The sequence below is a fragment of the Microbacterium sp. A20 genome (assembly GCF_004794515.1).
GTDB lineage: Bacteria > Actinomycetota > Actinomycetes > Actinomycetales > Microbacteriaceae > Microbacterium.
Map to the genome: position 1 here is coordinate 55,818 of NZ_SSDF01000080.1, position 112,345 is coordinate 168,162.

The following is a 112,345-nucleotide window of genomic DNA, read 5'->3' on the forward strand; positions in this document are numbered from 1 at the left end:
CTGGGGACCGAACTCCCACCCCATCCCCCCTCGGGATCGAAAGAAGATCGACTCTCCCTCCGCATGGCGGCTGAGCCGCCCCGCCCGCGTTCAGCTGGGGACTGACACTGCTGGGCGTATAAGGGAATGGTATACCGGATGGGGTTGCAACGCGTTGCATCCATGCATCGGAATGCGCTTTCTCCCGGCGGAGTCAGCCCCGGGATCCCCCGCGCACGCCGGCCCAGCGGCCGGTGAGTTCGTCGAGGCAGCCGTCGAGCGCTCGCCACGCATCGGCGTCGCGCATGGCCGCTCCGATCCGCTCGGCGTTCCCCCGATACGAGGGGTCGGACCGGACGCGGTCCACCGCGCGCGCGACCTGCGCCGGCGTCGCGGTGCTGGTGCGCAGATTCACCCCGGCCCCCGACCACCCCACTCGCGCGCAGACCTCGACCTTGTCCTCGGTCTGCCCGGCGACCACGAGCGGGACGCCGTGCGCGAGCGCCTGCTGCACGCCGCCGTAACCGCCGTTCGTGACCAGCACATCGACCAGGGGCAGCAACCGGTCGTACGGGAGGTACTCGGCGACGCGCACGTTGTCGGGCAGCCTGCCGGCGAGCGCCTCGACCGGGCGGCCACCCGTCGACACCACGACCAGGGCATCGGATGCGGCGAGCGCGGCGATGGTCGGCTGCACGAGCTGACCGAAGTCGGAGTTGGCGATGGTCCCCTGGGTGACGTGCACGATCGGTCGCGAACCGTCGAGGTCGGACCACCACTCCGGCAGGACGGGGTCGGACGGCGACGGAGGCAGCGGGCCCGCGAAGTGCACGGTGGCGGGAAGGTCGGCGCGCGGATACTCGAACTCGGGCACCGTGAACTGCACGTAAACGTCGGCGCGGCCGGCCCAGTCGAGCACGAAGCCGCCGAGGTCGCGGCCGACCTCGCGCCGCGCCATCGCGTCGGCCTCCTTCTGCACGCCACCGAAGATCGCACGCTCGGCGACCGTGCGCAGGGCGGCGTTGCGCAGTCGACCGAGCGGGCCGGGCATCGGGGTGACCCCGAGCCCGAACGGCGCCGTGTCCGCGCTGCGCGCCCCGAGCGGGAAGATGCCGAGCACCACGACGGGCGGTCTCTCGTCTGCGGGCAGCAGCTGCAGGAGCGCGCCGCCGACGAAGAGCGGCTCGGTGAGGACGGCATCGACGGGACGGGCGTCGAGTTCGGCGCGAACCGCGGCGAGCTGCGCCGCACCGGGGCGGACGAACAGGTTGGTCATGTCGAAGCGCAGGGCGGCCGGCCCGGTCAGCCCACGACGCTCGGGGAAGGCGCCGTCGGCATCGTCAAGGTCGACATCGGCGTCGTCGGGCAGCGGGAGGAAGCGGGCGCCGGCGGCCTGCACGCGTTCGGCATAGCGACTGCTCGTGAGGAAGCTCACGTCGTGGCCGCGGGCGAGGAGGTGGCGAGCGATCTGCAGCAACGGCACGACGTGGCCGTGCGCGGGTGTGCAGGTGATGAGGTAACTGGACATGGCGGGTTCTTTCCCTAAGATCGAATGTACCGTCGTAGTATTCATCACCCCGTTAGGAAAGTCAATGGTTGAGGCCGCTCCCCGTGCCTATCGATCGGAACTGCGCGCCCGCCAGGCGCAGGAGACCCGCTCACGCATCGTCGCCGCATCCGCACGCCTGTTCGCGACGCAGGGATACCAGGCCACCACCATCGCCGCGATCGGACGCGAGGCGGGAGTGTCCGCCGAGACCGTGAAGACGACTGCCGCGAAGGCCGAGCTGCTGATCGCCGCCTTCGAGGTCACGTTCTCGGGCTCGGAGGGCGCGGACTCGCTCACCGACACCGAGGTCGCGGCAGGACTCCTCGAGCTGCCCGACGAGGTCTTCCTCGACCTGGTGCTGACCCAGATCACCACCGCGAACGCGCGAGGTCACGGGCTGTGGACGGTGCTGTTGGGCGCCGCGCTGTCCGACCCCGTCGTCGACGCCGCCCTGCACCGCATCCTCGAGCGTCGCGGCGCCGACTACCGCGCGCTCGTCTCGGAACTGCGGCGGCGCGGCATCGCCGCCCCCGGCATCGACGAGGCGGCGACGGCCGACGCCCTGTCGTTCCTGCTCTCGCCCGAGAGCTACCAGCAGCTCGTCGCGCAATCCGGGTGGACGGCCGACCGTTACGCCGCGTGGCTGCGCGCGGCGGTCGATGCCGAGATCACAGGCTGAGCGACGACCTGCAGCTCAGCGGGCTGACCAGCCGCCGTCCATCGTGTAACCGGCTCCGGTGACCATCCCCGCGGTGTCGCCGGCGAGCCACAGCGCGAGAGACGCCACCTCTTCCGGTTCGACCAGCCGCTTGATGGCCGCCTCGGTGAGCATCACGTTCTCGAGCACCTCGCTCTCGGGGATGCCGTGGAGCCGCGCCTGATCGGCGATCTGCTTCTCGACGAGTGGTGTGCGCACATAGCCGGGGTCGATGCAGTTGCTCGTCACTCCCCGCGATCCGCCCTCCAGCGCTGTCACTTTGGACAGCCCCTCGAGCCCGTGCTTCGCCGCGACGTAGGCCGACTTGTAGGCGGAGGCGCGCAGCCCGTGCACGCTCGACACGTTGATCACACGCCCGAAACCGCGTTCGTACATCGCGGGCAACGCGGCCCGGATCAGCAGGAACGGCGCCTCGAGCATGAGTCGCAGGATGAACGAGAACCGCTCCGCGTCGAAGTCCTCGATCGGGCTCACATGCTGGACGCCCGCGTTGTTGACGAGGATGTCGACGTCGAGGCGCATCTCGGACAGCGCCCCGACGTCGGCCAGGTCGACATGCCACGCCGTTCCGTCGATCTCCGCGGCGAGCGCTTCCGCCGCCTCGCGATCGATGTCGGCGACCGTGACGTGGGCGCCCGCCGTCGCGAATTCACGGGCACAGGCCGCGCCGATCCCGCTCGCTCCCCCGGTGACCAGCGCCCGGCGTCCTCGTAGATCCGTCATGTCGTGCTCCTCTGGTCGTTCAAGCAGTCGCGAAGCGCGCGGCATCCGCGTCGTCGATCGCCTGCAGCGAGACGCCCTTGGTCTCGCGCAGCGAAAGCACGGCGACCGCGGTCACCACGCAAGCGATGACGATGTAGATGGCGATGGGCAGCCACGAGCCGAAGTCGCGCAGCCACTGGATCGCAAGGATCGGCGCGAGCGAGCCGGCGAGGATCGCCGTGACCTGTGAGCCCAGCGAGACACCGGAGTACCGCATCCGCGTGGGGAAGAGCTCGGCCATCACGGCCGGCTGCGGCGCGTACATGAAAGCGTGGAAGCAGAGCCCGATCGTCACGGCGAGCACGATCAGCACCGGGTTGAGGGTGTCGAACATCGGGAAGGCGAAGAAGGCCCACGTGGCGCTGAGCACAGCCCCGGTCAGGTAGACCGGCTTGCGCCCCCAGCGGTCGGCGAGACGACCCAGCTGCGGGATGATCGCGAAGTGCACGACGTGCGCGATGAGCAGCGCGAGCAGCAGCTGGCTGGTGTCGTACTCGTGCACGGTCTTGAGGTACACGATCGTGAAGCTCACCACGATGTAGTAGACGATGTTCTCGGCGAAGCGGATGCCCATCGCCTGCACGATGCCCTTCGGATACCGGCGCAGCACCTCGACGACCCCGTAGGAGATGGCCTTCTCGGCCTCCACCTGCGCCTTGGCCTCGAGGAAGATCGGCGCCTCCTCGACGTTGCGGCGGATGTAGTAGCCGACCAGGACGATCACGGCCGAGAGCCAGAAGGCGATGCGCCAACCCCATTCGAGGAAGGCTGCCGAACTCATGGCCCACGAGCTCACCAGCAGCACGAGCGTCGCGAGCAGGTTGCCCACGGGAACGGCGGCCTGCGGCCAGCTCGACCAGAACGAGCGCGAGCGGTCCGGGCTCTGCTCGGCGACCAGCAGCACGGCACCGCCCCACTCGCCGCCGACCGCGAAGCCCTGGATGAACCGCAGGGCCACGAGCAGCGCCGGTGCCCAGTAGCCGATGCTCTGGAACCCGGGAAGGCAACCCATCAGGAACGTCGCGGCGCCGACGATGATGATCGTGGCCTGCAGCGTGGGCTTGCGGCCGAACCGGTCCCCGATCTGTCCGAAGACGATGCCACCGAGCGGCCGGGCGACGAATCCGACCGCGTAGGTCACGAAGGCCGCGATGATGCCGTCGAGCGGCGAACCGGTCGGCGGGAAGAAGTAGGTGCCGAACACCAGGCTCGCGGCCGTGGCGTAGAGGAAGAACTCGTACCACTCGACGACCGTGCCGGCCATGGAGGCGGCGACGACGCGCTTGAGCTTCGACGTCGAGGTGGGCGCGAGGGGGGCTGCGCTGGTTGAGGATGCCATGTCTCTCCTTCGGGTGTCGACGGTGACACCACGGTCCAGTGTTGGGCATCGCCCGCATCGCATCAACGCCCAGTGCTGCACAGGGGATGTGCATAATTGCAGAATGGATGCGACGAAGCGCCCTCGCGCCGACGACCTGCTGGTGCTGCTCGCCGTCGCCCGCACCGGCCGCTACACCAGCGCCGCCACCCACCTGGGGCTCGACCACACGACGGTCGCCCGGCGGATCGCGGCCCTCGAGGCGGCGCTGGGTGGCCGCCTGCTCGCACAGTCCGCCACAGGATGGGAGCTCACCGACCGCGGACGCGCCGCCGCGGAGAGCGCCGGACGCATCGAAGCCGCGCTCTCCCAGCTCGACGGCGGTGGCGCGGACGCGCCCGACCCGATCGCCGGCGTCGTGCGCATGTCGGCGACCGACGGTTTCAGCGCCTACATCGCCGCGCCCGCCATCGCCGCGCTGCGCATCGAGCACCCCCGGCTCACGGTCGAGATCGTGGCCGCGACCCGGCGCGCGGCCGAGCATCGGGCAGGCCTCGACCTCGAGGTCGTGGTGGGAGCGCCGCAGACCCACCGCGCCCACGCGGTCAAGCTCGGCACCTACACGCTCGGCATGTACGCGTCGCGCGACTACCTCGCCCGAGCGGGTCGGCCCCAGACGCGGGAGGAGCTGGAGCAGCACCGCCTGGTGTACTTCGTCGACTCCATGCTGCAGGTCGACGCGCTCGACCTCCCCCGCCGCCTCGTGCCCCGCATGCAGGACGGGCTGACCTCCACCAACGTGTTCGTACACGTCGAGGCCACACGCGCCGGGGCCGGGATCGGGCTGCTGCCATGCTTCGCCGCCGACCGGCACGGCGACCTCGTGCGGCTACTGCCGTCGGTTTTCGCCGAGAAGCTGCCCTACTACCTGGTCGCCCGCCCGGAGTCGCTCCGGCTTCCCGCCGTCGCCGCCCTCGCCGAGGCCCTGCGCGCGCAGACGCGAGCGTCAAAGGTGATGCTGGACGGCGCCGGCGACTGAGCGCCGGAACTCGTTACCCCGAGTGACGAACCCGGCCCCGCCGCGTTCTCCATGCAGGAGAATCGAAAGTGATGTCCGAACGCGAAGAGCACACACAGTGGCAGGCCGAGCGCCGCGCCTCCGTCACGTCTGCCACCGGCAACCTCGCCCTGGTCGAGACCCGCTGGACGGGCGATGCCCCCGACCTGGATGCCGCGCAGCGCGCCGCGTCCCGCACCGAAACCGTGACGCCGATCCAGCGCACGGACATCGAGACCGGCCAGGCGGAGCACGGTCTGCGGGTCTGGGATGCCGACGCCCCCGCCATCCGCGCCTTCGATCGCATCGACACGTACGAATACGACCCGGCGTGGGTGCTCGAGGGCCACTTCACTCCCGTCTCCGGCGACCGCCGGGTCTCGTTCGAGCACATCCGAGACAACGGCGGCACCCGCGACCTCGTCGTTCCCGGCGACATCCGCCTCGAGCTCGACGGCCGCGAGTACGACCTCGCCGCGTTCGACGACGGAGGCACACTGCTGCTCGTCTTCGGCGACGAGACGAACGGCTCGGAGACCTACGGGTCCGGCCGCTTCCTGTTCGTCCAGCTGCGCGATGACGAGGGCTCCGTCACCCTCGACTTCAACCGCGCGTTCGTGCCGCCCTGCGGGTTCAGCGCCCAGTACAACTGCCCGCTGCCGCCAGCATCCAACCGCTTCCCCCTGCCTATCCGAGCAGGCGAGAAGAACGTCGTCTTCCGCGACGGCTTCGACATCTACGCGGCCTGAGCCGCGCACTCTCACCCTGGAGTACTCATGAGAAGAACTCGTATCCTCGGCGCGCTCGGCGCCGTCGCCACGCTCGCCCTCGTGGCCGGCTGCGCGTCGGGCACGACCGACGACGCCCCGAGCGAAGACGCCACCATCTTCATCGGTTCGCTGTACGAGCCCACCAACCTGAGCAACACCCAGGGCGGCGGCCAGGGTGTGACCGAGGCGCTGACCGGAAACGTCTACGAGGGCCTGTACCGGTTGACGGACGACGGCGAGGTCGAGCCCCTCCTCGCCGAAGACGCCCAGGTGTCCGAAGACGGCCTGACCTACACGATCACTCTGCGCGACGACGTGACCTTCCACTCGGGCGACCCGCTCACCTCCGCCGACGTGAAGTCGAGCGTCGAGGCCGTCACCGCCGAGGACTCGGTCTCCGCGCGCAAGTCGAGCTTCGGAGTGATCTCCGACATCGCCACGCCGGACGACACCACGGTCGTGTTCACGCTGTCGCAGCGGTCGATCTCGTTCCTCTACAACCTCAGCTACGTGTGGATCGTCAACGACGAGGCCGGCGACATCACCAGCACTGAAGACGGCACCGGCCCGTACACGCTCGACGAGTGGAAGAAGGGCTCGACCCTCACCCTCGAGCGCTGGGACGACTACTGGGGCGAGCCCGCCAAGAACGGCGAGGTCGTCTACACGTACTTCACCGACGCGACGGCGGAGAACAACGCCCTCCTCACGGGGGAGATCGACGTGATCACGAGCGTGCAGAGCCCCGACTCCCTCTCGCAGTTCGACTCCGACGACTACGTCGTGAGCGAGGGCACCTCGACCACGAAGGAGCTGCTCGCGTTCAACGACCGCGTCGCCCCCTTCGACAACGCGCTCGTGCGCAAGGCGATCTACTCGGCGGTCGACACCCAGAAGCTCCTCGAGTCCATCTGGGGCGACTACGGCACGCTCATCGGCTCGATGGTTCCGCCGACCGACCCCTGGTACGAGGACCTCACGAAGGTGAACCCGTACGACGTCGAGCTGTCGAAGGACCTGCTCGCGCAGGCCGGCTACGCCGACGGGTTCACGTTCACGCTCGACACCCCGAGCTACGACCCGCACCCCGCCGTCGCGGAGTTCCTGCAGTCGCAGCTCGCCGAGGTCGGCATCACGGTCGAGATCAACACGATCAGCGCCGACGAGTGGTACACGAAGGTCTTCAAGGAGCAGGACTTCGAGGCCACCCTCCAGGAGCACGTGAACGACCGTGACGTGGTCTGGTACGGCAACCCCGACTTCTACTGGGGCTACGACGACGCCGACGTGCAGAAGTGGGTCGCCGACGCCGAACAGGCCACCACGACCGACGAGCAGACCGCCCTGCTGAAGCAGGTCAACGAGAAGATCGCCGAGGACGCGGCGAGCGTATGGTTGTACCTCTACCCGCAGATCGTGGTCGCCTCGAGCGACCTCAGCGGATACCCGGTCAACGGCCTGAACTCCCAGTTCTTCGCCTACGACATCGTCAAGTCCTGACGCGCGAGGGGGATGCCGCGCGTCGGCATCCCCCTCGTCATCCTGAACAGTCATGCTCGCTTACCTGATCCGCCGTCTCGCCTTCCTCGTGGTGTCGCTCGTCGTCGCGATGATCGCGATCTTCGTGCTGCTGCGGCTGCTGCCCGGCGACCCGGCGAACGCCCTGCTCTCGGTGAATGCGACCCCCGAGCAGATCGCCGCCGCCCGCGCGCAGGTCGGCTCCGACCAGCCGCTGCTGCAGCAGTTCACGACCTGGGCGGGGCAGCTGCTCCGCTTCGACCTCGGCGAGTCGTTCCTGAGCTCGCGCCCGGTCGGACCCGACATCGCCGACCGCCTCGCCGTGACGCTTCCGCTCACGCTCATCGCGTTCACGATCGCCCTCCTGGTCTCCCTCGTGATCGGCATCACCGCCGCCGTGAAGTCCGACCGCTGGTACGGCATAGCCCTCTCCGGCTTCGCGCAGCTCGGCGTCGCCGTCCCGGTGTTCTGGGTCGGCGTCGTGCTCGTCTGGGTGTTCGCGCTCGGGCTCGGCGCACTGCCCTCCGGGGGCTTCCCGCGTGACGACTGGGAGGACCCCGCCGACGCGCTGCGATCGCTCGCCCTGCCGATCATCACGATCGTGATCGTCATGAGCGCCTCCCTCAGCCGTTACGTGCGCTCCGCCACGCTCGACGTGCTCGGCAGCGACTATCTGCGCACCGCTCGCGCCGGAGGCTCCGGCGTGGGTGAGGCGCTGCTGCGTCATGGTGTGCGCAACGGCGCGGTGCCGGTCGTCGCGGTCCTCGGCATCGAGCTGTCGACGACCCTGCTCGGCGCGGTCGTCGTCGAGAGCGTGTTCACCCTCCCCGGTCTCGGCAGCCTGCTGCTGTCGGCGATCGAGCAGCACGACTTCCAGGTCATCCAGGGCGTTCTCGTCGTCAGCACCCTCTTCGTGCTGCTCGTCGGATTCGCCGCCGATATCGTGCAGCGACTGATCGATCCGCGCCTGCGCACGAGCGTCTCGGGGAACCGATGAGCCGCGTCGCCGAACAGCTGATCACCGGATCCGTGCCCGCGCGGAGGCGCCCGAAGGCGACGCTGCTCATCGGGATCGTGCTCACCGGCGTCATCGTGCTGATCGCTCTGGTCTCCCTGTTCTGGCTCCCGTATCCGCTCGCCGACACCAGCGGCAGCCGCCTGGAGGGCCCGAGCGCCCTGCACCTGCTCGGCACCGATCGACTCGGCCGCGACCTGCTCTCGCAGCTGATGTGGGGCGCGCGGATCGCCCTCATCGTCGGAACCTGCTCAGTCGCGATCGCCGCCGTCCTCGGCACGATCGTCGGACTCCTCGCTGCGTTCGCGCGGCCCTGGGTCGATGACACGCTCTCAGCCGGACTCGACGTCGTGATCGCGTTCCCCGTGCTGTTGCTCGCGATGCTCGTGGTCGCCGTCCAGGGGGCCTCGCTGTGGTCGGCGGTGCTCGCGATCGGGCTGGCGATGTCGGCGGTGGTCGCGCGGCTCACCCGCATCCTCGCGCGTCGCGTGCTGCAGGAGCAGTTCGTCACGGCCGCCCGCACCAGCGGCACCGGCGTGCTCGGCATCGTGTTCCAGCATGTGCTGCCGAACATCGCGCCGACGCTCGCCGTGAGCCTCGCGCTGCAGTTCGGCGCCGCCGTGCTCGCCGAGGCGAGCCTGTCGTACCTGGGCCTCGGCGCACCGCCGCCCAACGCGTCGTGGGGACGGATGCTGCAGGAGGCGCAGGGCACCGTGCTCACGGCCCCCGTCGGCGCCATCGCTCCCGGTGTCGCGATCATCGCGCTCGTGCTCGGCGTGAACTTCCTCGCCGACGGACTGCGCGACCTCGCCGACCCGACCCGCAGGAGGAGCCGATGAGCCTTCTCGACGTCGCCGGCCTCACGGTGCGCTCGGCATCCGGTGTGCTGGTGCGAGACGTGTCGTTCTCGCTGGAGCCCGGCGAGCGCCTGGGCCTGATCGGCGAGTCCGGCTCCGGCAAGTCGCTCACCTCGCTCGCGGTCACCGGGCTGCTGCCGGACGCCCTCGTCGCGTCGGGCTCGGTGCTGCTCAGCGGGCATCAGGTCGTCGGCGCTCGGGATGCCGATCTTCGGCCGTTGCGCGGACCCGTCGCGCAGATCGTGTTCCAGGAGCCGCTGACCGCGCTCGACCCGCTGATGCGGGTGGGCCGGCAGGTCGCCGAGCCGCTGCGCCGGCATCGCGGCCTGCGGGGTGCCGAACTGCGCGCGGCTGTCGCGGGGGCGCTCGAGGAGGTCGCCCTCACCGATCCCCGCATCGCCCGCGCCTACCCGCACGAGCTGTCGGGTGGTCAGCGTCAGCGGGTGGCGATCGCGATCGCCCTCGCCGCCGAACCGCAGCTGCTCATCGCCGACGAGCCGACCACGGCGCTCGACGTGACGGTGCAGGACGGTGTGCTCGCGCTGCTGGAGCGGCTGATCGCCGAACGGGGCATGGCTCTGCTGTTCATCAGCCACGACCTGGCCGTGGTCTCGCGCATGGTCGATCGCATCGTGGTGCTGCGCGACGGAAGTGTCGTCGAGGCCGGGCCGGTGGCACAGGTGCTGAGGGAGCCCGCCGAGCCGTACACACGGATGCTGGTCGACAGCGCCCGTGCTCTCGACGAGTACCTCGACGCCGAGGAGGACATGCGATGACGATCCTCGAACTGCGGGGCGCCGGCTTCGCGTATGGCTCCCACCGGGTGCTGGACGATGTGTCGCTGAGCCTCTCCGACGGCGACTCGCTCGGTCTCGTGGGCGAGTCGGGTGCGGGCAAGTCGACGATCCTGCGGCTGATGCTCGGGCTCGCCGCACCGCGTCATGGCCAGGTGCTGTTCGACGGCGCATCCCTGACGCTGCGCGACCGCGCCCAGATGCGGCGGTTCCGGGCGAGCGTGCAGCCCGTCTTCCAGGACCCCTACTCGTCACTCGACCCCCGGCAGCGCATCGACCGGATCATCGGCGAACCGCTCCGCTCACTGGGACTGGCATCCGGTGCCGACGCCCAGCGCCGCATCGCGGAAGCCCTCGATTCGGTCGGCCTTCCCGCCGACACCGCGCGCCGGTACCCGCATGAGTTCTCCGGCGGACAGCGTCAGCGCATCGCGATCGCGCGGGCCGTGGTGTCGCGCCCCCGAGTGCTCCTGGCCGATGAGCCGGTCAGCGCTCTCGATGTCACGACGCGGGTGCAGGTGCTCGAGCTGCTCGACCGACTGCGCCGCGAGAACGGCCTGTCGCTCGTGATGGTGTCGCACGACCTGACCGCGATCGCCGCAGCATGCGACCGCACGGTCGTGCTGCAGAACGGCCGCGTCGTCGAACAGGGCGCGACGGCGGATGTGCTGCACGATCCCCAGGACTCGTACACCCGGGCGCTCGTCGACGCGGTTCCACGACTGCCGCGCTGATCGTCGCCCGGCTCAGGCGAAGGCAGGGTGGAGCCGCGGGTCCGCGGCTACCTGCATCAGGAATCGTATTCCGATGTTTCGTCCACTACCTCTCGCTCGACGATTCATCTCCGGGCGTGCCGGGAATACGGTGTCGGAGTGGCCGGGCCGATCTCTCACATGTTCTACGCAGACGACTCCGGAAACCTCGAGGAGGGATGGATCGTCTACGGCTGGGTCGAGCTCGCGGTCGAGGACTGGGATGCGGTGCTCACTCACTGGCTCACGTTTCGGAAGCGGCTTGTCGCAGACTACGGAATTCCGACCGCACAGGAATTGCACATGACGGCGCTCGTCAACGGACGCGGCCACGTCTCGACGGCGCCGCCCTCTCGTTTCGTCAGGGGAGGGGAAACTCTCTGGAAGCCTCTCGGACGCGAAGTGGCGGTGCGCTGTCTCGAAGCCGTACGGGAGTGCCCGCACATCGAGATCGGAGTGTGCTTCAGAAGGTCCTCTCTCCGGAACAAGAAGATCAACCGCGACCGTGAAGCGGTCTACTCGTCGCTCGTCGCTCTCTGGGATTCCCAACTACGCAGGTCCCGCGAATACGGGATAGTCGGAATGGATGGGGATGGCTCCGATCCCATCTACTACAGCGCGCACCGGGCGCTGAGCCTTTCCACACGTCGGATCATCGAGGATCCGATGTTCCACAGCTCGCGGCGATCTCAATGGACTCAGATCGCGGACATCGTGGCCTGGTCGGGGTTCACCCATCTGAACCCTCATGCGGGCAACGAGTTTGCGTGGACCTGGTACGACCACTACCTCAGGGACTTGAATCCGCTCGGGGATCCGATCGAACTGGCCTGACAAACAGCAAGACCCGCTTATCCACGAGAGTGGGGCGGGCCTGCATCTACATTCTACGCAGCCTGAGCGTCGCTCGTCGGCTCAGCCAGCTTGCATTCCGGAACACGTGGCCTCAAGCTTCAGGCCATACGTCCCTCAGGCCCCCGAGGATGCCACCCTGAAGTACGCCAGCTCCGCATCGTTCAGCATCCGGGAGCGGATCAGGAACCGCATCCCGGTCGGTCCCTCGACCGAGAAGCCGGCGCCCCGCCCGGGCACGACGTCGATCGTGAGGTGCGTGTACTTCCAGTACTCGAACTGCGACTCCGACATGTAGACCTCGACGGGCGCTTCCAGCCCGACGTCGAGTCGCCCGAGCAGCACGTCGCCCGGGCCGGTGAGGTACATGCCGATCGGGAAGCACATGGGTGCGGACCCGTCGCAGCATCCACCCGACTGGTGGAACATGAGCGGACCGTGTTGCAGGGTGAGATCACGGACGAGGGATGCCGCGGCATCCGTCACGTCCACTCGCTGATACGTGCCGATGCTGACCATGATCCCGACCTTTCGTGCGGATGGTCCGGGCGGACGCCGAAGCGCCCGCCCGGAGAGGCCCGAACTCAGAAGAAGCCCATCGGCCCTTCCGCGTACGAGACGAGGAGGTTCTTCGTCTGCTGGTAGTGGTCGAGCATCATCTTGTGGTTCTCGCGGCCCACGCCCGACTGCTTGTATCCGCCGAACGCCGCGTGCGCCGGGTACTGGTGGTACGTGTTCGTCCACACGCGTCCGGCCTCGATCGCCCGGCCCGCGCGGTACGCGGTGTCGCCGCTGCGGCTCCAGACTCCGGCGCCGAGCCCGTAGAGGGTGTCGTTGGCGATCGAGATCGCATCGTCGAAACCGTCGAACGAGGTGACCGACAGTACGGGCCCGAAAATCTCCTCCTGGAAGATCCGCATGTCGTTCGTGCCCTCGAACACGGTCGGAGCGACGTAGAAGCCCTCGCTCAGATCGCCGCCGAGGTCGACCCGCTCGCCGCCCGTGAGCAGCCGCGCCCCGCCCTGCTTGCCGATATCGATGTAGCTGAGGATCTTCTCCAGCTGATCGTTCGAGGCCTGCGCCCCGATCATGGTCGCCGGGTCGAGCGGGTTGCCCTGTAGGACCTTGCCGACCCGCTCCAGCCCGTCGGCGAGGAAGCCGTCGTAGATCGACCGCTGGATCAGTGCGCGCGACGGGCAGGTGCAGACCTCGCCCTGGTTCAGCGCGAACATCGTGAAGCCCTCGAGCGCCTTGTCGTAGAACGGGTCGCTTGTCGACCGCGCGACGTCTTCGAAGAACACGTTCGGGCTCTTGCCTCCGAGCTCCAGAGTCACGGGGATGAGGTTCTGCGAGGCGTACTGCATGATGAGCCGCCCGGTCGTGGTCTCTCCGGTGAAGGCGACCTTGCGGATGCGCTTGTGCTGCGCGAGCGGAGCGCCCGCCTCGATGCCGAACCCGTTGACGATGTTCACGACACCGGCGGGCAGCAAGTCGCCGATGATGTCGAACAGGAGGAGGAGTGATGCCGGGGTCTGCTCGGCCGGCTTGATCACGACGCAGTTGCCCGCGGCGAGCGCCGGCGCCAGCTTCCACACCGCCATGAGGATCGGGAAGTTCCACGGGATGATCTGTCCGACCACCCCGAGCGGCTCGTGGAAGTGGTACGCGACGGTGTTCTCATCCAGCTGGCTGATGCCGCCCTCCTGCGCGCGGAGCACCCCGGCGAAGTAGCGGAAGTGGTCGACGGCGAGCGGGATGTCGGCGGCGAGCGTCTCGCGCACGGGCTTGCCGTTCTCCCAGGTCTCGGCGACCGCGATCTCCTCGAGGTGCTGCTCGATGCGGTCGGCGATGCGGTTGAGGATCACCGATCGCTCCGCCGGGCTGGTCTTGCCCCAGCTCGCAAAGGCTTTCCAGGCGACGTCGACCGCGCGGTCGATGTCTTCCGCGGTGCCACGGCCGACCTCGGTGAAGGGTTTGCCGTTCACCGGACTGACGTTCTCGAAGTACTGGCCCTTGACGGGCGCGACGAACTCGCCGCCGATGTAGTGGCCGTACTGCGGGCGGTAGTTCGCGACGGCGCCCGGCTGACCGGGAGCGGCGTAGGCGAGGGACACGTCTTCTTCGACGATGCTCATGGGGGTCTCCTTCGACGGAGCCGCGCTTCGGTTCGCGGCTGTGCTCCGAAGGTAGGTCGTGCGAGGTTGCACCCGGATGCGCAACGTTGCAATATATTGCGTCACTCACGGAGGGCGGCGGCGAAGGCCCGAAAGCGCTCGGCCATGGCCTCCGGAGCTTCTGCCACGGTGAAGTGCCCGCCGCGATCGAGCCGCTCGAAGACACGCAGGTCCGTGTAGAAGCTCCGGGCGAGCGGCTCGGGGTAGTCGTGCTCGTGACGCTGCACGTACACGGCGGCAGGAACGTCGACCGGCGGGATCGCATCCGGGGTGTCGGCCCCCTCGTAGTAGGGGCGGAAAGAGGTCGCGATGCTCTGCGTGACCCAGTAGATCATCGCCTCGGTGAGGATGCGATCGCGCGAGATGACCGCCTCGACGGATGCAGGATCGTCGCTCGGGGTGTCCGACCACTCGGCCAGCTTCTCGGCGATCCAGGCGAGGAGCCCGGCCGGAGAGTCGTTGAGAGCGGTGGCGAGTGTGTCGGGGCGTGCCCACTGCACATGCCCGTACGATCCGTTCGGGCCGTGCTCGGCCTCGAGCCGCGCGAAGAACGCCCGGACATCCGGGTCGTCCGATGCCTCACGCTCGGCGGGCGTGCCGAAGTGGGCATGTGTCGCAACGATGCCGGCGACCTGGCTCGGATACGCGCCGGCGATGAGGTCGCTGACATTGGCCGTGACGTCTTCGCCGTAGGTGATGTAGCTCTCGTAGCCGAGCACTTCGGTCATGAGCCGGTGCATGGTCTCGGCGATCCGCCGCTCGCTCATCGGTCCGTCTGCGTACGCCTGCGAGAAAGCGAATCCCGGGAGGCTTGCGACGACGACGTCGAAGTCGGGCAGCATCGTCGTGATGTCCAGCTGCAGGGCGAAGGTGTGCGGCCAGCCGTGCATGATCAGCAGCACCGGGGCATCGGCGCGCTCCGATCTCACGTGAGCGAAATGGATGTCGGTGCCGTCGACGTCGACCAGGAACTGCGGGAACCCGGCCAGCCACTCCTCGCGTGCTCTCCAGTCCCAATCGGCCCAGGTCTCCACCAGCTCCCGCAGCCACCGGGCATTCATCCCCGATGGCATCCGCCTCGGAGAATCCTCGAGGATCCTGGTCTTTCGGAGTCGCGCTCGCAGGTCGTCGAGCACTTCGTCGGGGACGTGGAGTCGGAACGGCCGGATCTCGGACATGCGAGCACGGTACTCCTTGCCACCGACACGAGTGGCTTCCGTTGGAATCGAGCCCTCAGTCGGCGGCGAGGCGCTCGATGCGGGCGACCACTCCCGCGCGCTTCGGCGATCGCGCCGGGAGCATCTCCAGGGCGAGGCGCAGCGCTTCGGCATCAGCCTGGCCCTCGGGGATCTCCGCGTAGGAGAGCAGCACGTCGAGGCTGGCCTCGGACAGCATCGCCTCGTGCAGCGCCGCCCGCACCGATTCGCGGAAGTCGTCGACTCCGGGCGACGTCGACTCGGGCAGCACCGGTCCCCGATAGGCGGTGAGCGCCACACGGTGAGCTCCGCGGTCGAGCAGGGAGAGCACATCGTGCGCATCCGTGTCGAGCGCGACGGGCAGTCGATACGGGCGCGACTCCGGCACCAGGTCCGGGGCCGTGCGCTCGAGCACCTTGCGCAGACGCACCATCTCCGGCCGCAGCGTATCGGGTGAGACGGAGGGGCCGTAGACGAGCTCGGACAGCCGCTCTGCGGAGAGGCCCTGACGATGCACGGCGAGCATCAGCAGAATGGCGGCGTGCCTCGCACTGAGCTCGATCACCGATTCGCCGTGCTCCGACTCCGTCTCCAGCCGAGCACGGTCGCGGCCGAGCACATGCAGCGTCGCGCGAGCGGTCACCGGAGTGCGCGGCTTCGAGGTGGTGGGCTTGCTCCGTGGCGCCTCGCTCCGTTCCCGCAGGCGCGCCACCATCAGCTCCGACTCCACGGCACGGGCGGTCGCGTCGACCAGCAGCCGAGCCTGCGGAGAGACGACATCCGAACCGCCGGTGATGTCGATCACACCCAGCACGCGCTTCGTCTCCGGGTCGCGCACCGGCGCGGCCGTGCAGGACCACGGATGCACGAGCCTGTTGTAGTGCTCGGCACCGCGGATCTGCACCGACTGTCCGAGTTCGAGGGCGGTTCCCGGTGCACTCGTGCCGACGGCATCCTCCGACCAGTTCGCTCCGGCGACGAAACCCATATCGTCGGTGAGCGTGCGGAGTCGATGATCGCCCTCGATCCAGAGCAGACGCCCGGCCTGGTCCCCCACCGCGATGATCACCCCCGTGTCCTCGGTGTCGCCGGGCAGCAGCAGTGCACGGATCATGTCCATGGCCGACGCGAGCGGGTGGGCGAGGCGATACTCGTCGAGCTCGTCGCTGACCAGTTCGAGTGGAGGAGCCGCCTCGGGCCCGACCCTGCGCCGCCACGACCGCTCCCACGACTCGCGGACCAGGGGCCGCACCTCCTGGAGACGCCGGTCGTCGAGGTTGCCGGCGAGGAGCTCCTCATGCGCACGCTCGATGAGCAGTCGCGATGTCGCCGGAAGCGACTCGCCGGGTACCTGCCACGGCGCAGACACAGCGGTCTCCGATCGTCGAGAGCATGCGTTGCCTCAGTGTACGAGCCGCGCGTGCCCGAGGGAACACCTGCCCCGTCAGCGGATGAGCCCGGCGACCAGGTCGTCGATCACCTCGTCGGTGGAGGTGTCCGGATCGATCGGCGTGGTGAGCCGGTCGAGAAGCAATCCATCGATCGCGTAGTGGAAGAGGGCGATCTCGCGGCGTCCGCCGGGGAGGCCGGCCGCGGTGTTGAAGGCGACATCGCCGTCGAAGCCTGCCCGTTGCCAGGCGCCGAGGACCGCGGCGACCTCGGGCCGCCGCCCTCCTTCGAGTCGCAGTTCGAACAGAGCGAGGGTCACGTCCCGATCCTCGGTCAGCCGCCGCACGATGTCGCGGATGTAGTCGGCGAACAGAGCAGGGCCGGGCGTGGCCGTCGCACGCCGCTCCATATCGTCGGGGGTGGGTGCGAGGCGCTCCCCGATCCGCTCGACGAGGCCCTCGATCAGCGCGTCCCGACTGCGGAAGTAGTTCGAGGTCGTGCCCGTCGGAACCTGCGCGGCGATATCGACCGCGCGGTGGGTGAGGCCCCGGGAACCCTCTCGTGCGAGGACCGTGAGCCCGGCGTCCGCGATCGTCCTCCGGCGTGAATCGTTCTTGACCATGAGAAGAGACTAGCGCAATCACTACGCCTGTTGTACTGTAACTGCTACATCTGTAGTTATTGGAGAATCATGCGAGAACTCGTGTATTACGCCGCCGTCACCCTCGACGGCTACATCGCCGGCCCGAACGGCGAGTTCGACGCCTTCCTCATCGAGGGCGACCACATGGACGGCATCAACGCCCGCTTCGCCGACACGCTCCCCACCGTCGCGGCCGAAGCGCTCGGCATCCCCCAGAAGCGCGACGTGTTCGACACGGTGCTGATGGGCTGGAACACCTATCAGGTGGGCGGGCTGCCCAGTCCGTACTCGCACCTGCGCCAGATCGTGTTCAGTCGCACGAAGACCGCCGAGGCCGAGAACCTCGAGGTCACCGCAGAGAACCCGGTCGACGTCGTGCGCCGACTGAAGCAGGAGGACGGCGCCGACATCTGGCTCTGCGGAGGCGGGGCTCTCGCCGCATCGCTCGCCGACGAGATCGACCGGCTCGTGCTGAAGCGGCAGCCCCTGCTGTTCGGATCGGGCATCCCGCTCTTCGGCGAGCGCCCGTATCGCCCCGAACGCTTCGACCCGGTCGAGACCATCGCGTACGAAAGCGGGGTCGTGTTCACCGAATTGGAGCGTCGACGCGAGGGGTGACGCAACGCGGGACGAGTGCTAGCATTGTGCTGTCAGGAGGCAGACATGGCAACCGTGACCATCCGCAATCTCAGCGATGACGTCGTCGTCGCGCTCAAGGAACGCGCCCGGCGAAACTCCCGCTCGATGGAGGCCGAGGTGCGCGATGTGCTGACCCGGTTGGCGAAGGGCGACGCGAGCGGGCTCGAGGCGCAACTCGAGCAGCGGGTGCCGCGTCCACGGCGGTGGTCCGTTCCGTCGAGCGAGATCATGGCATGGATCGACGCGAATCCCTCGACTCCGGAACAGGACAAGATGCGGGAGGAATGGGCGGCGGAACTCGAGGCCGATCGGAAGAACCCGCTGTTCGACGAGTCCATCCGTGACCCGTGGGAGAACCGTGATTCTTCTTGACACGAATGTGCTCATCCGCATCCGGTACGTACGCCTTCCGGCGGACGAAGTCGCCTTGAGCGCGCTCTCTTTCGCAGAACTTCGATTCGGTATCGAGCGTGCGACCGAACCCGACGTCCGCCGCGAGCGCCAGGTGGACCTCGCTCGGGTCACGACCATGTTCCACAGCGACTGGCTGCCCTTCGACACCGCCGCCGCCGATTCGTATGCCAGACTCGCGGCGCACGTAGCCACAAGACGTCCCGCCCACGCCCGAAGCACGGACATCATGCTGGCCGGTCACGCCTACGCGCTCGGCGCGGCATTCCTCACCTTCAACCCGAAGGATTTCGAGCTCGTGTCCGACGAAGTCGAGATCATCGTCCCCGAGCTGCGTTGAGGCGTCAGTCGCGCGCGGCCCACCACTCCCGAAGCCGCTGCTCGGCGACTTCGGGGCCGAGAACACCCTCGTCCAGACGCAGATCGAGCAGGAACTTGTACGCCTCGCCCACCTCACGGCCGGGCGAGATGCCGAGCACCTCCTGGATGCGGTTGCCGTCAATCTCCGGACGGATGGAGTCGAGTTCCTCCTGCTCGCGCAGCGCTGCGATGCGCGACTCGATGTCGTCGTAGGCGCTTGCCAGGCGACCGGCCTTGCGCTTGTTGCGGGTGGTGACGTCGGCGCGGGTGAGGATGTGCAGGCGCTCCAGCAGGTCACCCGCATCCCGCACGTAGCGCCGCACCGCGGCATCCGTCCACGCTCCCTCCGCATAGCCGAAGAAGCGCAGATGCAGTTCGATCAGGGTGGCCACGGCATCCGTCGTGGCGGTGTCGAACCGCAGCGACTGCAGGCGCTTGCGAGCCATGCGCGATCCGACGACGTCGTGGTGGTGGAAGGTCACCACTCCCCCGGGCTCGAGCTTGCGCGTGCGCGGCTTGCCGATGTCGTGCAGCAGCGCGGCGAGGCGCAGCGGCACATCGGGGGCGGCACCCGGATGCCGGGAGTGCTCGAGCTCGATCGCCTGACTGAGCACGGTGAGCGAGTGCTCGTAGACGTCTTTGTGGTGGTGGTGCTCGTCGACTTCGAGACGCAGTTCGGTGACCTCGGGGAGGAACTCGTCGATCAGGCCCGTATCGACCAGCACGCGGATGCCGCGCACCGGGTCGTCGGTCTGCATGAGACGCACGAGTTCGGACTGGATGCGCTCCGGGCTCACGATCTTGAGGGTCTCGCGCAGTTCGGCGATCGCCTCGGCCGTGGCCTCCTCGACGCGGAATCCGAGTTGAGCGCTGAAGCGGGCTGCCCGCAGCATCCGCAGCGGGTCGTCGCCGAACGAGATCCGCGGATCGGCGGGAGTGCGCAGGGTGCCGGCGACGAGGTCTTCCACCCCACCGGTCGGGTCGACGAGCTTGACGGACGGCACCTGCAGCGCCATGGAGTTGACGGTGAAGTCGCGGCGCACGAGGTCGCCGTCGATCGTGTCGCCGAACTCGACCGTGGGCTTGCGGGTCACGCCGTCGTAGCTGTCGGCGCGGTAGGTCGTGATCTCGACCTGCTCGCCCTGCACCCGCGCGCCGATCGTGCCGAATGCGCGGCCGATGTCCCACTGCGCGGTCGAGATCGGCGTGACGATCGCGAGGATCTCGTCAGGAGAGGCGTTCGTCGTGAAGTCGAGGTCGTGCGTCGCCCGGCCCAGCAGCGCATCGCGCACCGGACCACCGACCACGGCCAGATCGAAGCCGGCATCCGCGAACGCCGTCGCGAGGGTGCGGACGACCGGGTTCTCGGCGAGCGCGCCGAGACGGGCGAGGCCGTCGGCCATGTTGAGCATGGTTTCCAGCGTACCCGGGTGGGCAGGTGCGGCTTCGGGGCCTGCTGCTGCGCACAACTTCGGAGATCAGCCGCGACACGCCGGCTGCTGCCGCTCCTCCGTCGGCATGTCGGCTGCGATCTCCGAAGTTGTGCGCCCATCCCGGACGACGTCCCCCACCGACGCGCTGTTCACCTCCCCGTCGCCCGGGGGCCAGCCTCCCGTCACCCGACACCGATGGGGTGGAGGAGCCCCGTGCGGCTGAGCACGGAACCCCACCCCCACGAAGGACTGACATGACCTCCCCCACCCCTGCGGTGCGGTGGCGGCGTCACGGACTGACGTCCGTCGCGCTCCTCGCCCTGCTCGGCGGCGCCGTCGTCGCCCCCGCGGCCCTCGCCGCCCCCGAGCCCGAGGTGCCGACCGGCTCGCTGGTCACCGGCGACACCGCCTGGCACTATCTCGACGACGGATCAGACCCGTCGCCCGCACCGGCCGCGATCCGCGACTGGACGCAACCGACGTTCGACGACGGCTCCTGGAAGAGTGCCCCCGGCTCGTTCGGCGCGAAGAACGGCAAGCTCGGCGCCGTGGGCCCGCAGACGCCGAAGACGCTCCTGAACCACTACCTCGACGGTGCGAAGGCGCCGACCGTGCCGACGTACTTCTTCCGCACGACGTTCGAGCTGGAAGCGGGCGTGGCCGAGAAGGTCGCGGCGCTGCAGAGCACGATCACCTACGACGACGCCGTGATCGTGTGGATCAACGGCGAAGAGGTCGCCCGCTACGTCGACGGCCGCATCACCGACACGAAGAACGTCGAATACGCCGGCGACTCCAACGGCGACCCGCTCACGAGCACGTTCAGCGCCGAGGGCGAGCTGCTGCACGACGGCACGAACACGATCGCCGTGTCGCTGTTCCAGGACCGCGAGACCAGCTCGGACATCTACTTCGACATGTCGTCGCTGACCCTGGTCGAGGCATCCGACCCCGGCACGCCCGTGATCGCCCCGCCGACCCGGGTCATCCTGACCCCCACCGAGCAGCCCGCCGTCTCGCAGGCGTTCTCGTGGCTCGCCGGCGACGCCTCGCACACGGTCGGACAGGTCGAGATCGCCCCGACGGCGGGTGGCGACGTCCGCACCGTCGACGCCTACGACGCCGGCGTGGTCAACGGCAACCCGAACAAGCACTTCTCGGCGACCGTCACGGGGCTGACCGCCGCGACCGAGTACCGCTACCGCGTGGGCCTTCCCGGCAGCTGGAGCGACTGGTACGAGTTCCGCACGGCCGACCCGAAAGCCACCGACTTCCAGTTCATCTACTACGGCGACGCGCAGATCGGCCTCGACACCACGTGGCCGAGCGTCGTGAAGCAGGCCGAGGCCAACGCTCCGCGCTCCATCGGCTCGGTGCATGCGGGTGACCTCATCAACACGTCCAGCAACGAGAACGAGTGGGTCAACTGGTTCAAGGGCATGAAGGACTCGGCCGTGCGTACCAATGTGATGGCCGCCCCTGGCAACCACGAGTACTCCGGCGACAAGCTGCTCACCGCCTGGAAGGCCGCATTCGAGTACCCGCACAACAACCCCTCGATGAGCTCGATCGGTGAACTGGCCGATCTCGCCAAGGGCGACACCGAGGTCGCGGCCCAGTACCGCTCGCTGTTCGAGCACTGGAGCGCATTCGCCGCCGAGACCGCGTACTACACCGACTACCAGGGCGTGCGCTTCATCACGCTCAACGCGACGCGCGACGCGACCTTCCTCACGCCGCCGGCGCTGCCGTCGTGCTCGGGTGCGGACTGCCCGATCGCGAAGGGCGAAGAGCTGTGGATCCGCTTCCAGGGCGCCTGGCTCGACCTGCTGCTGCAGAACAGCCCGTCGAAGTGGAACGTCGTCACCTTCCACCAGCCGGTCTTCTCGGCATCCGAGGGTCGCGACGAGCCGAAGCTCCGCGCCGACTGGGTCCCCGTGTTCCAGCGCAACGACATCGACCTGGTGCTCATGGGCCACGATCACACCTACGCCCGCGGCTACGTGAACACCGACGCGACCGAGACGCCCGGCATCACCACGGGCCCGGTGTACGTCGTGTCGAACTCTGGCGCGAAGCACTACGAGCTCGAGACGCCGGAGAAGAACGTCTGGACCAACAACGGCGCCACCCAGGTGCTGCGCGGCCAGGGCGTCACGACCTACCAGGTGATCGACGTGTCGAAGAACCAGCTCGTCTACCGCTCGTACCTGGCGGAGAAGCAGCCGGATGCCACCACCGACCTTCCTGTCGGAGCCGTATACGACACGTTCACGGTGACGAAGTCGGATGCCGGCGAGAAGTGGGTCACCGAGAAGGGCGTCACACCTCCGGTCACGCCGGAGCCCGAGGTTCCTGCCGAGATCGAGCTGGGCGCGGCATCGGTCAAGGCCGGCGGCACGGTCACGGTCTCGGGCACTGGCTTCGCGGAGGGCGCCGAGCTGCGGCTCGAACTGCGTTCCGACCCGGTGCAGCTGGGCACGGCGACCGCCGCTGCCGACGGCTCGTTCCAGCGCACGGTGACCATCCCGGCGAATACCCCGGCCGGGGCGCACACGCTCGCCGCGATCCTGCCGGACGGCACCGAGGTCACGGCCTCGCTGACCGTCAGCGCGGTGTCCGGCGGCGGAGCGGTCACCCCCGGCGACGGCTCGGGCGGCGCGACGGACGGCGACCTCGCCACGACCGGTGCCGACAGCATGCCGTACATCGTCGCGGCGGTCGTGCTGCTCGCGGCCGGCCTCGGCCTGTTCGCGCTGCGCCGCCGACGTCAGCACGCCACGGTGGAGGTCATCGACGCGGAGTAGTCCGCAGCATCCACGGGCGCCGTCGGGGTTTCGACCACGGCGGCGCCCGTCTGTGCCCCGCCCTGCGAAAACCCGGAGGTTTCGTGCTCACCGCGGCGCGCCGCGCTCCGACACGCCGCCAGGCACCCGGACCATCTCAGTTTTCGCACCCGCGGCCGCCTCGACGGAGCCTCCGACTGGGATAGCCTTCCACCGAGTCCGTCCCGTTGAAGGAGAGTCCGTGCCCGCGAACGATGTGATGGCCGACGAGACCGATCGGATCGTCGCCGCGGCCCTGCAGGTGAACGGCCGTGCGTCGTGGGGAGAGATCGCCCGCGTGGTCGACCTTCCTGAGCGCACCGTCGCCCGGCGAGGCCAGCGGCTGCTCGACCGCGGACTGGTCCGCGTCTCCACCTACGTCGACCCCGCCCGCGTTCTCCATGCCCGCGCGGTGCTGTTCCGCATCACGACCGAGCCGCACGCCCTGTGGCACGTCGCGCGCACGCTCGCCCGCCGCGCCGATGCCTCGTCGGTCTCGGTCCTCGAGGGCAGCAGCGACATCGCGGGCCTGCTGCTCCCCCATGATGACGCGTCGATCCGCGAGCTGCTCTTCACGGACTTCCCCGAGCTCGAGGGCATCGACTCGATCAACGTCACCACCGTGCTGAAGTTCTTCCGCTCGGGGCACGACTGGCGTGCGGGAGTGCTCACCGACGAGCAGGCGCGCATGCTCGACGAGTCGTCCGGCTCCGAGGTCGACCCCGCCGACTCCCTGAGCGAAGACGAAGAGGCTCTGATTCGGCTGCTCCTGAAGGACGGACGGATGCCGGTGGCCCAACTCGCCCGCGCCCTGGGCCTGAACGTCACGACCACACGGCGCCGCATGGAGTCGCTGAGCCGCCGCGGCTTGATGCACCCGCGCACCGAGGTCGTCCCGAGCCTGTTCGGTCTGGGGCTCGAGGCGCTCGTGTGGCTGCGCGTGCCGATGGCTCGACTCGAGAAGGTGGGTGCAGCCCTCGCCGCCGCCCCCGAGGTGAAGTTCATCGCGGCCACCACGGGCACCTCGCAGCTGCTCGCCAACGTGCTCGTGAAGGATGCCGACGAGTTCTATCGCTTCCTCACCGGCCCGGCGGTTGCGGGGCATGAGGGTCTCGAGGTCGTGGAGTCGCTCGTGGTGATCACCCCGGTGCTGCGCGGATCGCTGATCGTCGACGAGGCCCCCGAGGCGCTGGCGAATGACATGCCCACCGGCGCCATCCGCCTTTAGGCCGATTCTGTTACTGGCATGTAACGAAATGGCGAGATCGTTCTTAACAGCTTGACCTAGTGGCGAAATAGGGCGAGTATCCTCTCCAGGGCCAACACCCCTGGAGAGGACGATCGTGTTCACGGCTACGGGAGACGACTGGGCGGACCGCGCGACGACGCTGCCCCTGCACACGCGCATGTTCATCGACGGCGCGTGGGAGGCGGGCTCGGCCGAGCCCCTGACTCCCGTGAGCCCGCGGGATGGTCGTACGCTCCCGCCGATCGCCGCCGCCTCCGCCGCCGACGTCGACCGCGCCGTCCGCTCGGCTCGCGCCGCGTTCGACTCCGGTGTCTGGTCGCGCATGGCACCCCGTGAGCGCGGCCAGCTGCTCATCGCCTTCGCGCAGAAGATCCACGACAACGCCGAAGAGCTCGCGCTCACCATCTCGCTCGAGATGGGCAAGCCCATCCGCGAGGCGCTGCAGACCGAGATGCGTGCGGTCGTGAACTGCTTCCGCTGGTACGGCGAGGCCGCAGACAAGGTGCTCGACGAGATGCCGGTCACCGCACCGGGCAGCCTCGCCCTCGTCACGCGCGAACCGGCCGGTGTCGTCGCGGCCGTCGTACCGTGGAACTTCCCGCTGACCATGACGGCCTGGAAGCTCGCCCCCGCCCTGGCGGTCGGCAACAGCGTCGTGCTCAAGCCCGCCGAGTACACCACCTTCTCCGCCCTGCGCCTCGCCGAGCTCGCGGTCGAAGCCGGCATCCCCGCCGGTGTGCTCAACGTCACGCCAGGCACCGGCCAGGTCGCCGGCCGCGCACTCGGCGAACACCCCGACGTCGACGTGGTCACCTTCACCGGCTCGCCCGAGGTCGGCCGGAAATTCCTCGGCTACTCGGCCGCCTCCAACGGCAAGCGCGTCTGGCCCGAGCTCGGCGGCAAGACCGCGAGCCTGGTGCTGCCGGATGCCGACCTGGAACGGGCCGTGCGCGCCACCGCCGACGGCTGCTTCTACAACCAGGGGCAGATGTGCACGGCATCCTCCCGCCTGCTGGTGCCGCGTTCGCAGCATGAGCGAGCACTGGAGATCGCCGCCGAGGTCGCGCGCACGAGCCTTCCCGCCGACCCCTTCGACGTCACCACCTCGATGGGCGCCATCGTCAGCGAGCGACAGCTCGCGGGGATCGCCGGCTTCGTCGAGCGTGCGCAGGCCGAGGGCGGCGAGCTCGCCGCCGGCAGCGCCGAACGTTTCCGGGCCGTCGACGGCGGCAGCTACTTCGCCCCCGTCGTGCTCGGCGTCACGCCCCACCACGAGGTCGCGCAGCGCGAGGTCTTCGGGCCGGTGCTGTCGGTCATCGCGTACGACGACGTGGAAGACGCCCTCGAGATCGCGAACGGCACCGAGTTCGGCCTCGCCGCCGCGCTCTGGAGCACAGACCTCAACGCCGTGCACACGCTCTCGCGTCGCCTCCGCGCCGGTGTCGTCTGGGTCAACTGCTTCGAAGAGGGCGACATGACGATCCCCTTCGGCGGCGTCAAGGGATCGGGTTTCGGCCGCGACAAGAGCCTGCACGCCCTCGAGAAGTTCACCGACCTCAAGACCACCTGGATCGAGCTCTCGTGACGCGCCCGTTCATCGGCATCACCACCTGGCGCCGGTTCATCGACACCGATCTCGGCAACGGTCGCCCCGCCCACAGCCTGGGCACGGAGTACGCAGCCCCCATCGAGGCAGCGGGCGGCGCCGTGGCGCTGCTGCCGCCGACCGCCGGTGTCGACGAGGTGCTCGACCGCCTCGACGGACTCGTGCTCTCCGGCGGAGAGGACGTGCATCCCGCGCGGTACGGCGCCGAGCCGCAAGAGGGGAAGGGCTACGACGCCTCACGCGACGGCTACGAGATCGCACTCGCCCGCGGAGCCCGTGACCGCGGGATCCCGGTTCTCGCGATCTGCCGCGGGCTCCAGGTCAGCAACATCGCGTTCGGAGGATCGCTGATCGTCGACATCCCGACGACCGCTGATCACCAACCCGTACGCGGCGCCGACCAGCAGCTCGAGGCCCGGCATCCGATCGTGATCGCCGAGGGCAGCCGACTCGCGGAGCTCTACAGCACACGCGAGCGCGTCGTGAACACCATCCACCACCAGTCGATCGACGTCCCCGCCCCCGGCCTCCGACCGGTCGCCTGGGCGCCCGACGGCATCGTCGAAGCCGTCGAGGCCGACGACGACTGGCCCTTCTGGGCGGTGCAGTGGCACCCCGAGAAGATGATCGCTCCCGATGAGGCCGCAGAGGAGATGCCGCTGTTCGCGGCGTTCGTCTCGGCCGCCCGTGAACGCGCAGCGGAACACCCCGCTGCAGAGAAAGGAACACGATGACCAAGCAGGTCTTCCTCGAGTACGAGAACGGCGTCCGCGCCGTCGCCACCCTGTTCGAGGACCTCGCCCCTCGCACCTGCGAGGCCATGTGGGGTGCGCTGGAGAAGCCGGTCACCATGCAGGCCATGCACGCGATGTACGCCGGACCCGAGGTCATGGTCGGCCTTCCCGAAGAGGCCCAGAACTTCGACCCCGAGAAGGTGCCGTTCGAGAACCAGCAGGTCGTGCCCGCACCGGGTGACCTGCAGTGGTACTGGCAGCGTCCCATGCAGATGGGCGGCCTGCCGTTCGAGTGGTACGAGATCGGAGTCTTCTACGATCGTGGTGCCCGTACTCTCGGCCCGCTCGGATGGACACCCGTCAACATCTGGGGCGGCATCACCGAAGGACTCGCGGAATTCGCCAAGGAGAGCGCCGCGATCCGCATCGACGGAGCGAAGCAGCTCACCATCGGACGCCTGGTCTAAGGCGTTCACTCAGTGCTGGACCCATCCCGAAGGAGCAGTGCATGAATACCCGAAGAATCCTCACCACCGGAGCGCTCGTCGCCACCGGCGCCCTCGTCCTCGCCGGCTGTGCATCCGGTGACGACACCGCATCCTCCGGCGACAAGGAGTTCGCCGGCGAGACCATCGTCGTCACCTCTTTCGGCGGCGACTGGGAGAAGGCCTTCATCGAGGCCGTCGTCGATCCCTTCGAGGAGGAGACCGGTGCGAAGGTCGAGCTGATCACGCTGTACAGCGCCGACGCCCTCGCACAGGTCACCGCCCAGAAGGCGAGCCCGCAGATCGATGTCGTGCACTTCTCGGGCGGCCAGGAGTTCACGGCCGCTCAGGACGGTCTCATCGCCCCGATCGCGGCCGACGACCTGTCCGAGTCCGGTGACCTGATCGACCTCGCGACCGCGGGGCTCGAGCGCGGCGAAGGCCCGGTCATCCAGCTCGCACCGATCGGACTCGTCTACAACACCGAGGCTGATGCTCCGGCGCCCACCTCGTGGCTCGACCTGTTCGACGAGGCGTATGCCGGCCACGTCGCCCTCACGGACTTCTCGAACACGTACGGCGTGCTCTCGATGCTCCGTATCGCCGACGCGCTCGGCGGCGGAATCGACGACCCATCCCAGGCCATCGCCGACCTCGGAGCACTCGCCTCGTCGGGCGACGCCATCGTGGTCCCGACCTCGCCCGACCTGCAGACCGCCTTCGCGCAGCGCGACACCTGGATCGCTCCGTACGCGATGGACTACGCCGGCACCCTGCAGGACGCGGGTCTCCCGGTCGAGTTCATCGTTCCCGAGGAGGGCGCCACCGCCTCCCTCATCACGGCGAACGTCGTCGAGGGCCGGGACAACCCCGACCTCGCGAAGCTCTTCATCGACTTCGAGCTGCGCCCCGAAGCGCAGGCCGTCTTCGCGGAGAACATGCGGTACTCGCCGGTGAACACCAAGGCGGAGCTCTCCGACGACGCCGCGGATGCGGTCCTCACTGGTGACGAGCTCGACACGGTCGTGGTCTACGCGCCCGGCGACATCGCAGCCGACCGTCAGTCCTGGACCGACGAGTGGAATGCGCTGATCACCAAATGAGCGTCCGAACCCGTAGGGAGCCCTGGCTCCTGCTCCTGCCGGCGATCGCATTGCTCGCGCTCGCCTTCGTCACACCGGTGGCCGGCATGCTCCTCTCGAGCGTGCAATCGTCGGCAGGCGGGTTCACCCTCGACAACTTCACCCGGTTGTTCACGAGTGACTATCACCTCCAGGCGGCGCTGCGCTCGCTCCGCCTGGGGGTGATCCAGACGGTGATCACGCTCGTGATCGCCATCCCCCTGTCCTATGTCATGGCCAGGGCCGGCTCCAAGGTGCGCTCCTTCCTCCTCATCGTCGTGATCCTCCCGCTCATGACGAGCGTCGTGGTCCGCACGTTCGGTTGGGTCGTCCTGATGGGTCCCTCCGGACTCATGATGCAGATCCCGGGCGCGGAGTTCCTCGTCGGCGGCACGCAGGGCTTCCTCGGCACCGAGACCGGCGTCGTGATCGCCATGGTGCAGGTGCTCCTCCCGTTCGCGGTGCTCAGCATCCTCGGCGTCATCTCCGGCATCACCCCGCAGCTCGAAGAGGCGTCCCGCACCCTCGGCGCCGGCTTCTGGCGCACGCTGCGGCACGTCGTCCTCCCCCTCGCGGTTCCCGGCATCGTCGCCGGTGCCTCGCTCGTCTTCGTCCTGTCGGTGAGCTCGTTCATCACTCCCCGGTTCATCGGTGGAGCCCAGATCCCGGTGTTCGCGCAGACCATCTACGTCGACGCGACCACCAACCTCGACTGGTCGTTCGCGGCCGCGCAGGCCGTGCTGCTGTTCGCCGGGGTCATGCTCGTGCTCGCAGCGACGTCCCGGCTCGGGAAGCAGAAGGTGTGACCATGGTCCGTTCCGTTCCCCTCCTCGGCAGAATCCTCGCGATCGTCCTCGGCGTCGTCGTGACGCTGTACATGCTCGTGCCGCTCATGGTCGTGGCCGGTGCCTCGGTCGGCGAGAACCGCTTCCTGACCTTCCCCGGGCAGGGCTTCACGCTCGACTGGTACGTCGAGGCACTCACCTCCGACACCTACCTCGAGCCGTTCCGCCTGAGCCTGCTCGTCGGCATCACCGTCGCCATCCTCGCCGCCGCGATCGGCACCGCAGCCGCCCTCGCCCTCACCCGCTTCACAGTTCCCGGCGGGGCGGCGATCCAGGCGCTGCTGATGTCGCCGCTGACGATCCCCACGATCATCCTCGCGATCGGCGCCCTCTCCATCGCGTCGCTCACGATCGGCTCGCCCAACGTGGGGGTGCTGATCGCGATCCACATCGTCATCGCCATCCCCTATGTGATGCGCACCGTGACCGGCGTGATGACCCGTGCCGACCACTTCACCGAGGAGGCGGCGCGCACCCTCGGCGCCAGCACCTGGAACCGCTACCGGCTCGTCGTGCTCCCGATCGCCCGCCCCGGCATCGCCGCCGGCGCGTTCTTCGCCTTCAACATCTCGTTCGACGATGCGGTCATCGCCCTCTTCCTGCGCACCCCGCAGCTGGAGACGCTCCCCATCGCCATCTACGGCCAGCTGGAGTTCAGCACGTCGCCCACCGTGGCGGCCGTCTCGACTCTCATGGTCCTGCTCACCGTCGTCCTCATGATCGTGCTCGAACGCATCATCGGCCTGGGAAGGTTGTTCGTCTGATGACAACACTCACCATCACCTCACTCACCAAGGACTTCAAGGGGACGAAGGTGCTCAAGGGCATCGACCTCTCGATGCAGTCCGGGGAGTTCGTCTCCCTCCTCGGCCCCTCCGGCTGCGGCAAGACGACCCTCCTCCGCTGCATCGCGGGCCTCGAGTCGCCCAGCGGCGGCACGATCGAGATCGCGGGTCAGGATGTGACGAAGCTGCCGCCCGAGAAGCGTCACCTGGGCATGATGTTCCAGAGCTACGCGCTCTTCCCGCACATGAGCGTGGCCGAGAACGTGCGCTTCGGGCTGCGGATGTCGGGCGAGAAGTCCAAGGCCGAGCAGAAGGAGCTGGCCGTGCGCGCCCTGGAGCGCGTGCAGATGGGTCACCTCGCCGATCGGATGCCGGCACAGCTGTCGGGCGGTCAGCAGCAGCGCGTCGCACTCGCCCGCGCCATCGCCTTCGAGCCGCGCGTGCTCCTCCTCGACGAGCCGCTGTCGAACCTCGACGCCCGGCTGCGTGAAGACATGCAGGTCGAGCTGAAGGAGCTGCACCGCACGCTCGGACTCACCACCGTGTTCGTGACGCACGACCAGGAGGAGGCGATGAGCCTCTCCGACCGGATCGTGCTCATGAACGGCGGTGTGATCGAGCAGGAGGGTGCACCGGCCGAGCTCTACGGCGCACCGCGCACTCCGTTCGCCGCAGATTTCATCGGGGCGGCCAACCTGCTCGCGGCGACGCGCTCGGGTGCCGTCGCCACGATCGACGGCACCGACATCCGTGTGCCGCTGTCCGGTGCCGGGCCGGATGGCGGAGGCGAGGTGGTGCTCCGCCAGGAGGACCTGCACCTGTCCCCCACCGTCGGCGCGGACGCCCCGGTGCGCGTCGAGGTCGTCGCCCATGTCTATCGCGGAGCGGACATCGTCTACATCGTCGAGCTCGCCGGAAAGCGGATGAGAGTCGTGCGACCGCGGCATGAGGCCCCGATCCCCGAAGGTACCGCCGGTCTCGGTTGGCGCGAGGGCGCCGTGCTCTGGATCGCCGCCGCCTAGTGCGGCCGCATCCGACCCGACCGCCGTCCGTACCGCCGTCCGTGCACAACTTCGGAGTTCCGCCGCGACACGCCGCAGGCGGCCGGCTCGGTGCGGCGTGTCGGCCGCGATCTCCGAAGCTGTGTCGGGAGCTCGGGAGCCTGGGCGCGAGGGGCGGCACAGCCATAGGATCGCGGCATGGCCGACGATGACGTGCATTCCTCCCCCGCACCCGACACCTCGCGCCGAGGTTTCTTCAAGATCGGCGGTGCGGCCCTCGCGGGCGCGGTCGTCGGCGGCGCGGGGGGTGCGGCGATCGGAGCGTCGGTCGCGGCCGGTGCTCGCGACGGGTTCGCCGACGAGCCGGACCCCTTCGCCGCGCTGACCCCGCGCAGCGAACCCGGGTTCGACCACATCGTGGTCGTGATGGGCGAGAACCGCTCGTTCGACAACCTCCTCGGGTATCTGTACTCGAAGGAGAACCTCCCGGCGGGTGAGAAGTTCGAGGGCCTGGCGTTCGGCACGCACAGCAACACGGCTTCCGACGGCACGGTGGTCGAGGCGCACGTCTACGAGGGTGAGACCGATCGCATCATGAGCCACCCCGACCCCGATCCGGGTGAGGAGTATCCGCACGTCAACACCCAGATCTTCGGAACCGTGGACCCGAAGTCGAACGCCGAGCTCTTCGTCGACCAGATGGAGGCGCCGTACAACGCGCCGACCAACGGCGAGAAGGCGTCGATGTCGGGATTCCTCCAGGACTACATCATCAACTTCCGCCGCCTGCGCAAGGGCAAGGAGCCGACCGTCGACGAGGCGAAGCACATCATGGGCTCCTTCTCCCCCGCGATGCTGCCCGTGCTGTCGACGCTCGCTGCCGAGTTCGCGGTTTTCGACCACTGGTACGCCGCCGTCCCGTCGCAGACGTTCTGCAATCGCTCGTTCTTCCACGCCTCCACCTCGCACGGCTTCGTGACGAACCAGGCCGGCGGCGGCTACGACAAGTGGATCGATGCGCCCGCAGCCCCGACCGTGTTCAACCGGCTCGAGGAGAAGAAGCTCGACTGGAAGATCTACATCGACAAGCTCCAGCTCGTCTCCTTCACGGGCATGCTGCATGCACCGGTGCTGGAGAAGTACTGGCGTACGGACCACTTCGGCACGATGGAGGACTTCTACGCCGATGTGAAGGACGGGAAGCTCCCCGCCTATGCGTTCATCGAGCCGCGGATGGTCTACGACCACAACGACTTCCACCCGCCGTTCGGTTCACCCCGCGAGAGCTTCGTCGAGGGCGAGGAGGTCTTCGACAGTGCGATCTCCGACGTGCGCGCCGGCGATCTGCTGATCCACGAGATCTACGAGGCGGTGCGCACGAGCGCGTCTCCGACCGGGTCGAACGCCGTCAACACCCTGCTGCTGATCACCTTCGACGAACACGGCGGATGCTACGACCACCTGCCGCCGCCCGCGGCGACGAAGCCGACGAAAGACACCGGAGCGGGCGAGATGGGGTTCACCTTCGATCGACTCGGATGCCGCGTCCCAGCCATCGCGGTGTCGGCGTACACGAAGCGCGGCACCATCATCCACGACGAGATGCACCACGGCTCGGTCACGGCGACGCTCTCGCGTCTGCACGGCCTGAAGCCGCTGAACGACCGGGACGCCTCGGCCAACACGCTGTTCAACGTGGTGAATCTGGATCAACCCCGGCATCCGGCCGACTGGCCGACGACGAAGCCCTCCTATACGCCGCCGAACCCGGAGGAGGCGGTGCCGCAACCCGATCTCAAGGAGCACCTCAAGCCGCTGACGCCGCCGGCTCGCGGGCTGCTCGGGCTGCTTCTGGCGCGCTACGGCAAGCCCGGGGAGAAGGAGCCGGAGACGTTCGCCGACGCGTACAAGCTCCTCCACGAGCACGGAGAAGAGCTCTTCGGCCCGGCGAAGGGCAGCTGACCGCGGTCGCACTCTTCGCCTGCGGTCGCACGATTCCCAGGAAACGTGCGACGCAGGGGCGGATCTCCGTCGCGGCTGCTTCCGCGCGGAGCGCCGGCGGCTACTTCCGCGCGGAGCGCCGGCGGCCGAGGATCAGGAGTGTCGCGCCGAGCACGAGAACGGCAGCACCGCCTGCGGCCCAGGCCAGCGCCTCGGGCCCCAACCCGGTGGCGGGCAACGCATCGTTCCCTCCGCCGGCCGGCGGAGTGCTCGGGTCCGGCGGGTCCGTGGGGTCCGGCGGCACCACGACGACATCCGCGGCGAGCGTGAAGTCCTGCTCGGCGATGACGTCACCGGCGGCGGTGATCACGACCGTGCGCGTCGGCGAGCCGACGACGCTCGTGCCCGTCGGAGGAACCACCGTGAGGGTGTAGGTGCCGGGCGGCAGCGCGCCCAGCCCGAACGAGCCGTCCGCATCGGACGTGAGCTGCTGCGGGGCGCCGGGTCCGGTGAGCGTCACCACCACTCCCGCGACGGGGGCACCGTCGTCGTCGCGCACGGTTCCGTCGATGGCGCCGAGGCGCGCCAGCTCGAAGTCCACGTTCTCCACGTCGACCGCGGCCACCTGTTCGTTCCGCGTGACGGGAGACGTCGCGACGAACCCTGCGGGCGTCGTCATCGTGATCGCGTAGTCACCGGCAGCGAGGCGGGGGAACGAGTACGCCCCCGATCCATCCGTCACGCGCGTGAGGGTTGCCCCTCCCGGAGCGACCGCAGTGACGGTCACACCGGCCACACCCGTCCCGTCGAACCGAACCGTGCCTCGCAGGTCGGCGTTCTCGGCGACCACGAAGTCGACGTCCGTGATCGGGACCTCGCTGCCGCCCGGAACCGTCACGGGAGACGGCTGGGTGGCGATGGTGTACCCGGGCGGGGTCGTGAGCGAAACCGGATGCGTCCCGACCGCCACCTGGTCGAACAGGTAGCTCCCGTCGGCATCCGTCGTGGTGGTCTGCCCGTCGATCGTCACGGTCGCCCCGGGGATCGGGGCGCCGGTGGTGTCGGTCACAGTTCCGGAGACCGCGACGGGCACGATGTCGCGCAGTCCGAAGTCGGCGACGGCGTCCCCGCCGCTCAGGTTCGCGGCGACCGTGGTCGGCCCGGTCGAGATCTTGCCCGCGGGCGGAGTCACGCGCACGGTGTAGCCGTCAGCGGCGACGAACCCGGGGAAGGAGTACGTTCCGTCCGCAGCGGTCGTCGTGGTTCCTACAACCGTGCCGTTCGCATCGGTCAGCGTGAGCGGGATCCCCCCCACCGGGGCGCCGGTGTCGGTGACCGTGCCGGTGACGTCCTGGGCGATCGACGCGAACCAGGTCTGATAGACCGGCAGTCCCGAGCGGCGCGTGAAGATCAGGCTGAGGGAGCTGATCGGCGTGCTCGGCTCGAACCATGCCGCCGCGCCACTGGTGTCCAGGGCCGCCGCGTTGCCGGTGAGGGTGAGGGTGGTGGCATCCCAGCTCGGCACGTCATCGGCAGCACCCGTGCACGACGGCTTGCCCACGATCCCCGGGGCGCAGTAATTGAACCGGTCCCGCAGCCCGATCTCCGTCGCGTCGAGCACGTGTCCGTCGGGGGCGACGGCGTGGATGCGCACCGAGTCCGCGTCGATGTCTCCGACCGCGAAGGCCCATCCCGAGGTCGGGGTCGGCGTCGCGAAGGAGTAGGTCGTCGTCGAGGGACTCGTGGCGTTGTCGGCCCGGGGGCGCAGGTTCAGGTACGGCTGGTCCCTGCTCGAGCCGTACTTCGCCCCGATCGCGGTGCCCTCCGACAGCCAGGTCGAGGCACCGCTGATCACTCCCACCTGTCCGCCGCGTGAATCGCTGGTGACCGTCGCGGTGATCGCGGGCTTCGCCGCCACCTGGACCGACGTCGTGAAGGCTCCGCCCACACCGACGAGCGGCTGCCAGGTCGCCCAGGAGGCGACGGTCGCGGCCGAGGCGGGAAGGGCGCCGACGAGCACGGCGATGAGGACGATGGTTCCGGCGATGGTCGCTCTGCGAGAGGCACGCATGCGGTCAGAGTACTGGTATACCGATCGACGGGGAAGTGAATTCCCGTCGACAGGCGCCCGGTGACCGCGCGCGCCTCACTCAGACGGCGTCGCCCTGAACGGGTCCCTCCGTGTTGGGCTTCCAGCCGAGCGCCGGGGCGACGTGCGTCGCGAACGCCTCCAGCACGTGCAGGTTGTACTCCGGGCCGAGCTGGTTCGGGATCGTCAGAAGAAGGGTGTCGGCGGCCATCACGGCCTCGTCCTGCTTCAGCTGCTCGATGAGCACATCCGGCTCGGCGGCGTACGTCTTGCCGAAGGTCGAGCGAAAGCCATCGATCACACCGATCTGATCGGCGTTCTCCTCGCTGCGCAGCCCGAAGTACGCCCGGTCCATGTCGGAGACCAGCGGGAAGACGCTGCGGCTCACCGAGATCCGAGGGCGGCCGGTGTGCCCTGCCGCTTTGTAGGCGGAGCGGAACAGTTCGATCTGCTCGCGCTGCAACTCGTGGAACGGCTGCCCGGTAGCCTCGGTCACGAGGGTCGAGCTCATCATGTTGAGCCCCTTGCGCCCCGTCTCCTCGGCTGTGGCGCGCGAACCCGAGCCCCACCAGATGTGGTCGCGGAGGGTCGGCGACTGGGGCTCGATCGCGAGGTACCGACCGGCACCCACCATGCGCGGGTCGCCGGGAGCGATGCCCTCGCCGTCGATCGCCCGCAGGAACAGGTCGAACTTCTCCCGCGCGAGCACGCTGCCGCGCTCCGGGTCCTCCTCGTCGACGTAGCCGAACGTCTCGTAACCGCGCAGCGCCGTCTCGGGTGAACCACGGCTCACGCCGAGTGCGATCCTGCCGTCAGCGATCAGGTCGAGGGCGGCTGCCTCCTCGGCGAACTGGAACGGGTTTTCGTAGCGCATGTCGATCACGCCCGTGCCGACTTCGATGCGCTTCGTGCGCGCGGCCATGGCCGACAGCAACGGCATCGGCGACGCGGCCTGACGTGCCCAGTGATGCACGCGCACCGAGGCGCCGTTCACGCCGATCTCGTCGGCGCCTTCGGCGATCTCGATCGTCTGCTTCAACATGTCACCCGCAGTGCGGGTCGCCGATCCGGGAACGTCGGCGTAGTGACCGAAAGAGAGGAATCCGAAAGCCTTCATGATCTATTCCAACGCATGAATCGGAGGACTATTCCCCCGGCAGCAGGATGCCGTCGAGGATGAGGGAGCGGATGCGGGGCTCGAGGTCCGCCCACAGGTCGGCGAGCGGCACCTCGAACAGGTCCGCCAGCGCGGCCGCGATCTGCACCACGGTGAGTTCGCCGTCGCACGCGCCCACGAAGCCGGCGAGCGCAGGATCGACCGAGATCGTGCGCCCGAAGCCGCCGCCCTGACGCAGCTCGATCACGCTCGGATCGTCGTCGCCCGGCATCAGGTGCCGCGCCTCGGTGACATCTGCAGCCACCACCAGCGTCGTCGGCAGCCCGTCGGCGAGCACGTCCTGCGCCGCGAGACCGGTAGCCAAGGCGGCCCCGACGTTCGAGATGTGCTGGGCGATGCGCTCGGTGCGCCGCAGCGGTTCGCCGGACGTTCCCCGACGCATCAGCACGTAGCCGAAGCCGATCGAGGTCACTCCGCGGGCGGCGAAGTCGTCGAGCCACGCGGTCAGCAGCGGCGTGAAAGCGGGGTCGCGCGGCGTGGTGCCGCCATCGCGGATCCACAGCTCCGCATAGCCCAGGGGCGTGAGTTCCTCCCGCTCGATCACCCACAGGTCGAGGTCGGCGGGCACCCAGGCCTCGAGGCGAGCGAGCCCGGTGACCGCGGCCTTCGACTCCCAGTTGCCGAGCAGCTGCGCGATGCCGTTCCGCGTCAGATGGGCGGGGGCGCTGCGCACGAACTGCTCGACCAGCGCATCCCCCACGAGCCCGCCGTCACGGTATTCGTACGCAGGAACCCCCTCGACGCGCGGGGTGATCACGAACGGAGGATTCGAGACGATCAGGTCGAACGCCTCCCCCGCCACCGGCTCGAACATGCTGCCGTGACGGAACTCGATGTTCGTCACCCCGTTGAGGCGCGCATTGAGCTCGGCGAACGCGAGCGCCCTCGTCGAGATGTCTGTGGCGACCACGGTGCCCGCCCGTCGCGCGACGAGGAGCGCCTGGATGCCGCAGCCGGTGCCGAGGTCGAGCGCGCGGTCCACTTCGATCGGGACGACGGTCTCGGCGAGCGTGCGCGACGCTCCGCCGACACCGAGCACGTGGTCCGCGGGCAGCGGTCCGTCGAGAGCGACCTCGTCGAGGTCGCTCGCGATCCACCATTCGCCGATCCCGTCGGCATCCACGAACGACTGCGGTCGCAGCAGGGCCGTCGGTGTCACGGTGTCGGCGTCGGTCTCGGCGAGACCCAGCGCCACGAGTCCGTCCACGCCCAGCTGCGGCAGGGCCTCGACCACGTGCGTGCGCGGTTGCGGCATCCCCAGCACGAGCAGACGACCGAGCGTCGCGAGCGTGCCGGAGTCCCCGTCGATGGCTCGTAGGATCGGCTCCCGCATCCCGCGGGCGAGTGCGTCGTCCGCCTCCTCGCCCCACAGGCGCCGCAGCGGCTCGGAGCGGAGGTCCGCGGCGTCGAGATCCGCGGCGAGCGCGGCCGTGCGGAGCGGGTCGGGGACGGGAGCGGGGGTGTCGGACACGGCCGTCACTCTACGCGTCTTCAGGGTTCTCTTTCGTGGAGCCTCCTAGAATCACTAGGTCAGTACTCACGAGCAGCCCCGTCCCGGGCGTTCGAGGAAGACCTTCATGACCGCGATCACCCCCGACATCGGCCTCCGTGCGCGCCTGCGACGGCTCGCAGGCAGGACGGCTGTTCTCGCGATCGCACTCGGCGGCTGCGCGTTGGTCGCGCCGAGCGTGGCCGTCGCCGCCGATCAGGCGCAGACCGGCGACGAGCCAAGCGTCGAGCTGCATGTGTCGGCCGGTCTTCGCGGCCTCGTCGCACCGGGATCCTCCACGTCGGCGATCGTCACGGTGCAGAACGGTGCCGACTCGGCGCTCAGCGCGGGTCAGGTCGAGGTCGAACTCAATCGCACGCCGCTCACCGATGCGGCGGCCGTGTCCACGTGGCTCGACGACGGCGACGCGGCAGGCGATTTCGCCTCCATCGGCGCGGATGACACCGACCCGATCGATGGCGATGCGTCGGCGACGACCACCGTCTTCGTGTCCGAGGCCACCCTGGGCGACCTCGCGCCCGGTGTCTACCCGCTGCGCGCGGAGCTCAGCGCATCGACCGGTGACCCCGCAGCCGAAGACACCGAGACCGTCGACGCGACCGCGACGAGCGTGCTGGTCGTCGCGGCCCCCCAGACCTCGCAGGTCGGAGTGCTCGTTCCCCTCACGGCGACGCCGGAAGGCGGCGCCCTGCTGTCGAGTGCTGAGCTCTCGGAGCTCACCGGTCCCGACGGAGCCCTGACCGCCCAACTCGACGGCGTCGCCGGGACGACTGCCGTGCTGGCCATCGACCCGTCCATCCCCGCCGCGATCCGGGCGCTCGGCACCGCCGCCCCGGAGACCGCCCGTGACTGGCTCACACGACTCGACAACCTGCCGAACGCGCGTTTCGCGCTGCAGTTCGGTGATGCGGATGCGACGGCGCAGGCGCAGGCGGGTCTGCCCGAGCTGCTCCAGCCCCGGGCTCTCGCCCCGTTGCTCGATCCCGCGAACTTCCCGCGCGTGCCGGTCACGGCCACACCGACCGATGCGACCGATGCGACGCCCGGTCCGACTCCGAGTGTCACGGAGTCCCCGGCACTTCCCAGCGACGACGAGCTCGCCGCGATCGACGGAGCGCTGCCGCACATCCTGTGGCCGCAGAGCCCGCTCACCTCAGCCGACCTGACCGCCTTCGCCGGCTACGTGGGCGACGACACCACGACGATCGTCTCGTCGGCGACGGTCGGCGGTCAGAGCACTGCTCATGCAACGGCCGGCGGCAACGACCTCCTGGTCACGGATGCTGCGACGTCCGACGTGTTCTCGCGGGTGGCGGCAGAGCGGAATCCCGCCGAGCGTCAGCGTCTTCTCGCCGAAGCCGCGGCACTCCTCCAGTTGGCACAGGGCAGCGCGCCCGCGGCTCCTCTGCTCATCGGACTCGACCGGGACGAGAACCGCACCTCCGACGCTCTCCGCGACGCGATCACCGCAGCCGATTCGGCCGGGTTCGAGCTCCCGACGCTCCGGGCAACCGCACCCGTCGCGGCGACCGTCGCCGGGGAGCCGGATGCCGCGCGAGCCAACGCCGTCACGACGCTCCTCGCGGATGAGTCCCGGCTCACCGCCTTCTCGTCGATCCTCGCCGACCCGCAGGTGCTGCTCAGCCCCGAGCGTATCCGGATCCTGCGCACGCTCTCCGTCGGAACGTCGGCCGACGCTTTCGCCGAGCGTCTTGCCGATCATCAGGCACAGACGACCGCCACTCTGAACGCGGTCAACATCCCTCAGTCCAGCACGATCCAGCTGCTCACGGCGAATGCCGATCTGCCGATCGCGGTGCGCAACGATCTGCCGTGGCCCGTGACGGTGCAGCTCTTCGTCTCGCCGACGGATCCGCGTCTCGAGGTCAGGTCCCCGGACGAGACGGTCGTGCAGGCTCAGTCCACGACCCGCATCAAGGTGCCGGTGTCGGCGCGGGTCGGCAGTGGCGAGGTCGACCTCCGACTCAGTCTCTACAGCCCCACGGGCGTGCAGATCCAGGGGGATCAGACGCTCAGGGTCGCGGTGCGTGCGGAGTGGGAGACGATCGGTCTCGTCGTCCTCGGCGGCATCATCGTGCTGCTGATCGCGCTCGGCGTGATCCGCACCGTGCGTCGCAAGCGCCGTGAGGCGGCCGAGGAATCGGCCGTCGAAGCGCAGATCGAAGCCCTGGAGGAAGAGGAAGCCGTGGAAGCCCGCCCGGATGCCGCCACGACAGAAGACCCGCGTGAGTAGCCTCGGCCGCGCCAGCGCCGTCATCGGCGCCGGCACACTCGTCTCGCGCCTCACCGGCCTCCTGCGCAGCATCGTCCTCGTCGGAGTGATCGGCTCGTACAAGTCCGGTCCCGCCGATGCGTTCACGTACGCCAATCAGCTGCCCAACAGCGTCTTCTCCTTGATCTCCGTCGGCATCCTGACGGCGGTCATCGTGCCGCAGATCGTGAAGGCGACGGCGGATGCCGACGGCGGCAACGCCTTCATCTCGAAGCTCTTCACACTGGGAACCGTGGTCCTGGTCGTCGTCACCGGTATCGCGACGGTGGCCGCACCCTGGTTGGTCCACCTGGTGGCCGGCAACGCGAAGCCCGACATCATCGCTCTCGCCACGGCCCTCGCGTATTGGTGCCTCCCCCAGATCCTGCTCTACGGCCTCTATGCACTTCTCGGAGAAGCACTGAACGCCCGCCGCATCTTCGGTCCGTTCACCTGGGCCCCGGTCGTGAATAACGTCGTCTCCATCATCGGATTCCTGATCCTGGGGGCGGTGTTCGCGCCCGTCTCGACCGATGCGGCGTACTGGACACCGGCGATGATCAACACTCTCGGCGGAACCGCGACGCTCGGCATCGCCCTCCAGGCCGTGGTGCTGCTCGTGTTCTGGCGTCGGACCGGTCTCGCCCTCAAGCCGGACTTCCGGTGGCGGGGCGTAGGGCTCGGGGCTGTGGGGCGCCTGGCGGGGTGGACGTTCCTCATGGCGTTCGCCAGTCTCGCCGCAGGTTTCCTGCAGGGATTCATCGTCAGTGAGGCGGCGGGAGCGGGAGCGTCGGCGACCGTCACGGCGAATGCCTGGTTGATCTTCATGCTCCCTTACTCGGTGATCGTGCTGTCGATCGGTACGCCTTACTTCACCCAGATCAGCGAGCATGCCGCGGCCGGTCGCGACGGGGAGGTCCGTGAGGACATCGCCCGGAGCATCCGCACGCTCCTCTTCTTCATCGTCGCCGCCACGGCCGCCGTCGCTGCTGCGGCGGTCCCCGCCTCACGGGTGTTCACGAAGGATGCCGAGGGCGTCACCGCGGAGAGCGCCGCCCAGTCGGCAGCTGTCGTCCTGCTCTGCTATCTCGTCAGCCTGATCCCGCTCACGATCCTCTTCATCGTCCAGCGCACGTTCTACGCCTACGACGACACTCGTACTCCGTTCTGGTTCACGATCTTCCAGTGCGTGCTGATCGTGCTCACGGCACTGGCGGCATGGGCGCTCTATGAGGGCGGCGCGATCCCCCTCACGTCCCTTGCCGCCGCCGTCGCGCTCGGTCAGTCGATCGCGAGCATCCTGCAGACCCTGGTGGCCACCTGGCTGTTGCACCGCAAGATCGGCGGACTGCAGATCGGTTCATGGATGGCCGCCATCGCCCGCTTCACGGTCGCCGCAGTGCCTGCTGGCCTCGCGGGATGGGGGGTACTCGTGCTCGCTGGCGGCGCCGATGGGTGGATGGTCGCGAGTCCCGTTCTCGGAGCCATCGGCACCGCGATCATCGGCCTCACGGTCGTGGTCGTCTACGTGGCGATCCTCGCCCTCATGCGGGCCCCCGAACTGAAGGCGGCAGGCTCCCTCGTCCGTCGTTTCCTTCCCGGTCGCTGATCCGCGCGCGGAGGCGTCTCCCAGCCCGGTGGCGCACACTGGCGAGGGAATGCCGCGCGGTTACCATGGGTTGAAGCAGTCGAAGGTCATTCGACCGCAGTTTCTAAGACGGAGAGCACATGCGTCAGGTCATCATCATCGGCTCCGGCCCCGCCGGATTCACGGCTGCCATCTACGCGGCCAGGGCGAACCTCAAGCCGCTGCTCATCGCGAGTTCGGTCGAGGTCGGCGGCGAGCTCATGAACACCACCGAGGTCGAGAACTACCCGGGCTTCCCCGAGGGCATCCAGGGTCCCGAGCTGATGGCGAAGTTCCAGGAGCAGGCCGAGAAGTTCGGCACCGAGGTCCTGTACGACGACGTCACCGAGCTCGACCTGGCCGGCCCCGTCAAGAAGGTCACGCTGGGTTCCGGTGCGGTCCACGAGGCCCAGTCGCTGATCTACGCGACCGGCTCGGCCTACCGCAAGCTGCAGATCGCCGGCGAGGAGCGCCTCTCCGGTTACGGCGTCTCCTGGTGCGCGACCTGCGACGGGTTCTTCTTCCGCGAGAAGACGATCGCGGTCGTCGGCGGCGGCGACTCCGCTATGGAAGAGGCCACGTTCCTCACCCGTTTCGCCGAGAAGGTCTACGTGATCCACCGCAAGGACACGCTGCGGGCCTCCAAGATCATGCAGGAGCGCGCTTTCGCGAACGAGAAGATCGAGTTCGTGTGGAACAGCGAGGTCGCCGAGGTCCTCGGTGGCGACTCCGTCTCCGGTGTGCAGCTGCGCAACACGGTCGACGGCACGCTGAGCGACCTGCCCATCGACGGACTCTTCATCGCGATCGGCAACGACCCTCGCACGCACCTGGTGCACGACAAGCTCGAGCTGACCGCAGAGGGCACCATCTGGGTCGACGGCCGCTCGTCGAAGACCTCGGTTCCCGGTGTGTTCGCCGCCGGCGACGTGATCGACCCGACCTACCGCCAGGCCATCACGGCTGCCGGCACCGGAACGATCGCGGCGCTGGATGCAGAGCACTTCCTCGCGGATCTCGAGGATGTCTCCGTGGAGGTTCCGGCTGCGGAGGCCGCCGAGATCATCGTCGCCTGAGGCGGCGGGAACACTTTTCCCTCGTCCGCTGTTGTAGCAGGCGAACCCCAATCAAGGAGAACTCTGATGAGTGCAAAGGCTACGAGCCAGGCGACCTGGGAGCAGGACGTTCTGCAGGCCGACGGTCCGGTGCTGGTGGACTTCTGGGCTGAGTGGTGTGGTCCGTGTCGCATGGTCGCGCCGGTTCTGGACGAGATCCAGGCCGACAACCCCGACAAGATCACCATCGTCAAGCTCAACGTCGACGAGAACCCCGAGCTGGCGATGAAGTATCAGATCACGTCGATCCCGGCGATGAAGGTCTTCCAGGGCGGTGAGGTCAAGACGACCATCATCGGTGCGAAGCCGAAGTTCGCGCTCGAGAAGGACCTCGCCGCATTCATCGGCTGATCCTCTGACGTCGAAAGGCCGCCATCCCCCGGGGTGGCGGCCTTTTCGTGTTCTCAGGCGGTCAGGACGCGTCTGCGACGCTGGGGTCCCAACGACGGTGGCGCTGCTTCTCGTCGAGGAGCCCCCAGACGGCCGAGGTCAGTTCGGGATACTCCAGCGCGATCTGGCGCAGCACACGGTAGTGCCGAGCGGCGTTCGGGCGCACTCCGCCGTTCGCGTTGATGTTGTCCGCGCGCAGAAGGTAGACGACCAACTCGTCGACGCTCGGAAGCTCCTCCATGAACTCCCAGGGGTCTTCCCCACCGAGGAGTCGCTCCTGGATGAGCACCGCGAGTTCGTCCGCCGCCTCCGCGCGCAGCACTTCCAAGCTGGCTCGGCGCTGTACGGACTCGGTCATGCATCCAGCCTACGTCCGCTGCGCACCCCCGCGGCGCACGACCTTCATGTTCTCGGTCATGTCCTCGAGCTCCTTGCCCTTGGTCTCGGGGACCTTGAAGAACACGAAGAAGAACGACAGGAGGGCGAAGAACGCGTAGAAGCCGTAGGCGAACGTGAGTCCGATCTCGGCGAAGGCCGGGAACGTGGTCGAGATGAAGAAGTTCGCGACCCACTGTGCGGCCGCAGCGACCGCGAGAGCCCCGGCGCGAATGGAGTTCGGGAAGATCTCGCCCAGCAGCACCCACACCAAGGGGCCCCAGCTCGCACCGAAGAACACCACGAAACCGTTCGCGCAGATCAGGGCGATGGTCGCCCATGGGTCGGGAAGCGTCGCCGTCCCCTGGGCATCGAGGGTTCCGAACGAGAACGCGACCGCCATGAGCCCCAGCGTCACCGTCATGCCGACGGATCCCACGAGGAGCATGATCCGTCGGCCGATCCTGTCGACCAGGAGGATCGCCACGATCGTGACGACGATGTTCGTGACCGAGGTGATGACGGACGTGAGCAGTGCGCTCGACTCGTCGAATCCGACCGACTGCCACAGGGTCGTCGAGTAGTAGAAGATCACGTTGATGCCGACGAACTGCTGGAACACCGAGAGCAGGATGCCGATCCAGACGATCGGCTTCAGACCCAGGCGGTTTCCACGGAGGTCCCGCAGGGACTCGGACCGCTCCGTGTTGATCGTCCCGGTGATCTCCTTGATCTTCGCGTCGGTGTCGACCGTCCCCGTGACGGTCTCCAGAACCTCGGCTGCCCGTTCCAGCTCACCTTTTCGCACCAGATAGCGCGGCGATTCCGGCAGCCGCAGCGACACGAGCCCGTAGATGAGGGCGGGGATCGCCGCGACCATGAACATCCATCGCCAGGCTGTGAGCCCCCAGAGCGGCTGATCGGCGGCGCCCGCGATGTTCGCGAGCAGCGCGTCGGAGAGCAGCGCCGCGAAGATACCGGTTACGATCGCCAGCTGCTGCAGGGATCCGAGGCGCCCGCGCACGGCGGCAGGAGAGACTTCAGCGATGTACGCGGGAGCGATGACCGACGCCGCCCCGACACCCAGTCCGCCGATCACTCGCCAGACGATCAGATCGATGACGCCGAACGCGAGTCCGGAACCGATCGCAGAGATGAAGAACATCGCCGCGGCGACCACCATCACCGGGATGCGCCCGTACTTGTTGGACACCGGTCCCGCGAACCAGGCGCCCACGGCGCAGCCGATGAGCGCTGAGGAGACGGCGAATCCCTTCAGTGCGGTGCCGAGGTCGAACCCGGAGACGTCACCGGCGAGAGCGTCGACGGCTCCGTTGATCACGGCGGTGTCGAATCCGAAGAGGAAACCACCCAACGCGGCCGCGATGCTCACCGCGATCACGCGGCGTTTGATGGCAGCCGGATTTGCAGGTCTGGACATAACTGACTCCCCCTCGACGTCAAGATGACGCGAGTCTAGATGAAGGGTGGACGACGGTGGGTGTTACCTGGCGGAGCCGTAACCGCTCTCGCCGAGCTCCTCGAGAATGCGATTGAGATCCTGGATTGAGGCGAAATCAATCGTGACCTGGCCTTTTCGAGCGCCGAGAGCGATCTTGACGCGGGTGTTCAAACGATCTCCGAGCTTTCCGGCGACCTCGTCGAGGTACGCCCGACGTGCGCCGGGAGTCGCCTTCGTCGTCTTTCCGGCCGAGGGCTGCGACTTGGCGGCCTCTTCCGTGGCGCGCACGGACAGGTCTTCGTTCACGACCTTGTCGGCGAGACGCTGCATCGACTCGGGATTCTCGAGGCTGAGGATCGCGCGGGCGTGGCCGGCCGTGAGCACGCCGGCGGCTACTCGCTGCTGCACGGGGACAGGCAGCTTCAGCAAGCGGATCGTGTTGCTGATCTGGGGACGCGAGCGGCCGATACGCGTGGCCAGCTCCTCCTGCGTGATGCCGAAGTCCTCAAGAAGCTGCTGGTAGGCGGAAGCCTCTTCCAACGGGTTGAGCTCAGACCGGTGCAGGTTCTCGAGCAGGGCGTCGCGGAGGAGATCCTCATCGGCCGTCTCGCGGACGATGGCCGGAATCGTGTCGAGGCCTGCCTCGCGAGCGGCCCGGGTGCGCCGCTCCCCCATGATCAGCTCGTACTCACCCTCGGTGTTCTTGCGAACGACCACGGGCTGCAGCACGCCGAACTCGCGCACGCTGTGCACCAGCTCCGCGAGGTCTTCCGGGTTGAAGTGCGTCCGCGGCTGACGAGGGTTCGGAACGATCGCGTTGGGGTCGACCTGGATCAGATGAATCCCGGGAACCTCTTCCAGTGCCGGCACCTCGGCGTCGGGTCCGACGGTCGCCTCGGCGGCACTCGGCCGCAGGCTCGCACCGGGGAAGAAGACGTCGACGGGACGCTCCGCCTGATCAGCCGTGGGGATCAGGGCTCCGATACCCCGACCCAGTCCAGTGCGCTTGGCCATCATTTCTCCTTGCTCTGCGTCGCAGTCCGCGACGCGATCTCGACAGCGGCCTCGCGGTAGGCGATGGCGCCGGCCGACTGTCCGTCATAGGCGATCACGGTCTGCCCGAAGCTCGGCGCCTCCGACACTCGGACCGAGCGCGGAATCACCGTCTCCAGCACCTGATCGGGGAAGTGCGTGCGCACCTCTTCCGCCACCTGCTGGGCGAGGCGGGTCCGGCCGTCGAACATCGTCAGCAGGATCGTGGAGAGATGCAGGTCGGGATTCAGATGCTTCTGGATCATCTGGATGCTGCCGAGCAACTGGCTCAACCCTTCCAGTGCGTAGTACTCGCACTGAATCGGGATGAACACCTCGGACGCCGCCGTGAACGCGTTGATTGTGAGCAGCCCCAGCGACGGCGGGCAGTCGATGATCACGAAGTCCATCGGATTGTCGGCGAGGTAGTCCACGAGCGCGCGGCGCAGGCGGTGTTCACGCGCCACCTGTGCGACGAGCTCGATCTCCGCGCCTGCGAGGTGGATCGTGCTGGGCGCGCAGAAGAGATTGGGGTCTTCCGGACTCTGCTGCACGATGTCCGCGAGGGGGAATTCCTCGATGAGGACGTCGTAGACGCTGGGAATGTCGGCGCTGTGGGGAACACCCAACGCCGTCGAGGCATTGCCCTGCGGGTCGAGATCGATGACGAGGACCTTCGCACCCAAGCCGGCAAGGGCGGAGGCGATGTTCACGGCCGTCGTGGTCTTTCCCACGCCGCCCTTCTGGTTCGACACCGTCAGGACGCGCGTCTGGCCGCTGAACTCCACCGACGTGGCTTCCAGCGCACGCCTCCGAGCGGAAAGGTCGGCGATCTCCCGCGCGAGCGGCGTATCCATCCCGAACGATTCGTTCGACGATGTCTTCTCGGATTGTTTCACGTGAAACATCCACTCCTTTCGGGGCCGCGTTCCACTCTAATCGCTGCGGGCGACACCGGCTTACGTGGGCACAGTGCGGATCTCGCAACGCCCCAGTAATACGCTGCGCACCCGTCGAGTAAAGGGACCGCGGCATATCGGTGCGGCCGTCGGCCCACCGGCACACGGACGGCCGGGGCACCATGTTTCACGTGAAACGTTGTCTGCGTTTGCTGGTTGCCTGACCGGGACGACATGCCGAGAGGTGACCGGTGTCAGAGCAGCCCCAGCCGTGTGCCGGCTCTCCGAGCTCCTATCCACCGAGCGCACCGAAGCGATAGGAGGATGTCGCTGCTCCTGCGACGCTGGCGTCATCTTCTGACGTCCGCAGCGTGTCCACTCACCGTCGCCCCGACAGAGTCCCCCACGAAACATGCCCCACCCTCCCCCGCGAAGCACTGCCGCACGGCACACTTGCCGCGGCGCACACTCCCCACGACACGCCTCCGCGACGCACCGTCCGTGTGGCGGACTCCCACGACACAACCCCCTGGCAAACAGCCGGTTGCACACCGCCCGTGGCGCACTCCGCAGCATGCCCGTGGCGCCCCCCACGACACAACCCCCCTGGCAAACAGCCCGTCGCACGTCGGTAGCGCACTCCCCGCGGCATCCCCGGGCCGCATCGCCGTGGCACAATCCCCTCGGCACGCCCAATCCCCCACGGCACGCTCCACGGCGCACTCCGCACGGAGTGCTCCCGCACACCGCACTCCCTCCGAGCTACTCCGTGTGCCGCTCCCGCGCGCGGCCGCCGAGGAAGGCCCCTGTTTCACGTGAAACAAAGCGCCGGCCGCGGTGTGAGCCCGACTTCATCATGTCTGGTCGCCGCGGCCGACGGTCCCAGGTCGGCAGAGGTGTCGGTTCCCCGGTCGTCGATCGGCATCGAATGCCCGATCGTCACGCGATCCGACGTCGCACCCCGCACCCCGGTGCACATCTCGCCCCGTGGCCACACACCCCACACACTCGGACCAACTCACGGCTTTCATCGTCAGTCCCTCCTCCGCGCCATCGCATCCACGATCGTGACAGGGAGATCGTGCTCAGCCCCACCCCTACCCACAGATGTCGATCGGTGAGAGCGGGTTTCGCCACCTCAACCCGATGCCTCGATCCCCAGATGAGAAAGACGCATCAGCAAACGCCCACAGGAATTGACCGTGTACCCCTCACCCGACTCGCTTCGGCCCGCACGCAGTCGAGCTGATCCCCGCGTCACCGCGTCCGCGAACCCACGCTGAAGCGTTGCTCGGCCCCCCTCCCCTGCCCTCCAGCGGCAGTCGCGTGCTCGAAGATGTCCCCGGGACAACTCAGCACCGAGCCCCCGAAGCGGAACGCCCCCACCGAGAATCACTCGCATACGCTGGGTGCTTGTCGCCGGTGCCACCGTCTACGCAGCCCCACGAGGCGTCTGACATCCTCAGCGACAATCGGGCATCCGCACCCGCATCCGCGACACGGGGCGCCTTCAGTACCCCACCGGTCAGCACCCCTCCGTTTCACGTGAAACATCGCGATTACGCACCACACGAAGCTGGCGGCGTGAATGACTCACAGCGCTTCGGGAGCGCTCGGAGGGGACGGCGGGTAGTCCACTTCCACATCAGTCCCGATCCGAACGGTTTGCAGGCATCGCTTCGATACATCAAGTGTTCGACGCGCAGTCGCCACGGGAGCCATCACCTGGTCTTCTATCCGGCGAATGTCTGTGACCCCATCTCCATCGCCTTCGGTGTCATAGCCCGATCGCCGGGTCATGAACAGTTCGGGAATCCGGCCGCGAGACTCCGCATCACCGATGTTTCACGTGAAACGTCGACGCCGGAAACCTCCGCATACGACAAACGGGGTGTTTCACGTGAAACACCCCGTCTGCAATTCCTGCGAAGTTCAGCGAACGCGAGCCCGCACCACGCGCGTCGTCTCAGGGAGCACTCCATCCCCAAGTACCTCGACCCGCACGTCAGAGAGACGGAACTTCTTGACCTGCTTCTGGGCGGCCTCGATCTCATTCGCTGCGTTCATGCCCTTGAGCAGGGTGAGCTCTCCCCCGTCGCGCACCAGCGGCGCGGTGATCGGGATCAGAGTCCGCAGCGCACTCACCGCGCGGGCGGTGACGACATCGAATTCACCGGCAGGAGCGTCTTCAGCCCGCGCACGCAACACAGTGGTGTTGGTGAGACCCAACGCGGAAACCTGTTCGTTCAGCCAGGTGACCCGACGTTCCATCGGTTCGACGAGTGTCCACTGCACATCAGGGCGGGCGATAGCCAACACGATCCCGGGCAGACCGGCGCCGGACCCGATGTCGGCAACAGCTCCGTGGAAGAGCGGCGCGGCGATCACACTGTTGAGGATGTGCCGAGTCCACAGACGAGGAAGCTCCAGAGGACCGATGAGTCCTCGCTCCTCACCCTCGCGCGCGAGTGCGTCCGTGAAGGCGCGTGCGACATCGATGCGGTCTCCGAACAGTTCCGCAGAGACCGCCGGTTCCTGCTCGAGCTCACTCATGATCGTCCGGGAAGCACCGATGTTTCACGTGAAACATCAACGACGGCGAAGAACCGTGTGACGGTCGGCGCCCTCGCCGTACGACTCGGAGACGAGCCCGCGCTCCGCCGCGATGTCATGCACGAGCTTGCGCTCATAACTGGACATCGAGGGCAGAGATGCCTGCGAGGAACCCTCGTCGAGCTTGGCGGCAGCCGCGTCAACGAGAGTCTCGAGCTGACGGCGGCGAGTGTCCCGCGAGCCGGCGATGTCGAGGATGAGTCGCGAGAACGAACCGGTCTTGCTCTGCACCGCCAAACGCGTCAACTCCTGCAGTGCCTGCACGGTGTCGGGTGCGGAGAGCAGGGAGAGCCCATCGCCCTCCGCTTCGATCGAGACGTACGCACGCCCCTGACGAACGTCGAGATTCAGGTCTCCGTCGATGTCGGCGATGTCGAGGAGCTCCTCGAGGTAGTCCGCCGCGACGTCGCCTTCGTTCTCGAGCTGAGCAACGGTCGGCTCGGTGTTCTCGGTCATGGTCTCGCTCATGAACCGCTCCCCTTCTTCTTCGCACGCTTCTTGCCCACCGGCTGCTGACGCTTCGGTGCTTCGGCCTTGGCCTTCTCGGCCTCTTCGAGCAGACGCTGCTGCTCCGCCTCGTAAGCGGCCATCGGAACGACCTTGCCCGAGGAGTCGATCGCCTTGCCCTTGCGAGCCAGTCGCTCCTCACGGGCCTTCGCGGCTTCAGAGCCGGGAGTCGGCATCTCGCGGATGACGAGGAACTGCTGTCCCATGGTCCAGAGGTTCGAGATGAACCAGTACACGACGACGCCCAGCGGGAAGAAGACACCGGAGAAGATGAAGCCCAACGGCAGCACGTAGAGCATGATCTTCTGCATCTGGTACGCCTGGCCGGTCTTGGCCTCGGGCGACAGGTTCTTCGAGATGATCTGCAACTGCGTGAAGAACTGCGACGCGATCATGAGGACGACGAGAGTCACCAGGATGATGATCGCCGTGGTGTTCTGGGCGTCGACGGCGTTGCCCAGAGTCTCGTGCAGCGATGCGACACCGAAGAGCTTCGCGTCGTAGAACTCCTTCGTGAGCTCCGGGCTGAGCAGGCCGACGCCGCCGATGCCGTCCTTCGCGTGCTTGCTGACGTCGCTCAGCACACTGTAGAGCGAGAAGAAGATCGGCATCTGCACGAGCAGCGGCAGGCAGCTCGACATCGGCGTGGTGCCGTGCTTCTTGTACAGGGCCATGGTCTCGCGGCTCATGGCCTCGCGAGAGAGCTGATCCTTCTTGCCTCGGTACTTCTCCTGAACTTTTCGCAGTTCAGGAGCGATTTCCATCATCTTTCGCTGGCTCTTGATCTGCTTCACGAAGAGCGGGATCAGCGCAGCGCGCACGACGATCACGAGTCCCACGATCGACAGCACCCAGGTGATACCCGAAGCCGCCGGAAGGCCGACCGCCGTGAAGAGCCAGTGCCAGGCGACGAGGATGAGCTCGACGACCCACTTCAGCGGCCACAGGATGGTGCCGATCAGATCGAAGCCACCCGCAGCAGGGGCATCGCTGGGAGTGGAGCTGGCTAGCAGAAGGTCAAGACCCACCGATCAGTCCTTTCGGGAAGGGACGACGAAACCGTGTGCAGTCAGGTCGTAGCGGAAGTGTTCATGCGGACGGACGTCGTCGACGCCACCGCTGGTCCAGGGATTGCAGCGGAGGATGCGCCATGCCGAGAGCACCGCCCCCTTCACCGCGCCGTGCTGCTGCACCGCACCTACAGCGTAGGCGGAACAGCTGGGGTAGTACGCACAGACATCTCCGTACATCGGGGAGATGACCTTGCGGTACGCCGTGAGGAACCCCAGCACCAGATTGCGGGGGATCACGGGGATGCTGCGAACGAGGTCTCGTGTGTGCAGGTGTGCGTTCCCGACGGAAGAGGCGGGCAGCGCGGTCATGCCGACACCGCGGGCTGCACGGGCGCGAGTCTGCTCAGACACCGATCGACATCGGCGCGGAGTTCCGCGAACGACGCGGTCGCCGACGCAGGAAGGGCACGGATGACGACATCCGTGCCCTCGGGAACGCGCTGCAGCGCCTCCGCGCACACGGCTTTGAGTCGCCGACGCACGGTGTTGCGGACCACAGCGGTGCCCACCTGCTTGCTGATGATGAATCCGAACCTTGCGGCTCTGCTCTCGCCCGTCGTCAGCATCGAGGTGATGACGCGCGCCCCGCCACAACGGGATCCGCGTCGAACGACCAGACGGTAGTCGCTCCCGCGGGTCAGCCGATACGGGCGGGCGAGCACAGTGGACTACGCAGAGAGCTCGGTGCGGCCCTTCGCACGGCGGGCAGCGAGGATGCCGCGGCCGGCACGCGTGCGCATGCGGGCACGGAAGCCGTGCTTCTTGGCGCGACGACGGTTGTTGGGCTGGAAAGTGCGCTTGCTCATGGAATCACTCCGGGAATGCTGCCACCGGATTCACTTCGACCGGAGACATGGGGAACTGCCGAAAAAGGCATAAGTCAACCGACTTAGGGTACGTCTTACCGGCGCGCAGAGCAAATCTGCGCGCTTCCGTGGTGGGACACCGGCACGAACCGCACAGCCATTATCCACAACCGGGGCGCGCCCGGCGAGTACAACACGCGCGCGTATTTTCAAGGGCAGGTTGCCGTTCACAGCCGCGATGACTACCGTGGCATCCTAAGTTATCCACAGGGGCACGGTACGTCGACCCCGCCTCGATTCCTCGTCCGGAGCGTCATGTCATCACCTGCCCAGCCCGACGTCCCGATCTGGACCACGGTGCAGGAGCTTCTGGTCGATGATGATCGCGTCACTCCCCAGCTGCAGGGATTCCTGAGTCTGGCCGTCCCCGCCGGCGTCATGTCCGCGACGCTGTACCTCGAGGTGCCGAACGATCTGACCGCTGCGCAGATCAACAAGCGTCTCCGGCTGCCGATCATGGAAGCCCTCTCCCACATCGGCGATGAGGTCACCTCGTATCGGGTCGTGGTCAACCACGAGCTCGCCGAGCAGCAGGCGGCTCCGATCGCGGTCGGCGACTTCGGGCGGCACGAGCAGGTCCGCGTCGAATCCCCCATGGAGCAGCCGACGCAGCTGCGCCACGAATCGCGGCTCAACCCGAAGTACACCTTCGACAACTTCGTGATCGGCCAGTCCAACCGCTTCGCACACGCCGCGGCCGTCGCTGTGGCCGAAGCCCCGGCGAAGGCCTACAACCCGCTCTTCATCTACGGCGACTCCGGACTCGGGAAGACGCACCTCCTCCACGCGATCGGAGACTATGCGCAGTCCCTCTACGCCGGGGTCAAGGTTCGTTACGTATCGAGTGAGGAGTTCACCAACGACTTCATCAACTCGATCGCGAACAACCGTGGCGCCGCGTTCCAGGCCAGGTACCGCGACGTCGACATCCTCCTGATCGACGACATCCAGTTCCTCCAGGGCCGTGCGGAGACGCAGGAAGCCTTCTTCCACACCTTCAACACGCTGCACGATCACAACAAGCAGGTCGTGATCACGAGCGACGTGGCCCCGAAGCACCTGACCGGCTTCGAGGATCGGATGCGGAGCCGCTTCGAATGGGGTCTGATCACCGACGTGCAGGCGCCCGACTTGGAGACACGCATCGCCATCCTTCGGAAGAAGGCGCAGAGCGAGGCACTGCACATCCCGGACGAGGTCCTGGAGTACATCGCGACCGTCGTCTCGTCGAACATCCGCGAGCTCGAGGGCGCCCTCATCCGGGTGTCGGCCTTCGCCAGCCTGAACCGGTCGGCGCTTGACATCTCGCTCGCTCAGACCGTGCTCCGCGACATCATCGACACGGCCGAGGACAACATCATCTCGCCGACCGACATCATCACGGCCACCGCACAGTACTTCAAGCTCACGGTCGACGACCTCTACGGCTCCAGTCGGTCGCAGCAGATCGCCACCGCTCGTCAGATCGCCATGTACCTCTGTCGAGAGCGCACCAGCCTGTCCTTGCCGAAGATCGGTCAGCTGTTCGGCAACCGTGACCACACCACCGTCATGTACGCGTACAAGAAGATCAGCGAGCTCATGAAGGAGCGCCGCTCGATCTACAACCAGGTCACCGAGATCACCACGCAGCTCGGTCGTCGCTGACGCCGCAATCACGCGCACGAGGGGGACCCGACATCCGAAGGGGTGCCGAGTCCCTTTTTCGCGTCTTGACAGGGCGGCGAGGCGTCCGATAAATGCTTCTATGCACATGTGGATAACTTGTGGATGACCGGCACTCAGATCGGGACGGATGTGGGTCAATCGGGCAAACCTGTGGATAACTGTGGAGGAGCCACCGCACCCCCAGCAGGCGCTAGCCCCCGGATTCCTCAGGGATTCCACAACTGACAAGCTTGTAGTTCCCTACTCGCTCTTGCTATCCACCGAGTTATCCACAGTATCCACAGCTGTTAACACCGTTAAGGAGTTAAGTCTTTCAAGGCGCGATCCCATCACCAGACGGTGGGGAGAACCGTCGAACGAATGACAAGAACTCCGGCGTAGGGAACAAGCCGGACTGGGGGCTAGCATGGGAAGCCCTGCACCGGCAGGGCCGACGACAACGCGTCACAGTTCGACGACAAGGGAGCACCAGTGAGGTTTCAGGTCAACCGCGATGTCTTCAGCGAGGCTGTCTCGTTCGTCGTCAAGCTTCTGCCGCAGCGCAATCCGCAGCCGATCCTGGCCGGAGTGCTGATCGAGGCAGACAGTTCCGGACTCACGCTCTCGGCATTCGACTACGAGGCTTCTGCCCGCACCACGATCGAAGCCACCGTCGACACACCGGGCACGATCCTCGTGCACGGTCGGCTTCTCTCCGACATCGCCAGCCGCCTCCCGAACGCTCCGATCGAGATCGCGGTCGAGGAAGACGGCGGCATCGCCGTCACCTGCGGCTCGGCCCGCTTCACCCTGGCTGCCATGCCGGTCGAGGAATACCCGTCGATCCCGGAGGTGAGCGGATCGTCCGGCGTCGTTCCCGCCGATGACTTCGGAACAGCGATCTCGCAGGTCGGTTTCGCCGCATCACGCGATGACGTCACCCCCGTGCTCACGGGTGTGCAGCTCGAGGTCTCCGGTCACAGCCTGAGCCTGGTCGCCACCGACCGCTACCGCGTATCGCTCCGCGACGTGCCGTGGGATGGTGAATCCGTCGAGGCGACCGCGCTGGTTCCGGCGCGCACGCTGCTCGAGGTCGGCAAGACCTTCGGCCACGCCGGCACCATCCAGATCGCCTTCTCCGGGGCGGGGGATCGCGAGATCATCGCCTTCACCGCCGGCAACAAGACCGTCACGTCGTTGCTGATCAAGGGCAACTTCCCGCCGGTCCGCCGACTCTTCCCCGAGCAGACCGATCACTACGCGGTGGTCAACACCGCTGATCTGGTCGAGGCCGTGCGGCGTGTGTCGCTCGTACTCGACCGCGCCGCGCCGCTGCGTTTCACGTTCTCGAACGACAGCGTGACGATGGATGCGTCAGGCAGCGAGCACGCCAGAGCCTCCGAGTCGGTCGACGCGATCCTCTCGGGCGGCGAAGAGGTCACGCTCGGCCTGAACCCGCAGTATTTGATCGAGGCGCTCGGTGCGGTGAAGAGCGAGTTCGTCCGCGTGACCTTCACCTCCAGCGACAACGCGAACAAGCTCAGCCCGGTGCTCATCACGAGCCAGACCTCGGTCGATCAGGCCGGTCTCGATTCGTTCAAGTACCTTCTTCAGCCGAACCTCCTCCTCCGCTGATCGGCAAGGCACGCAGTCGTCGAGCGCAGCGAGACGCAGTCCCCCCTCTTCCGTAACGGTCCCGGACCTCGAGCCGTCAGCCGATCTACGGAACCGTCGCAGGGGACGATGCTCCCGGAGCGAGCATCGGGAGGGGCCCACGAAGTGGGAGGGAACCCGCTCTGCGAGCGAAGGGTGCGTCGTCGCCTGCGACCCACAAGCACCAAAACCGAGAAGAACAAGTGTCAGACCCCGAAGGTAGGCTGACTCCGTGATTGTGGAGCACCTGAGTCTGGTCGATTTCCGCAATTACGCGACCGCCGAACTGGCGCTTCACCGCGGTCCCAATGTACTGGTCGGTCGGAACGGGCAGGGCAAGACGAATCTGGCCGAGGCCGTGGTCTTCCTCGCCACTCTCGGCTCGCACCGGGTGTCGTCGGATGCGCCGATGGTGCGCGACGGCCAGGAGTTCGCGGTCATCCGAGCACGGCTTTCTCATGGCGAGCGTCGCGTGCTCGCCGAGGTCCAGGTGAACCGGCAGGGGTCGAACAAGGCCCGCATCAACGGATCGCCGTCGAAGCCGAACGAGCTTCCGCGCTACGCGCATGTCGTGCTCTTCGCCCCGGAAGATCTGCAGATCGTGCGGGGCGATCCGTCGGCTCGTCGTCGATTCGTGGATCAACTCCTCATCCAGCGCATTCCTCGAATCTCGGCGGTGCTCGCGGACTACGACCGTGTGCTCAAGCAGCGCAACGCTCTGCTGAAGTCGGCGCGAGCGCGCGGCATCCGTGGGGAGGGCCTGAGCACGCTCGATGTCTGGGACGACAAGCTCGTCGCCCTCGGTTCCGAGATCATCACGGCGCGGCAGCGGCTGGCAGCGGATCTTCAGCAACCCGTGGCCGACGCGTACGAGGCCATCGCCGGCGCCGACCATCGTCCGCAGTTGGAGTGGGCGCTTTCGGTCAGCGGCGGGGATCCGGAGGAGGACGACGACATGACGGGTGCCGATGAGGCGTCCTCCCTCGGCAAACTCGGCGACACACAGCGCATCGCCGAGATGTTCCGCGCATCGCTGGCGGCGAAGCGGTCGAAGGAGATCGATCGCGGTCTCACACTCACGGGCCCGCACCGCGACGACCTGGTGCTGCGCGTGCGCGATCTCCCCGTGAAGGGGTATGCCTCGCACGGTGAATCGTGGTCGGTGGCACTCGCGCTCCGGCTGGCGTCGGCCGAACTGCTGCGCAGCGAATCCCCCGCCGGCGATCCGGTACTGATCCTCGACGACGTGTTCGCCGAACTCGATGCCGACCGGCGGCAGCGACTCGCTGCCCTCACTGCCGGATATGAGCAGGTCGTGGTCACGGCCGCGGTGGAGGAGGATATCCCCGAGGTGCTGCACGCTCACGTCGTGCGGATCAGCGCCGGGACGATCAGCGACGAACGGGAGGCAGCGGATGACTGACGCCGCATCGACTCCGCCGGCCGATGTGCCGGAGACCGTGGGCACATACCTGCGCCTGCGCGGGCTGCAGCCGAGCTCGAAGAGCTGGAAGCGCAAGCGCCGCATCGTCTCCGACGACGACAACGCTCCATTCACCCCCGGACGCGACCCGGGTGCTCTCGGCGCGGTGCTCGACAAGCTGAGTCGGGATTCCGGCTGGCAGATCACGCTGGCCCGCGAGGACCTGGTCCGGCAGTGGGCCGATCTGGCCGGCGCCGACACTGCGAAGCACTCCGAGCCGGTGTCTCTGGAGCGCGGATTGCTCACGGTGAAGTGCGACTCGACGGCGTGGGCGAAGAACCTCCAGTTCATGCGCGCGACCATTCTCACGGAGATCGGTCGTCGCTATCCGGATGCGGGTGTCGAGAACCTCCGCTTCATCGGACCGGACGTCCCCTCCTGGAAATGGGGTCCCAGAGTCGTTCCAGGGCGGGGCCCGCGCGACACCTACGGGTAGGACACCACGAATGGGGTCCGCAACGCTCAGAGGGCCACACACGGCCGTTGAGCGGCATTTCCCGACGAAACCCCGCTAGAATGGGAGTTCGTGATATCGATGTGGAGAATGCCCTCTGATGACGCCTGAATCCCCTGCTGACGAGACGGAATCCAACACCGGGGGCACCCCCGACCCCGTCGACGGGTCCGAGACCACGAGCAACACGATCTCCCCCAAGATCAAGCAGCCCGGCGAGTACGGCGCCGACTCGATCCAGATCCTCGAGGGCCTCGAGGCCGTGCGCAAGCGCCCCGGTATGTACATCGGTTCCACCGGTCCGCGCGGTCTGCACCACCTGGTCTACGAGATCGTCGACAACTCGGTCGATGAAGCACTCGCCGGTTATGCCGACACGATCCTCGTGACGATGCTCGCAGACGGCGGCGTCCGCGTGGTCGACAACGGTCGCGGCATCCCGGTCGACCCGCACTCCTCCGACCCGAACAAGTCGACGGTCGAGGTCGTGCTGACGATCCTGCACGCCGGTGGAAAGTTCGGCGGCGGCGCCTACGCCGTCTCCGGTGGTCTGCACGGCGTCGGCTCCTCTGTGGTGAACGCGCTGTCGACCCGGTTCGACGTGGAGGTCAAGCAGAAGGGCTTCGTCTGGCGGCACTCCTTCGCCGAGGGCGGCATCCCGCAGCAGAAGCTCGAGAAGGGCGAGGCGACCGAAGAGACCGGAACCAGCATCACGTTCTGGCCCGATGCGTCGATCTTCACCGAATCGATCGACTTCGATTACGACACGCTGCGCACGCGCTTCCAGCAGATGGCGTTCCTCAACAAGGGACTGCGCATCGAGCTGCGGGACGAGCGCGAGTCCTCCGCCTACGAGGTGGAGGAAGACGGCTCGACCGTCACGAAGCAGCCCGGCGATGTGTTCTTCTACGAGCGTGGCCTCGTCGACTACGTCGAGTACCTCAACAAGGTGCGTCACGCCGAGGTCGTGAACGACGAGATCATCGCGTTCGAGTCCGAGGACACGCAGCGCAAGATCTCTCTCGAGATCGCGATGCAGTGGACCACCTCGTACACCGAGAACGTCTTCACCTACGCGAACACGATCAACACCCACGAGGGTGGAACGCACGAAGAGGGATTCCGTGCCGCCCTGACCACTCTGGTGAACAGATACGCCAGGGCGAACAACATCCTCAAGGAGAAGGACGACAACCTCTCCGGCGACGACGTGCGCGAGGGTCTCACGGCAGTCATCTCGATCAAGCTGGGCGAGCCGCAGTTCGAGGGTCAGACCAAGACCAAGCTCGGCAACACCGAGGCCAAGGCTTTCGTGCAGAAGGTTGTAGGCGACCAGCTCGGAGACTGGTTCGAGCGCAACCCGGTCCAGGCGAAGAACATCATCCGCAAGGCTCTCGATGCGGCGACCGCTCGCCTCGCCGCCCGCAAGGCCCGTGAGACCGCGCGCCGCAAGAGCGTGTTCGAGTCGGCAGCCATGCCCGACAAGCTCAAGGACTGCACGAGCAAGGATCCTTCGATCAGCGAGATCTTCCTCGTCGAGGGTGACTCGGCCGGTGGTTCCGCGGTGCAGGGTCGCGACCCGCACACGCAGGCGATCCTGGCTCTCCGAGGCAAGATCCTCAACGTCGAGCGCGCACGCCTCGACAAGGCTCTGGGCAACAAGGAAGTCCAGGCGATGATCCAGGCCTTCGGCACGGGTATCGGCGAAGAGTTCGACATCGAGAAGGCGCGCTATCACAAGATCGTGCTGATGGCGGATGCCGATGTCGACGGCCAGCACATCACCACGCTGCTGCTCACGCTGCTGTTCCGCTACATGCGTGGACTCATCGAGGCCGGTTTCGTATACCTCGCGATGCCGCCGCTGTATCGCCTGAAGTGGTCGAACTCCGCGCACGAGTACGTGTTCAGCGACGCCGAGCGCGACGCTCTGCTCAAGCACGGTCTCGACAACGGCAAGCGGATCCCGAAGGATGCCGGCATCCAGCGCTACAAGGGTCTCGGTGAGATGAACCCGAAGGAGCTGTGGGAGACGACGATGGATCACACCACGCGCACCCTGCAGCAGATCACCATCGAGGACGCCGCCGCCGCCGACGAGATCTTCAGCGTGCTGATGGGTGAAGACGTCGAGTCCCGACGCAGTTTCATCCAGCGCAACGCCAAGGACGTCCGCTTCCTCGACATCTGACGCCCCACGGGCTCAGACCAGATGTGTGACAGAGAGATTGATTGATGACTGACGAAGAACGCACCGAGCCGGAACACGACCACGGCAAGATCGACCAGGTCGACCTCCAGTTCGAGATGCAGCGCAGCTACCTCGACTACGCCATGGCGGTCATCGTGGGGCGTGCCCTCCCCGACGTGCGCGATGGCCTCAAGCCCGTGCACCGTCGTGTGATCTACGGCATGTACGACGGCGGGTTCCGACCCGACAAGTCGTTCTCGAAGTGCGCCCGTGTGGTGGGCGAGGTCATGGGTCAGTACCACCCGCACGGCGACTCGGCGATCTACGACGCCCTCGTGCGACTGGTGCAGCCGTGGTCGCTGCGGTACCCGCTGGCTCTCGGCCAGGGCAACTTCGGCTCCCCCGGCAACATGGGGGCCGCGGCTCCGCGATACACCGAGACCAAGATGGCCCCGCTCGCGCTCGAGATGGTGCGCGACATCGAAGAGGACACGGTCGACTTCACCGACAACTACGACGGTCAGACCCAGGAGCCGACGGTCCTCCCGGCCCGCTTCCCGAACCTGCTCGTCAACGGATCGGTCGGCATCGCGGTCGGTATGGCCACGAACATCCCGCCGCACAACCTGCGTGAGGTCTCGGCCGCCGCGCTCTGGGCGCTCGACAACCCCGGAATCTCCCGTGAGGAGCTGCTCGACGGTCTGATCCAGCGCGTGCCCGGTCCGGACTTCCCGACCGGTGCGCAGATCCTCGGCACCAAGGGCATCCACGAGGCGTACCGCACCGGCCGCGGCTCGATCACGATGCGCGCGGTCGTCAACGTCGAGGAGATCCAGGGACGCACCTGCCTCGTCATCACCGAGCTGCCATACCAGGTCAATCCCGACAACGTCGCGGTGAAGATCGGCGACCTCGCCCGCGACGGCAAGATCACCGGCATCGCCGACATCCGCGACGAGTCGTCCGACCGCACCGGTCAGCGTCTCGTCGTCGTGCTCAAGCGCGATGCCGTGGCCAAGGTCGTGCTCAACAACCTCTACAAGCACACGCAGCTGCAGGAGAACTTCGGCGCGAACATGCTCGCGATCGTCGACGGCGTGCCGCGCACGCTCGCGATCGACGGTTTCATCACGCACTGGATCACCCACCAGATCGAGGTGATCGTCCGGCGCACGGAGTTCCGACTGCGCGAGGCCGAGAAGCGCATGCACATCCTGCGCGGATACCTGAAGGCGCTCGACGCGCTCGACGAGGTCATCGCGCTCATCCGCCGGTCGCAGACCACGGCGGATGCGAACGAGGGACTCCAGAAGCTCCTCGACATCGACGAGATCCAGGCCGAGGCGATCCTGCAGATGCAGCTGCGCCGACTGGCGGCGCTCGAGCGTCAGAAGATCATCGACCAGGCGAACGAGCTCGAGGCTCAGATCACCGACTACAAGTCGATCCTCGCCGACGAGGGCCGCCAGCGCACCATCATCCGTGAAGAGCTGACGGGTATCGTCGACCGCTTCGGCGACGAGCGGCGCACGCACATCCTGCACGGCTTCGACGGCGACGTCTCGATGGAAGACCTCATCGCCGAGGAGGAGATGGTCGTCACCGTCACGCGCGAGGGCTACATCAAGCGCACGCGCAGCGACAACTACCGCTCCCAGCACCGCGGCGGCAAGGGCGTCAAGGGCGCGCAGCTTCGTGCGAACGACATCGTCGAGCACTTCTTCGTGACGACGACGCACCACTGGCTGCTCTTCTTCACCGACAAGGGTCGCGTCTATCGCGCCAAGACCTATGAGGTGCCGGAGGCCGGGCGCGACGCCAAGGGCATGCACGTCGCGAACCTGCTGGCGCTGCAGCCGGACGAGAGCATCGCCCAGGTGCTCGACATCCGCGACTACGAGGTCGCCGAGTACCTGGTGCTGGCCACGCGAGAGGGCCTGGTCAAGAAGACCCGCCTCGAGGCGTACGACACCAACCGCCAGGGCGGCGTCATCGCGATCCGTCTGAACGACGAGGACGAGCTGGTCAGTGCGCTCCTCGTGAACGCCGAGGACGACATCCTCCTCATCAGCCGTCGCGGCATGTCGGTGCGCTTCGAGGCGACCGACGAGGCGCTGCGTCCGATGGGCCGTGCCACAGCCGGTGTGCGGGGCATGAAGTTCAAGATCGACGAGGACTGCCTGCTGTCGGCGTCGGTCGCCGCCCCCGGGAAGTTCGTGTTCATCGTCACCGACGGCGGTTACGCGAAGCGCACCGCGGTCGAGGAATACCGGGTCCAGGGACGCGGTGGAACAGGCATCAAGGTCGCCAAGCTGAACGATGATCGGGGCACTCTCGCGGGTGGTCTGATCGTCGCCGAGGACGACGAGGTCTTGGTGGTTCTCTCCAGCGGCAAGGTGGTACGCTCTGCCGTGGCCGAGGTCCCTGCAAAGGGTCGAGACACCATGGGAGTGGTGTTCGCCCGGACGACGGAGGCCGACCGCATCCTCGCCATCGCCCGTAATGGCGAGCGTGGTCTCGCTGAAGACGAGGCGGATGCGGAGGATGCCGAGACCCAGGCACCTGAGACGACAGAGACCCCCGAGGATACAGACGCATGAGTACAGTGGCCGACAAGCTGGCGAAGAAGTCGACACGCAAGACCAGTGGCAAGCAGGTCCGCCTGCGTCTGGTCTACGTCGACTTCTGGTCGGCCGTGAAGCTCTCGTTCCTCGGAGCGGTCGCTCTCGCCGTGGTCACGATGGTGGCGTTCTTCCTGATCTTCCTGGTGCTCCAGGCGACCGGCATCATGAAGACGGCTGAGGGCTTCCTGCTCGGCATCACCGGCAACGAGTTCGTGCTGTCGGAGGTCGTGGGCCTGCCGCAGGTCATGGCGTTCGCCGCGGTCGTGGCGATCCTGAACCTGATCGTCTTCACGGTGCTCGGCGCCGTCGTCGCCGGAATCTACAACCTCGCGGTGAAGGTGACCGGCGGATTGCTCGTCGGTTTCATGTCGAACTGATCCTCGGTCTTCGAACCGGATTCACGAAGGGCGGATGCTGCGGCATCCGCCCTTCGTCGTCCTTCGGGAGCCTCGGATCAGACGACGCCGGTCGTTCCGAGGAGCGTGCCGATCAGCCAGGTCGCGGCGAGAGCGAGCGCCCCGCCGATGACCAGCCGGATCGATGCCCGCAGCGGGGGTGATCCGCCGATCCTGGCAGACACCGCGCCGGTGATCGCGAGGGCGATGAGCACGGCGACGAAGGTGACCGGAACACGCCATTCCGGCGGTGGCAGCAGGATGGCGAGCAGCGGGAGCAGCGCGCCGAGGGTGAAGGCGACCGCCGAGGAGATCGCCGCGTGCCACGGATTGACCAGGTCGTTCTGGTCGATGCCCAGCTCGACCTCCAGGTGGGCGGAGAGCGCATCGTGTGCGGTGAGCTCCTCGGCGACCCGACGCGCCGTCTCCTCGGAGAGGCCGCGGTCGCGATAGAGCCCGGTGAGTTCGGCGAGTTCCGCGGTCGGCATCGTGCGCAGCTCTTCCCTCTCCTTCGCGATCAGAGCGCGTTCGCTGTCGCGCTGGCTGCTCACCGACACGTACTCACCGAGCGCCATCGAGATCGCCCCGCCGACGAGTCCGGCGATCCCCGCGGTGAGGAGTGCCGCGTTGTCGGTCGTCGCGCCCGCCACGCCCACGACGAGCGAGGCGACCGAGACGATTCCGTCATTCGCGCCGAGCACTCCTGCGCGCAACCAGTTCAGTCGCTGGCCGAGACCTGCGACGTGAGGTTCTCCTTCGTGGGCTGTCATGCAGCCAGTGAACCAGACCGTGCGTTCGATAGGGGCGGAAAGCACCCGCGTTCGGTTACGGAAAACCCGAAGCACAGTGTCCGGTTGACTCGGTGTCGTGCGTGTCGGCCCCGCCGTACCTTGGAACCATGACCACTCAGACTGCGACCCCGGCTCCCGCAACGGCGGTGAAGCCGCCGTTGCGCATCTTCCTCACGATCCTGCATCTCGCAGGCGTCGGCGCGCTCGGCGGCGCCATCTTCGGCATGCTCGGCGGGCTTCTCGGCACCGGACTCGGACTCCTCTTCGTCGCCGGCATCGGCCTCGTGCTCCTCGTCGGCCTCGTGTACGCCCTGTACGGGCTCGGCTGGTTCGAGGTCGCCCGTGTCGGCGCCCTCTACCGCGCGCCCATCAGTCCTTTGCGACCGCAGCGGCGTGATCGCCCCGGATTCGGCGGCTGGCTGCGCTCCCTCGGACGCCAGGCGATCGACCCCCGCATGTGGCGCGCGGTCGCGAACTTCGCGATCTCGGCCGTGCTCGGCTTCATCGTGCTGCGGCTCGCCTGGAGCCTCGTATGGTCGATCATCATCTCCTTCGCCCCGCTCACGGCAGCGGACACGGTGATGGGACCCTTCGGCGGCGGAGGCATCCCCGTCGCCTGGGCGCCGCTGGTCGGCATCCTCGGCATCGCGGCCTCGGTGGTCGGGATGATCGGGCTGGCCCTGCTGCACCGCACGCTCTCTCTCGCGATCGTGGTCCGCAGCAAGGAGACGGAGCTCACCGAACGCGTCCGCACCTCGACCGCACAGCGGGAGGGAGCGGTGCGTGCCGCCGACGTGGAGCGCACGCGCATCGAGCGCGACCTGCATGACGGCGTGCAGCCGCGGCTCGTCTCGGTCGGTATGACGCTCGGGCTCGCGCAGCAGAAGATCGACAGCGACCCGGAGACCGCGAAGGAACTCATCAACGAGGCGCACACCTCCACCAAGGCGGCCATCACCGAACTGCGGCAGCTCGCCCGCGGCATCCACGCCTCCGTGCTCGACGACCGCGGCCTCGACGCGGCGCTGTCGGCACTCGCCGGCCGGTCGCACATCCCCGTGCACCTCGATGTGCGCATGGACCCTTCGACAGGCTCAGGGACCCAGCGGCCTGGAAGAGAGGCCGAGGCGGCCGTGTACTTCTCGATCGCCGAGTCCCTGACCAACGCCGCGAAGCACTCCCGGGCCAGCGAGGCCCGCGTCATCGTGCGGCTCCGCGAGGGGAACACCCTCTGGGCGCGGGTGGAGGACAACGGCATCGGCGGCGCGCAGGTGCAGCCCGGTGGTGGCCTCGACGGCATCGCGAACCGGATCCTCGCCGCGGGTGGAACGTTCCGCCTCGACAGTCCGCAGGGCGGACCGACCAGCCTGGAGGTGAACGTACCGTGCGCATCCTGATCTGCGAGGACTCGGTCCTGCTGCGAGAGGGTCTCGTCCGTCTGCTCGAGGACGCCGGCCACGAGGTGGTCGCCGCTCTCCCCGACATCGAGGGTCTCGACCAGGCGGTCGCCACCACGGCGCCCGACCTGTGCATCCTGGATGTCCGGCTGCCTCCCACGTTCACGGATGAGGGCATCCGCGCCGCGCTCGGACTGCGGTCCACGCATCCGTCGCTCGCCATCCTCGTGCTCTCGCAGTATGTGGAGGAGCGCTACGCCTCCGATCTGATAGCGGCGCAGGGCGGTCCGCTCGGATACCTGCTCAAGGATCGGGTCGCCGACGTCTCGGAGTTCCTGGCTTCGGTGCAGCGCATCTCCGAGGGGGCCACGGTGCTCGACCCCGAAGTGGTGGCGCAGCTGCTGACGCGGCGCAACCGCGACGACAGGATGATGCGTCTCACGGAACGGGAGCGCACCGTGCTCGCGCTGATCGCGGAGGGCAAATCGAATCAGGCGATCGCCGGCCTCCTCTTCCTCTCGGAGGCCAGTGTCGAAAAGCACATCACCTCCATCTTCCAGAAGCTGGGCTTCGAGCAGGACGAGTCGGGCAACCGCCGCGTGCTCGCCGCCCTCGCCCACATCGAGAACACCGGTGGCCCGACGCCGCCGACCGGCCAGACAGGAGTGGCACGATGACCACCGACAACAACGGCGCCGCGGGCGAGCACACCCCGCTCACCCCGCCGCCCGCTTCTCCCCCGCCCGCTTCCGCGCCCCAGATGCCGACCCCGCCGGCACCCCCGGCGCCGACCCCGCAATCGGCTCCGACCGCACCCCCGCCCGGGGCCTCGGGCGGTCGCTCCTCGGGAACCACCGCGGTCATGGTCATCACGGCCGTGGTCGGCGGCATCGCCCTGCTCGGCTCCGGGGGAACCGCCGCCGCGGCCGCCGCCGGGAACATCATCTCGTCGAGCCGACCCGACTCGGTGCAGACCGTGGGCGTGGATGGCATCGAGGGGATCGACGTCGACGCCGACGCCAGCAGCATGCGCGTCGAGTTCGGCGATGTCGAGGAGGCGCAGCTCTCCATCACCAACGGCCGCGGCACCGCGTGGACTTTCGACCGCGACGGTGACGAACTGATCGTCCGGAGCCCTGACGGCGTGTTCGGCTGGTGGTTCGGCAACTGGTTCGGCGATGAGGAGATCGCCGTGCTCACCCTGCCGGAGAGCCTGCGCGGTGACGCGCTGGACGCCGACCTCGATCTGGACGCCGGCAGCTTGGATGTGGTGGGCGACTACGGAGTGCTCGACGTCCGGGTCAACGCCGGCGCCCTCGATGTCGAAGGATCGGCCGTCGAGCTCGACGCGGAGATGAACGCCGGTCGCGCCGACATCCTCCTCGACGGGGTCACCCGCGCCGACCTCGGCGTCTCCGCCGGCGACCTCACGGTCGAGCTGACCGGTACGGCGCCGACGCAGACCACGGTCGATGTGAGCGCCGGCACGCTCGATCTGACGGTGCCCGATGTCGAATACGCGATCACTCAGAACGTCAGCGCCGGCACCCTGAACGCCAAGGTCGACGAGGCCTCGAGCGCGCGGAGGACCATCGACGTGTCGCTCTCCGCGGGCACGGCGACCATCCGCCCAGGCCGCTGAACGTCGTCGAGGGGGAGGACTCTCCCGGGTCCTCCCCCTCGATTCGGATTTTCCGTGTTTCTCCGGTAAAGTCTTGGAGGTTGACGGGGCTATAGCTCAGGCGGTTAGAGCGCTTCACTGATAATGAAGAGGTCCCAGGTTCAAGTCCTGGTAGCCCCACCCTTTAACTCAAGAAATTCCCTCACGGGGCCTTAGCTCAGTTGGTAGAGCGCCTGCTTTGCAAGCAGGATGTCAGGAGTTCGAATCTCCTAGGCTCCACAGGATCGAGAAGCCCCTGGCACCTGCCGGGGGCTTCTTTCATTGGTCGGTGTCCGTTGCTTTTGCGGCTTCGCGGCGGTGTTGCTCACCGCAGATCACGAATCCCTCGGCGACCGCAGCTCCAGGTACTGCGCGATGCCATCGAGCAGGCGCTGCAGGCCGAAGTCGAACTCATCGAACGTGTCGTCGAGAAGCACACCGGCGTCGAGGACTCCGCGAAGATTCGGGAATCTCTCGACGGTGACGAGTCGACCGAGCAACTCAGCCTCGGATGAAACGACCGCCGCGACCTGCTCTCCCGCCTGATCTGCACGAGCGGCGTAGCCGCGCTCGACGAGAGCGCGGAACCGCGCGTGGCCGCTGATCTGCAGCACGAGGGCGAGCCGCTCTTCATGAGAGAGCGCGGTGTGTGCGAGCACACCGAGCGCGGCGTCGATCCATGTGAAGTTGTTCGGAGTGGTGGCTATGCCCGAGATCGCGATATCGAGCATCCACGGGTGCCGACGGTAGACATCGGCGGATGCTCGCGCGTACGCTTCGAGCCCGTCGCGCCATCCCCTCGCGTCCGAGATCGAGGACGGTGGGAGGCCCATGCCTCGTTCCTGGAGCAGGAGCACGAGTGCGTCCTTGGAGCCCACGTACCGATAGAGGGACATCGCCGTGAGTCCCAGGGATTGAGCGAGCGCCGGCATCGTCACGGATTCGAGGCCGGTATCGTCGGCGATCGCCACTGCCGCGTCCAGGACCTGTTCCAGGCTGAACTCGCGCTTCGGTCCGCGCTGCGGCGGACGTACAGCGCCCCACGCCAACGCGATATGCGGAGGTACGACCGTGCTCGCTGCCTCTTCGGTCACTCGCCGATTCCTTCCGGTCGCTTTCGATCGGCTTTCGCCCTGCGGGCCGGTGCGGAGCCGGCACGTGCCGTCCCGTGTGGGTTCATGCGACCGACCAGCCGCCGTCCGATGGCAGGATCACCCCGTTGATGTTCATCGCGGCGCTGCTCGCAAGCCACGCTACCGTCTCGGCGATCTGCTCGGCGCTCGCGGGCGGGGACATCGTGGCCTGCAGGACGGGAGCGGTTCGCGCGGCGCCGTACTCCGACCGCCACGAGACGTCGAGCGCTGTGGCGACCGCTCCGGGAGCGACAGCATTCGTGCGGATACCCAGCGGCCCGTACATGAAGGCGCTGCTCTTGGTCAGTCCGGCAACGGCGTGCTTGGACGCGGTGTAAGCGGCACCACCCACGGATCCGCGAAAGGTCGCTTCGGACGCGATGTTGACGATCGCTCCCGCTCCTTGCGCGCGCATGAGGGGAACGACCGCCCGCGTGGCGCGGAGGACGGCGGTCACATTGATGTCGAACACCCGCTGCCAGGTGGCGTCGACCTCATCTGCAGGCAGCACGCCGTCCATGACACCGGCGATGTTGGCGAGGATGTCGACACGACCGCCGGCGGCGTCGACGAGATCGCGAATGGTCGACTCCTCCGTCACGTCTCCGACGATCACACGCAGATCCCTCCCGCGCAGGCTGCTCTCGAGTTCCTGCAAGCGTTCGGAGGAGATATCCGAAGCGATCACGGTGGCACCCTCCCCCGCGAGAATCTGCGCAGTGGCACGTCCGATACCCGAACCTGCCCCGGTGACGATGGCCGTGTGACCGTGGAAACGCGGCGTCGATAAAGATGACATGGATGATGCTCCCTGGATTCGATAACTAGTAGTCACATAAACTGTATATGTGACTACTAATAAATCAAGCCCTGGTTTGCGGGCGATCAGCAAGACCGGGCGCGCGAGCGCGGGGCGGCGTCCAATCCACCTGGTACCTCACTCGACCGGACGCAGGTCGCGCAGGATCGTCGCGTGCCGGACGAGGAAGGTGCGCTCGTCGAGCTTCTTGCGCCGGAGCCAACCGGTCACCTCGGCGTTGTGCTTGCTGGCGTTGCAAGAGGCGCAGGCCGGGACGACGTTCTCGATCGTGTAGCGGCCACCGCGCGAGATGGGCTGGATGCAGTCGCGCTGCAACGCAGCCCCCTCACCGCCGCAGTAGGCGCATCCGCCCCAGGCATCCATGAGGTCATGCCATTGTGCGTCGGTGAGGTCGTTGTCGACGCGTGCGAGCCGATTCTTCCGCCGCTTGGCATAGCGGGCTCGGGTCGCCGGCGACGCGTTGGCGGACGAGACCTTGCGGGGGCGGCGCATGCGCTGATGTTACCGCGGTGGAAGAGGGCTCAGCGCCCGCCGCCGCGGAACTTCGCGAAGAAGCGGTCAGCCTCCGTGCGCTGTTCTGCGACGGATGTCACGGTCGCCGGATCCACGGGGGTGAATGTGAAGACGCGGTCCAGTGGACCTGCGGGTCCGAGCCGGTATGCGCTCAGACCACCACCCTGATCGCGCGCCATGCCGCTGGGCCAGACGTCGGCCTGTGCACCGGCGACCCCCAACCGCCACCCGCGCGGGTCGAGCTCTTCGCGCACCAGGCACAGCGCCTCGAAGGCGTCGTTCGCCTGCCGCTCTACAGCGCCGAGCTCTGGGGAGTTGACGACCACCACCCACTGCCAGTCGTCGGTCTGCCACCAGCTGACCCGCACCTCGTGGATGAGACCTCCGTGACTCGCGGCGATCTTCTGGGGACTCTGCGGCTGAATCGGCACGTCGTCCATCAGGAGTCGGCCGCCCGCGCACCTACCGACACGAGCTCGTGCGGCGCGACGTTGAGCCGCTCGCCACCATCGGCCGTGACGATCACGATGTCTTCGATGCGCGCGCCCCACTCGCCGGCGAAGTAGATGCCGGGCTCGATGCTGAACGCCATCCCCTCTCGCAGCACGAGGTCGTTGCCAGGCGCGATGTAGGGCTCCTCGTGCACCGAGACGCCGATGCCGTGACCGGTGCGGTGCAGGAACGCCTCGCCCAGGCCGGCGTCGGCGAGCACGGTCCGCGCTGCAGCATCCACCTCGGCGGCCGTGGCACCGGGGCGCACCGCGTCGACGGCAGCCTGCTGCGCCCGCGCGAGAACCTCGATGCGTTCGGCCGCTTCCGGGTCGGGGTTGCCGACGACGTAGGTCCTCGTGCTGTCGGAGTTGTAACCGCTCGGCACCGCGCCGCCGATGTCGACCACGACGACGTCGCCCTCTTCGATCACGCGGTCCGAGACCTCGTGGTGCGGGTCGGCGCCGTTCGGGCCCGAGCCGACGATCACGAACTCGACGGTACGGTGGCCCTCCGCCACGATGGCCTCGGCGATGTCGGTCGCAACGGCGCGCTCGGTGCGCCCGGCCCGAAGCCACTCGTGCACGCGGCGATGCACCGCGTCGATCGCGTCTCCCGCTCGGCGGAGCTCGGCGATCTCCTCGGCGTCCTTGATCATGCGTCCTTCGCGGAGCACGGGTGTCGCCAGCTCGAGACGCACGCCGAGACGCTCGCCGATGGGGACGACGTGCAGCGCGGGCAGCGCATCCGAGACACCGACGCGGGTGACCGACCCCGCGGCGGCGGTCACGAGCGCGTAGGGATCTTCGCCGTCGACCCAGTCGGCGACGGTCAGACCCAGCTCGCCGACCGCCGTGGTGCGCACCTTCGCGAGCTCCATCCGGGGAACCACGACCGTCGGAGCGATGTCGGGGCCGATCACCAGGGCGGTCAGCCGCTCGATCGTGTCGCCCTCGACGCCCAGTAGATACTGCAGGTCGGGTCCCGGCCCGACGATGATCGCATCCAGGCCCGATTCGGCGGCGAGGGATGCGGCACGGGCGAGACGGGCGGCGTACACGGAGGCGGGGAAGGGCAGTGTGCTCACGGGTTCCACGCTACTGCGCGGGTGCCCGCAGCACACCAGGATCCCTGACCTGGGTGCACGACGCGCACCGTTCCTCGCGAGGAGAGTCAGCTGATCGCGAGGCGGATGCGCTCGGCGAGGAACTCCAGGTCGGCCTTGGTGAGATCCGTGACTGCGTAGGCGGTCGGCCAGACGTTGCCGTCGTCGAGGTTCGAGATGGGCTCGAAACCGAACGTGCCGTACCGCACCTTGAACTTGCTCGCCGGCTGGAAGAAGCAGAGCACCTTGCCATCCCGACCCCACGCAGGCATCCCGTAGTACGTGCGGGGTACGAGTTCCGGGGCGACCTCGGACACGAGGGCGTGCAGCTTGTTCGACAGAGCCTGGTCTTCGGTGGTCAGCTTCTCGATCGCCTCCTTGATGTCGGCCTCCCCCGCGGCGCGCAGCTCCTCGGGTGACTTCTTCGCGCGCGAGCGTCGGGTGCGGGCCTCCTTCGCGGCGGCCTGCATGGCCTCGCGTTCTTCGGCGCTGAAGTTCTTCTCTTTCTCGGCCATGATCGGTCCTCTCGAAGTGCTGCCGTTGTGCGAATCACACTACGGAGTCCGATCCTCCGTGTGCTTCTCGATTCGTGATCGATCTCCGACGTATCCGAGTCCGGACACACGGTCATCGGCGGTCTGCGCCGCCGGATAGTGTGTGATCCATGGACCTGCGTGTCGCGGCGTACGCGGTCGTCACCGATGACGACGGGCGTCTGCTGCTTGCGCGCTGGACCGAGGGCCGCCGCGTGGCGTGGACGATGCCCGGCGGGGGACTCGAGCCCGGTGAATCGCCCGAGGATGCGGTGCGCCGCGAGCTCCGTGAGGAGACCGGCTACACCGTGAAGGTGGGCGAGCTCCTCGGCATCCACTCCCGGGTCATCCCTGCGGGACGCCGCGTGCAGAAGGCCGCGGATCCGCTGCACACGCTGCGCATCGTCTATCGGGCAGAGGTCACGGGCGGCAAGCTGCGCTTCGAGACCGGAGGTTCGACCGACATGGCCGAGTGGTTCCCTCTGAAGGCCGTGGCCGAGCTGCAGCGCGTCAAGCTCGTCGACATCGCGATGCGGATGGCCGGCCTTCTCTGACCTCAGCGCTCCTCGGGAACCGAGATGTCGGCGACCGTCGCTCCATAGGCGGCGATGAGGTCGTCCGCGTCGACGAAGAGGCTGTAACCGTGGGCACCCGCGCCCATCGCGATGCGCTGACCGACGATCGACTCGTCGGCGTAGATCGGCCAGTCCGTCGTGCTGCCGATGGGGACGATGGTGCCCCGCTCGTAGCCGGTCGCCTGGAGTGCGAGTTCGGGCTCGGGGAGGCGCAGCTTGTTCACACCGACCAGGGCGCGCAGCTTCGGCCATGAGATCGAGCGTCCGCCAGGCACGAGGGCGAACAGGAAGGTGTCGTCCGAGCGCTTCACGACGAGCGTCTTCACGATGCCGGACGGCGGGATGCCGAGCAGCTCGGCTGCTTCGAACAGGCTGCCGGCCGCCGGGCGTTCGCGGATCTCGATGTCGAGCCCGCGAGCAGCGGCCGCGCTTCGCACCCGCGCATGCTGATCGCCTCCGTCACCGGAGGCGACGGAGGCGGGATCAGACGGGGTCACGCGTCGGGCGCGGCGAGCGGGTCGTCCGCGACCCAGAGCTCATCGTCGGCACGCAGCGCCTGCCATGCGGCGTAGAGCACGCCCACGGCAGCAGCAGCACCGAGGATGATCGCGATGACCGAACCGAGGCCGGGGCCGGACTTCTGCTTCTTGCCGAAGTCGCCGCGACGAGCGGGTGCTGCCACGCCGTGACGCTTGGCGTTCGCGACATCCCAGGCAGTGAGAGCCGAACCGACGACTCCACCCACGATCGGGACGACCTTGTCATCGACGACGTGCTTGCCGATCTTCACGCCACGGTCGACGACCGGGGCGACACGGCGGTTGTACGTGTCCTGGATGACGGGGACGACCTGCTCGCGATTGATGTTTCCGAGCTGACGTCCGGCCTCGCGGGCGACATCGGCGGCGTGACCGACGAGCACCTGCTGGTTCTCCCAGAGCTGGTTCGCGTCGTTCTGAAGACGACGCAGTTCCTTCTTCCGCTTGCGGCTGAGGCTCACGATGCTCTCCTGTCCATTGGAGTACGGGTTCCCCATCTTGCCACGAGAGGCTGGATACCGGGCGGGAATCGCCCGCCCCTTGCGCCGCTGCCCGATCCGGGGTACGCCGGGCGAACTCACCGAAAGCTCTGCGAGAATGAGGGCATGGCTCACGCTTCCCACGTCGCAACCCTGCACACCAACCACGGTGACATCGTCATCAACCTCTTCGGCGATCACGCACCGAAGACGGTCAAGAACTTCGTCGGCCTCGCCGACGGCACCCAGGAGTGGACCGATCCCGCCACCGGCAAGCCGGGCGAGGGTCCCCTCTACAAGGACGTCATCTTCCACCGCATCATCCCGAACTTCATGATCCAGGGCGGCGACCCGCTCGGACAGGGCGTCGGCGGCCCCGGCTACAACTTCGACGACGAGATCAACATGGAGCTCGACTTCAACAAGCCGTACATCCTCGCGATGGCGAACGCCGGCCTGCGCCGCAACGCCATCACCGGCAAGCCCGAGGGCACCAACGGCTCGCAGTTCTTCATCACCACCGACCCGACGCCGTGGCTCCAGGGCAAGCACACCATCTTCGGCGAGGTCGCCGATGACGCCTCCCGCGCTGTCGTCGACAAGATCGGTGCGGTTCCGACCGGCGGCGGCGACCGTCCGATCGAGCCCGTCGTGCTGCAGTCGATCGACATCGTCGCGGCCTGACGACAGCTGCGGCCGATCCGGATGACCACGCCTGAGTTCACGAGCAATCGCGACAACTTCTGCTACCGGCATCCGGATCGGCAGAGCTTCGTGCTCTGCCAGCGGTGCATGCGCACCATCTGCCCCGAGTGCCAGACCCAGGCGCCCGTCGGCGTCATCTGCCCGGAGTGCATGAACGCCGAGCGCAAGAACCGCACCCCCGCGCAGAAGAAGGCCCAGCGCCGGTGGGGTGCTCGCAGCGGCGGGACCATGGCGATCGCCCGCGGCGGCAAGCCGATCGTCACGTACGTGCTGCTCGCCGTCACGTCGTTCATCGGCCTGGTGCAGCTGATACCCGGGATGAACGGGCCGATCACGCAGGCGCTCGCCTTCTACGCGCCCTATCTCTATCCGAACCTCTTCGGCGCGGGCTTCGAGCCCTGGCGCCTCCTCTCCGTGCTGTTCGTGCACGGCGGGTTCATCCACCTCGCGCTGAACATGCTCGCCCTGTGGATGCTGGGACAGAGCCTCGAGCCGATGCTCGGTCGCGCCCGCTTCCTGGCCCTCTATCTGATCAGCGGCCTCGGCGGATCGGTGGCGGTCGCTCTCCTCGCACCCCTGGACCCGACGGTCGGCGCATCCGGTGCGATCTTCGGAATGCTGGCCTCACTGCTGATCATCGGCCGCCACATCGGCGCGAACGTGACCGGCATCCTCGTGATCCTCGGCATCAACTTCGCCTTCGGCTTCTTCGCCGGCGGCATCTCCTGGCAGGCGCATCTGGGTGGCGCCATCGTCGGCGCCCTGGTCGCCCTCATCTACACCAAGACGAGGCGTCGAGACCAGCGCACCTGGCAGATCGTCCTGCTCTCCGCACTCGTCGTTCTGTTGATCGTCATCGTCGCCTTCATCCCGCCGCTGATCCTTTTGTCCTGATCCCGAGTTGTTAACAGGGTTGTTAACCCCTGTGAATAACACCGGTGTAATTCTCCCCAGGCTGTGGAGAGCCTTGTGGATAACTTTCGCTCGGGATGGCTTGTGGGTCGGGCGCGGGGTCGTTCCCTTCGCTCGCAGAGCGGGTCCCTCCCGCTTCGCGGGGCCCTCCCGATGCTCGCTCCGGGAACAACCCCGCGCCCTTGCCTGGAGCCATAGCTCGCTCTGAGCATGCGAAAGGCCCCTCGCTGCGCGAGGGGCCTTTCGAGAAGGAGTGGCGTCAGCGCCAGCGGGTGGTCATCAAGAAGCCGATCAGAGCGATGCCGAGGCCGATCGCGAGGTTCCAGTTGTCGAGACCCGGGATCGGGAACTGCATGCCCGAGATGTAGAAGACCAGGATCCACGCGAGGCCGAGGAGCATGAAGCCGATCATCACCGGCTTGAACCACACGGCGTTGGGAGCGGCGTCGCCTTCGGCGCGCTCGACAGCGGGTTCTTCGGTGTTACGGTCTCGTGCCATGCCGTCATTGTACCCATGAGACCTGTCATCCGACGAGGCGGCGATCGCAGCCGACGAGCGGGGATGGCGGGCCTCCGTTCAGCGTGCCGGGATATGATCGCGCCATGACTGCATCCGTCGTGCCTGGGGGGCGGCGCCCGCGGCGCGAGCGACCACGCTCACGCGCGACCTTCGCGAGCGTGCTCGGCGAACTTCTCCTCACCGCAGGAGTGCTCGTCCTGCTCTTCGTCGCGTGGCAGATGTGGATCGGCGACATCATCATCAGTGCACAGAAGAACGACGAGGGTGCGGCGATCTCGCAGCAGCTCGCGCAGGGTGAGGCGCCCGAGCTCCCGCCTGTCGTCGAGACGGAAGACGGCACCACCGTTTACGTCCCCCCGGTCCCCGCAGCCCCGGCCGACGCCGAGTGGTTCGGACAGATGCACATCCCCCGCTTCGGCGCGGACTACAACTTCGGGATCTACGGCGGAACGAGCCGCGCACGGACCCTCGACCAGAAGGGGATCGGCGTCTACACCGACTCCAAGATGCCCGGCGAGGTCGGCAACTTCTCGATGGCCGGACACCGCACCACCTGGGGCAAGCCCTTCAATCAGCTCGACAAGCTGCAGCTGAACGATGCGATCGTCGTCGAGACGCCCGACGGCTGGTACACATACCGGTTCCGCACCCTCGAATACGTCAAGCCGACGCAGACCGACGTCCTCGCTGACGTGCCGCAGATGCCCGCACAGCAGACCGGCGAGCAGTACATCACGCTCACCGCCTGCTCTCCGCTCTACTCCCTCGCGGAGCGCATCGTCGCCTACGGGGTGTTCGAGAGCTTCCAGCCCCGCGCCGAGGGACTCCCGACCGCGCTGACCGACCCGCCGCCTCCTCCGGCCGCCCCATCGGTGTGACCATGGACACCCACGAGGGAGAACACTGATGTACGCCGCACTCTGGCGCCTGCTGCCCGGCCCGTGGTGGCTGCGCGTCCTCATCCTGATCGTCCTCGTCGCCGCCGTGCTGTACGGACTGTTCTGGTACGTGTTCCCGTGGCTGAGCCCGATCATCGCCCCCGGCGAGGTCGACGTCGAATGACCCGAGTGCTCGTGGTGGACAACCACGACAGCTTCGTGCACACCCTCGTCGGCTACCTCCACGAGCTCGGCGCCGAGACCACTATGGTCGAATCCGACGCGCTCAGCGCCGCCGAGTTCGAGCGGATGCTGTCCGGGTTCGAGGCGCTGCTGCTCTCCCCCGGACCCGGTCGCCCCGCAGACGCCGGAATCTCCGTCGAAGCGGTGCGGATCGCTGCTCGACTGCGGACGCCGACGCTCGGGGTCTGCCTCGGGCATCAGACCATCGGTGAAGCGCTCGGCACCGCGGTCAGTGAGGCACCCGAGCTGATGCACGGGATGGTCTCCGCGGTCACGCACGACGGATCGGCGCTGTTCGCGGGGATCCCGTCGCCGTTCGACGCCGGCCGGTATCACTCCCTGGCGCTCGCGGCGTCCGACCTCCCGCCCGAGGTCGTCGTCACGGCCTGGACGGAGAGCGGAACGGTCATGGCGCTCTCGCATCGAGAGCTGCCGCTGCACGGCGTGCAGTTCCACCCGGAGAGCGTGCTCACGGAAGGCGGCTACCGGCTCCTCGCGAACTGGCTGGAACTCTGCGGCGACACCGATGCCGTGGCTCGATCAGAAAGCCTGCATCCGATCACTCGCTGACACCGCAGCGCACGAGGCAGCCTGCGAGAGGCTCACGGCGCTGCGCAGTACCGGAGCTCGACCGGAGACCCGATCGGCACATCACCCGGCGCGACGGACATCGAGTGCACGGTCGGGGGCTCCGTGGGAGCGCAGTCCGCCTCTTCCACGGGCACCGGCGTCAGACCGAGGTCGGTGAGGTTCGTCGTCGCAGCCTCGACGGTCCAGCCGACGAGGTCGGTCAGCGTGACCTTGCCGCTGGCGACGACGAGGTTGACGACCGTATCGGGAGCCACTTCGGTGTCCGCCGCCTCGCTGGCGGAGATCACGGTTCCCGCGGCGAGACCCTTGTCGTTCTTCTGGATCACCGTCCCGAGTTCGAGGCCGGCGGCTTTCAGCGCCTTGGTGGCATCCTCGAGCGCCATGCCTTCGATCTTCGGCACCACCACGGTCTCCACGCCAGAGGAGACGTGCACGGTGACCGTCGAGCCCTCCTCCACCGAGACTCCTGCCTCGGGGTCGGTGCGGATGACGTTGCCCTCGGTGATCTCCGAACTCGACTCGATCACGATCTTCGCCGTCAGATCGAGCTTGGCGAGGTCGTCCTGCGCGCGCTCGGACGACACGTTCACGAGGTTCGGAATGATGCGCGAGGTGCTCGGCACCTCGGGCGGACGCATGCTGATCGTCACGACCCAGAACAGGACGGAAGCGAGCAGCACCGCGAGCAGAGCGACACCGGCCCAGATCCAGGCGACCGGAGGGCCGGACTGGGTGCGGGTCATGGTGGTGTCGGAGCTGAGCTGGCGCAGCGACCGCGCCGTCTCCTGCGCCTGCCGCGGACTCGGACCGTAGAGCTCGCTCGTCAGCGCACCCAGCTGCTTGCGGGTCGGCGCCGCCCCGGTCACGGCGGCATCCAGTGCGGCGCGGAAGTGCGCGGCATCCGGGTAGCGCTGATACGGATCCTTCGCGAGAGCCCGCAGGACGATCGGGTCGAGTGCGCCCGGTGCGTCCTCGTTCACCTCGGTCGGAGGGATCGGGGTCTCACTGACGTGCTGGTAGGCGACGGCCACCGGCGATTCGCCACGGAACGGCTGGCGGCCGGTGAGCAGCTCGTAGAGCACGACGCCGGTCGAGTACAGGTCGGCGCGGGCATCGACGGGCTCGCCCTTGGCCTGCTCCGGCGAGAAGTAGGCAGCGGTGCCGATGATCTGCGTGGTCTCGGCCACGGTCGACGAGGAGTCGGAGACGGCTCGGGCGATGCCGAAGTCCATCACCTTGACCTGGCCCTTGTCGGTCACCATGACGTTGCCGGGCTTGATGTCGCGGTGCACGACACCCGCGCGGTGCGAGTAGTCGAGCGCCTCGAGGATGCCGTCGACGTAGCGCACCGCGTCTTCGACCGGCACCGGTCCGTCGGCGATGATCTTCTTCAGCAGCGTGCCCTTGACCAGCTCCATCACGATGTACGGGGGCTCATCGGACGACGGGTCGTTCGATGAGGGGTCACCGGCATCGAAGACGCGGACGATCGACGGATGCGACATGCGGGACGCCGCCTGCGCCTCCAACCGGAAGCGGTTGCGGAAGGCGGTGTCACGAGCCAGCTCGGGGTCGAGGATCTTGATCGCGACCTCACGGCCGAGGGTCAGGTCGTAGCCGCGATAGACCTTGGCCATTCCGCCATGCCCGATGAGCTCGTCGACGCGGTATCGACCCGCGATGACTCGTGGCTCTGTGGACACGTACTACCCCCTGGAAAACGACTGCGACTGAGCTGGATTAAAGGCTACCCTTCGGTGCCGCCGCCGCCGTCACCCTCGCCGGGGTCGGTCGCCGCGACGATCGGAACCGAGAGCGGGGGCGATGCCGACGAGGTGCGCTGGTCGCCACCCGAGCACATGCCCTGGTAGGTGACGATGAGCTGCTGGCCCGCGGCATCCGCCACCTGCACCTGCGTGTTCCGCTGCGTCGGCTGGAAGTTCGGCCCGCCCGACACGAACGTGCCGTTCTGCAGGGACACGACGTATCCGGAGAGGGTCGTGCCGCTCGGGCACGTGAACCCGGTGCCCCAGGAGATGGTCACCGTGCTGCCGGCGACCGGGTCACCCGTGATGGTCGGGGTGTCGGTCGGGGTCGGCAGGGCTGCGCGCGCGGCGTAGACCGTGAGGGTCATCGGCTGGGTCGTCTCGACGTTGCCGGAGGGGACGACACGGTACACCTTGCCGACTTCACCGTCGCTCGGAGCCGGGTCTCCCTCGGGGCAGGTGATCTCGCCCGTGAAACCGGCCTCCTTGAGCGTGGATGTGGCAGTGCCGCAGTCCATGCCCGCCAGGCCCAACGCGGTCACGTCGACGCGGACCACCTCGGGGGGAGGGGTCGTCGCCGGAGGCGGCGTCTGCGACTGGGACTGCGACGGAGACGGCGAATCCGACGGCTTGGCGTCAGGATCCCCCTGGTTCATCAGCATCGCCCACACGGCACCGCCGAGCACGATCACCAGCAGCGCGATCAGCGCGATCAGCGGCCAGGTCCACGGGCTCTTCTTCTTCTTCTTCGTCTCCTCCGTCGTCTCCTCGGTGGAGAGCTGAGCGGTGGTGGGAAGGATGCGGGTGGTGCCGTCGTCGCCCGATGCCGTGAGCATGCGGGTCGCGTCGTCGTCGCCGGCGATGCCACCGGTCGCGATCGCGGGAACGGCGATGGCTGCGGAGTTCAGGTCTCCGCGACGCAGGGCCTGTGCTGCACGCGCCACCGTCGCCGATGAAGACGGGCGGTCGCTGGGCTTCTTGGCGATCATCGCCATGACGAGGTTCTGCACCGGGATCGGCACGGTCGGCGGCAGCGGCGGCGGCTGCTCGTTGATCTGCGCCATCGCGATCGCGACCTGCGACTCACCGGTGAACGGACGCTTGCCCGCCAGGCACTCGTACGCGACGATGCCGAGCGAGTAGGTGTCGGTCGCGGGAGAGGCCGGGTGACCCGATGCCTGCTCGGGCGACAGGTACTGCACGGTGCCCATGACCTGTCCGGTCGCCGTCAGCGGCACCTGGTCGGCGATGCGGGCGATGCCGAAGTCGGTGATCTTGACGCGGCCGTCGGGCGTGATCAGCAGGTTGCCCGGCTTGATGTCGCGGTGCACGAGACCGGCCGCATGCGCGGCCTGCAGGGCGGATGCCGTCTGGGCCACGATGTCGAGCGTCTTGTCGGCGCTGAGCGCACCGTCGCGCTCGAGCACGGTCGACAGAGCTTCGCCGGGCACGAGCTCCATGACGAGGTAGGCGCTGCCGTTCTCCTCGCCGTAGTCGAACACGCTGGCGATGCCCTCATGGTTCACGAGAGCGGCGTGACGTGCCTCAGCACGGAAACGCTCGAGGAACCCGGGATCCCCCATGTACTCGTCCTTGAGGATCTTGATCGCGACGGTACGTCCGATGACGTGATCCGTCGCTTCCCACACCTCGCCCATGCCACCGATCGCGATACGCGACTGCAGCTCGTAACGACCACCGAACGACACACCCTGCGTCGGCCTCATCTGCCCAGCACCGCCTCTATGACCTTCTTCGCAATCGGAGCGGCGATGGTGTCGCCGCTGCCTGATTGTCCCTGTCCGCCGCCGTCTTCGACGACGACCGCTACTGCGACCGCGGGGTCGTCCGCCGGCGCGAAGCCGGTGAACCACAACGTGTGCGGCCTGTTTCCGTTCTCTGCGGTGCCCGTCTTACCGGCCACGTCGATCCCGTCTATTCTTGCACCCTGGGCTGCGCCCGTAGCGACGCTGGCCACCATCGACGCGGTCACGTCGTCGGCGACATCGGCCTCCATCGCACGGCCGAACTCGCTGTCCTGGAAGGCCTCGATCACCGACAGATCGTTCCCGATCACGGCATCCACCATCCGGGGGTTCATCACGACGCCGTCGTTCGCGAGACCGGCCGACACCATGGCCATCTGCAGAGGGGTCGCGGTGACCTTGCCCTGACCGAATCCGGTGAGTGCCGTCTGCGCATCGTCGAGGGCGCGGGGGTAGCTCGAGGGGGTCGATTCCAGGGGCGTCTCGAAGGATCGGTTGAAACCGAGCTTGTCGGCCATCTCGCGGATCGTGTCGTCGCCGAGTTCGACGGCGAGCTCCGCCATCGGGATGTTGCAGCTGAGCCGGATGGCCTCGGCGATCGTGACCGTGGCGCCGGGACCGCACTTGCCGCCCCAGGCGTTCGACACGCGATTGGAGGACCCGGGCAGGGTGTACGACACCGGGTTCGGCAGGGTGGACTGCGGAGTCCAGTTCCCGCTGGCGTACGCGGCCGCCGCGACGACCACCTTGAAGGTCGAGCCCGGTGGGTTGAGGTCGCCGGCGATCGCCCGATTGGACAGCGGCTTTCCGGGGTCTGCGGCGAGCTGATCGTAAGTGGCATTCGCCGCATCCGCGTCGTGCGTCGCCATCTGGTTCGTGTCGAAACCGGGGGTGGAGACCATCGCGAGGATGCGTCCGGTCTTCGGCTCCATCGCGACCACGGCGCCCTGGAGCCCGCCGAGGGCCTCGTAGGCGGCGCGCTGAGCCGCCGTGTTCAGCGACAGCTCGACGCTGTAACCGCGCTGCGGCTGGCCCGAGATGATGCGCTCGACCTCGGCGAGCAGCGCGTTCGCGCCGGTACCGGAGAGTTCCGCGTTCATGGCGCGTTCGATGCCGGTGCGCGAGTCGAGAGCGGCGTTGAAGTAGCCGGTCACCGGCTCCCACATCGCGGCATCCGTGTAGACGCGCTGGAACTGGTACCTGTCGTCGCTGGGCACCGAGTTGGCGATGGTGGCACCGTCGACGATGATCGCGCCGCGCTGGATCTCGTAGCTGTCCAGGCGGGTGCGCTGGTTGTTGCTGTTCTGGGCGAGAGTGTCGGCCTCGACGACCTGGATCCAGCTGGTCGCTGCGAACAGCGCGATGAACATGAACAGCATGATGATGCTGAGACGGCGGAGCTCTCGGGTCATCCGATCACGACCCTCGGTTGGCGGCGGACGCCGTCGGAGATGCGCAGCAGCAGCGCCACGATGAGCCAGTTGGCCACGAGCGAGGATCCGCCGGCGGCGAGGAACGGCGTGGTCAGGCCCGTCAGCGGGATCAGACGGGTGACGCCGCCGACCATGATGAACACCTGCAGCGCGATGGTGAACGAGAGGCCGGTGGCGAGCAGTCGTCCGAAGTCGTCCTGACCGGCGAGGCCGATGCGCATGCCGCGACTGACGAAGACCATGTACAGGCAGAGGATCGCGAACAGCCCGATCAGGCCCAGCTCTTCACCGAGGCTGGTGATGATGTAGTCGCTGTGGGCGAGCGGGGTGACCTCCGGTCGGCCCTGGCCCCAGCCGGTACCGATGAGTCCGCCGCGGGCGAGCCCGAACAGGCCCTGCATCGGCTGATAGCCGGCGCCGTCGGGGTCGACCTGGTTCGGGTCGAACAGGAACAGCCAGTTGATGAAGCGGCCCTGCACGTAGCTGAGGATCTGCGTCGCGAGCGCGACGCCGGCGACCACGAGGGCCAGGCCGATGAGGACCCAGCTGGTCTTTCCCGTCGCCACGTAGAGCATCGCGACGAACATGCCGAAGATCAGGGTTCCGGTGCCGAGGTCGCGCTGGAAGACGATGATCCCGAGCGAGATGAGCCAGACCACGAGCACCGGCCCCAGCTCCCGCATGCGGGGCCAGGTGATGCCGAGGACTCGTTTTCCGACCGAGGTGAGGCTCTCGCGGGTGCGCACGAGGTATCCGGCGAAGAAGATCGCCAGGCAGATCTTGGCGAGCTCGCCCGGCTGGAATGCGAAGGCGCCGCCCAGCGACACCCAGACGGCCGCGTTCGCGTCGGGGATGCGCAGCCCGGGAACGAACGGCAGCAGCAGGAGCAGGATTCCGGCGAGGCCGAAGATGTAGGTGTACCGGAACAGGATGCGGTAGTTGCGCAGCAGGATCACGACCGCGATGGCGCCCGCGAGGGAGATCGCGGTCCAGGCCAACTGCTTGGTCGAGTACGCGTCCCAGCCGGTGTTCTTGAAGGCGATGTCGATGCGGTAGATCATCGCGATGCCGAGGCCGCTGAGCAGCGTCGCGATCGGGACGACGAACGGATCCGCATCGGCGGCGACGAAACGCAGCACGATGTGCAGGGCGAAGGCGAGCGCCGCGAGGCCTCCGCCGATCGCGAGGATCATCGGGTCGATCACGCCGAGCGCACCCAGCTGCACGAGGGTGAGCGCGGCGCCGCTGATCACACACGCGAACAGCAGCAGCCAGAACTCGCGGTTGCGTTGCGTCTGCGGCATCCGGAGACGCTTGAGAGCCTTGATGACGGTGGTGTCGGCCTGCACGTCGGTGCTCATCCCTCACCCCCAGCGGGGGTCTGGGAGGGCGCCGGGGTGGGCAGCGGTGTCGGCAGCGGGGTCTGCTCGATCACGTTCGCGTCGGCGCCGGCCCGCAGGCGATCGACGATCGCCATCGCGTCGGAGAGCGAGCGCGCGTTGATCGTTCGTTCGACGGACGCCCGCTGATACTCCGGGAGGTTCGCGAGCAGGATGTCGGTGTCCTCGATCGGGGTCGACAGCGTGATCGGGCCGATGTTCTGCTGCACGCCCTGGAAGATCACGACGCTGTCGTCGTCGGCGCCGATGAAGTAGCGCGTCTGGGTCCAGCTGTAGGCGGCGAAGGCGGCGACCACGAGCATCGCGACGACGAGGAGCGCGGCGGCGATCCAACCCGCGCGGCGGCGCTTCGCGCGACGGCGATCCTCTTCGATGAGCTCTTCGAGGTACTCCGGGGCCGGCTCGAAGTGGCTGGGCTCGTTCGCGGCCTGCCGCACCGGGTGCAGCCAGTTCCCGCGCGGCGGGCGCACCGGAGGCACGTAGACGCCGTCGGGGTTCGACGCCGAGCCCACGATCGTCGGTGTGCCGGAGTGGATCGGATGCTGTCCGCCGACGTCGACGAGCACGATCGTGACGTTGTCGGGAGCGCCGCCGTCGAGAGCCTGCTTGAGGAGGTAGTCCGCCGTGCGACCGGGGGCGACACCGAGCTGCATCGCCTTGAGGATGCGAGTCTCGTCGACCACTCCGGAGAGGCCGTCCGAGCAGAGCAGCCAGCGATCGCCGGGCTGCGTGTGCATGACGAACATGTCGAGCTCGGGGTCGGCGTCCATGTCGCTGAGGACGCGCATGAGGACGGATCGGCGCGGGTGGTAGCGCGCTTCCTCCGGGGTGATGCGACCGGAGTCGACCAGGCGCTGCACGAAGGTGTGGTCGGCGGTGATCTGAGTCAGTGCGTCGTCGCGGTACAGGTAGATGCGCGAGTCGCCGATGTGGCCGATGACCGCGTACTCGTCGACCATGATGATCGCGCTGACCGTCGTGCCGAGGCCGGCGAGTTCGGGGCGCTCCTTGGCGGCGCGGATGAGATCGCCCGCGGCGGTCGTCGCGGCGGCCTGCAGCGAGGCCTGCGCGTCTTCGACCGAGGAGTAGCCCTGGTCGAGGGGCTGCAGCCGCTGGATCGCGATGCTCGAGGCGACGTCTCCACCGGCGTGGCCGCCCATGCCGTCGGCGACGGCGAACAGGTTCGCTCCGGAATACCCGGAGTCCTGGTTGTTGGAGCGGATCTTCCCGGTGTGGGAGATCGCGACGCTCGAGCCTTCGAAGACCATGCCGGGGTCAGGCTCGCAGCTCGAAGGTCGTGGCGCCCACCTTGATGGGGGTTCCGAGCGAGAGGGCGACCGGTGAGCCCGACACGCGCTGGCCCGCGACGAAGGTGCCGTTGGTGGAGTCGAGGTCCTGGATCGCCCAGCTGTCTCCGCGCAGCATCAGGCGGGCGTGGTGGCTGGACGTGTAGTCGTCACGGATCACGAGCGCCGATTCGCTGGAGCGGCCGATCGTGAGCGAGTCGGCGCTGAGCGGCAGCTCGAGGCCGGCTTTCGGGCCGGAGGTGATGACCAGGCGCTTGGCCGTGGCGACGGTGGCCGGTCCGGTCGAGGGGCGTGCGGAGGCCGGCCTCGCCGCCGGCGCCGCTGCCGGTGCTGCTGCGGGAGCGGATGCGCCGGCGGTCGCCTCGGCGGGCAGCTTGCGCACGCGGACGCCGAAGAGGTCGGCGCGGAGCGAGTACACGACGCCGAACACGAAGAACCACATCAGGACGAGGAACCCGATGCGGAGCAGGAGGAGGATCAGTTCACTCAACCGAGGGCTCCGAACGCTCGGGTGGCGTCGTCGCCGCGCGGGGCAGGACGCGACGGGCTGGCCACGGGGACGATCCGGAACACCAGGTCGGTGCGGCCGATGGTGATGGTGGTGTCGGTGGGGAGCGCGGCTTCGCGGAGCTTCTGGCCGTTCACCTTCGTGCCGTTCGTGGAACCGAGGTCGCGCATCATGGCGCGCTCGCCGTCCCACAGGATCTCGGCGTGCTTGCGACTGGATCCTGCGTCGGCGATCGTGATGTCGGCGTCCGTCCCCCGGCCGATGACCGTGCGGGCGCGATTGATCGCGTGGCGACGGCCGTCGACGTCGACCACGGCCTGCCAGCTCACGCGGCCCTCGACCGTGCCGGAGTTCACGCGCACGGTTCCCGTGGCGACCTTCTCATCGGCTTCGAGGTTGATCGACAGTGCGCCGGAGAAGCTGTACCCCTGAGCCTTGGCGTGCTTGGTCAGCAGCGCGAGCAGCTCATCGGTGAGGGCACCGCCGAGTCCGCGCATCCGCTCCGCGTCGTCCGGGCTGAGACGCACGACGAAACTGTTCGGCGCGATGATGCGATCACGGCTCACGACCGCCGCCTTCGTGTCGGCCTCGCGGCGGAGCGCCGAAGCGATCTCCACCGGCTGAATGCCGCTGCGGAAGGTCTTCGCGAACGCGCTGTTAACTGCGCGCTCGAGACCCTTCTCAAAGCTGTCAAGTAGTCCCACTGGGCTCCTCTGGCATGCCGACCGGTAGACACATCGTAGCCAGGTGACCTGGGGGAACGCCGCCGATCGGGGTCTGAGGTGTGCATCAGGGGGTGAAATCGCGTGATATCTTTGGGAAGTTGAGTTCTTCGGAACGAGACACTCGCGCGAGTGGCGGAATGGTAGACGCGCTGGCTTCAGGTGCCAGTGTCCGTAAGGACGTGGGGGTTCAAGTCCCCCCTCGCGCACAGCGAATGACACAAGGCCGGGCCCAGAGGGTTCGGCCTTTGTCGTTCCGAAGAAGGCCCGGTTCCACCAGGAAGCCGGGCCATCTCCGTCTCCGGGCCCCCCTCAGGCCCCCGGAAGGTACCGGCTCAGGTGCTCGAACGGCGGCTGGGATGACAGGTGCGACACGGCCGCGGATCCCACCGCGCAGGCGGCGGCCAGCGCATCGGCCGGTGCGTGGCCGGCGCGCAGCGCGAGTACGAGCGCCGCGCAGAAGGCATCACCGGCGCCGACGGTGTTGACGGCCTCGGCGGGGACGCCGTCGGCCCGGGCGATCTCCTCGCCACGGCGGTACAGCGCAGCGCCGTCCGCACCGTAGGTGACCGCGACGAGCTCTGCCCCGGCCAGCTCGGGCATGAGCTCCCGCTCGGTCTCGTTCACGATGAACAGGTCGACCCGGCGCAGCAGAGCCTCGGGCAACGGCTGGGCGGGCGCGGCGTTGAGCGCGATGAAGCCCTCCGCCGTGGCGACGACATCCTCGACCACCGCGAGCGAGATCTCCAGCTGCATGAGCACCGCCTCGTCTGCGCCGAAGGTCACGCCGTCCAGCGACACGTGATCGTTGGCACCGGGGCAGACGGCGATCTGGTTCTCGGCATCCGCGTCGACGACGATGAGCGCGGTTCCGGTGGCGTCATCCACGGTGCGCAGGTCGGTGACGTCGACGCCGGCCCGCTTCATCTCCTCCCGGGTCCAGGATCCGTCGGCGTCATCGCCGACGGCACCGATCATCCGCACTCGTCCGCCCAGCTTCGCCGCGGCGACCGCCTGGTTCGCGCCCTTCCCGCCCAGATCGCGGGAGAGTCGCCCGCCGGCCACCGTCTCGCCGGCCGTGGGGAGACGGTCGACGAACGCGGTCACGTCGACGTTCGCGCTGCCGACGACGACGAGGGAGGGAAGCATAGGAGAGGTCATGGCAGCAGCTTTCGGATCGAGCGGAGGCATCGGAACGCGGACATCGCGGCCGACTTGACGTTCATGTGAGAAAGTGTAAACGTTTACGCACGCACATCTGCAAAGGAGCACCATGACCATTCCCGTCCTTCTCGACTGCGATCCCGGCCACGACGACGTCTTCGCCATCTGGCTCGCGGCCGGAAACGACGCCATCGACCTCCGCGGTGTGACGACGGTAGGCGGCAACGGCTACCTCGAGCACACCACCCGGAACGCGCGGATCGCGCTCACCGTCGCCGGCGTGACGGACGTGCCGGTCGCCGCTGGTGCCGACAAGCCCCTCGTGCGAGAGCTCACCCCGGGCGCGTGGATCCACGGCGAGAACGCGCTGGGCGGACCGGTCCTCCCCGAGCCGACCGTTCCCCTCGACCCGCGTCACGCCGTGCAGTTCCTCGCCGACACTCTCGCCGCCTCGCCGGAGCCGATCACCGTGATCCCGACCGGCCCGCTCACCAACATCGCGCTCCTCCTGCAGCAGCATCCGGAGGTCGTCCCCCAGATCAAGGAGATCATCTGGATGGGCGGCTCGACCGGCCGGGGCAACGTCGGCGCGTACCCGGAGTTCAACGCCTGGGCCGACCCCGAAGCGGCGGCCGTGGTCTTCGCATCCGGCGTGCCGCTCACCATGGTCGGGCTCAACATCTCCCACCAGGCACTGATCACCGAAGACGTGATCCAGCGCATCGGTGCAGTCGGCAACGAGACCTCGGCATTCGGCGTCGAGCTGCTGCGCTTCTTCTGCGGAACCTACGAGAAGGCCGAGGGGATGCCGGAGGGCCCGCTGCACGATCCCATCACCGTCGCCATCGCGATCGATCGGGCCGTCGCCACGATCCAGCGCTGCCACGTCGACATCGAGACGACCGGCGAGTTCACGGCGGGCGCGACCTGCGTCGACCTGCACGACATGCTGGGCAAGGAGCCGAACACCGACGTCGCGATCACGCTCGACGTGCCGAAGTTCTGGGATCTGGTGACGGATGCCGTCGGCGCGCTGGCCTGACGCTCAGCGAGGCGGGGCGGGAGACGTCGATTCGGCGACCCGCAGACTCGGCGCGAGCCGACGGAGGACGAACGGGGCGTCGGGGTCTTCCATCCGTCGCACGAGTGCCTCCGTCGCCTCGCGCGCGAGTTCGTCGAACGGCTGGACCACAGTGGTCAGCCGTGGCTCGCAGACGTCGGCGAGCATCGTGCCGTCGAACCCGGTGACCTGCACGTCGGCGGGCACGCTCCTGCCCGCACGCTTCAATGCGGCGATCGTGCCGGCCGCGACGAGGTCGTCTCCCGCGATGATCGCGTCGGGAAGCGGGCCTCGTGCCAGCAGCGCTTCCGCAGCGCTCTCGCCGAACGACAGCAGGTACTCGCCGAAGATGTTCTCCTCCGCGGGCAGGGCACGCGTGCGCACCGTCTCCTCGAAGGCGGCTCGCCGCTCTCGACCCACCGAGGTGACGTCGTTGCCCGAGACGAGCACGACCCGCCGCGCGCCGCGGGACGTGACGTGCTCCACGGCGAGGTCGATGCCGGCATCGTTGTCCACCCCGACGAAGTCGGCCGGAAGATCGAGCACATGCCGGTCCAGCTGCACGAGCGGGACCCTCCGTGCGGTGTCGGCGACCGCCTCGAACGAGAGCTCGGCATCGGCGGGCACGACGAAGATGCCTTCGACGCGCCGCTCGACCAGCATGCGCAGACGGTCGCGCTCGCGGTCGACATCGCCGTGCGAGTCCGCGATGACGAGGTCGAGCCCGCGGCGCTGCAGGTGGTCCTCGAGGCGGTGTATGAGCTCACCGTAGAAGGGATTGCTGATGACCGGGACGACCACGCCGATGGTGGCGCCGGTGCCGGCGCGCAGCCCTCGACCGATGAGGTTGACCCGGTAGCCCAGCTGCTCGGCCACCTGTGCGACATGCTCGGCCGTGCGTCCGGACACGCGGTCCTTGCCGTTGAGGGCCCGCGAGACCGTCGCGATGGAGACACCGGCGGCGGCGGCGACCTCGTGCAGCGTGACGGACGCCTTCTTCATCACGACCTCGATCTCCCCCGGCGCCGCTGTGGCACCACGACTCAAAGATAGAGCGTGCGTAAAGGATTACGCACGCGAACAGCCAACGATTCGACACGAAGAAGTGAGTAATGACCAATCACACAGATGCGATTCGCACCCGGACCAACGTGGTCTCGCTGATGATCGCGCTCCTCGCCGCATGCCTCGCCTTCCAGCTCAACGCCAGCATGCTGAGCCCCGCGCTGGTGACGATGGAGCGCGAACTGGATGCGTCGGCATCCGAGATCGCGGCGACGCAGACCGTCTTCTTCACCGCCGCCGCCCTCTTCACCCTCTTCCTTCCGCGTCTGGGTGACCTGATCGGGCGCCGTCGCGTCCTCGTCGGCATGCTCGTGGTCATGGCCGTGGGCTGCGTCGTCGCGGCGCTGGCCACGAACGTCCCGATGCTGTTCATCGGCCGCCTGATCCAGGGCGTCTCGGGACCCGTCGTCCCGCTCTGCCTGATCATGCTGCGTGCAGCCGTCAAGGATCCGAAGGTGTACGGCACCCTGCTCGGTGTCGTCACGGCGGTCAACGGAGGCATCGCGGGCGGTGACGCGCTGCTCGGCGGCTATCTGGCGACGAACCACGGCTTCGCCTCGATCTTCTGGACCATGGCGGGCGTGGCCGTCGTCGCGGCTCTCGTCGTGCGCTTCCTCGCCCCCGAGACGATGGCCGAAGACCGTCCGCGGATGGACTGGTGGGGATCGCTGCTGCTGGTCGTCTCGGTCGGTTCGATGCTCGTCGCGCTGAACGAGCTCGGGAAGCTCGCCGATGCGGACCTGATCCTCGTGATTGTCCTCGCCGTGGTCGCCGTCGTGTCGTTCTTCTCCTTCTGGAAGCTCGAGGGCAGGCTCGATCATCCGCTCGTCTCGATCCCCCAGCTGAAGCAGCGCGCCACATGGGCTTTGAGCGCCACGTCGCTCCTCACTCTCTCCGGGATCTTCGCGATCATGAACGGCGTCGTGCCGGCCCTCGCGCAGGACTCCTCGATGAACCTCGGGATGAGTGCCGAAGAGGTGTCGCTGTGGATCCTCATGCCGTACGCCCTCGCCGGCCTGCTGATGGGGCCGCTCAGCGGGAGGCTCGCTGCCACGGTCGGATACCGGACGATGCTGCGTATCGGCCTCGGGGGCACGATCGTGGTGCTCGGGCTCATGGTCGCCAACGTCGAGACCGCCTCGCGCCTCGTCCTGCTGCTACTCTCCGTCGCCGTCGGCATCACCTACGCCGGGATCGGCAACATCATGCTCAACGGCCTGGGCGTCGTCCTCTCGCCGAAGGAGCGCCCCGGGTCGCTTCCCGGGTTGAACACCGGTGCCATCAACCTCGGCGCGGGACTGAGCTTCGTCGTGATCTACGCCGCCCAGACCTCGTTCGCCTCGGACTCGGCGGGAGCGGGTGCCGGATACGTCGCCGCATTGGTCACCGGTGCCGTCGTGCTCGTCGGAGCGCTGGTCTTCTCGATGTTCATCCCGAAGCCGGTGCACGCTGAGCTGACCGCTCAGCGGGTCACGTCGTAGACCGTGGGGGCGGGTTCGAGGTGTGGGCATCCCTCACCGCCCCCGTTCAGCGTGACGCGCGAACCGCCGCCGGCTCTCGTCGTTGCGCATGGCGCACGGCGGGGATGCCGAGAGCCCAGGCGACGAGGCCGGCTGCGGCGAAAACCGCTCCGAGGATCGCGGACCCCGTCCACCCCGACGTGCTGAACACCAGAGTGGTCGCGGCCGCGCCGACGGCAGACCCCAGCGAGTAGAAGACCATGTACCCGCCGATGGTCGTGGAGACGCGATCCGGATGCTGCGCGGTCAGGATGTGCTGGTTGCTGACGTGCACGGCCTGCACGGCGAAGTCGAGCACGACGATGCCGACGATCAGCAGCGCCAGTGACCAGGGGAGCTGCGCGATCAGCACCCAGGAGACGACCAGGGCGACGAGGGCCGCACCGGTGACACGGTTCGCCTTGCCGGCGTCGGCCCAGCGACCCGCGCGGGTCGCTCCCAGCGCGCCGGTGAGACCGGCCAGACCGAAGAGTCCGATCTGGCTCTCGGTGAGCTGCCACGGCGTGCCCGACAGGGGAAGCGCCATCCCGCTCCAGAGCGTGCCGAAGGAGGCGAAGAGGAAGAAGGCGATCATGCCGCGGCTGAGGAAGACGGGCTCGGTGAGCAGCCGGCCGATGCCTCCGACGAGGTCCGCAGAGCGGCGGGAGGGTGGGCCCACGTCGGTGGGCAGCAGGCGAAGTGCGGTGGCCGCCAGCGCGATCGAGAGCGTCGCGAGGACGACGTAGATGCTGCGCCACCCCCAGACGTCGGCCAGGACGCCGGCAACCAGCCGCGAGCAGAGGATGCCGATGACGACGCCCGACGTCACGAAGCCCAGGTTCCGCCCGCGCTCGCCGGGTTCCGACACTGCGGCTGCGTAGGCCACCGTGGTCTGCACGACGACGGCGAAGATCCCCGTGAGCGCCAGGCCGGCGAATGCCACCCCCGCGGCCGGAGCGAGTGCGACTGCGAGCATCCCGACGCCCACCAGGCCCAGATGCAGGGCGATCAGGCGCCGCCTGTCGAAGCGGTCGCCGAGGGGGACGAGCAGGACGAGCCCGACGAGGTAGCCCAGCTGCCCCGCCGACACCAGCCAGCCGAGCGCATCGGTCGGCACCTGAAGGTCTCGCCCCATCTGGCCGAGCACGGGCTGCGCGGCGTAGACGGTCGCGACCGCGACGGCGCAGATGGCGGCCAGCAGTGTCTTCATCCTGAGAGTCACGTCGTTCCTTTGGTTGCATATTGCTACCAAAGTGACGGTAGGGCATAATGGTTGCAGATTGCAACTCTTGGAGATCTCATGAGCGAACCCGTCGGGCTCCCGCAGTGGACCGATCCGGACTGTCCCGTCGCGCGCACCGTCGACCTGGTCGGAGACCGCTGGAGCATGCTGATCATCCGCGACGCCATGGACGGCGCCCGCACGTTCACCGACTTCCAGAAACGCACGGGCATCGCGCGGAACATGCTCGCCGACAGGCTCCGTCGCCTCGCCGCATACGGTCTCATCGAGCAGGTCGATGCTCCCCCGGCCAAGCGCAAGCATTACGAGCTCACCCCGGCCGGCGAAGAGCTCTTCCCGGTGATCCTGGCCCTTAGGAGCTGGGGTGAGCGCCACGCCTTCGCCGGCGGGGAGAAGCACTCGACTCTCGTCGATGACGGAGGCGAGCGTGTGACGGCGCCGGTTCCCGTCGGCTCGGATGGTGCGCCGCTGACGAGTCGCAACACCCGCGTCGCGGTGGTGTGAGCCCCGAAGCATCGACCGCCGAAGTACCGTGGAGGCAGACAGCCCGATCACCCCCACTCCGCGGTCGAGGCGCGATGCACGTCTGACCGACGTGCGTTAACCGGGGGGTTTCATGACCGACGGCAGGACGACCGACCACAGCACGCCGGACGCCACGATCGACGTGACCCCGGTCGCCGTCGCCACGGCGACCGCATCGTTCGCGATGCGCGTCGTGGAGGGATCATCTCTCGCGCTGAGCAGGGTCAGGATCCCACCCGGCGGCACGACAGGCGAGCATCGTCACGACTGCCCGATGCTCGTGATGGTCGAGTGCGGTTCCCTCACCCATCACGCCGCCGCGCACCCGGCCGGCACGCGGTTCTACCGCGCAGGAGAGGCGTTCCTCGAGGGTGCCGACCATCTCCACGAGGGCGTGAATGACGGCACGGAAGACGTGGTCCTGTGGATGGTCGCCCTCGGGCCGGCGGTGACGTGACACCGCTAACGCCGCCACCGCCTGTGCGACGACTCAGGCGACGCTGACGTATCCGCTCGAGGAGTCGTCTTCGACGAGGAGGTACGTGATCACGCCGTCGGCTGACGGTCGTCCTCGCCGCCACACCCGCTCGTGTCCGCCGGTGGAGTACCCGAGAGCGATCCACTCGGGAGCGTCGGGGTCACGCTGACCGACCACGAACGAGACGCTGCCGAGGCCCGTCGAGCACAGCTGCCCCACGAAGCGGCCCTCATCCAGGGCGGTCGGGGGCGTGCGGCACAGGTCTGAGGGGCGGATGCGCATGGTCACGTCGGCCGGGGCCGTCCGCGCCCTCATGCGGAACCTCCGGCACGAGCGCCGAGGTCGGCGAGGTCGCGCAGACCGTGCGCGTCGAGGTAGGCGCGGATCGTATCGTGGACGATGCGGATCTGCGCCTCATTGCTCATGGCTGCCTGCATGGTGCCCATCGTGGGTGCCGGCTTGCCGTTCACGCGGTCGAGCGCCTCCCAGACGATGTCCTCGCGCGAGCCGCGGCCCATCGAGTGCGGCATCGAGCTGAACACCGGATTCGGCTTCCAGCCGGTTCGGGTCTCTTCCATCAGCGGTTCCTCTCATCTCGCACCGGGGCAGGCGGATGCGCGCGCATGTGCTCTGCGCGGCGGGCGCGCCGAACACCGCCGTGGGGCGATGAGCCCCGGAAGAACGGCGCGCTGTCTGCCGGCCAGGAGCCCCCTGCTTCGAGTGCCATCGGCGATGGCGGGGAGGTTCGGATCCGGCCGTCCGGTTCCCCATGACCGTATCACGTTATTTTGAGTCATTCAAAATAACCTGAGCTGTCGAACGTGCTCGCAATACGCGAACCGGCGTCAGGAGAGGTCGGCTGCGGTCTGAACCGCGACCGCCGGACGCCGGGGGACCCAGCAGGAGACCGCCGCACGATACGCGCGGAACTCCGCGCCGAACCGCTCCTCGAGGTCGGCTTCCTCGAGCGGCCGAACCAGCGTGTTCCACACCAGGGAGCCGGCGAGGGCGTAGAGCACCACGAGCCATGAGTCCGCGATCAGGCCGATCGCCACACCCTGTCCGATCCCGCCGACCGCCATCGGGTTCCGGACGAACCGGTACGGCCCGGAGATCACGAGCCGGCGCGGCATCTCCGACGGCAGCGGAGTCCCTGCACCGCGCACGGACATCGCCGCCGACGACCAGAGCGACAGCGCGAGCGCCGCGGCGAACAGGACCACCCCTCCGATGCGCAAGGCCGCCGGGAAGTCCAGGTGCAGACCCCAGCGCCATTCGAGCGCCAGGATGATGCCGGGGAGCGCGACGAGGAAGATCCCCGAGAAGACGAGGGTCTGCACCGCGGCTCTCACCATGAGCGCCCCGGTCGTGGTCGGCGCCGCGGGTCGGAAGCGGAAGGGGCCGATCAACAGCCACTCCGAGGGCAGGCGACCCACGAGGACGACGATCGCGGCAGCCGTGGAGCCGGCTGCTGCCGCCACCATCAGCAACGCGCCCCACCCTGCGCTCGCGGTCACGGTGGCGTACAGGACCATGCCGGTGGCGACGAGCACCGTCCAGGGTGCGGCGATCCATGCGGCGAACCGGAGCCCGCAGGCGACGAGGGCCGAGGCGATCACGAAGAGCGGGATGTCCAGCGCAGCGAGGAGCCGGGCGTCGAGCGTGCCCAGCGTCGCGGTTCGCACCCAGGGGAGCGTGAACACCCCGATCCACCAGCCCGCGCCCGCCAGGGCTTGGGCGGCGAAGTACACGCGTCCCCACGTCGCGGCGGCCGTCGCGGCCGAGTTCGCCGGTCGCCGGATCGCCTCCATGCGGCCAGTCTAGGTCGGCCGCCCGCCCCATCGAGCAGGCAGCCGGACCCTCAGCTGAACAGGACGATCACGTAGACGGCGAACGTCACGAGGTGCGCGGCGCCGTGCATCGCGGTCACCCGCTTCGCCGCGAACGTCGTGACCGAGAGCAACAGGGTGACGCCGAGCATGAGCAGGTTCGCGGGCGATTCCGCGAGGATCACCGTCTGCCCCGTGAGCATCCCGATGATGAGCACCGCGGGGATCGTGAGGCCCACCGTCGACACCAGTGCGCCGTGGCACAGGTTGTTGACGCGCTGGGCCTCGCCGCCGAGCGCCGCGCGCACCGCGGTGATCGACTCGGGCAGGAACACGATGCCGGCGATGAGCACGCCTGCGAGCGCGACGGGAGCGCCGAGTCGGCCGAGCCCGTCGTCGAGCAGCGCCGCCATGTCGTGCGACAGGAGGACGATGGGGATGACGGTGACGACCAGCAGCGCGAGCCGCACGATCACCTCCGTGCGGTGCTCCCTGAGTACCTGCCGGATCCCGCCCGTCTCCTCCGCCTTCTCCTGACGCTCGACGCGCTGACGCAGCCGCGGGTCGACCTCGGTGAAGTCGCTCGCCTGTGCGCCCATCTGCCGGTAGAGGAAGAACGCGTACAGCGCGAGGGTCAGCACCACGATGGGGATCTCCTGCGCGGTCGTGTACGACCCGTCCGTGCCGATCAGGGCGGGGAGTCCGAACGCCAGGGCGACCAGCACCACCAGCATCGACAGGTAGGCCGAGGTGCCGGTGCGGTTGTGGGCCATGCCGCGGTGACGGAGCCCGCCGACGAGCAGTGCCAGGCCGATGACGAGGTTCATGATGATCATCGCGACGGCCATCACCGAGTCTCGGGCGATGGTGGCGTGCTCACCCGGTCCGAGCATGACGGCGGAGATGAGGATGACTTCGATCAGCACGATCGAGAGGGTCAGGACGAGGGAGCCGTAGGGGTCGCCGAGTCGGTGCGCGAGCGCCTCGGCCTGCTTGACCACACCGAACGCGCAGACGAGGATCACGGCGATGATCGCGAGGAGGGCGATCACGAGGACGGGTCCCGGCACCGGCGCGACCAGGACCGGGTGGAGGAGGAGGATCGCGACGAAAGCTCCCCATCCGAGAGCGACGCGGACGATGTCCGTCGGTCTGATCAGCTGTTTCAGTTCCGTGCGTGACATCGCCGGACTCCTTCGAGGTGGGGCCGTCCCCGACTGATGACCACGAGCGGGCCGTCCCGGTCGCAGCGTTGTGTCAACGCACTTTCTGACTCCGCAATCCTAGCAAAAATTTCCCGATCAGGGGGAGATTTGACTTCCCCGGGTTCCGGGCTATGGTCGGAGGTTACGCCAGCCACCGAAGGGGAAGCGAGTAACCATGTCCGGAAAGTCCATCCAGGATCGCGACAGCAAGAAGGCGCCGCAGCTCACGCTCAAGGAGAAGCGTGCGGCGAAGCGGGAGAAGAGCGCACCCGACGAGTTCCTGAAGCCCCGCAAGGGCGCGAAGGGCTGACGGGAATCCAGCCGGCGGCGCATCGTCCCGGATGCGGATGATGCGCCGCCGGCGTCCGGTCATCCGGGCGTCCGGGTGTCAGCGGAAGACGCGGGTGATGCCGCTTTCGAGCTGCGTGAGCTGGATGAAGAGCACGAAGCGAAAGAGCGGCTTCATCAGTGCGCGGACGATACGACGGCCGCCGCGTCGCGGAGGGGTCAGCCATGTCAGAGTCACGCGGAGCTGCATTCCTCCTGCGGCATGTTCGAGTGCGAACGCCACCGACCGCGGGTTCGAGCGCGCTGCATCGGGGTGGGTGAAGAGCCACTGGATGCTCGTCAGCTCCTCGCGCTGGGCGAGGTGCACGCGCTGACGCCGAAAGTCATCCTTGACATGAATCGGCTTGCCGTCGGGCATGGTCGTCGCGGTCTCGGCCTCCCACGGCCCGCTCGTCCCGTCGTCCGCATCGACCGCGGCGATGCCCTGGTCCCACTCTGGGATGCCGGCGGGGGTGGACAACAGTGCCCACACTTCCTCGATCGGCGCAGGTACGAAGATCGAGCGGGAACCGGAGAAGTTCTGGTCGGCCGACGGGGAGGGGCCGACGAGGCGAAGCCTCTGCACCTCGTCCAGCCGGGTGCGCAGAGTGTCGGGATCCGCGTCGAGCCGTCGCAGGATCTGATCGATGAGTCCGCTCGGCTCGTCGACCAGAGCGCGGAGCACGGCCGCCGAGTCGCCGCGGCGCTCCCCGCTCGATGCGTCTTTCAGCACCGTGATCGCGCGATCCGTCCATTCATAGCCGCTGGTCTCGTGGAAGACGATGCGACCGGGGCTGTCCGGAGCGGCGGCGATGCCCACGAGACCGAGCTGAGCCGCGTGCTGCGCCGCGACGGCCACGCGCGCCGTCTCCAGGCTGACGCCCATTCCGCGGATGGTCTGGCCGCCGGTGTCGGGATCGATCGTCAATGCGAGGAGGAGGTGATCGATGTCCGCGTCACGGACACCGAACCGGGAGGCCTCCTCCATGGCTGCCAGCGAGAGGGTGTGCATCGTGGCGGCCGCGTGCGTGAACCGGCTCACGAGTTCCTCCGGGGAACGGCGATGGTGGGGTCGATCCGCTTCGAATGCTTTTTGTGCACGGCCTGTCTGGTGACGCCCAGGGCATCGGCGACCGCCTGCCAACTCATGCCAGCGCGCAAGGCGGCCTCGACCTGGCGCAGTTCGAGCGTGTCGGCGAGGGTGCGGAGCGATGCGACGGCCCGCAGTCCCGCTCGGGGGTCTGACGTATCCGCGGCGATCTGCGCGACATCGAGGGATTCCATGCCGTCAACCTACGTTGCTTACCGGCCGCATATCAACCTGGGTTGCTCACGCTCGAACCCGGTTACCCCGCCCTGGCGGCGGTGTCAACGGTCCTGCGGCGCTCCGGCATCCGACCCACCCTTGTCTCTCCGACGAAAGGACGCAGCATGTCGATTCCAGAGACCCTCGCGAGTGCGCGGAGAAGTGTGCGATGAGCGGTATCGAGGACCAGGGCGAGCGCCCGGAGAACGTCCGATCCGCGGCCGACGCCGACGCGGATGCGCGGATCGCCGAGCATCTCGCTGAGCGCACGGGTGAAGGCACCGATACCGCGGGGCAGGTTCCGGCCGGCGGAGCCGGTGCCGACTCCGGCGCCGCCGGCACCGTGGGAGTGGAGCCCGGATCGAGTGCGTCCATCCCGGACGAATCCACTCACAACGACGAACCGGGCATCGGCACCCGCCGCGCCGACGTCGACGCGGCGAACCGCGACGACGGGGACCCCGGCAGTCGCGCCTGAGCCCCCTCCGCCCTCACACCGTCGACGGGTGCAGGACGACCTTGATGCAGCCGTCCTCCTTCTGCTGGAACGTGCGGTAGAGGTCGGGTGCGTCGTCGAGGGGCGCGTGATGGGTGGTCAGGTCCATGACGCCGAGCGGATCGGAAGCGTCCTCCACGAGCGGCAGCAGGTCGTCGACCCAGTTCTTCACATTGCACTGCCCCATCCGCAGCGTGATCTGCTTGTCGAAGAGGGTCTTCATCGGCATGATGTCGGCGTCCCCGGCATACACACCGCTCAGCGACACCGTTCCGCCGCGGCGCACGACGTCGATCGAGGCGTAGACGGCGGCGAGCCGGTCGACCCCGGCCTTGTCGAGAACCTGGCGTGCGGCGGGATCGGGCAGTAGTCCGACCGCCTTCTGCATGAACTCGACTCCCGAGTTGCCGTGCGCCTCGAGTCCCACGGCATCCACCACCGAGTCGGCACCGCGCCCCTCGGTCAGATCCCGCAGCTCTTCGACGACGGAGTCCGTCAGGTCGAACGTCTCGATGCCGTGCCGCTCCGCCATCGCCCGCCGCTCGGGGACGGGATCGACCGCGAGCACCCGGTACCCGCGATGCCGCCCGACGCGCGACACGAACTGTCCGACCGGTCCGAGGCCCATCACGGCGAGCGTTCCGCCCTCCGGCACCTGCGCGTACTCGACGCCCTGCCAGGCCGTGGGAAGGATGTCGCTGAGGAACAGGTAGCGCTCGTCCGGAAGGTCGGGCCCGACCGGGATGTGGTTGTAATCCGCGAGGGGCACCCGCAGATACTCGGCCTGCCCGCCGGGAACCTGCCCATAGAGCTTCGTGTAGCCGAACAGTGCCGCGCCGCTGCCGTACTCCCGCACCTGCGTGGTCTCGCACTGCGACTGCAGTCCGCGGCGGCAGAGGAAGCACTCGCCGCAGGCGATGTTGAAGGGGATCACCACGCGGTCGCCGACCGAGAGGGTCGTGACGCCCGCGCCGACCTCGACGACGACGCCCATGGGTTCGTGCCCGAGGATGTCGCCGCGGTCGAGGAAGGGCCCGAGCAGCTCGTACAGGTGCAGGTCGGATCCGCAGATCGCCGAGGATGTGACACGGATGATGGCGTCCGTGGGTTCTTGGATGACCGGATCGGCGACCTCCTCGACCGTCACGCTCCGCTTGCCCTGCCAGGTGAGTGCCTTCATGATCGTCCTCCGTATCGTCGGATGCTGTCGTCCTGTCCAGGGTCGTCGTTGCCGGGCGACCCGCCCACCCGGTTGACAGGCGCGCGCGATCGTGCGGCGTCGCCGATCAGCGGCGTCGTCGCACAGTGGGAAGGGCCGGTCAGTGGAACGGGCAGCTCCGTCCGGAGCCGGACGCCGCGCGAACCCTGCCGCCGGATGCCGGCTTGGTCGGCAGTCGTCGTCGATTCACGTCGAGCCCGGAGTCGAGCACGCGCAGCCGCGGATCGCTCAACACCGCGATCGCACCGGCGAGCCCGGCGATCACGAGCTTCTCCCCCGGGCAGCGATGCCCGGTCGCGACATCCGCCCCGCCCTGCGGGATGAACGTCCGCACGTCCTCGTAGTCGCCGACCCCGGTGAACCGCTCCGGGGCGAAGCGGTTCGGATGCGCCCAGGACTGCTGGTCTGTGTTCGTGCCGAGGATGTCGAGCACCACGCGCCCGCCGGCGGGAACCTTCACATCACCGATCTCGATGTCCACGAGCGCCCGACCGGGCAGCATCGGCACGAACAGTCCCGTCCGACGGACCTCCTGGGCGAACAGGGTCGCCAGCTCTCCCCCGACGAGCACGCCGCGCTCCTCGGTCTCGGCGGCGATTCGCTCCCGCCACTCCGGCCGGTCATGCAGCTCCTTCGCCGCGAAGGCGACGAACCGCGCAGCCGCGATCATGGGTCGGATGCTGTTCTGCAGCTCGACGCCGGCGAGTCGCGCCGGCAGGAGCGTGCCGTCAGGGCCACGGTGCGACGCCCACAGCGCGAGCGCCGTGCCGTCCTTGGCAGGGAGCGACCCGGCGCGGACGGCCTCGATGAGCCGTCGGGAGTGCCGATCGGACCACAGTCGGTTGACGGCGGCGGCGACGAACTCGGGAGAGTAGGGGACGCCGAAGCCGTCGACGATCTGCGCGAGCCGTGCCGCCCACCGCGTCTTGGCGGCCGGCGTTCCGGGAAGGCCCGCCCAGCCCATGATGGCGCGACCGAGCGCACCGACCGCTGCGTCGTACGCGCTGCGTGTGCCGCCGTCGAGCCAGGCCTCGCGCTCCGATTGCCATTCCCGCTCGAGCCACGGGGTGAGGCGTTCGACCTGCGCGTCTTCGTAGGCGACCTCCACGAACGTCGCCTTGCGGTGCCGATGCGCGGCTCCATCGAGGCTGTGCACCGAGCCGTGGCCGAACAGCGTCTCCTGCACGATCGCCGGCATGGCGCCGTGGCGGGCGATGCGGGTCTCGTCGTAGAACAGCTCCACGCCTTCGACTCCGCGCACGAGGGCGGCTTCGTCGCCCAGCAGGCGCATCGGCGCGGAACGGGCGCCGGGTCGCGCGCGACGCCAGATGCGCTCGCCGAAGTCGTAGCCGCGGGTGAGGAGCGAGAGGGAGTCGTCCCGAAGGATCGAGGTCGGCGGGTTCGACGCGGGCTTGGCTGATCTGGGGAGCATGGGTCGACCATGACAGGCGGCACCCGGGCATTCCAGGGGGCTGTCGGCCGCGACCGAGTGTGCTAGCGCCCGCGCCGCGCCGGTTGTCAAGCACCTCGCCCCACGACATCCTCCGGCACAGGATGGGGCACGAATGGAGGCATGATGGCGACGAACACCCGCGACATGGCGTGCACACCGGATGATGTGTTCCGAGTGCTCGCGAACGGCTGGCTCTATCCGGGATGGGTGGTGGGCGCCTCCCGCATGCGGGACGTGGACGACACCTGGCCCGATCCCGGTGCCCGCCTGCATCACTCCTTCGGTGTCTGGCCCGCCCTCCTGGACGACACGACCTGGGTCGAGGAATGGAACCCGCCGCACCGGGCCGTCCTGCGCGCTCGCGGTTGGCCGGTCGGCGAGGCGCGGGTCACGATCCGCGCGCGCACGATTCCCTCGGGCTGTCAGGTGCGCATCGACGAGGAGCCGGTGAAGGGGCCTGCCACCTTCGTCCCGGCTCTGATCACGACACCGATGCTGCGGTGGCGCAACGCCGAGACGCTGCACCGGTTGGCGTACCTCGCCGAGGCCGGAGCTGGTTGAGTCGGTGGGAGTGACCCTCGGGGCTCACTCCCCCGAGTTCGATTTGAACTGACGCTCCCAGTCGCGCAGCTCGGAGCGTCCGATGAGCGAGTCGAGCGACACCTGGAAGAGCAGCCCCTTGCGGGCGTTGACCTGCTTGATGTTGTCGACGATCTGGGTGGTCACGGCCGCCAGCGCCTCGCGCACCTCGGCGATCCGCTCGTCCGGTGCATCCCACAGGTCGGGACGGGTGAGCAGGTCGAGCAGATAATCGGGCTCGAGTGCCGCGACGAGTCGGGCGAGCTTGTCCGAGTACTCCGCCTCGGCCAGCGCGACCTGGTCGCGCTCGGCCTTGGCGTCGAGTCGCACGAAGAGCTGCTCGACGTGGGAGGCGAGCGCATCGATGCCTGCGGCCGTCTCCGCCGCCACCGGGTTGTTCGGCAGGTTCGCGTAGTCGACCCGCAGCTCGCGCAGCCGGTCCACCCGCAGTCGGATGCCGGGAGGAACCGGATCCGCCGCGGTCTTCGGCGCGCGACGGCGACGGGCGAGCAGTCCGATCGCCGTGCCGCCGGCCGCGAGCAGGACCGCCCCGCCGATCACCACAGGCAGCAGCCAGTCGGTCCCTCCCCCGGCTTCCACACCAGGAGAAGACGGAGCCTCTTCGACGATCTGCTGCACGGTCTCGACGAGCGCGGTCTGGGTGTCGCCGCCCGCCGCGGCCTCGTTCTCGTTGGCGATCCGCAGCACGTCGTTGCTGTCGATCACGGTAGAGCTCGCCTGCACGTCGTCGCCCACGGCGAGGACGACGGTGGTCTGCGGAACGCGCTCGCTGAGCCGATCGAGCAGTTCCAGGGGGTAGACCGTGCCCAGGTCGGCATCCTTCGGAAGCACCACGACGGCGATCGTCCGGTCTCCCGGCACGGTGGCCAGCAGAGCATCGGTCATCGCCGACTGCCCCTGCACGCCGGGTGCGACATAGACATCACCGGATTGCAGCGCGGCGATCGCGTCGGTGACCCCGCTCGGGTCGGATGCCGTGGAGCTGATCATTCCCACCTCAGAAGTTGTTGATCACGGAGGCGAAGACGAGGTCGATGCGCTCGGCATCCGAAGCGTCGAACATCTGGCCGCCCGTGGCATCGGCGATCCGCTGCAGCACCGAGGTGTCGGCCGCCGAGCTGTAGGCGATCGGGAAGATGCGCACCGGGGCGTCGGTGCCGCCCTCCTTCGTGCTCTTGCCGATCTTGGCGATCAGCGAGTCGAGCGATGTCGTGGAGTCGGTGTCCTCACCGTCCGAGAGCACCACGATCGCGTTGATCCGTCCCGGCTCGGCCCGCTCGCTCATGACCTCGTACGCGGTGAGCACCGCGTCGTACAGCGGCGTGCCGTTGCGCTCGGCGTAGCGGAGGTCGTCGAGGGAGGAGTTGAGCTTCTCGCCGTCGGCGCCCAGCGGGGTGACCCCGCGGAGCACCTGGATGTGCTCGCCCTCGTCGGAGGAGACACCGGTGGTGAATGCCCAGACGCCGACCTCGTCGGTGGAGCGGAAGTGGTCGAGCGTCGTCTGGGCGCCCTGGATCGCCCCGTCGAGCCGGGAGCGGCCGTCGCCGATCGGCTCGTCCATCGAGCCGGAGATGTCGATAAGCTCGAGCACCGACGAGGGTTTGCGCACCTGCGTCCACTGGTCGATCGCGGTGGAGATCACGTCTACTTCGGGCTTCGGCAGCGTGACGGTGGGTTGTGCGGGATCGACGCCGAAGTTCGCCGTGAACAGGTTGCCCAGCGGGACGGATTCGTCGAGCGGACGGAAGCCGTACTCGGGGAGGATCTTCTGCGCGGCCTCGGTCTGGAGGAAGGCGGCGAAGGCCTCACCTGCTGTGCGCTGCTCGGGCGTCACCCAGTCGGCGCCGAGCACGGTGACGGGGTTGTCCGACCACATCGAGCCGCCCGCGGGGTACACCGCGACCAGCTTGGTCTTCGGCGGGACCAGGGTCTCTCCCGGCTGCACGGTGTGCGAGTCGGGGTTGCCCTTGTTGTAGTTGAGCAGCGAGGTCTCCTCGAGCGCGACCGCCGAGACGTAAGCCGAGCCGTTGGCGCCGTTCTGCGTCTCGTCGTACAGGGTCGACAGCACGTTGCCGGTGGTGTCGCCGTAGTGGATCACGCACTCCTCGAACACGCGGGAGAAGTCGGCCGCGGCATCCACATCCGCCGACGTCAGCCCCTCGGCCTTGCCCGACGCCTCGTACGACTGCATCAGGATGGTCGACAGCCCCGTGGTCGAGGTGTTGGGGTTCGTCTTCGAGATCTTGAAAGCGCCCCAGATGTCCTTGCCCACGCTCCCCCAGCCGTCGGGGTCCTGGCACAGGCCCTCCAGGTCGGTGATGCTGATCGGCTTGTCTGGCCAGCCGAGCGCTTTGGCCATCGGCTCTGGCATCCCGAACACGACGGGTGTGCGCGTGAAGGATGCGGGCGTGCCGACGAGGTTCTGCGAGGCGGCTGCCGCGACGCGGTCGGTCCAGACCGTGGAGGCGGGCGACCACAGGGTCGGCCACAGGGCGCGGTCGTCGCTCGGCCAGTCCTCGCCGGATGTCAGGTAGCGGGCGGCATTGCCGGACGAGACGTTGGTGGGCCGCACGGTGGCGCAGGTGTCGAGCTTCTCGTGCTCCGGGGAGTCTTTGAACGCGGTAGCCAGCTCATCGAGCATGTTGACCTTCTCCGACGAGGTCGCCACGGTGATGTGCGTGCAGCCGTCGTCGGGAAAGCCCTGGCTGCCGTCGGGGGTGGGCTCTTCTCCCCCGCCGGTGCAGGCTGCCAGCACCAGCGCGACGATCGCCGCCGTCGCGAGGGCGACAGGTGTTCGCCGGATGGTGGTCCTTCGTGCGGTGCGAGGCGCGCTCATGCGCCAAGGGTACCGATGTATCGGGCTCCGGATCACGCCGTTCCGGCGCGCATGAACTCCTCGGCTGCTTGCACCTGCTCCGCGCTCGGGCGGATGCCGGTGTAGAGCACGAACTGCTCGAGCGCCTGCAGGGTCGCGACCTCGGCGCCGGTGATCACGATCTTGCCGGCGGCCCGACCCGCGGCGATCAGGGGCGTCTCGGCGGGCAGTGCGACGACGTCGAAGACGACGGATGCCGCGGCGATCGCCGCCTCAGAGAACGACAGCGACTGCTCCTCCGACCCCCCGGCCATCCCGATCGGGGTGACGTTGACGAGGATGTCCGCCGTCGAATCGAACACGTCCGCGCTCCAGCGGAACCCGTACAGACCGGCAAGCGCGCGTCCGTTCGACTCGTTCCTGGCGACGATGGTGACATCGGTGAAGCCGGCGTCGCGGAAGGCGGCTGCGGTCGCCTTGGCCATGCCGCCGGAGCCGCGCAGCAGCACGGAGGCCGCCGGGTCGAGCTCGTTGCGCGCGATCAGCTGCGCGATCGCGGAGTAGTCGGTGTTGTACGCCGTGAGCACGCCCGCATCGTTCACGATCGTGTTGACCGAATCGATCGCGCTCGCCGAGGGGTCCATCCGGTCGACCAGCGCGATCACCTCTTCCTTGTACGGCATGGAGATCGCGCAGCCGCGGATGCCGAGTCCGCGCACGCCGGCGATGGCCTGGGCGAGGTCGGTCGGGGCGAAGGCCTTGTAGATCCAGTTGAGCCCGAGCGCCTCGTAGAGGTGGTTGTGGAATCGCGTCCCGTTGTTGCTCGGCCGCGCCGACAGCGAGATGCAGAGCGTCATGTCCTTGTTGAGCAGCGTCACCGCATCAGGCTACCTTCGCATCGTTTCCCTTGCGCGGATCGGCGCCTGCGCCCGGTCGGGACTCGCCCGGGCGAGGCCCGTGACGGGACCGCGCGTCCTCCCCTAGGGTGAAGGTGCGTGCACACGGGGATCGATCGTCTTCGTCTCTCCCCAGGAGACGAACCGCCCACCCCAGGGGCAAGACGATCCGTGCACGCGATTGGGCCCCCTCGAGTAGCTCAGTCCCCAATGGGCTGCTCGAGGGGGTCGCTATCGCGTCCCGCGCCGTGATTTTCGGATTTGTCCCCCAAAAGGGGGACAAGCACTCCGAAAAGGAGCTAGGCTGTTTCTGACGCACCCTCCGGTCGTCTTCGGCCCTCATCGCTCCCCCCGCGGTGAGGGCCACACCATTTTCTCGGCGCCTTCCGCTCGTGTGCCGCTGAATCCCCCGGATGACGGCCGTGTGCCGCTCATGCAACATTTGGATTACCTTCTTGCAGCGGCTATTCCGCTCGGGGGCTCCTCCACTAGCGTTAGCGATGTCGGGGCATACCTGCGTCGGCTTCTTCATCAGCAGAACAGGCAGTACATGAGCACCCAGGGCACGGTCAAGTGGTTCAACTCGGAGAAGGGCTTCGGCTTCATCTCCCCCGACGACGGAGGCGCTGACGTCTTCGCGCACTACTCCGCCATCCAGTCATCCGGCTACCGGTCTCTCGAAGAGAACCAGCGAGTCGAGTTCGATGTGGCACAGGGCCCCAAGGGCCTGCAGGCAGAGAACATCCGCCCCGTCTGAGACGGGCGGGAACACGAACTCCCCGACCGGAGCGCCATGACGGCGTCATCCGGCGGGGAGTTCTGTGCTTCCGGCGGGTCCGCTCCGGCGCGCAGGCACGGTGAGCGTCAGGTGCTCGCGGGTGCCGTAGCCGCTGTCAGCCGAGGAGGAGAGCGCGCAGCTCGGCCACGGTCGTGACGCGGAACTCCGCCTCATCGCCCTCGTGCGAGTTGCTGAAGCCCCACTCGACGAAGATCACGGGGACGCCGTTGGCCTTGCCGCCCTCGACATCGTGATGACGGTCGCCGATGAGCACCGGCCGTGACGTGTCGGCGCCGAGCTCGCGGAGCCGCCGCAGCGCTTCGGCGACGATGTCGGTCTTCGAAGCGAGCGTCGACTCATCAGGTGTCGCACCGACGGTCGTCAGGAACGACGGGCGGAGGCCGAAATGGTCGACGAGGGCGTCGACCTGGATCTCCGGCTTCGAGCTGGCCGTCGCCTGCGGGATGCCCGCCGCCGCCAGCTCGTGGATGAGGTCCGTGACGCCGGGGTATGTGGCCACGTCGGTGGTGTAACCGTCGGCCTTGCCCAGCGTGCGGTAGAACGTGACCGCCTCGCGGGACTCCTCGGGGGTCATTCCCGCCTGGTCCTGGAACGACTGGAACATGGGTGGCCCGATCCAGTGGACGAGCTCTTCGCGCGTCGGTGCCGGCCGGCCGAAGTGGGTGAGGGCGACGTTCAGGCGTCGGAGGATGCCGACGGAGGCATCGATGATCGTGCCGTCGACGTCCCACAGCACGCAGGAATAGGGGGAGTGGGGCATGCTTCCAGCCTATGGGCCCGACGGCGACGGTCATTCTTCCTGCACAGCTGTGCCCCGAAAAAGCTTGTTCACACCTTATGTGAGAGCGAAATGTCCTCATATAAGGTCGTGACAAGAGTGGAGTCACAGGTGAGAATGGAGGCATGTACGTGTCGGTGGAAGTCATCACGATGCTGGCGACAGCAGCGGCGACTCTGGTCGCGATCGTCAGCGGGTTCGGCTGGATGATCACTCGGATGGATGCGCGCTTCGCGTCGCAGGATGTGAAGCTCGAGGTGCGATTCGATCGCATCGACCGCCGCTTCGAACGGGTGGATGAACGGTTCGAGCGGATCGATGAACGGTTCGAGCGGATCGATGAACGGTTCGACCGAGTCGATCAGCGGCTCCGCCTCGTCGAGCTCGAGATAACCGAGGTGAAGATCGCGGTCGCGCGACTCGAGGGGCCGGTTCTTCGCCTGATGGCGGCGCGCTGATCGGCGGGGGCCACGAGGCCGAGGCTCAGAACAGGCGGGGGATGCCCGACTCGATGCCCTTCATGTCGTCGTAGTCGAGCACCAGGCAACGGATGCCGCGGTCCTCGGCCAGCACGCGGGCCTGGGGCTTGATCTCCTGTGCGGCGAACACACCCTGCACAGGGGAGAGGTGCGGGTCGCGGCCGAGAAGCTCGAGGTACCGGGTCAACTGTTCGACGCCGTCGATGTCGCCGCGGCGCTTGATCTCCACCGCGATCGCGGCGCCGTCGGCGTCCCGCACGAGCAGGTCGACCGGGCCGATCGCCGTCGGGTATTCGCGGCGCACGAGCGTCGCACCCTCCGAGATGCGCTCGACCTGTTCGGCGAGCAGTCGCTGCAGGTCGGCCTCGACGCCGTCCTTCTGCAGCCCGGGGTCGATGCCCAACTCGTGGGAGGTGTCGTGGAGGATCTCGTAGATCTGCACCCGCAGCGCATCGCCGGTCTTCTTGTGCGTTACGCGCCAGACCTCGACGACGCCGGCGCTCGCTTCCTCCTCGCCCGGTTCCTCGCTCGACAGCGAGCAGGGAGGGCTCATCCAGTTCAGCGGCTTGTAGCTGCCGCCGTCGGAGTGCACGAGCAGACTCCCGTCTCCCTTGTGCACGAGCAGACGCGTGGCGAGCGGGAGATGGGCATTGAGCCGACCGGTGTAGTCGACCGAGCAGCGGGCGATGACGAGACGCACCCGTCGAGCCTACTTCGTCGCCGCGGTGTTCTTCGCCGCCCCGGGGCGCGTGGCGATCAGTTGCCGAGGACGTTCCCGAGTGCCTCGAAGAGCCCGAGCTCGGTGGCCGCGGAGCGGGCGATGAGGAACCCGATGATGCCGATGATCCAGGCGGTGTTCTCTGCGCCGGTGCGCTCCATCCAGGCGGCGAAGCGCTCGAGAGGACGCTGCACGAGAGGAGCGGCCACGATGCGGAGGAGGAGCAGCACGATCGCAGGGAGGATCATCAGCGCGCAGTATCCCGCCAGCGACAGCACCCGCACAGGAGTGTCGACCGCAGCATCCGCGAGCATCGTCATCGCGACGATGTACGGCAGCATCGTGGCGATCTCCACGAGCCCCGCGGCGATCGCGACGGCCATCACGGCCGTGCCCCGGGTGCGGGGATCGAGCAGGCGCTCACGCCATCGCGTGATGCGGCCCGGACGGGGAGCTGCCGCCACTCCGGTCCGGTCCGCAGCGGCAGGGGGCGGGGGCGGCGCCATCGTCGCCGGAGCAGGGTTGTCACGCACGGGCATCCCCGTCCACGGCGAGACCTGCGGCGCGGACGCGACGGGCGCAGCCTCGGGCGCAGCGGCGCCCCTCTTCGGCTGCTTCTCGCCCGTCGGCATCACCAAGGCGGTGATGAGGAGTGCGGCTCCGACGACGAGGCGGACGATCAGTCCCGCCGGAGACGCCAGGAAGTCCGCGGCCACGTCGACGAGGTTCACCAGCCCCCACAAAAAGAGAAGCCCGACGACGAGGTAGAACACCGCGATCGTCGCGAGGTAGAGGAGGATGCGTCCGGCGCGCACGCGGCCGGGGTGCAGCAGGAGGAAGACCGGGATGAGCAGTGTGCCGACGCTGAGGCCGTCGAGCAGCGCCAGGAGCGCGAGGGAGAGGGGGAGCGGCAGGCCGCCGAAGAGTTCCATAGTGCCACCGTCGCGCGGGCGGGTGCGGCCGCGGATCGGGCGAAAGTAGCGTTCGTCGTGGGCTGCTCATCCCTTCGACGGATGCGACGGCGACCGCTCCGTGGTTGCATGAGGTCATGCACGAGCAGGTCGACGGCGTACCCGGAGCCTGGTATTCCCGGCACCGCTGGTGGGCGGACCCGGTCGCGATGGCACTGCTCGCCGTCGTGATGGCGGCGCTGGGATTCCGCGGCGTGTGGGGGTCGTTCTCCCTCCTGTCGGGGCCGGTGTCGCCGTGGTGGGCGCTCGCCTTCGCGCTTCCGGCCTGTGGGCTCGCGCTCGCCAAGCGACGCCTGCCGGTGACTGTGCTCGGCCTCGTGTCGCTTCTCTTCGTCGCGGACCTCCTCACGGTCGGCGGCATCGGGACGGTCGTCGTGCTGCTCGACGTGCTGTGGACGGCGGTCTTCCTCTCCGGCCCGCGTCGTCGCCGCGTGCTGCTGGTGCTCCTCAGCGCATCGACGGTCATCCTCTTCGTCGCCGCCTGGCTCTTCACCGACATGCCCTTCGCGGTCGCCTTCCTCGTCGGGGTGCAATTCGGCGCGATCTTCGGCACGGACTACTGGTGGGCGGTCGCCGTCTCCCAGGCGCAGGAACTCGCCGAACTGCACCGCCAACGCGCAGATGACGCGGCGGCCGTCGCCGAGCGGGATCGCGTGGAGGCCGTGCAGCGCGAGCGCGAGGCGATGGCGCGCGAGTTGCACGACGTGGTGGCCGGCCACGTGATGGCGATGGCGATCCGAGCGGAAGCCGCCCTCTCCACGACGCCCGACCAGACGAAGGACCGGGAAGCACTGCAGGCCGTGCGCGATGCAGGCCTGGATGCCCACGGCGCGCTGCGGTCGATGATCTCGGTGCTCCGCCGCGGCGACGGCGCCCTCGTGCCCACACCGCGCTGGGCCGACTTGGAGGGCATCGTCCGAGAGGCCGAACGCGCGGGGCTCGTCGTCCGCTTCGACGCCCCGGATGCGCCCGAGCTCGGAGCTGCTGCAGAGCAGACAGTCGTCCGCATCGTGCGGGAAGCCCTGACGAACTGCACCCGGCACGCGGGCGGCGCCGACGTCGACGTCGAGATCAAGGAGCGGAACGCCGAACTGCAGGTGCGCGTACGTTCCCGCGGAGGCGTCGCCAGCGCGGCGGCCACGCACGGGGGAGAAGGCTGGGGTCTGCAACTGCTGCGGGAGCGCGTGGGAGCGCTCGGCGGATTCTTCGCTGCCGGCCCCGACGCGGACGGGTGGTCGGTCGAGGGTCGACTTCCACTCGAGGTGCGGGTGTGAGCGCGCCGACCGTACTGCTCGCCGACGACCACGGCGCCATCCGGGCGGGGCTGCGCATCATGCTCGAGGCACACGGGATCCTCGTGGTCGGCGAGGCCGCGGACGGCGACATCGCCGTGCGCAATGCGGCCGCGCTGCGACCCGACGTGGTGCTCATGGATCTGCGGATGCCCGGCCGGGACGGCATCTCGGCCACGCGGGAGATCGTCGAACGCGGACTCGGCGACGTGCTCGTGCTGACCAGTTTCGACGAGGATGAACTCGTCCTCGGGGCGATACGCGCGGGTGCGGTCGGCTTCCTCCTCAAGACGGTCGATGCCCCCGCGCTCGTCCAGGCTGTGCGATCCGTCGCCGCGGGAGAAGGAGCGCTGGATCCGCGGGTGACGCGGCGTGCGCTCGCCGCCGTGGCCCAGGGGGTGGAGGCGCCGTCGTCGGCATCGGGCGCGACGGAGCGGGCCGACCTGACCCTTCGCGAACGAGAAGTCCTCGACGGCATCCTGCAGGGCTGGTCGAATGCGCAACTCGCGGCGCGGCTGCGTATCTCGGTGCCCACCGTCAAGACGCACGTGTCGAACGTGCTCACCAAGCTCGGCGCGCGCAGCAGGTCGCACGCGGCCGCGATCGTGCGGGGCAGCGAGGACTGAGCGCGCTCAGCCCTGCTCGGCGCTCGCCGCGGGGGTCTTCTCGTCTTCCCGCAGCGGGCGGGCGGCACCCGAGAACAGTCCGGAGAGTACGACCAGGCCGACCAGGATGAACAGCGTGTTCAGCAGGCCGATGTGCTCGCTGATGACGCCGAGCACGGGCGGGCCGCCGAGGAACGAGATGTAGCCGATCGTGGCAGCCGCGCTCACCCGGGCCGCGGCCTTGGCAGGGTCGTCGGCCGCGGCGGACATGCCGAGGGGGAACCCGAGCGAGGCGCCGACGCCCCACAGCGCCGCTCCCACCAGCACGAGCGGGAAGGTGGGCGCGAGGATGAAGAGCAGGATCCCGGACGCCGCGGCGACGGCGAGGATGCGCAGCACCGCGACGCGTCCGAAGCGGTCGACGAGGGGCCCGCCGAACAGCCGCACGGTCGTCATCCCGATGGAGAACACCGCGAGCGACACGGCTCCCGTGCCCTCCGCGAAGCCATGACCCTGCTCGGTGCCGAGCGCGATCCAGTCGTTCGCGCCGCCCTCGGCGAACGACATCCCGAGCATCACCGTGCCCAGCAGGTAGGTGCGGGGTTCGCGCCAGGCCTCGAGCGCGGTGTGCATCCGCTCGCGGAACGGCGGCTTGACGTGGTCCTCCGGATCGAGAGCGGCCTCGCGCACCGGCACCTGGAAGAAGCAGACCACCGCGATCACGGCGATCAGCACGCCCATGGACACCGCATGCGTCGCGACATCGATCGCGAGGTGGGCGGCGAGGGCGCCGATCCCCGCACCGATGACGGTTCCGAAGCTGAAGAAGGCGTGGAAGACGGGGAGGATCGTGCGGCCCATCTGCTGCTCGATCGCGGTGGCCTCGACGTTCATCATGACGTCGACGCAGCCGTTGCCGAATCCGAACAGGGCCATGCCGATGAGGACGACGGTCACCGAGCCGAACACGGTCGCGCCGAGGCCGACGAGCGCGATGCCGACCGCGAACATGAGCATCGCCGCCAGCATGCCGCGGCGGGCACCGGTGCGCGCCATCACCGCCGGGCTCGTCGAGATGCCGATGATCGACGCGACACCCATGCCGAGCAGCAGCATCCCGACCTGCGCGTTGTCCAGCTCGAGCGCCAGTTTGATTCCCGGAACCCGGGACGCCCAGGTCGCGATCGAGAGGCCGCTCGCCAGGAAGATGGCGAAGATCGCGGCACGCCAGCGGACGAACTGCGAACGGGTCAGGGCTGCTTCCATGCCGGACAGCCTATCGAATCGATTCGACCGGGGGGAACGGAAGCGAGCTATCCTCGAAGCATGAGCAGTCAGGAGACGCCGCGTCGGCCCACGATCGCCGACGTCGCACGCGAGGCGGGTGTGGCGACGTCCACCGCCTCGGTCGTCTTCAGCGGAAAGGCGAAGGTGGCCCCCGCGACCCGCGAGCGCGTGCTGGCCGCGGCCGCCGAGCTCGGCTACGCCGGACCGGACCCCCGCGCGGCCTCCCTGCGACGCGGACGCAGCGGCATCGTCGCCGTCGTGTTGGAAGGTCACCTGCGTGCGGCCTTCCTCGACCCCGTGACGACCGCCATGATGGACGGGCTCACCGACGGGCTCGCCGAACTCAGCGCCGGCATCCTGCTGATGCGCGACGAGCCGGGGGAGGGCACGGCGATCGCCGATGCTCCCGTCGACGCCGTCGTGCTGATCGGCTGCTCCGGACGCACCCGGTCATCCCTCGAGGTGGTCGTCGGCCGCGGACTCCCGGTCGTCGTGATCGAGGGCGACGCCGGAGAGGCGATCCCCCGCATCACGCTCGACAACGCGGCGGCCTCGGCTGACATCGCGAAGCACGTACGCGACCTCGGCCACCGCGACGTCGCGCTGGTCACGCTTCCGCTCGACAGCGACCGGGAACGTGCGGCGGTCACGCCGGAGCGCCTCGCGAACGCGACCGTCGACGTGACGGTCCATCGGCTGGCCGGCACCCGTGAAGTGTTCCCCGACGCCCCCGCGATCTCGGCATCCGGCAGCCTCATCGACGAAGGAGTGCTGGTCGGACGCATGCTGCTCGCCGATCCCGACACCCGGCCGACGGCGGTGCTCGCGCAGAGCGACCTGTTGGCCGTCGGCGTCATCCGTGCGGCCGAGGAGCTGGGGCTCCGCGTCCCGGAAGACCTCTCGGTCGCGGGTTTCGACGGCATCGCACTGGACGGCCTCGGCGACCTCACCCTCACGACGAGCGTGCAGCCGGCGGTCGAGAAGGGCCGTGCGGCGGGGGAGCAGGTCGCCCGCATGCTGCGAGGGGAACCGGGGATCACGCAGCATCTCACCTGCCGATTCCGCGCCGGCAGCACCACCGGCCCTGCGCCGCGCTGAGCGCCGTCCTCGGACGCGTCGGCAGCCGCGGTCAGCTGCGTTGCGGTCCGAGCGGAAGCACCGTATCGCCGAGATCGAGGATGCGGTAGCGGCCGCAGTCGATCACCTCGTCGGGGATGGC

The 112,345-nt window shown here is 68.1% G+C and carries 111 protein-coding genes, 3 tRNA genes and 1 pseudogene (1 of these 115 running past the window's edge); 57 read left to right on the plus strand and 58 right to left on the minus strand.

Annotated elements, in window-relative coordinates; translation table 11 throughout:
• Positions 1-193 precede the first annotated feature (193 nt).
• Positions 194-1,507 (minus strand): glycosyltransferase, encoded by a 1,314-nt coding sequence (locus tag DW298_RS10980; RefSeq protein ID WP_136042515.1) that lies wholly within the window; start codon positions 1,505-1,507, stop codon positions 194-196.
• A gap of 64 nt (positions 1,508-1,571) precedes the next feature.
• Here DW298_RS10980 and DW298_RS10985 point away from each other — a divergent pair, with 64 nt between their 5' ends.
• Complete coding sequence (locus DW298_RS10985) at positions 1,572-2,207, plus strand: TetR/AcrR family transcriptional regulator (RefSeq protein ID WP_136042516.1); 636 nt, start codon at positions 1,572-1,574, stop codon at positions 2,205-2,207.
• 15 nt (positions 2,208-2,222) lie between these two features.
• Here DW298_RS10985 and DW298_RS10990 read toward each other — a convergent pair whose 3' ends face one another.
• Together DW298_RS10990 and DW298_RS10995 are read right to left on the minus strand one after the other, a co-directional pair.
• Entirely contained in the window at positions 2,223-2,969 is a 747-nt protein-coding gene (locus tag DW298_RS10990) for a 3-hydroxybutyrate dehydrogenase (RefSeq protein ID WP_136042517.1), read from the minus strand.
• A gap of 19 nt (positions 2,970-2,988) precedes the next feature.
• Positions 2,989-4,347: an MFS transporter gene (locus tag DW298_RS10995; protein WP_136042518.1), complete on the minus strand. Its 1,359-nt coding sequence runs from the start codon at positions 4,345-4,347 to the stop codon at positions 2,989-2,991.
• 103 nt (positions 4,348-4,450) lie between these two features.
• Between DW298_RS10995 and DW298_RS11000 the strand changes: the two genes are divergently transcribed.
• The 8 genes from DW298_RS11000 (at position 4,451) to DW298_RS11035 (ending at position 11,923) form a co-directional block, all read left to right on the plus strand.
• Entirely contained in the window at positions 4,451-5,365 is a 915-nt protein-coding gene (locus DW298_RS11000; RefSeq protein WP_136042519.1) for a LysR family transcriptional regulator, read from the plus strand.
• 71 nt (positions 5,366-5,436) lie between these two features.
• A complete protein-coding gene (locus DW298_RS11005; RefSeq protein ID WP_136042520.1) occupies positions 5,437-6,132 on the plus strand; it encodes a DUF1684 domain-containing protein in 696 nt (231 codons plus the stop codon).
• Positions 6,133-6,159: 27 nt separating this feature from the next.
• On the plus strand, positions 6,160-7,653 hold the full coding sequence (locus tag DW298_RS11010) for an ABC transporter substrate-binding protein (RefSeq protein WP_136042521.1): 1,494 nt from the start codon (positions 6,160-6,162) through the stop codon (positions 7,651-7,653).
• Positions 7,654-7,705: 52 nt separating this feature from the next.
• A complete protein-coding gene (locus tag DW298_RS11015) occupies positions 7,706-8,668 on the plus strand; it encodes an ABC transporter permease (protein ID WP_136042522.1) in 963 nt (320 codons plus the stop codon).
• A complete protein-coding gene (locus DW298_RS11020) occupies positions 8,665-9,525 on the plus strand; it encodes an ABC transporter permease (protein WP_136042523.1) in 861 nt (286 codons plus the stop codon). The genes DW298_RS11015 and DW298_RS11020 overlap by 4 nt, the downstream gene beginning before the upstream one ends.
• Positions 9,522-10,319: an ABC transporter ATP-binding protein gene (locus DW298_RS11025; RefSeq protein WP_136042524.1), complete on the plus strand. Its 798-nt coding sequence runs from the start codon at positions 9,522-9,524 to the stop codon at positions 10,317-10,319. The genes DW298_RS11020 and DW298_RS11025 overlap by 4 nt, the downstream gene beginning before the upstream one ends.
• Positions 10,316-11,071, plus strand: coding sequence for an ATP-binding cassette domain-containing protein (locus tag DW298_RS11030; RefSeq protein WP_136042525.1), 756 nt, complete (start codon positions 10,316-10,318; stop codon positions 11,069-11,071). The genes DW298_RS11025 and DW298_RS11030 overlap by 4 nt, the downstream gene beginning before the upstream one ends.
• Before the next feature lie 138 nt (positions 11,072-11,209).
• Entirely contained in the window at positions 11,210-11,923 is a 714-nt protein-coding gene (locus DW298_RS11035) for a DUF3800 domain-containing protein (protein WP_136042526.1), read from the plus strand.
• A 135-nt stretch (positions 11,924-12,058) separates the two neighbouring features.
• Here the strand turns inward: DW298_RS11035 and DW298_RS11040 are convergent, their stop codons facing one another.
• The 5 genes from DW298_RS11040 to DW298_RS11060 all read right to left on the minus strand — a co-directional run bounded on the left by DW298_RS11040 (position 12,059) and on the right by DW298_RS11060 (position 17,322).
• Positions 12,059-12,460, minus strand: coding sequence for a DUF779 domain-containing protein (locus DW298_RS11040; protein WP_136042527.1), 402 nt, complete (start codon positions 12,458-12,460; stop codon positions 12,059-12,061).
• 65 nt (positions 12,461-12,525) lie between these two features.
• On the minus strand, positions 12,526-14,076 hold the full coding sequence (locus tag DW298_RS11045; RefSeq protein ID WP_136042528.1) for an aldehyde dehydrogenase family protein: 1,551 nt from the start codon (positions 14,074-14,076) through the stop codon (positions 12,526-12,528).
• 101 nt (positions 14,077-14,177) lie between these two features.
• Positions 14,178-15,293: an epoxide hydrolase family protein gene (locus tag DW298_RS11050; RefSeq protein WP_136042529.1), complete on the minus strand. Its 1,116-nt coding sequence runs from the start codon at positions 15,291-15,293 to the stop codon at positions 14,178-14,180.
• A 55-nt stretch (positions 15,294-15,348) separates the two neighbouring features.
• Positions 15,349-16,680, minus strand: coding sequence for a GAF domain-containing protein (locus tag DW298_RS11055; RefSeq protein WP_136042530.1), 1,332 nt, complete (start codon positions 16,678-16,680; stop codon positions 15,349-15,351).
• A 75-nt stretch (positions 16,681-16,755) separates the two neighbouring features.
• The gene (locus tag DW298_RS11060; RefSeq protein WP_136042531.1) at positions 16,756-17,322 is read right to left on the minus strand and encodes a TetR/AcrR family transcriptional regulator; all 567 of its coding nucleotides are present in this window, start codon (positions 17,320-17,322) and stop codon (positions 16,756-16,758) included.
• A gap of 69 nt (positions 17,323-17,391) precedes the next feature.
• Here DW298_RS11060 and DW298_RS11065 point away from each other — a divergent pair, with 69 nt between their 5' ends.
• Genes DW298_RS11065 through DW298_RS11070 form a run of 3 tightly spaced genes read left to right on the plus strand, consistent with a single transcriptional unit; the run spans position 17,392 to position 18,733 of the window.
• Positions 17,392-17,961 (plus strand): dihydrofolate reductase family protein, encoded by a 570-nt coding sequence (locus DW298_RS11065; protein ID WP_136042532.1) that lies wholly within the window; start codon positions 17,392-17,394, stop codon positions 17,959-17,961.
• Between the two features lie 45 nt (positions 17,962-18,006).
• Positions 18,007-18,354 carry a hypothetical protein gene (locus DW298_RS19345; protein ID WP_168429610.1) on the plus strand — a complete coding sequence of 116 codons (348 nt, stop codon included), beginning with the start codon at positions 18,007-18,009 and terminating at the stop codon, positions 18,352-18,354.
• The gene (locus DW298_RS11070) at positions 18,341-18,733 is read left to right on the plus strand and encodes a PIN domain-containing protein (protein ID WP_168429611.1); all 393 of its coding nucleotides are present in this window, start codon (positions 18,341-18,343) and stop codon (positions 18,731-18,733) included. The genes DW298_RS19345 and DW298_RS11070 overlap by 14 nt, the downstream gene beginning before the upstream one ends.
• A gap of 4 nt (positions 18,734-18,737) precedes the next feature.
• On the opposite strand, the gene DW298_RS11075 is transcribed toward DW298_RS11070, so the two are convergent.
• The gene (locus DW298_RS11075; protein WP_136042534.1) at positions 18,738-20,165 is read right to left on the minus strand and encodes a CCA tRNA nucleotidyltransferase; all 1,428 of its coding nucleotides are present in this window, start codon (positions 20,163-20,165) and stop codon (positions 18,738-18,740) included.
• A gap of 275 nt (positions 20,166-20,440) precedes the next feature.
• On the opposite strand from DW298_RS11075, the gene DW298_RS11080 reads away from it, so the two are divergent.
• The 10 genes from DW298_RS11080 to DW298_RS11125 all read left to right on the plus strand — a co-directional run bounded on the left by DW298_RS11080 (position 20,441) and on the right by DW298_RS11125 (position 32,799).
• The gene (locus DW298_RS11080; RefSeq protein ID WP_136042535.1) at positions 20,441-22,993 is read left to right on the plus strand and encodes a fibronectin type III domain-containing protein; all 2,553 of its coding nucleotides are present in this window, start codon (positions 20,441-20,443) and stop codon (positions 22,991-22,993) included.
• 220 nt (positions 22,994-23,213) lie between these two features.
• Positions 23,214-24,239: an Lrp/AsnC family transcriptional regulator gene (locus DW298_RS11085; protein WP_136042536.1), complete on the plus strand. Its 1,026-nt coding sequence runs from the start codon at positions 23,214-23,216 to the stop codon at positions 24,237-24,239.
• 115 nt (positions 24,240-24,354) lie between these two features.
• Positions 24,355-25,845, plus strand: coding sequence for an aldehyde dehydrogenase family protein (locus DW298_RS11090; RefSeq protein ID WP_136042537.1), 1,491 nt, complete (start codon positions 24,355-24,357; stop codon positions 25,843-25,845).
• Entirely contained in the window at positions 25,842-26,600 is a 759-nt protein-coding gene (locus DW298_RS11095) for a gamma-glutamyl-gamma-aminobutyrate hydrolase family protein (RefSeq protein WP_168429612.1), read from the plus strand. Before DW298_RS11090 ends, DW298_RS11095 begins: the two co-directional genes overlap by 4 nt.
• Positions 26,597-27,067 carry a DUF3830 family protein gene (locus DW298_RS11100; RefSeq protein ID WP_017829890.1) on the plus strand — a complete coding sequence of 157 codons (471 nt, stop codon included), beginning with the start codon at positions 26,597-26,599 and terminating at the stop codon, positions 27,065-27,067. The genes DW298_RS11095 and DW298_RS11100 overlap by 4 nt, the downstream gene beginning before the upstream one ends.
• A 41-nt stretch (positions 27,068-27,108) precedes the next feature.
• Complete coding sequence (locus tag DW298_RS11105; RefSeq protein ID WP_136042539.1) at positions 27,109-28,188, plus strand: ABC transporter substrate-binding protein; 1,080 nt, start codon at positions 27,109-27,111, stop codon at positions 28,186-28,188.
• Positions 28,185-29,012, plus strand: a complete 828-nt coding sequence (locus DW298_RS11110) for an ABC transporter permease (protein WP_136042540.1) — start codon at positions 28,185-28,187, stop codon at positions 29,010-29,012. Before DW298_RS11105 ends, DW298_RS11110 begins: the two co-directional genes overlap by 4 nt.
• 2 nt (positions 29,013-29,014) lie before the next feature.
• Positions 29,015-29,815 carry an ABC transporter permease gene (locus DW298_RS11115; protein WP_240745109.1) on the plus strand — a complete coding sequence of 267 codons (801 nt, stop codon included), beginning with the start codon at positions 29,015-29,017 and terminating at the stop codon, positions 29,813-29,815.
• Positions 29,815-30,858 (plus strand): ABC transporter ATP-binding protein, encoded by a 1,044-nt coding sequence (locus DW298_RS11120; RefSeq protein WP_136042542.1) that lies wholly within the window; start codon positions 29,815-29,817, stop codon positions 30,856-30,858. Before DW298_RS11115 ends, DW298_RS11120 begins: the two co-directional genes overlap by 1 nt.
• A 177-nt stretch (positions 30,859-31,035) precedes the next feature.
• Positions 31,036-32,799: an alkaline phosphatase family protein gene (locus tag DW298_RS11125; RefSeq protein ID WP_136042543.1), complete on the plus strand. Its 1,764-nt coding sequence runs from the start codon at positions 31,036-31,038 to the stop codon at positions 32,797-32,799.
• 100 nt (positions 32,800-32,899) lie between these two features.
• Here DW298_RS11125 and DW298_RS11130 read toward each other — a convergent pair whose 3' ends face one another.
• From DW298_RS11130 to DW298_RS11140, 3 genes are all read right to left on the minus strand, one after another.
• Positions 32,900-34,849, minus strand: coding sequence for a carboxypeptidase regulatory-like domain-containing protein (locus DW298_RS11130; protein WP_136042544.1), 1,950 nt, complete (start codon positions 34,847-34,849; stop codon positions 32,900-32,902).
• 79 nt (positions 34,850-34,928) lie between these two features.
• On the minus strand, positions 34,929-35,984 hold the full coding sequence (locus tag DW298_RS11135; protein WP_136042545.1) for an LLM class flavin-dependent oxidoreductase: 1,056 nt from the start codon (positions 35,982-35,984) through the stop codon (positions 34,929-34,931).
• A gap of 28 nt (positions 35,985-36,012) precedes the next feature.
• Positions 36,013-37,524 carry a methyltransferase gene (locus DW298_RS11140; RefSeq protein WP_136042546.1) on the minus strand — a complete coding sequence of 504 codons (1,512 nt, stop codon included), beginning with the start codon at positions 37,522-37,524 and terminating at the stop codon, positions 36,013-36,015.
• Between the two features lie 97 nt (positions 37,525-37,621).
• Here DW298_RS11140 and DW298_RS11145 point away from each other — a divergent pair, with 97 nt between their 5' ends.
• From DW298_RS11145 to trxA, 4 genes are all read left to right on the plus strand, one after another.
• On the plus strand, positions 37,622-39,808 hold the full coding sequence (locus DW298_RS11145; protein ID WP_136042547.1) for a DUF6049 family protein: 2,187 nt from the start codon (positions 37,622-37,624) through the stop codon (positions 39,806-39,808).
• Positions 39,801-41,435 (plus strand): murein biosynthesis integral membrane protein MurJ, encoded by a 1,635-nt coding sequence (gene murJ, locus DW298_RS11150; protein ID WP_136042548.1) that lies wholly within the window; start codon positions 39,801-39,803, stop codon positions 41,433-41,435. Before DW298_RS11145 ends, murJ begins: the two co-directional genes overlap by 8 nt.
• A 119-nt stretch (positions 41,436-41,554) precedes the next feature.
• Positions 41,555-42,529, plus strand: coding sequence for a thioredoxin-disulfide reductase (gene trxB, locus DW298_RS11155; protein WP_136042549.1), 975 nt, complete (start codon positions 41,555-41,557; stop codon positions 42,527-42,529).
• 66 nt (positions 42,530-42,595) lie between these two features.
• Positions 42,596-42,919, plus strand: coding sequence for a thioredoxin (trxA, locus tag DW298_RS11160; RefSeq protein ID WP_136042550.1), 324 nt, complete (start codon positions 42,596-42,598; stop codon positions 42,917-42,919).
• Positions 42,920-42,980: 61 nt separating this feature from the next.
• On the opposite strand, the gene DW298_RS11165 is transcribed toward trxA, so the two are convergent.
• The 10 genes and pseudogenes from DW298_RS11165 to rpmH form a co-directional block, all read right to left on the minus strand.
• The gene (locus tag DW298_RS11165) at positions 42,981-43,316 is read right to left on the minus strand and encodes a tryptophan synthase subunit alpha (RefSeq protein WP_136042551.1); all 336 of its coding nucleotides are present in this window, start codon (positions 43,314-43,316) and stop codon (positions 42,981-42,983) included.
• Positions 43,317-43,325: 9 nt separating this feature from the next.
• On the minus strand, positions 43,326-44,774 hold the full coding sequence (locus tag DW298_RS11170; RefSeq protein ID WP_136042552.1) for a sugar porter family MFS transporter: 1,449 nt from the start codon (positions 44,772-44,774) through the stop codon (positions 43,326-43,328).
• A 63-nt stretch (positions 44,775-44,837) separates the two neighbouring features.
• Positions 44,838-45,809: a ParB/RepB/Spo0J family partition protein gene (locus tag DW298_RS11175; RefSeq protein WP_136042553.1), complete on the minus strand. Its 972-nt coding sequence runs from the start codon at positions 45,807-45,809 to the stop codon at positions 44,838-44,840.
• Positions 45,809-46,735: a ParA family protein gene (locus DW298_RS11180; RefSeq protein WP_136042554.1), complete on the minus strand. Its 927-nt coding sequence runs from the start codon at positions 46,733-46,735 to the stop codon at positions 45,809-45,811. Before DW298_RS11180 ends, DW298_RS11175 begins: the two co-directional genes overlap by 1 nt.
• A 1,923-nt stretch (positions 46,736-48,658) precedes the next feature.
• Positions 48,659-49,398: pseudogene (gene rsmG, locus DW298_RS11185) on the minus strand (16S rRNA (guanine(527)-N(7))-methyltransferase RsmG).
• Positions 49,316-49,807 (minus strand): R3H domain-containing nucleic acid-binding protein, encoded by a 492-nt coding sequence (locus tag DW298_RS11190; RefSeq protein ID WP_091028043.1) that lies wholly within the window; start codon positions 49,805-49,807, stop codon positions 49,316-49,318. Before DW298_RS11190 ends, rsmG begins: the two are co-directional and overlap by 83 nt.
• The gene (gene yidC / locus DW298_RS11195; protein ID WP_136042556.1) at positions 49,804-50,874 is read right to left on the minus strand and encodes a membrane protein insertase YidC; all 1,071 of its coding nucleotides are present in this window, start codon (positions 50,872-50,874) and stop codon (positions 49,804-49,806) included. The genes DW298_RS11190 and yidC overlap by 4 nt, the downstream gene beginning before the upstream one ends.
• A 3-nt stretch (positions 50,875-50,877) precedes the next feature.
• Complete coding sequence (yidD, locus tag DW298_RS11200; protein WP_136042557.1) at positions 50,878-51,228, minus strand: membrane protein insertion efficiency factor YidD; 351 nt, start codon at positions 51,226-51,228, stop codon at positions 50,878-50,880.
• Positions 51,225-51,581: a ribonuclease P protein component gene (gene rnpA, locus DW298_RS11205; protein WP_136042558.1), complete on the minus strand. Its 357-nt coding sequence runs from the start codon at positions 51,579-51,581 to the stop codon at positions 51,225-51,227. The genes yidD and rnpA overlap by 4 nt, the downstream gene beginning before the upstream one ends.
• Positions 51,582-51,587: 6 nt before the next feature.
• Positions 51,588-51,725, minus strand: a complete 138-nt coding sequence (rpmH, locus tag DW298_RS11210; RefSeq protein WP_013584598.1) for a 50S ribosomal protein L34 — start codon at positions 51,723-51,725, stop codon at positions 51,588-51,590.
• A gap of 315 nt (positions 51,726-52,040) precedes the next feature.
• Here rpmH and dnaA point away from each other — a divergent pair, with 315 nt between their 5' ends.
• The 7 genes from dnaA to DW298_RS11245 all read left to right on the plus strand — a co-directional run bounded on the left by dnaA (position 52,041) and on the right by DW298_RS11245 (position 62,214).
• Positions 52,041-53,432 (plus strand): chromosomal replication initiator protein DnaA, encoded by a 1,392-nt coding sequence (gene dnaA / locus DW298_RS11215; RefSeq protein WP_136042559.1) that lies wholly within the window; start codon positions 52,041-52,043, stop codon positions 53,430-53,432.
• Positions 53,433-53,924: 492 nt separating this feature from the next.
• Positions 53,925-55,067 carry a DNA polymerase III subunit beta gene (gene dnaN, locus DW298_RS11220; protein ID WP_136042560.1) on the plus strand — a complete coding sequence of 381 codons (1,143 nt, stop codon included), beginning with the start codon at positions 53,925-53,927 and terminating at the stop codon, positions 55,065-55,067.
• A 250-nt stretch (positions 55,068-55,317) separates the two neighbouring features.
• Positions 55,318-56,508 (plus strand): DNA replication/repair protein RecF, encoded by a 1,191-nt coding sequence (gene recF, locus DW298_RS11225; RefSeq protein WP_136042561.1) that lies wholly within the window; start codon positions 55,318-55,320, stop codon positions 56,506-56,508.
• Complete coding sequence (locus tag DW298_RS11230; RefSeq protein ID WP_136042562.1) at positions 56,501-57,004, plus strand: DciA family protein; 504 nt, start codon at positions 56,501-56,503, stop codon at positions 57,002-57,004. Before recF ends, DW298_RS11230 begins: the two co-directional genes overlap by 8 nt.
• A gap of 118 nt (positions 57,005-57,122) precedes the next feature.
• The gene (gyrB, locus tag DW298_RS11235) at positions 57,123-59,213 is read left to right on the plus strand and encodes a DNA topoisomerase (ATP-hydrolyzing) subunit B (protein WP_136042563.1); all 2,091 of its coding nucleotides are present in this window, start codon (positions 57,123-57,125) and stop codon (positions 59,211-59,213) included.
• A gap of 44 nt (positions 59,214-59,257) precedes the next feature.
• Positions 59,258-61,813, plus strand: coding sequence for a DNA gyrase subunit A (gene gyrA, locus DW298_RS11240; protein ID WP_136042564.1), 2,556 nt, complete (start codon positions 59,258-59,260; stop codon positions 61,811-61,813).
• Positions 61,810-62,214: a DUF3566 domain-containing protein gene (locus DW298_RS11245; RefSeq protein WP_029264201.1), complete on the plus strand. Its 405-nt coding sequence runs from the start codon at positions 61,810-61,812 to the stop codon at positions 62,212-62,214. Before gyrA ends, DW298_RS11245 begins: the two co-directional genes overlap by 4 nt.
• Positions 62,215-62,291: 77 nt before the next feature.
• Here DW298_RS11245 and DW298_RS11250 read toward each other — a convergent pair whose 3' ends face one another.
• Entirely contained in the window at positions 62,292-63,002 is a 711-nt protein-coding gene (locus tag DW298_RS11250; protein WP_136042565.1) for a VIT family protein, read from the minus strand.
• A 128-nt stretch (positions 63,003-63,130) separates the two neighbouring features.
• Between DW298_RS11250 and DW298_RS11255 the strand changes: the two genes are divergently transcribed.
• From DW298_RS11255 to DW298_RS11275, 5 genes are all read left to right on the plus strand, one after another.
• The gene (locus DW298_RS11255; protein ID WP_136042566.1) at positions 63,131-64,420 is read left to right on the plus strand and encodes a histidine kinase; all 1,290 of its coding nucleotides are present in this window, start codon (positions 63,131-63,133) and stop codon (positions 64,418-64,420) included.
• The gene (locus DW298_RS11260; RefSeq protein WP_136042567.1) at positions 64,408-65,097 is read left to right on the plus strand and encodes a response regulator transcription factor; all 690 of its coding nucleotides are present in this window, start codon (positions 64,408-64,410) and stop codon (positions 65,095-65,097) included. The genes DW298_RS11255 and DW298_RS11260 overlap by 13 nt, the downstream gene beginning before the upstream one ends.
• On the plus strand, positions 65,094-66,062 hold the full coding sequence (locus DW298_RS11265) for a hypothetical protein (RefSeq protein WP_136042568.1): 969 nt from the start codon (positions 65,094-65,096) through the stop codon (positions 66,060-66,062). Before DW298_RS11260 ends, DW298_RS11265 begins: the two co-directional genes overlap by 4 nt.
• Before the next feature lie 85 nt (positions 66,063-66,147).
• A tRNA-Ile gene (locus tag DW298_RS11270) sits at positions 66,148-66,221 on the plus strand.
• A gap of 26 nt (positions 66,222-66,247) precedes the next feature.
• Positions 66,248-66,320, plus strand: a tRNA-Ala gene (locus tag DW298_RS11275).
• Between the two features lie 95 nt (positions 66,321-66,415).
• Here the strand turns inward: DW298_RS11275 and DW298_RS11280 are convergent.
• The 6 genes from DW298_RS11280 to DW298_RS11305 form a co-directional block, all read right to left on the minus strand.
• Positions 66,416-67,174, minus strand: coding sequence for a TetR/AcrR family transcriptional regulator (locus DW298_RS11280; RefSeq protein ID WP_136042569.1), 759 nt, complete (start codon positions 67,172-67,174; stop codon positions 66,416-66,418).
• A gap of 82 nt (positions 67,175-67,256) precedes the next feature.
• Positions 67,257-68,012: an SDR family NAD(P)-dependent oxidoreductase gene (locus DW298_RS11285; RefSeq protein WP_136042570.1), complete on the minus strand. Its 756-nt coding sequence runs from the start codon at positions 68,010-68,012 to the stop codon at positions 67,257-67,259.
• A gap of 138 nt (positions 68,013-68,150) precedes the next feature.
• The gene (locus DW298_RS11290) at positions 68,151-68,525 is read right to left on the minus strand and encodes an HNH endonuclease signature motif containing protein (RefSeq protein WP_136042571.1); all 375 of its coding nucleotides are present in this window, start codon (positions 68,523-68,525) and stop codon (positions 68,151-68,153) included.
• Between the two features lie 29 nt (positions 68,526-68,554).
• The gene (locus tag DW298_RS11295; RefSeq protein WP_205820353.1) at positions 68,555-68,977 is read right to left on the minus strand and encodes a hypothetical protein; all 423 of its coding nucleotides are present in this window, start codon (positions 68,975-68,977) and stop codon (positions 68,555-68,557) included.
• 8 nt (positions 68,978-68,985) lie between these two features.
• Positions 68,986-70,122, minus strand: a complete 1,137-nt coding sequence (locus tag DW298_RS11300) for a Xaa-Pro peptidase family protein (RefSeq protein WP_136042573.1) — start codon at positions 70,120-70,122, stop codon at positions 68,986-68,988.
• An 86-nt stretch (positions 70,123-70,208) separates the two neighbouring features.
• Complete coding sequence (locus tag DW298_RS11305) at positions 70,209-70,655, minus strand: DUF1801 domain-containing protein (protein WP_136042574.1); 447 nt, start codon at positions 70,653-70,655, stop codon at positions 70,209-70,211.
• 149 nt (positions 70,656-70,804) lie between these two features.
• On the opposite strand from DW298_RS11305, the gene DW298_RS11310 reads away from it, so the two are divergent.
• Positions 70,805-71,227 (plus strand): NUDIX hydrolase, encoded by a 423-nt coding sequence (locus DW298_RS11310; RefSeq protein ID WP_136042575.1) that lies wholly within the window; start codon positions 70,805-70,807, stop codon positions 71,225-71,227.
• Positions 71,228-71,229: 2 nt separating this feature from the next.
• Here DW298_RS11310 and DW298_RS11315 read toward each other — a convergent pair whose 3' ends face one another.
• The gene (locus DW298_RS11315; protein WP_205820354.1) at positions 71,230-71,685 is read right to left on the minus strand and encodes a YbaK/EbsC family protein; all 456 of its coding nucleotides are present in this window, start codon (positions 71,683-71,685) and stop codon (positions 71,230-71,232) included.
• Positions 71,686-71,741: 56 nt separating this feature from the next.
• The gene (locus DW298_RS11320) at positions 71,742-72,248 is read right to left on the minus strand and encodes a DNA helicase (RefSeq protein ID WP_136042576.1); all 507 of its coding nucleotides are present in this window, start codon (positions 72,246-72,248) and stop codon (positions 71,742-71,744) included.
• 144 nt (positions 72,249-72,392) lie between these two features.
• On the opposite strand from DW298_RS11320, the gene DW298_RS11325 reads away from it, so the two are divergent.
• Together DW298_RS11325 and DW298_RS11330 are read left to right on the plus strand one after the other, a co-directional pair.
• Complete coding sequence (locus DW298_RS11325; RefSeq protein WP_136042577.1) at positions 72,393-72,950, plus strand: peptidylprolyl isomerase; 558 nt, start codon at positions 72,393-72,395, stop codon at positions 72,948-72,950.
• A gap of 21 nt (positions 72,951-72,971) precedes the next feature.
• Positions 72,972-73,865: a rhomboid family intramembrane serine protease gene (locus DW298_RS11330; protein WP_136042578.1), complete on the plus strand. Its 894-nt coding sequence runs from the start codon at positions 72,972-72,974 to the stop codon at positions 73,863-73,865.
• Between the two features lie 277 nt (positions 73,866-74,142).
• Here the strand turns inward: DW298_RS11330 and DW298_RS11335 are convergent, their stop codons facing one another.
• Complete coding sequence (locus tag DW298_RS11335; protein ID WP_136042579.1) at positions 74,143-74,382, minus strand: cell division protein CrgA; 240 nt, start codon at positions 74,380-74,382, stop codon at positions 74,143-74,145.
• 104 nt (positions 74,383-74,486) lie between these two features.
• Between DW298_RS11335 and DW298_RS11340 the strand changes: the two genes are divergently transcribed.
• From DW298_RS11340 to DW298_RS11350, 3 genes are read left to right on the plus strand one after another with little or no spacing between them, the layout of a single operon-like run.
• On the plus strand, positions 74,487-75,281 hold the full coding sequence (locus tag DW298_RS11340) for a class E sortase (RefSeq protein WP_136042580.1): 795 nt from the start codon (positions 74,487-74,489) through the stop codon (positions 75,279-75,281).
• Between the two features lie 28 nt (positions 75,282-75,309).
• On the plus strand, positions 75,310-75,465 hold the full coding sequence (locus DW298_RS11345; protein WP_136042581.1) for a DUF4175 domain-containing protein: 156 nt from the start codon (positions 75,310-75,312) through the stop codon (positions 75,463-75,465).
• A complete protein-coding gene (locus DW298_RS11350; protein ID WP_136042582.1) occupies positions 75,462-76,094 on the plus strand; it encodes a gamma-glutamyl-gamma-aminobutyrate hydrolase family protein in 633 nt (210 codons plus the stop codon). Before DW298_RS11345 ends, DW298_RS11350 begins: the two co-directional genes overlap by 4 nt.
• A gap of 32 nt (positions 76,095-76,126) precedes the next feature.
• On the opposite strand, the gene pknB is transcribed toward DW298_RS11350, so the two are convergent.
• Genes pknB through DW298_RS19350 form a run of 7 tightly spaced genes read right to left on the minus strand, consistent with a single transcriptional unit; the run spans position 76,127 to position 84,999 of the window.
• A complete protein-coding gene (gene pknB / locus DW298_RS11355; protein WP_136042583.1) occupies positions 76,127-77,818 on the minus strand; it encodes a Stk1 family PASTA domain-containing Ser/Thr kinase in 1,692 nt (563 codons plus the stop codon).
• Positions 77,819-77,862: 44 nt separating this feature from the next.
• The gene (locus DW298_RS11360; protein WP_240745110.1) at positions 77,863-79,608 is read right to left on the minus strand and encodes a protein kinase; all 1,746 of its coding nucleotides are present in this window, start codon (positions 79,606-79,608) and stop codon (positions 77,863-77,865) included.
• Complete coding sequence (locus DW298_RS11365) at positions 79,605-81,059, minus strand: penicillin-binding transpeptidase domain-containing protein (RefSeq protein ID WP_136042584.1); 1,455 nt, start codon at positions 81,057-81,059, stop codon at positions 79,605-79,607. Before DW298_RS11365 ends, DW298_RS11360 begins: the two co-directional genes overlap by 4 nt.
• Positions 81,056-82,441 (minus strand): FtsW/RodA/SpoVE family cell cycle protein, encoded by a 1,386-nt coding sequence (locus tag DW298_RS11370; RefSeq protein WP_136042585.1) that lies wholly within the window; start codon positions 82,439-82,441, stop codon positions 81,056-81,058. The genes DW298_RS11365 and DW298_RS11370 overlap by 4 nt, the downstream gene beginning before the upstream one ends.
• Positions 82,438-83,748, minus strand: a complete 1,311-nt coding sequence (locus tag DW298_RS11375) for a protein phosphatase 2C domain-containing protein (RefSeq protein ID WP_136042586.1) — start codon at positions 83,746-83,748, stop codon at positions 82,438-82,440. Before DW298_RS11375 ends, DW298_RS11370 begins: the two co-directional genes overlap by 4 nt.
• Before the next feature lie 7 nt (positions 83,749-83,755).
• Complete coding sequence (locus DW298_RS11380) at positions 83,756-84,277, minus strand: FHA domain-containing protein (protein WP_136042587.1); 522 nt, start codon at positions 84,275-84,277, stop codon at positions 83,756-83,758.
• On the minus strand, positions 84,274-84,999 hold the full coding sequence (locus tag DW298_RS19350) for a DUF3662 and FHA domain-containing protein (protein ID WP_136057570.1): 726 nt from the start codon (positions 84,997-84,999) through the stop codon (positions 84,274-84,276). The genes DW298_RS11380 and DW298_RS19350 overlap by 4 nt, the downstream gene beginning before the upstream one ends.
• A 144-nt stretch (positions 85,000-85,143) precedes the next feature.
• On the opposite strand from DW298_RS19350, the gene DW298_RS11390 reads away from it, so the two are divergent.
• Positions 85,144-85,226, plus strand: a tRNA-Leu gene (locus DW298_RS11390).
• A gap of 103 nt (positions 85,227-85,329) precedes the next feature.
• On the opposite strand, the gene DW298_RS11395 is transcribed toward DW298_RS11390, so the two are convergent.
• Positions 85,330-86,178, minus strand: a complete 849-nt coding sequence (locus DW298_RS11395; protein WP_136042588.1) for a ribokinase — start codon at positions 86,176-86,178, stop codon at positions 85,330-85,332.
• Positions 86,179-86,290: 112 nt separating this feature from the next.
• On the opposite strand from DW298_RS11395, the gene DW298_RS11400 reads away from it, so the two are divergent.
• A complete protein-coding gene (locus DW298_RS11400; protein ID WP_136042589.1) occupies positions 86,291-87,223 on the plus strand; it encodes a nucleoside hydrolase in 933 nt (310 codons plus the stop codon).
• A gap of 3 nt (positions 87,224-87,226) precedes the next feature.
• On the opposite strand, the gene DW298_RS11405 is transcribed toward DW298_RS11400, so the two are convergent.
• Positions 87,227-88,288: a LacI family DNA-binding transcriptional regulator gene (locus tag DW298_RS11405; RefSeq protein WP_136042590.1), complete on the minus strand. Its 1,062-nt coding sequence runs from the start codon at positions 88,286-88,288 to the stop codon at positions 87,227-87,229.
• A 65-nt stretch (positions 88,289-88,353) separates the two neighbouring features.
• On the opposite strand from DW298_RS11405, the gene DW298_RS11410 reads away from it, so the two are divergent.
• A complete protein-coding gene (locus DW298_RS11410) occupies positions 88,354-89,787 on the plus strand; it encodes an MFS transporter (RefSeq protein WP_136042591.1) in 1,434 nt (477 codons plus the stop codon).
• A gap of 46 nt (positions 89,788-89,833) precedes the next feature.
• Here the strand turns inward: DW298_RS11410 and DW298_RS11415 are convergent, their stop codons facing one another.
• Complete coding sequence (locus DW298_RS11415; RefSeq protein WP_205820355.1) at positions 89,834-91,027, minus strand: MFS transporter; 1,194 nt, start codon at positions 91,025-91,027, stop codon at positions 89,834-89,836.
• A 78-nt stretch (positions 91,028-91,105) separates the two neighbouring features.
• Between DW298_RS11415 and DW298_RS11420 the strand changes: the two genes are divergently transcribed.
• Both DW298_RS11420 and DW298_RS11425 read left to right on the plus strand, forming a co-directional pair.
• Positions 91,106-91,552 (plus strand): helix-turn-helix domain-containing protein, encoded by a 447-nt coding sequence (locus DW298_RS11420; RefSeq protein WP_136042593.1) that lies wholly within the window; start codon positions 91,106-91,108, stop codon positions 91,550-91,552.
• A 112-nt stretch (positions 91,553-91,664) separates the two neighbouring features.
• Entirely contained in the window at positions 91,665-92,030 is a 366-nt protein-coding gene (locus DW298_RS11425) for a cupin (RefSeq protein WP_136042594.1), read from the plus strand.
• Between the two features lie 33 nt (positions 92,031-92,063).
• Here DW298_RS11425 and DW298_RS11430 read toward each other — a convergent pair whose 3' ends face one another.
• From DW298_RS11430 to DW298_RS11445, 4 genes are all read right to left on the minus strand, one after another.
• Positions 92,064-92,366, minus strand: coding sequence for a hypothetical protein (locus tag DW298_RS11430; RefSeq protein ID WP_136042595.1), 303 nt, complete (start codon positions 92,364-92,366; stop codon positions 92,064-92,066).
• Positions 92,363-92,629 (minus strand): hypothetical protein, encoded by a 267-nt coding sequence (locus DW298_RS11435; protein WP_136042596.1) that lies wholly within the window; start codon positions 92,627-92,629, stop codon positions 92,363-92,365. Before DW298_RS11435 ends, DW298_RS11430 begins: the two co-directional genes overlap by 4 nt.
• Before the next feature lie 267 nt (positions 92,630-92,896).
• A complete protein-coding gene (locus DW298_RS11440; protein ID WP_205820356.1) occupies positions 92,897-93,862 on the minus strand; it encodes a methyltransferase in 966 nt (321 codons plus the stop codon).
• Between the two features lie 50 nt (positions 93,863-93,912).
• On the minus strand, positions 93,913-95,064 hold the full coding sequence (locus DW298_RS11445) for a calcium:proton antiporter (protein WP_136042597.1): 1,152 nt from the start codon (positions 95,062-95,064) through the stop codon (positions 93,913-93,915).
• A gap of 196 nt (positions 95,065-95,260) precedes the next feature.
• Between DW298_RS11445 and DW298_RS19745 the strand changes: the two genes are divergently transcribed.
• Complete coding sequence (locus DW298_RS19745; protein WP_275087531.1) at positions 95,261-95,395, plus strand: hypothetical protein; 135 nt, start codon at positions 95,261-95,263, stop codon at positions 95,393-95,395.
• 78 nt (positions 95,396-95,473) lie between these two features.
• On the opposite strand, the gene DW298_RS11450 is transcribed toward DW298_RS19745, so the two are convergent.
• Both DW298_RS11450 and DW298_RS11455 read right to left on the minus strand, forming a co-directional pair.
• Positions 95,474-96,454 carry a Clp protease N-terminal domain-containing protein gene (locus tag DW298_RS11450; RefSeq protein ID WP_136042598.1) on the minus strand — a complete coding sequence of 327 codons (981 nt, stop codon included), beginning with the start codon at positions 96,452-96,454 and terminating at the stop codon, positions 95,474-95,476.
• Positions 96,451-96,696, minus strand: coding sequence for a hypothetical protein (locus DW298_RS11455; RefSeq protein ID WP_136042599.1), 246 nt, complete (start codon positions 96,694-96,696; stop codon positions 96,451-96,453). The genes DW298_RS11450 and DW298_RS11455 overlap by 4 nt, the downstream gene beginning before the upstream one ends.
• 191 nt (positions 96,697-96,887) lie before the next feature.
• On the opposite strand from DW298_RS11455, the gene DW298_RS19355 reads away from it, so the two are divergent.
• Positions 96,888-97,196: a hypothetical protein gene (locus tag DW298_RS19355; protein WP_168429468.1), complete on the plus strand. Its 309-nt coding sequence runs from the start codon at positions 96,888-96,890 to the stop codon at positions 97,194-97,196.
• Between the two features lie 13 nt (positions 97,197-97,209).
• Here the strand turns inward: DW298_RS19355 and DW298_RS11465 are convergent, their stop codons facing one another.
• Positions 97,210-98,394, minus strand: coding sequence for an alcohol dehydrogenase catalytic domain-containing protein (locus tag DW298_RS11465; protein WP_136042600.1), 1,185 nt, complete (start codon positions 98,392-98,394; stop codon positions 97,210-97,212).
• A gap of 139 nt (positions 98,395-98,533) precedes the next feature.
• On the minus strand, positions 98,534-99,865 hold the full coding sequence (locus tag DW298_RS11470) for a cytochrome P450 (protein ID WP_136042601.1): 1,332 nt from the start codon (positions 99,863-99,865) through the stop codon (positions 98,534-98,536).
• A 144-nt stretch (positions 99,866-100,009) separates the two neighbouring features.
• On the opposite strand from DW298_RS11470, the gene DW298_RS11475 reads away from it, so the two are divergent.
• Entirely contained in the window at positions 100,010-100,447 is a 438-nt protein-coding gene (locus tag DW298_RS11475; RefSeq protein WP_136042628.1) for an SRPBCC family protein, read from the plus strand.
• 24 nt (positions 100,448-100,471) lie between these two features.
• Here DW298_RS11475 and DW298_RS11480 read toward each other — a convergent pair whose 3' ends face one another.
• The 3 genes from DW298_RS11480 to DW298_RS11490 are packed head-to-tail and all read right to left on the minus strand — an operon-like array spanning position 100,472 to position 104,179.
• Complete coding sequence (locus tag DW298_RS11480; protein WP_136042602.1) at positions 100,472-101,476, minus strand: hypothetical protein; 1,005 nt, start codon at positions 101,474-101,476, stop codon at positions 100,472-100,474.
• A 7-nt stretch (positions 101,477-101,483) separates the two neighbouring features.
• Positions 101,484-103,322 carry a substrate-binding and VWA domain-containing protein gene (locus DW298_RS11485; protein WP_136042603.1) on the minus strand — a complete coding sequence of 613 codons (1,839 nt, stop codon included), beginning with the start codon at positions 103,320-103,322 and terminating at the stop codon, positions 101,484-101,486.
• Positions 103,323-103,354: 32 nt separating this feature from the next.
• Positions 103,355-104,179: a shikimate 5-dehydrogenase gene (locus tag DW298_RS11490; protein ID WP_275087530.1), complete on the minus strand. Its 825-nt coding sequence runs from the start codon at positions 104,177-104,179 to the stop codon at positions 103,355-103,357.
• A 568-nt stretch (positions 104,180-104,747) separates the two neighbouring features.
• On the opposite strand from DW298_RS11490, the gene DW298_RS11495 reads away from it, so the two are divergent.
• Positions 104,748-104,954, plus strand: a complete 207-nt coding sequence (locus DW298_RS11495) for a cold-shock protein (RefSeq protein ID WP_017203899.1) — start codon at positions 104,748-104,750, stop codon at positions 104,952-104,954.
• A 136-nt stretch (positions 104,955-105,090) separates the two neighbouring features.
• On the opposite strand, the gene DW298_RS11500 is transcribed toward DW298_RS11495, so the two are convergent.
• The gene (locus tag DW298_RS11500) at positions 105,091-105,756 is read right to left on the minus strand and encodes an HAD hydrolase-like protein (protein WP_136042604.1); all 666 of its coding nucleotides are present in this window, start codon (positions 105,754-105,756) and stop codon (positions 105,091-105,093) included.
• Positions 105,757-105,899: 143 nt separating this feature from the next.
• Here DW298_RS11500 and DW298_RS11505 point away from each other — a divergent pair, with 143 nt between their 5' ends.
• A complete protein-coding gene (locus DW298_RS11505) occupies positions 105,900-106,232 on the plus strand; it encodes a response regulator (RefSeq protein WP_136042605.1) in 333 nt (110 codons plus the stop codon).
• A gap of 25 nt (positions 106,233-106,257) precedes the next feature.
• Here the strand turns inward: DW298_RS11505 and nucS are convergent, their stop codons facing one another.
• Together nucS and DW298_RS11515 are read right to left on the minus strand one after the other, a co-directional pair.
• Positions 106,258-106,953: an endonuclease NucS gene (gene nucS, locus DW298_RS11510; RefSeq protein ID WP_136042606.1), complete on the minus strand. Its 696-nt coding sequence runs from the start codon at positions 106,951-106,953 to the stop codon at positions 106,258-106,260.
• A gap of 56 nt (positions 106,954-107,009) precedes the next feature.
• Positions 107,010-107,903, minus strand: coding sequence for a GAP family protein (locus DW298_RS11515; RefSeq protein ID WP_136042607.1), 894 nt, complete (start codon positions 107,901-107,903; stop codon positions 107,010-107,012).
• A 116-nt stretch (positions 107,904-108,019) separates the two neighbouring features.
• Here DW298_RS11515 and DW298_RS11520 point away from each other — a divergent pair, with 116 nt between their 5' ends.
• Together DW298_RS11520 and DW298_RS11525 are read left to right on the plus strand one after the other, a co-directional pair.
• The gene (locus DW298_RS11520; RefSeq protein WP_136042608.1) at positions 108,020-109,216 is read left to right on the plus strand and encodes a histidine kinase; all 1,197 of its coding nucleotides are present in this window, start codon (positions 108,020-108,022) and stop codon (positions 109,214-109,216) included.
• Positions 109,213-109,860, plus strand: coding sequence for a response regulator transcription factor (locus tag DW298_RS11525; protein ID WP_136042609.1), 648 nt, complete (start codon positions 109,213-109,215; stop codon positions 109,858-109,860). The genes DW298_RS11520 and DW298_RS11525 overlap by 4 nt, the downstream gene beginning before the upstream one ends.
• 6 nt (positions 109,861-109,866) lie before the next feature.
• Here the strand turns inward: DW298_RS11525 and DW298_RS11530 are convergent, their stop codons facing one another.
• Positions 109,867-111,105 (minus strand): MFS transporter, encoded by a 1,239-nt coding sequence (locus tag DW298_RS11530; RefSeq protein ID WP_136042610.1) that lies wholly within the window; start codon positions 111,103-111,105, stop codon positions 109,867-109,869.
• A gap of 60 nt (positions 111,106-111,165) precedes the next feature.
• Between DW298_RS11530 and DW298_RS11535 the strand changes: the two genes are divergently transcribed.
• Positions 111,166-112,224: a LacI family DNA-binding transcriptional regulator gene (locus tag DW298_RS11535; protein ID WP_136042611.1), complete on the plus strand. Its 1,059-nt coding sequence runs from the start codon at positions 111,166-111,168 to the stop codon at positions 112,222-112,224.
• Positions 112,225-112,255: 31 nt separating this feature from the next.
• Here DW298_RS11535 and DW298_RS11540 read toward each other — a convergent pair whose 3' ends face one another.
• Positions 112,256-112,345 carry the 3' end of a hypothetical protein gene (locus DW298_RS11540; RefSeq protein ID WP_136042612.1) on the minus strand. Its footprint extends 1,410 nt past the window's final position, so 90 of the gene's 1,500 nt are visible here — the last part of the coding sequence; the start codon falls outside the window, past its right edge; the stop codon is at positions 112,256-112,258.

What these genes read in the sequence shown, in the direction of transcription:
- DW298_RS11250 (WP_136042565.1), bottom strand. Translation starts at nt 63,002, where the DNA reads ATGACAGCCCACGAAGGAGAACCTCACGTCGCAGGTCTCGGCCAGCGA.
- DW298_RS10995 (WP_136042518.1), bottom strand. Translation starts at nt 4,347, where the DNA reads ATGGCATCCTCAACCAGCGCAGCCCCCCTCGCGCCCACCTCGACGTCG.
- DW298_RS11345 (WP_136042581.1), top strand. Translation starts at nt 75,310, where the DNA reads ATGTACGCCGCACTCTGGCGCCTGCTGCCCGGCCCGTGGTGGCTGCGC.
- DW298_RS11000 (WP_136042519.1), top strand. Translation starts at nt 4,451, where the DNA reads ATGGATGCGACGAAGCGCCCTCGCGCCGACGACCTGCTGGTGCTGCTC.
- DW298_RS11255 (WP_136042566.1), top strand. Translation starts at nt 63,131, where the DNA reads ATGACCACTCAGACTGCGACCCCGGCTCCCGCAACGGCGGTGAAGCCG.
- DW298_RS11420 (WP_136042593.1), top strand. Translation starts at nt 91,106, where the DNA reads ATGAGCGAACCCGTCGGGCTCCCGCAGTGGACCGATCCGGACTGTCCC.
- DW298_RS11115 (WP_240745109.1), top strand. Translation starts at nt 29,015, where the DNA reads ATGGTCCGTTCCGTTCCCCTCCTCGGCAGAATCCTCGCGATCGTCCTC.
- DW298_RS11365 (WP_136042584.1), bottom strand. Translation starts at nt 81,059, where the DNA reads ATGACCCGAGAGCTCCGCCGTCTCAGCATCATCATGCTGTTCATGTTC.
- DW298_RS11060 (WP_136042531.1), bottom strand. Translation starts at nt 17,322, where the DNA reads ATGGTCAAGAACGATTCACGCCGGAGGACGATCGCGGACGCCGGGCTC.
- rpmH (WP_013584598.1), bottom strand. Translation starts at nt 51,725, where the DNA reads ATGAGCAAGCGCACTTTCCAGCCCAACAACCGTCGTCGCGCCAAGAAG.
- DW298_RS11305 (WP_136042574.1), bottom strand. Translation starts at nt 70,655, where the DNA reads ATGGCCGAGAAAGAGAAGAACTTCAGCGCCGAAGAACGCGAGGCCATG.
- DW298_RS11515 (WP_136042607.1), bottom strand. Translation starts at nt 107,903, where the DNA reads ATGGAACTCTTCGGCGGCCTGCCGCTCCCCCTCTCCCTCGCGCTCCTG.
- DW298_RS11335 (WP_136042579.1), bottom strand. Translation starts at nt 74,382, where the DNA reads ATGGCACGAGACCGTAACACCGAAGAACCCGCTGTCGAGCGCGCCGAA.
- DW298_RS11310 (WP_136042575.1), top strand. Translation starts at nt 70,805, where the DNA reads ATGGACCTGCGTGTCGCGGCGTACGCGGTCGTCACCGATGACGACGGG.
- DW298_RS11445 (WP_136042597.1), bottom strand. Translation starts at nt 95,064, where the DNA reads ATGTCACGCACGGAACTGAAACAGCTGATCAGACCGACGGACATCGTC.
- DW298_RS11340 (WP_136042580.1), top strand. Translation starts at nt 74,487, where the DNA reads ATGACTGCATCCGTCGTGCCTGGGGGGCGGCGCCCGCGGCGCGAGCGA.
- DW298_RS11100 (WP_017829890.1), top strand. Translation starts at nt 26,597, where the DNA reads ATGACCAAGCAGGTCTTCCTCGAGTACGAGAACGGCGTCCGCGCCGTC.
- DW298_RS11480 (WP_136042602.1), bottom strand. Translation starts at nt 101,476, where the DNA reads ATGATCAGCTCCACGGCATCCGACCCGAGCGGGGTCACCGACGCGATC.
- DW298_RS11245 (WP_029264201.1), top strand. Translation starts at nt 61,810, where the DNA reads ATGAGTACAGTGGCCGACAAGCTGGCGAAGAAGTCGACACGCAAGACC.
- DW298_RS11040 (WP_136042527.1), bottom strand. Translation starts at nt 12,460, where the DNA reads ATGGTCAGCATCGGCACGTATCAGCGAGTGGACGTGACGGATGCCGCG.
- trxA (WP_136042550.1), top strand. Translation starts at nt 42,596, where the DNA reads ATGAGTGCAAAGGCTACGAGCCAGGCGACCTGGGAGCAGGACGTTCTG.
- DW298_RS11045 (WP_136042528.1), bottom strand. Translation starts at nt 14,076, where the DNA reads ATGAGCATCGTCGAAGAAGACGTGTCCCTCGCCTACGCCGCTCCCGGT.
- trxB (WP_136042549.1), top strand. Translation starts at nt 41,555, where the DNA reads ATGCGTCAGGTCATCATCATCGGCTCCGGCCCCGCCGGATTCACGGCT.
- DW298_RS11375 (WP_136042586.1), bottom strand. Translation starts at nt 83,748, where the DNA reads ATGGTCTTCGAAGGCTCGAGCGTCGCGATCTCCCACACCGGGAAGATC.
- DW298_RS11105 (WP_136042539.1), top strand. Translation starts at nt 27,109, where the DNA reads ATGAATACCCGAAGAATCCTCACCACCGGAGCGCTCGTCGCCACCGGC.
- DW298_RS11175 (WP_136042553.1), bottom strand. Translation starts at nt 45,809, where the DNA reads ATGGCCAAGCGCACTGGACTGGGTCGGGGTATCGGAGCCCTGATCCCC.
- DW298_RS11170 (WP_136042552.1), bottom strand. Translation starts at nt 44,774, where the DNA reads ATGTCCAGACCTGCAAATCCGGCTGCCATCAAACGCCGCGTGATCGCG.
- DW298_RS11030 (WP_136042525.1), top strand. Translation starts at nt 10,316, where the DNA reads ATGACGATCCTCGAACTGCGGGGCGCCGGCTTCGCGTATGGCTCCCAC.
- DW298_RS11400 (WP_136042589.1), top strand. Translation starts at nt 86,291, where the DNA reads ATGACCATTCCCGTCCTTCTCGACTGCGATCCCGGCCACGACGACGTC.
- DW298_RS11020 (WP_136042523.1), top strand. Translation starts at nt 8,665, where the DNA reads ATGAGCCGCGTCGCCGAACAGCTGATCACCGGATCCGTGCCCGCGCGG.
- DW298_RS11455 (WP_136042599.1), bottom strand. Translation starts at nt 96,696, where the DNA reads ATGGAATCCCTCGATGTCGCGCAGATCGCCGCGGATACGTCAGACCCC.
- DW298_RS11050 (WP_136042529.1), bottom strand. Translation starts at nt 15,293, where the DNA reads ATGTCCGAGATCCGGCCGTTCCGACTCCACGTCCCCGACGAAGTGCTC.
- DW298_RS11410 (WP_136042591.1), top strand. Translation starts at nt 88,354, where the DNA reads ATGACCAATCACACAGATGCGATTCGCACCCGGACCAACGTGGTCTCG.
- DW298_RS11500 (WP_136042604.1), bottom strand. Translation starts at nt 105,756, where the DNA reads ATGCCCCACTCCCCCTATTCCTGCGTGCTGTGGGACGTCGACGGCACG.
- DW298_RS11495 (WP_017203899.1), top strand. Translation starts at nt 104,748, where the DNA reads ATGAGCACCCAGGGCACGGTCAAGTGGTTCAACTCGGAGAAGGGCTTC.
- DW298_RS11230 (WP_136042562.1), top strand. Translation starts at nt 56,501, where the DNA reads ATGACTGACGCCGCATCGACTCCGCCGGCCGATGTGCCGGAGACCGTG.
- DW298_RS11430 (WP_136042595.1), bottom strand. Translation starts at nt 92,366, where the DNA reads ATGAGGGCGCGGACGGCCCCGGCCGACGTGACCATGCGCATCCGCCCC.
- DW298_RS11475 (WP_136042628.1), top strand. Translation starts at nt 100,010, where the DNA reads ATGGCGACGAACACCCGCGACATGGCGTGCACACCGGATGATGTGTTC.
- DW298_RS11165 (WP_136042551.1), bottom strand. Translation starts at nt 43,316, where the DNA reads ATGACCGAGTCCGTACAGCGCCGAGCCAGCTTGGAAGTGCTGCGCGCG.
- DW298_RS10985 (WP_136042516.1), top strand. Translation starts at nt 1,572, where the DNA reads ATGGTTGAGGCCGCTCCCCGTGCCTATCGATCGGAACTGCGCGCCCGC.
- DW298_RS11130 (WP_136042544.1), bottom strand. Translation starts at nt 34,849, where the DNA reads ATGCGTGCCTCTCGCAGAGCGACCATCGCCGGAACCATCGTCCTCATC.
- DW298_RS11330 (WP_136042578.1), top strand. Translation starts at nt 72,972, where the DNA reads ATGACCACGCCTGAGTTCACGAGCAATCGCGACAACTTCTGCTACCGG.
- DW298_RS19745 (WP_275087531.1), top strand. Translation starts at nt 95,261, where the DNA reads ATGTCCGGAAAGTCCATCCAGGATCGCGACAGCAAGAAGGCGCCGCAG.
- DW298_RS11015 (WP_136042522.1), top strand. Translation starts at nt 7,706, where the DNA reads ATGCTCGCTTACCTGATCCGCCGTCTCGCCTTCCTCGTGGTGTCGCTC.
- DW298_RS11505 (WP_136042605.1), top strand. Translation starts at nt 105,900, where the DNA reads ATGTACGTGTCGGTGGAAGTCATCACGATGCTGGCGACAGCAGCGGCG.
- DW298_RS11350 (WP_136042582.1), top strand. Translation starts at nt 75,462, where the DNA reads ATGACCCGAGTGCTCGTGGTGGACAACCACGACAGCTTCGTGCACACC.
- yidD (WP_136042557.1), bottom strand. Translation starts at nt 51,228, where the DNA reads ATGACCGCGCTGCCCGCCTCTTCCGTCGGGAACGCACACCTGCACACA.
- DW298_RS11325 (WP_136042577.1), top strand. Translation starts at nt 72,393, where the DNA reads ATGGCTCACGCTTCCCACGTCGCAACCCTGCACACCAACCACGGTGAC.
- dnaA (WP_136042559.1), top strand. Translation starts at nt 52,041, where the DNA reads ATGTCATCACCTGCCCAGCCCGACGTCCCGATCTGGACCACGGTGCAG.
- DW298_RS11065 (WP_136042532.1), top strand. Translation starts at nt 17,392, where the DNA reads ATGCGAGAACTCGTGTATTACGCCGCCGTCACCCTCGACGGCTACATC.
- DW298_RS11425 (WP_136042594.1), top strand. Translation starts at nt 91,665, where the DNA reads ATGACCGACGGCAGGACGACCGACCACAGCACGCCGGACGCCACGATC.
- DW298_RS11395 (WP_136042588.1), bottom strand. Translation starts at nt 86,178, where the DNA reads ATGACCTCTCCTATGCTTCCCTCCCTCGTCGTCGTCGGCAGCGCGAAC.
- DW298_RS11440 (WP_205820356.1), bottom strand. Translation starts at nt 93,862, where the DNA reads ATGGAGGCGATCCGGCGACCGGCGAACTCGGCCGCGACGGCCGCCGCG.
- DW298_RS11435 (WP_136042596.1), bottom strand. Translation starts at nt 92,629, where the DNA reads ATGGAAGAGACCCGAACCGGCTGGAAGCCGAATCCGGTGTTCAGCTCG.
- DW298_RS11190 (WP_091028043.1), bottom strand. Translation starts at nt 49,807, where the DNA reads ATGAGCGAGACCATGACCGAGAACACCGAGCCGACCGTTGCTCAGCTC.
- gyrA (WP_136042564.1), top strand. Translation starts at nt 59,258, where the DNA reads ATGACTGACGAAGAACGCACCGAGCCGGAACACGACCACGGCAAGATC.
- DW298_RS11120 (WP_136042542.1), top strand. Translation starts at nt 29,815, where the DNA reads ATGACAACACTCACCATCACCTCACTCACCAAGGACTTCAAGGGGACG.
- DW298_RS11285 (WP_136042570.1), bottom strand. Translation starts at nt 68,012, where the DNA reads ATGTCATCTTTATCGACGCCGCGTTTCCACGGTCACACGGCCATCGTC.
- DW298_RS11125 (WP_136042543.1), top strand. Translation starts at nt 31,036, where the DNA reads ATGGCCGACGATGACGTGCATTCCTCCCCCGCACCCGACACCTCGCGC.
- DW298_RS11465 (WP_136042600.1), bottom strand. Translation starts at nt 98,394, where the DNA reads ATGAAGGCACTCACCTGGCAGGGCAAGCGGAGCGTGACGGTCGAGGAG.
- DW298_RS10990 (WP_136042517.1), bottom strand. Translation starts at nt 2,969, where the DNA reads ATGACGGATCTACGAGGACGCCGGGCGCTGGTCACCGGGGGAGCGAGC.
- DW298_RS11520 (WP_136042608.1), top strand. Translation starts at nt 108,020, where the DNA reads ATGCACGAGCAGGTCGACGGCGTACCCGGAGCCTGGTATTCCCGGCAC.
- DW298_RS19345 (WP_168429610.1), top strand. Translation starts at nt 18,007, where the DNA reads ATGGCAACCGTGACCATCCGCAATCTCAGCGATGACGTCGTCGTCGCG.
- DW298_RS19355 (WP_168429468.1), top strand. Translation starts at nt 96,888, where the DNA reads ATGAGCGGTATCGAGGACCAGGGCGAGCGCCCGGAGAACGTCCGATCC.
- DW298_RS10980 (WP_136042515.1), bottom strand. Translation starts at nt 1,507, where the DNA reads ATGTCCAGTTACCTCATCACCTGCACACCCGCGCACGGCCACGTCGTG.
- DW298_RS11010 (WP_136042521.1), top strand. Translation starts at nt 6,160, where the DNA reads ATGAGAAGAACTCGTATCCTCGGCGCGCTCGGCGCCGTCGCCACGCTC.
- gyrB (WP_136042563.1), top strand. Translation starts at nt 57,123, where the DNA reads ATGACGCCTGAATCCCCTGCTGACGAGACGGAATCCAACACCGGGGGC.
- DW298_RS11290 (WP_136042571.1), bottom strand. Translation starts at nt 68,525, where the DNA reads ATGCGCCGCCCCCGCAAGGTCTCGTCCGCCAACGCGTCGCCGGCGACC.
- DW298_RS11370 (WP_136042585.1), bottom strand. Translation starts at nt 82,441, where the DNA reads ATGAGCACCGACGTGCAGGCCGACACCACCGTCATCAAGGCTCTCAAG.
- DW298_RS11025 (WP_136042524.1), top strand. Translation starts at nt 9,522, where the DNA reads ATGAGCCTTCTCGACGTCGCCGGCCTCACGGTGCGCTCGGCATCCGGT.
- DW298_RS11075 (WP_136042534.1), bottom strand. Translation starts at nt 20,165, where the DNA reads ATGCTCAACATGGCCGACGGCCTCGCCCGTCTCGGCGCGCTCGCCGAG.
- DW298_RS11145 (WP_136042547.1), top strand. Translation starts at nt 37,622, where the DNA reads ATGACCGCGATCACCCCCGACATCGGCCTCCGTGCGCGCCTGCGACGG.
- DW298_RS11530 (WP_136042610.1), bottom strand. Translation starts at nt 111,105, where the DNA reads ATGGAAGCAGCCCTGACCCGTTCGCAGTTCGTCCGCTGGCGTGCCGCG.
- DW298_RS11005 (WP_136042520.1), top strand. Translation starts at nt 5,437, where the DNA reads ATGTCCGAACGCGAAGAGCACACACAGTGGCAGGCCGAGCGCCGCGCC.
- DW298_RS11080 (WP_136042535.1), top strand. Translation starts at nt 20,441, where the DNA reads ATGACCTCCCCCACCCCTGCGGTGCGGTGGCGGCGTCACGGACTGACG.
- DW298_RS11485 (WP_136042603.1), bottom strand. Translation starts at nt 103,322, where the DNA reads ATGAGCGCGCCTCGCACCGCACGAAGGACCACCATCCGGCGAACACCT.
- DW298_RS11535 (WP_136042611.1), top strand. Translation starts at nt 111,166, where the DNA reads ATGAGCAGTCAGGAGACGCCGCGTCGGCCCACGATCGCCGACGTCGCA.
- DW298_RS11265 (WP_136042568.1), top strand. Translation starts at nt 65,094, where the DNA reads ATGACCACCGACAACAACGGCGCCGCGGGCGAGCACACCCCGCTCACC.
- DW298_RS11470 (WP_136042601.1), bottom strand. Translation starts at nt 99,865, where the DNA reads ATGCTCCCCAGATCAGCCAAGCCCGCGTCGAACCCGCCGACCTCGATC.
- DW298_RS11180 (WP_136042554.1), bottom strand. Translation starts at nt 46,735, where the DNA reads ATGTTTCACGTGAAACAATCCGAGAAGACATCGTCGAACGAATCGTTC.
- DW298_RS11360 (WP_240745110.1), bottom strand. Translation starts at nt 79,608, where the DNA reads ATGAGGCCGACGCAGGGTGTGTCGTTCGGTGGTCGTTACGAGCTGCAG.
- DW298_RS11110 (WP_136042540.1), top strand. Translation starts at nt 28,185, where the DNA reads ATGAGCGTCCGAACCCGTAGGGAGCCCTGGCTCCTGCTCCTGCCGGCG.
- DW298_RS11135 (WP_136042545.1), bottom strand. Translation starts at nt 35,984, where the DNA reads ATGAAGGCTTTCGGATTCCTCTCTTTCGGTCACTACGCCGACGTTCCC.